The organism is Devosia sp. CAU 1758 (genome assembly GCF_054482695.1).
Genome location: NZ_JBTLRJ010000003.1, coordinates 454812 through 566439, shown reverse-complemented (window position 1 = coordinate 566439; position 111628 = coordinate 454812). Strand labels below are relative to the sequence as shown.

113 protein-coding genes, 3 tRNA genes and 3 pseudogenes (2 of these 119 only partly in view) are annotated in these 111628 nt (G+C 62.3%); 66 read left to right on the top strand and 53 right to left on the bottom strand.

Features of this window, described 5'->3' with window-relative positions; translation table 11 throughout:
- From ACXYMS_RS12885 to map, 14 genes are all read left to right on the top strand, one after another.
- On the top strand, positions 1–417 hold the 3' portion of the coding sequence (locus ACXYMS_RS12885; protein WP_458906855.1) for a LysE family translocator. 204 nt of this gene lie to the left of the window's left edge; the window shows 417 of its 621 coding nt (coding positions 205–621); the start codon falls outside the window, past its left edge; the stop codon is at positions 415–417.
- A gap of 56 nt (positions 418–473) precedes the next feature.
- Complete coding sequence (locus ACXYMS_RS12880; protein ID WP_458906853.1) at positions 474–860, top strand: tautomerase family protein; 387 nt, start codon at positions 474–476, stop codon at positions 858–860.
- The gene (locus ACXYMS_RS12875) at positions 853–1344 is read left to right on the top strand and encodes a GNAT family N-acetyltransferase (RefSeq protein WP_458906851.1); all 492 of its coding nucleotides are present in this window, start codon (positions 853–855) and stop codon (positions 1342–1344) included. Before ACXYMS_RS12880 ends, ACXYMS_RS12875 begins: the two co-directional genes overlap by 8 nt.
- A gap of 100 nt (positions 1345–1444) precedes the next feature.
- Entirely contained in the window at positions 1445–1939 is a 495-nt protein-coding gene (coaD, locus tag ACXYMS_RS12870) for a pantetheine-phosphate adenylyltransferase (RefSeq protein WP_458906849.1), read from the top strand.
- On the top strand, positions 1936–2520 hold the full coding sequence (locus tag ACXYMS_RS12865) for a peptidylprolyl isomerase (RefSeq protein ID WP_458906848.1): 585 nt from the start codon (positions 1936–1938) through the stop codon (positions 2518–2520). Before coaD ends, ACXYMS_RS12865 begins: the two co-directional genes overlap by 4 nt.
- 220 nt (positions 2521–2740) lie before the next feature.
- Positions 2741–3253 carry a peptidylprolyl isomerase gene (locus tag ACXYMS_RS12860; protein WP_458906847.1) on the top strand — a complete coding sequence of 171 codons (513 nt, stop codon included), beginning with the start codon at positions 2741–2743 and terminating at the stop codon, positions 3251–3253.
- A 64-nt stretch (positions 3254–3317) separates the two neighbouring features.
- Positions 3318–3644 carry a hypothetical protein gene (locus tag ACXYMS_RS12855; RefSeq protein WP_458906845.1) on the top strand — a complete coding sequence of 109 codons (327 nt, stop codon included), beginning with the start codon at positions 3318–3320 and terminating at the stop codon, positions 3642–3644.
- 58 nt (positions 3645–3702) lie between these two features.
- On the top strand, positions 3703–4062 hold the full coding sequence (locus tag ACXYMS_RS12850) for a hypothetical protein (protein ID WP_458906844.1): 360 nt from the start codon (positions 3703–3705) through the stop codon (positions 4060–4062).
- 99 nt (positions 4063–4161) lie between these two features.
- Positions 4162–4611 carry a DMT family transporter gene (locus tag ACXYMS_RS12845; RefSeq protein ID WP_458906842.1) on the top strand — a complete coding sequence of 150 codons (450 nt, stop codon included), beginning with the start codon at positions 4162–4164 and terminating at the stop codon, positions 4609–4611.
- A gap of 58 nt (positions 4612–4669) precedes the next feature.
- A complete protein-coding gene (queA, locus tag ACXYMS_RS12840; RefSeq protein WP_458906840.1) occupies positions 4670–5749 on the top strand; it encodes a tRNA preQ1(34) S-adenosylmethionine ribosyltransferase-isomerase QueA in 1080 nt (359 codons plus the stop codon).
- Positions 5746–6372, top strand: a complete 627-nt coding sequence (locus ACXYMS_RS12835) for an exopolysaccharide biosynthesis protein (protein WP_458906839.1) — start codon at positions 5746–5748, stop codon at positions 6370–6372. The genes queA and ACXYMS_RS12835 overlap by 4 nt, the downstream gene beginning before the upstream one ends.
- Positions 6373–6416: 44 nt before the next feature.
- Positions 6417–7544 carry a tRNA guanosine(34) transglycosylase Tgt gene (gene tgt, locus ACXYMS_RS12830; protein WP_458906837.1) on the top strand — a complete coding sequence of 376 codons (1128 nt, stop codon included), beginning with the start codon at positions 6417–6419 and terminating at the stop codon, positions 7542–7544.
- 12 nt (positions 7545–7556) lie between these two features.
- Positions 7557–9188 carry a glucose-6-phosphate isomerase gene (gene pgi / locus ACXYMS_RS12825; protein WP_458906835.1) on the top strand — a complete coding sequence of 544 codons (1632 nt, stop codon included), beginning with the start codon at positions 7557–7559 and terminating at the stop codon, positions 9186–9188.
- Between the two features lie 3 nt (positions 9189–9191).
- On the top strand, positions 9192–9947 hold the full coding sequence (map, locus tag ACXYMS_RS12820; RefSeq protein WP_458906833.1) for a type I methionyl aminopeptidase: 756 nt from the start codon (positions 9192–9194) through the stop codon (positions 9945–9947).
- Here the strand turns inward: map and ACXYMS_RS12815 are convergent.
- The 3 genes from ACXYMS_RS12815 to ACXYMS_RS12805 all read right to left on the bottom strand — a co-directional run bounded on the left by ACXYMS_RS12815 (position 9944) and on the right by ACXYMS_RS12805 (position 11773).
- Entirely contained in the window at positions 9944–10471 is a 528-nt protein-coding gene (locus ACXYMS_RS12815; RefSeq protein WP_458906831.1) for a hypothetical protein, read from the bottom strand. The genes map and ACXYMS_RS12815 overlap by 4 nt on opposite strands.
- Before the next feature lie 313 nt (positions 10472–10784).
- A tRNA-Lys gene (locus ACXYMS_RS12810) sits at positions 10785–10859 on the bottom strand.
- A gap of 116 nt (positions 10860–10975) precedes the next feature.
- Positions 10976–11773: a coiled-coil domain-containing protein gene (locus ACXYMS_RS12805; RefSeq protein WP_458906830.1), complete on the bottom strand. Its 798-nt coding sequence runs from the start codon at positions 11771–11773 to the stop codon at positions 10976–10978.
- A gap of 138 nt (positions 11774–11911) precedes the next feature.
- Here ACXYMS_RS12805 and glmU point away from each other — a divergent pair, with 138 nt between their 5' ends.
- Together glmU and glmS are read left to right on the top strand one after the other, a co-directional pair.
- Positions 11912–13276, top strand: a complete 1365-nt coding sequence (glmU, locus tag ACXYMS_RS12800; protein ID WP_458906828.1) for a bifunctional UDP-N-acetylglucosamine diphosphorylase/glucosamine-1-phosphate N-acetyltransferase GlmU — start codon at positions 11912–11914, stop codon at positions 13274–13276.
- Between the two features lies 1 nt (position 13277).
- Entirely contained in the window at positions 13278–15104 is a 1827-nt protein-coding gene (gene glmS, locus ACXYMS_RS12795; protein ID WP_458906826.1) for a glutamine--fructose-6-phosphate transaminase (isomerizing), read from the top strand.
- 3 nt (positions 15105–15107) lie between these two features.
- On the opposite strand, the gene recG is transcribed toward glmS, so the two are convergent.
- A complete protein-coding gene (recG, locus tag ACXYMS_RS12790) occupies positions 15108–17216 on the bottom strand; it encodes an ATP-dependent DNA helicase RecG (protein WP_458906825.1) in 2109 nt (702 codons plus the stop codon).
- 148 nt (positions 17217–17364) lie between these two features.
- On the opposite strand from recG, the gene ACXYMS_RS12785 reads away from it, so the two are divergent.
- From ACXYMS_RS12785 to ACXYMS_RS12770, 4 genes are all read left to right on the top strand, one after another.
- Positions 17365–17523 (top strand): hypothetical protein, encoded by a 159-nt coding sequence (locus ACXYMS_RS12785; RefSeq protein ID WP_458906823.1) that lies wholly within the window; start codon positions 17365–17367, stop codon positions 17521–17523.
- 81 nt (positions 17524–17604) lie between these two features.
- Positions 17605–17895 (top strand): FAD assembly factor SdhE, encoded by a 291-nt coding sequence (locus tag ACXYMS_RS12780; protein ID WP_458906821.1) that lies wholly within the window; start codon positions 17605–17607, stop codon positions 17893–17895.
- The gene (gene mfd / locus ACXYMS_RS12775) at positions 17892–21380 is read left to right on the top strand and encodes a transcription-repair coupling factor (protein WP_458906820.1); all 3489 of its coding nucleotides are present in this window, start codon (positions 17892–17894) and stop codon (positions 21378–21380) included. The genes ACXYMS_RS12780 and mfd overlap by 4 nt, the downstream gene beginning before the upstream one ends.
- A 145-nt stretch (positions 21381–21525) precedes the next feature.
- Positions 21526–22299 (top strand): invasion associated locus B family protein, encoded by a 774-nt coding sequence (locus tag ACXYMS_RS12770; protein WP_458906818.1) that lies wholly within the window; start codon positions 21526–21528, stop codon positions 22297–22299.
- Between the two features lie 58 nt (positions 22300–22357).
- Here the strand turns inward: ACXYMS_RS12770 and ACXYMS_RS12765 are convergent, their stop codons facing one another.
- Genes ACXYMS_RS12765 through ACXYMS_RS12755 form a run of 3 tightly spaced genes read right to left on the bottom strand, consistent with a single transcriptional unit; the run spans position 22358 to position 24440 of the window.
- Positions 22358–23518: an FAD-dependent monooxygenase gene (locus tag ACXYMS_RS12765; protein ID WP_458906816.1), complete on the bottom strand. Its 1161-nt coding sequence runs from the start codon at positions 23516–23518 to the stop codon at positions 22358–22360.
- Entirely contained in the window at positions 23515–23988 is a 474-nt protein-coding gene (locus ACXYMS_RS12760) for a DUF6691 family protein (RefSeq protein ID WP_458906815.1), read from the bottom strand. Before ACXYMS_RS12760 ends, ACXYMS_RS12765 begins: the two co-directional genes overlap by 4 nt.
- Positions 23988–24440, bottom strand: a complete 453-nt coding sequence (locus tag ACXYMS_RS12755) for a YeeE/YedE family protein (protein ID WP_458906813.1) — start codon at positions 24438–24440, stop codon at positions 23988–23990. Before ACXYMS_RS12755 ends, ACXYMS_RS12760 begins: the two co-directional genes overlap by 1 nt.
- 289 nt (positions 24441–24729) lie before the next feature.
- On the opposite strand from ACXYMS_RS12755, the pseudogene ACXYMS_RS12750 reads away from it, so the two are divergent.
- The 3 genes and pseudogenes from ACXYMS_RS12750 to ACXYMS_RS12740 all read left to right on the top strand — a co-directional run.
- Positions 24730–25449: pseudogene (locus tag ACXYMS_RS12750) on the top strand (TerC family protein); the annotation flags it as partial.
- A 224-nt stretch (positions 25450–25673) separates the two neighbouring features.
- Positions 25674–26645, top strand: a complete 972-nt coding sequence (locus ACXYMS_RS12745) for a quinone oxidoreductase family protein (protein ID WP_458906812.1) — start codon at positions 25674–25676, stop codon at positions 26643–26645.
- A gap of 65 nt (positions 26646–26710) precedes the next feature.
- A tRNA-Ser gene (locus tag ACXYMS_RS12740) sits at positions 26711–26800 on the top strand.
- Between the two features lie 18 nt (positions 26801–26818).
- Here ACXYMS_RS12740 and ACXYMS_RS12735 read toward each other — a convergent pair.
- The 5 genes from ACXYMS_RS12735 to ACXYMS_RS12715 form a co-directional block, all read right to left on the bottom strand.
- On the bottom strand, positions 26819–27205 hold the full coding sequence (locus tag ACXYMS_RS12735; protein ID WP_458906810.1) for a response regulator: 387 nt from the start codon (positions 27203–27205) through the stop codon (positions 26819–26821).
- Between the two features lie 364 nt (positions 27206–27569).
- Positions 27570–27830 (bottom strand): hypothetical protein, encoded by a 261-nt coding sequence (locus ACXYMS_RS12730; RefSeq protein WP_458906808.1) that lies wholly within the window; start codon positions 27828–27830, stop codon positions 27570–27572.
- A 10-nt stretch (positions 27831–27840) separates the two neighbouring features.
- Positions 27841–28734: an SDR family oxidoreductase gene (locus ACXYMS_RS12725; RefSeq protein ID WP_458906807.1), complete on the bottom strand. Its 894-nt coding sequence runs from the start codon at positions 28732–28734 to the stop codon at positions 27841–27843.
- Between the two features lie 84 nt (positions 28735–28818).
- The gene (locus ACXYMS_RS12720) at positions 28819–29094 is read right to left on the bottom strand and encodes a hypothetical protein (RefSeq protein WP_458906805.1); all 276 of its coding nucleotides are present in this window, start codon (positions 29092–29094) and stop codon (positions 28819–28821) included.
- Between the two features lie 52 nt (positions 29095–29146).
- Positions 29147–29857, bottom strand: coding sequence for a Crp/Fnr family transcriptional regulator (locus ACXYMS_RS12715; protein WP_458906804.1), 711 nt, complete (start codon positions 29855–29857; stop codon positions 29147–29149).
- Between the two features lie 188 nt (positions 29858–30045).
- Here ACXYMS_RS12715 and ACXYMS_RS12710 point away from each other — a divergent pair, with 188 nt between their 5' ends.
- Positions 30046–30438, top strand: a complete 393-nt coding sequence (locus ACXYMS_RS12710) for a response regulator (RefSeq protein WP_458906802.1) — start codon at positions 30046–30048, stop codon at positions 30436–30438.
- Here ACXYMS_RS12710 and ACXYMS_RS12705 read toward each other — a convergent pair.
- The gene (locus ACXYMS_RS12705) at positions 30430–31149 is read right to left on the bottom strand and encodes a Crp/Fnr family transcriptional regulator (protein ID WP_458907019.1); all 720 of its coding nucleotides are present in this window, start codon (positions 31147–31149) and stop codon (positions 30430–30432) included. The two genes, ACXYMS_RS12710 and ACXYMS_RS12705, sit on opposite strands and share 9 nt — an antisense overlap.
- Positions 31150–31435: 286 nt before the next feature.
- On the opposite strand from ACXYMS_RS12705, the gene ACXYMS_RS12700 reads away from it, so the two are divergent.
- The 5 genes from ACXYMS_RS12700 (at position 31436) to ACXYMS_RS12680 (ending at position 34604) form a co-directional block, all read left to right on the top strand.
- Positions 31436–31672, top strand: a complete 237-nt coding sequence (locus ACXYMS_RS12700; RefSeq protein WP_458906800.1) for a hypothetical protein — start codon at positions 31436–31438, stop codon at positions 31670–31672.
- 289 nt (positions 31673–31961) lie between these two features.
- The gene (locus tag ACXYMS_RS12695) at positions 31962–32138 is read left to right on the top strand and encodes a hypothetical protein (RefSeq protein WP_458906799.1); all 177 of its coding nucleotides are present in this window, start codon (positions 31962–31964) and stop codon (positions 32136–32138) included.
- 131 nt (positions 32139–32269) lie between these two features.
- Complete coding sequence (locus tag ACXYMS_RS12690) at positions 32270–32932, top strand: 5-oxoprolinase subunit B family protein (protein ID WP_458906797.1); 663 nt, start codon at positions 32270–32272, stop codon at positions 32930–32932.
- Complete coding sequence (locus tag ACXYMS_RS12685) at positions 32929–33837, top strand: 5-oxoprolinase subunit C family protein (protein ID WP_458906795.1); 909 nt, start codon at positions 32929–32931, stop codon at positions 33835–33837. Before ACXYMS_RS12690 ends, ACXYMS_RS12685 begins: the two co-directional genes overlap by 4 nt.
- The gene (locus ACXYMS_RS12680; RefSeq protein WP_458906793.1) at positions 33834–34604 is read left to right on the top strand and encodes a LamB/YcsF family protein; all 771 of its coding nucleotides are present in this window, start codon (positions 33834–33836) and stop codon (positions 34602–34604) included. Before ACXYMS_RS12685 ends, ACXYMS_RS12680 begins: the two co-directional genes overlap by 4 nt.
- Before the next feature lie 248 nt (positions 34605–34852).
- On the opposite strand, the gene ACXYMS_RS12675 is transcribed toward ACXYMS_RS12680, so the two are convergent.
- The 5 genes from ACXYMS_RS12675 to ACXYMS_RS12655 all read right to left on the bottom strand — a co-directional run bounded on the left by ACXYMS_RS12675 (position 34853) and on the right by ACXYMS_RS12655 (position 40091).
- Positions 34853–35608: an ABC transporter ATP-binding protein gene (locus tag ACXYMS_RS12675; protein ID WP_458906791.1), complete on the bottom strand. Its 756-nt coding sequence runs from the start codon at positions 35606–35608 to the stop codon at positions 34853–34855.
- A gap of 14 nt (positions 35609–35622) precedes the next feature.
- The gene (locus tag ACXYMS_RS12670; protein WP_458906789.1) at positions 35623–36387 is read right to left on the bottom strand and encodes an ABC transporter ATP-binding protein; all 765 of its coding nucleotides are present in this window, start codon (positions 36385–36387) and stop codon (positions 35623–35625) included.
- A gap of 11 nt (positions 36388–36398) precedes the next feature.
- Positions 36399–37535, bottom strand: a complete 1137-nt coding sequence (locus ACXYMS_RS12665; protein WP_458906787.1) for a branched-chain amino acid ABC transporter permease — start codon at positions 37533–37535, stop codon at positions 36399–36401.
- Position 37536: 1 nt separating this feature from the next.
- A complete protein-coding gene (locus ACXYMS_RS12660; RefSeq protein WP_458906786.1) occupies positions 37537–38568 on the bottom strand; it encodes a branched-chain amino acid ABC transporter permease in 1032 nt (343 codons plus the stop codon).
- Positions 38569–38732: 164 nt separating this feature from the next.
- Positions 38733–40091 (bottom strand): substrate-binding protein, encoded by a 1359-nt coding sequence (locus ACXYMS_RS12655; RefSeq protein WP_458906784.1) that lies wholly within the window; start codon positions 40089–40091, stop codon positions 38733–38735.
- 190 nt (positions 40092–40281) lie between these two features.
- On the opposite strand from ACXYMS_RS12655, the gene ACXYMS_RS12650 reads away from it, so the two are divergent.
- The 4 genes from ACXYMS_RS12650 to ACXYMS_RS12635 are packed head-to-tail and all read left to right on the top strand — an operon-like array spanning position 40282 to position 45300.
- Positions 40282–41910: a helix-turn-helix domain-containing protein gene (locus ACXYMS_RS12650; RefSeq protein WP_458906782.1), complete on the top strand. Its 1629-nt coding sequence runs from the start codon at positions 40282–40284 to the stop codon at positions 41908–41910.
- Between the two features lie 58 nt (positions 41911–41968).
- The gene (locus tag ACXYMS_RS12645; protein WP_458906781.1) at positions 41969–42352 is read left to right on the top strand and encodes a response regulator transcription factor; all 384 of its coding nucleotides are present in this window, start codon (positions 41969–41971) and stop codon (positions 42350–42352) included.
- A gap of 13 nt (positions 42353–42365) precedes the next feature.
- Positions 42366–42569: a hypothetical protein gene (locus tag ACXYMS_RS12640; protein WP_458906779.1), complete on the top strand. Its 204-nt coding sequence runs from the start codon at positions 42366–42368 to the stop codon at positions 42567–42569.
- A gap of 1 nt (position 42570) precedes the next feature.
- On the top strand, positions 42571–45300 hold the full coding sequence (locus ACXYMS_RS12635) for an ATP-binding protein (protein ID WP_458906778.1): 2730 nt from the start codon (positions 42571–42573) through the stop codon (positions 45298–45300).
- 5 nt (positions 45301–45305) lie between these two features.
- Here ACXYMS_RS12635 and ACXYMS_RS12630 read toward each other — a convergent pair whose 3' ends face one another.
- Together ACXYMS_RS12630 and ACXYMS_RS12625 are read right to left on the bottom strand one after the other, a co-directional pair.
- Positions 45306–46121: an ion channel gene (locus tag ACXYMS_RS12630; protein WP_458906776.1), complete on the bottom strand. Its 816-nt coding sequence runs from the start codon at positions 46119–46121 to the stop codon at positions 45306–45308.
- Between the two features lie 121 nt (positions 46122–46242).
- Positions 46243–46944 carry a FecR family protein gene (locus ACXYMS_RS12625; protein ID WP_458906774.1) on the bottom strand — a complete coding sequence of 234 codons (702 nt, stop codon included), beginning with the start codon at positions 46942–46944 and terminating at the stop codon, positions 46243–46245.
- Between the two features lie 248 nt (positions 46945–47192).
- Here ACXYMS_RS12625 and ACXYMS_RS12620 point away from each other — a divergent pair, with 248 nt between their 5' ends.
- The 4 genes from ACXYMS_RS12620 (at position 47193) to ACXYMS_RS12605 (ending at position 50861) form a co-directional block, all read left to right on the top strand.
- Positions 47193–47936 (top strand): glycosyltransferase family 2 protein, encoded by a 744-nt coding sequence (locus tag ACXYMS_RS12620; RefSeq protein ID WP_458906773.1) that lies wholly within the window; start codon positions 47193–47195, stop codon positions 47934–47936.
- Between the two features lie 94 nt (positions 47937–48030).
- On the top strand, positions 48031–50013 hold the full coding sequence (gene fliK / locus ACXYMS_RS12615; RefSeq protein WP_458906771.1) for a flagellar hook-length control protein FliK: 1983 nt from the start codon (positions 48031–48033) through the stop codon (positions 50011–50013).
- A complete protein-coding gene (locus tag ACXYMS_RS12610; protein ID WP_458906769.1) occupies positions 50010–50282 on the top strand; it encodes an EscU/YscU/HrcU family type III secretion system export apparatus switch protein in 273 nt (90 codons plus the stop codon). The genes fliK and ACXYMS_RS12610 overlap by 4 nt, the downstream gene beginning before the upstream one ends.
- A 57-nt stretch (positions 50283–50339) precedes the next feature.
- Positions 50340–50861: a DUF2076 domain-containing protein gene (locus ACXYMS_RS12605; RefSeq protein ID WP_458906767.1), complete on the top strand. Its 522-nt coding sequence runs from the start codon at positions 50340–50342 to the stop codon at positions 50859–50861.
- 3 nt (positions 50862–50864) lie between these two features.
- Here the strand turns inward: ACXYMS_RS12605 and ACXYMS_RS12600 are convergent, their stop codons facing one another.
- A complete protein-coding gene (locus ACXYMS_RS12600; protein WP_458906766.1) occupies positions 50865–51353 on the bottom strand; it encodes a cell wall hydrolase in 489 nt (162 codons plus the stop codon).
- A gap of 90 nt (positions 51354–51443) precedes the next feature.
- Positions 51444–51764 carry a hypothetical protein gene (locus ACXYMS_RS12595; RefSeq protein ID WP_458906764.1) on the bottom strand — a complete coding sequence of 107 codons (321 nt, stop codon included), beginning with the start codon at positions 51762–51764 and terminating at the stop codon, positions 51444–51446.
- Positions 51765–51866: 102 nt separating this feature from the next.
- On the opposite strand from ACXYMS_RS12595, the gene ACXYMS_RS12590 reads away from it, so the two are divergent.
- A complete protein-coding gene (locus ACXYMS_RS12590; RefSeq protein ID WP_458906763.1) occupies positions 51867–52190 on the top strand; it encodes a hypothetical protein in 324 nt (107 codons plus the stop codon).
- Positions 52191–52199: 9 nt separating this feature from the next.
- On the opposite strand, the pseudogene ACXYMS_RS12585 reads toward ACXYMS_RS12590, so the two are convergent.
- Positions 52200–52796, bottom strand: a pseudogene (locus ACXYMS_RS12585) (5'-methylthioadenosine/S-adenosylhomocysteine nucleosidase); the annotation flags it as partial.
- Between the two features lie 112 nt (positions 52797–52908).
- On the opposite strand from ACXYMS_RS12585, the gene ACXYMS_RS12580 reads away from it, so the two are divergent.
- A complete protein-coding gene (locus ACXYMS_RS12580) occupies positions 52909–53199 on the top strand; it encodes a hypothetical protein (protein WP_458906761.1) in 291 nt (96 codons plus the stop codon).
- A 27-nt stretch (positions 53200–53226) separates the two neighbouring features.
- On the opposite strand, the gene ACXYMS_RS12575 is transcribed toward ACXYMS_RS12580, so the two are convergent.
- Entirely contained in the window at positions 53227–53397 is a 171-nt protein-coding gene (locus ACXYMS_RS12575; protein WP_458906759.1) for a DUF2934 domain-containing protein, read from the bottom strand.
- Between the two features lie 184 nt (positions 53398–53581).
- Here ACXYMS_RS12575 and ACXYMS_RS12570 point away from each other — a divergent pair, with 184 nt between their 5' ends.
- From ACXYMS_RS12570 to ACXYMS_RS12560, 3 genes are all read left to right on the top strand, one after another.
- The gene (locus tag ACXYMS_RS12570) at positions 53582–53959 is read left to right on the top strand and encodes a VOC family protein (protein WP_458906757.1); all 378 of its coding nucleotides are present in this window, start codon (positions 53582–53584) and stop codon (positions 53957–53959) included.
- A gap of 66 nt (positions 53960–54025) precedes the next feature.
- On the top strand, positions 54026–54400 hold the full coding sequence (locus ACXYMS_RS12565) for a YybH family protein (RefSeq protein ID WP_458906756.1): 375 nt from the start codon (positions 54026–54028) through the stop codon (positions 54398–54400).
- A gap of 97 nt (positions 54401–54497) precedes the next feature.
- Entirely contained in the window at positions 54498–55847 is a 1350-nt protein-coding gene (locus ACXYMS_RS12560) for an MFS transporter (protein ID WP_458906754.1), read from the top strand.
- Positions 55848–55862: 15 nt separating this feature from the next.
- Here ACXYMS_RS12560 and ACXYMS_RS12555 read toward each other — a convergent pair whose 3' ends face one another.
- Positions 55863–57086, bottom strand: coding sequence for an MFS transporter (locus ACXYMS_RS12555; RefSeq protein WP_458906752.1), 1224 nt, complete (start codon positions 57084–57086; stop codon positions 55863–55865).
- 136 nt (positions 57087–57222) lie between these two features.
- On the opposite strand from ACXYMS_RS12555, the gene ACXYMS_RS12550 reads away from it, so the two are divergent.
- Genes ACXYMS_RS12550 through ACXYMS_RS12540 form a run of 3 tightly spaced genes read left to right on the top strand, consistent with a single transcriptional unit; the run spans position 57223 to position 59083 of the window.
- Positions 57223–57942 carry a VWA domain-containing protein gene (locus ACXYMS_RS12550; RefSeq protein WP_458906750.1) on the top strand — a complete coding sequence of 240 codons (720 nt, stop codon included), beginning with the start codon at positions 57223–57225 and terminating at the stop codon, positions 57940–57942.
- Entirely contained in the window at positions 57939–58652 is a 714-nt protein-coding gene (locus tag ACXYMS_RS12545) for a DnaJ domain-containing protein (protein ID WP_458906749.1), read from the top strand. Before ACXYMS_RS12550 ends, ACXYMS_RS12545 begins: the two co-directional genes overlap by 4 nt.
- Positions 58653–58690: 38 nt before the next feature.
- Entirely contained in the window at positions 58691–59083 is a 393-nt protein-coding gene (locus ACXYMS_RS12540) for a GFA family protein (protein WP_458906747.1), read from the top strand.
- Between the two features lie 784 nt (positions 59084–59867).
- Here ACXYMS_RS12540 and ACXYMS_RS12535 read toward each other — a convergent pair.
- From ACXYMS_RS12535 to ACXYMS_RS12525, 3 genes are all read right to left on the bottom strand, one after another.
- Positions 59868–63572 carry a vitamin B12-dependent ribonucleotide reductase gene (locus ACXYMS_RS12535; protein ID WP_458906745.1) on the bottom strand — a complete coding sequence of 1235 codons (3705 nt, stop codon included), beginning with the start codon at positions 63570–63572 and terminating at the stop codon, positions 59868–59870.
- A gap of 564 nt (positions 63573–64136) precedes the next feature.
- Positions 64137–65321 carry an MFS transporter gene (locus ACXYMS_RS12530; RefSeq protein WP_458906744.1) on the bottom strand — a complete coding sequence of 395 codons (1185 nt, stop codon included), beginning with the start codon at positions 65319–65321 and terminating at the stop codon, positions 64137–64139.
- Entirely contained in the window at positions 65318–66256 is a 939-nt protein-coding gene (locus ACXYMS_RS12525; RefSeq protein ID WP_458906742.1) for a phosphotransferase, read from the bottom strand. Before ACXYMS_RS12525 ends, ACXYMS_RS12530 begins: the two co-directional genes overlap by 4 nt.
- An 82-nt stretch (positions 66257–66338) precedes the next feature.
- Here ACXYMS_RS12525 and ACXYMS_RS12520 point away from each other — a divergent pair, with 82 nt between their 5' ends.
- The 6 genes from ACXYMS_RS12520 to ACXYMS_RS12495 all read left to right on the top strand — a co-directional run bounded on the left by ACXYMS_RS12520 (position 66339) and on the right by ACXYMS_RS12495 (position 69318).
- The gene (locus ACXYMS_RS12520; RefSeq protein ID WP_458906740.1) at positions 66339–66920 is read left to right on the top strand and encodes a TetR/AcrR family transcriptional regulator; all 582 of its coding nucleotides are present in this window, start codon (positions 66339–66341) and stop codon (positions 66918–66920) included.
- Positions 66921–67107: 187 nt separating this feature from the next.
- A complete protein-coding gene (locus ACXYMS_RS12515) occupies positions 67108–67494 on the top strand; it encodes an NADH:ubiquinone oxidoreductase subunit NDUFA12 (protein ID WP_458907017.1) in 387 nt (128 codons plus the stop codon).
- Positions 67495–67507: 13 nt separating this feature from the next.
- Positions 67508–67930, top strand: coding sequence for a DUF2155 domain-containing protein (locus ACXYMS_RS12510; RefSeq protein ID WP_458906738.1), 423 nt, complete (start codon positions 67508–67510; stop codon positions 67928–67930).
- A gap of 83 nt (positions 67931–68013) precedes the next feature.
- Positions 68014–68559: an SDR family NAD(P)-dependent oxidoreductase gene (locus ACXYMS_RS12505; RefSeq protein WP_458906736.1), complete on the top strand. Its 546-nt coding sequence runs from the start codon at positions 68014–68016 to the stop codon at positions 68557–68559.
- 51 nt (positions 68560–68610) lie between these two features.
- Positions 68611–68799 carry a hypothetical protein gene (locus ACXYMS_RS12500; protein ID WP_458906734.1) on the top strand — a complete coding sequence of 63 codons (189 nt, stop codon included), beginning with the start codon at positions 68611–68613 and terminating at the stop codon, positions 68797–68799.
- A 24-nt stretch (positions 68800–68823) separates the two neighbouring features.
- A complete protein-coding gene (locus ACXYMS_RS12495) occupies positions 68824–69318 on the top strand; it encodes a GyrI-like domain-containing protein (protein WP_458906732.1) in 495 nt (164 codons plus the stop codon).
- Positions 69319–69321: 3 nt separating this feature from the next.
- Here the strand turns inward: ACXYMS_RS12495 and ACXYMS_RS12490 are convergent, their stop codons facing one another.
- The 6 genes from ACXYMS_RS12490 to ACXYMS_RS12465 all read right to left on the bottom strand — a co-directional run bounded on the left by ACXYMS_RS12490 (position 69322) and on the right by ACXYMS_RS12465 (position 74047).
- Positions 69322–70098, bottom strand: a complete 777-nt coding sequence (locus tag ACXYMS_RS12490) for an APH(3') family aminoglycoside O-phosphotransferase (protein WP_458906730.1) — start codon at positions 70096–70098, stop codon at positions 69322–69324.
- A complete protein-coding gene (gene aat, locus ACXYMS_RS12485) occupies positions 70095–70727 on the bottom strand; it encodes a leucyl/phenylalanyl-tRNA--protein transferase (protein WP_458906728.1) in 633 nt (210 codons plus the stop codon). The genes ACXYMS_RS12490 and aat overlap by 4 nt, the downstream gene beginning before the upstream one ends.
- 38 nt (positions 70728–70765) lie before the next feature.
- On the bottom strand, positions 70766–72112 hold the full coding sequence (gene accC / locus ACXYMS_RS12480) for an acetyl-CoA carboxylase biotin carboxylase subunit (protein ID WP_458906726.1): 1347 nt from the start codon (positions 72110–72112) through the stop codon (positions 70766–70768).
- Between the two features lie 11 nt (positions 72113–72123).
- Entirely contained in the window at positions 72124–72621 is a 498-nt protein-coding gene (gene accB, locus ACXYMS_RS12475) for an acetyl-CoA carboxylase biotin carboxyl carrier protein (RefSeq protein ID WP_458906724.1), read from the bottom strand.
- A gap of 33 nt (positions 72622–72654) precedes the next feature.
- The gene (gene aroQ / locus ACXYMS_RS12470; protein WP_458906722.1) at positions 72655–73092 is read right to left on the bottom strand and encodes a type II 3-dehydroquinate dehydratase; all 438 of its coding nucleotides are present in this window, start codon (positions 73090–73092) and stop codon (positions 72655–72657) included.
- Between the two features lie 82 nt (positions 73093–73174).
- Positions 73175–74047 carry a DsbA family protein gene (locus ACXYMS_RS12465; protein ID WP_458906720.1) on the bottom strand — a complete coding sequence of 291 codons (873 nt, stop codon included), beginning with the start codon at positions 74045–74047 and terminating at the stop codon, positions 73175–73177.
- A gap of 149 nt (positions 74048–74196) precedes the next feature.
- Between ACXYMS_RS12465 and ACXYMS_RS12460 the strand changes: the two genes are divergently transcribed.
- Both ACXYMS_RS12460 and ACXYMS_RS12455 read left to right on the top strand, forming a co-directional pair.
- A complete protein-coding gene (locus ACXYMS_RS12460) occupies positions 74197–75351 on the top strand; it encodes a pyridoxal phosphate-dependent aminotransferase (protein ID WP_458906718.1) in 1155 nt (384 codons plus the stop codon).
- Position 75352: 1 nt separating this feature from the next.
- Positions 75353–75847, top strand: a pseudogene (locus ACXYMS_RS12455) (GNAT family N-acetyltransferase); the annotation flags it as partial.
- A 55-nt stretch (positions 75848–75902) separates the two neighbouring features.
- Here ACXYMS_RS12455 and ACXYMS_RS12450 read toward each other — a convergent pair.
- A complete protein-coding gene (locus ACXYMS_RS12450) occupies positions 75903–78527 on the bottom strand; it encodes an Rne/Rng family ribonuclease (RefSeq protein ID WP_458906716.1) in 2625 nt (874 codons plus the stop codon).
- A 560-nt stretch (positions 78528–79087) separates the two neighbouring features.
- Between ACXYMS_RS12450 and ACXYMS_RS12445 the strand changes: the two genes are divergently transcribed.
- The 3 genes from ACXYMS_RS12445 (at position 79088) to ACXYMS_RS12435 (ending at position 83049) form a co-directional block, all read left to right on the top strand.
- Entirely contained in the window at positions 79088–80314 is a 1227-nt protein-coding gene (locus ACXYMS_RS12445; RefSeq protein WP_458906714.1) for an N-acetylmuramoyl-L-alanine amidase, read from the top strand.
- Positions 80315–80398: 84 nt separating this feature from the next.
- Positions 80399–82879 carry a penicillin-binding protein 1A gene (locus tag ACXYMS_RS12440; RefSeq protein ID WP_458906712.1) on the top strand — a complete coding sequence of 827 codons (2481 nt, stop codon included), beginning with the start codon at positions 80399–80401 and terminating at the stop codon, positions 82877–82879.
- An 86-nt stretch (positions 82880–82965) separates the two neighbouring features.
- Positions 82966–83049, top strand: a tRNA-Leu gene (locus ACXYMS_RS12435).
- A gap of 22 nt (positions 83050–83071) precedes the next feature.
- Here ACXYMS_RS12435 and ACXYMS_RS12430 read toward each other — a convergent pair.
- Both ACXYMS_RS12430 and ACXYMS_RS12425 read right to left on the bottom strand, forming a co-directional pair.
- Positions 83072–83380: an AzlD domain-containing protein gene (locus ACXYMS_RS12430; protein ID WP_458906711.1), complete on the bottom strand. Its 309-nt coding sequence runs from the start codon at positions 83378–83380 to the stop codon at positions 83072–83074.
- Complete coding sequence (locus tag ACXYMS_RS12425) at positions 83364–84092, bottom strand: AzlC family ABC transporter permease (protein WP_458906709.1); 729 nt, start codon at positions 84090–84092, stop codon at positions 83364–83366. Before ACXYMS_RS12425 ends, ACXYMS_RS12430 begins: the two co-directional genes overlap by 17 nt.
- Before the next feature lie 283 nt (positions 84093–84375).
- Here ACXYMS_RS12425 and ACXYMS_RS12420 point away from each other — a divergent pair, with 283 nt between their 5' ends.
- Positions 84376–85737, top strand: a complete 1362-nt coding sequence (locus ACXYMS_RS12420) for an MATE family efflux transporter (protein WP_458906707.1) — start codon at positions 84376–84378, stop codon at positions 85735–85737.
- 15 nt (positions 85738–85752) lie between these two features.
- Here ACXYMS_RS12420 and ACXYMS_RS12415 read toward each other — a convergent pair whose 3' ends face one another.
- Both ACXYMS_RS12415 and ACXYMS_RS12410 read right to left on the bottom strand, forming a co-directional pair.
- Positions 85753–86025 carry a hypothetical protein gene (locus ACXYMS_RS12415; protein WP_458906705.1) on the bottom strand — a complete coding sequence of 91 codons (273 nt, stop codon included), beginning with the start codon at positions 86023–86025 and terminating at the stop codon, positions 85753–85755.
- A 161-nt stretch (positions 86026–86186) separates the two neighbouring features.
- A complete protein-coding gene (locus ACXYMS_RS12410; protein ID WP_458906703.1) occupies positions 86187–87746 on the bottom strand; it encodes a serine hydrolase in 1560 nt (519 codons plus the stop codon).
- Between the two features lie 337 nt (positions 87747–88083).
- Here ACXYMS_RS12410 and clpS point away from each other — a divergent pair, with 337 nt between their 5' ends.
- Positions 88084–88500: an ATP-dependent Clp protease adapter ClpS gene (gene clpS, locus ACXYMS_RS12405; RefSeq protein ID WP_458906701.1), complete on the top strand. Its 417-nt coding sequence runs from the start codon at positions 88084–88086 to the stop codon at positions 88498–88500.
- A gap of 9 nt (positions 88501–88509) precedes the next feature.
- The gene (gene clpA, locus ACXYMS_RS12400; protein ID WP_458906699.1) at positions 88510–90849 is read left to right on the top strand and encodes an ATP-dependent Clp protease ATP-binding subunit ClpA; all 2340 of its coding nucleotides are present in this window, start codon (positions 88510–88512) and stop codon (positions 90847–90849) included.
- Positions 90850–90930: 81 nt separating this feature from the next.
- On the opposite strand, the gene ACXYMS_RS12395 is transcribed toward clpA, so the two are convergent.
- From ACXYMS_RS12395 to ACXYMS_RS12375, 5 genes are all read right to left on the bottom strand, one after another.
- On the bottom strand, positions 90931–91347 hold the full coding sequence (locus ACXYMS_RS12395) for an HIT family protein (RefSeq protein ID WP_458906698.1): 417 nt from the start codon (positions 91345–91347) through the stop codon (positions 90931–90933).
- A gap of 37 nt (positions 91348–91384) precedes the next feature.
- Positions 91385–92560: a GNAT family N-acetyltransferase gene (locus ACXYMS_RS12390; protein ID WP_458906696.1), complete on the bottom strand. Its 1176-nt coding sequence runs from the start codon at positions 92558–92560 to the stop codon at positions 91385–91387.
- A gap of 75 nt (positions 92561–92635) precedes the next feature.
- The gene (locus ACXYMS_RS12385) at positions 92636–93094 is read right to left on the bottom strand and encodes a RidA family protein (protein WP_458906694.1); all 459 of its coding nucleotides are present in this window, start codon (positions 93092–93094) and stop codon (positions 92636–92638) included.
- Positions 93091–94425, bottom strand: a complete 1335-nt coding sequence (locus ACXYMS_RS12380; RefSeq protein WP_458906692.1) for a DNA polymerase IV — start codon at positions 94423–94425, stop codon at positions 93091–93093. The genes ACXYMS_RS12385 and ACXYMS_RS12380 overlap by 4 nt, the downstream gene beginning before the upstream one ends.
- Position 94426: 1 nt before the next feature.
- Positions 94427–94705, bottom strand: a complete 279-nt coding sequence (locus ACXYMS_RS12375) for a DUF3572 family protein (RefSeq protein WP_458906690.1) — start codon at positions 94703–94705, stop codon at positions 94427–94429.
- A gap of 129 nt (positions 94706–94834) precedes the next feature.
- On the opposite strand from ACXYMS_RS12375, the gene ACXYMS_RS12370 reads away from it, so the two are divergent.
- Positions 94835–95206, top strand: a complete 372-nt coding sequence (locus ACXYMS_RS12370; protein ID WP_254672876.1) for a response regulator — start codon at positions 94835–94837, stop codon at positions 95204–95206.
- A 91-nt stretch (positions 95207–95297) separates the two neighbouring features.
- Complete coding sequence (locus ACXYMS_RS12365; protein ID WP_458906688.1) at positions 95298–96668, top strand: PleD family two-component system response regulator; 1371 nt, start codon at positions 95298–95300, stop codon at positions 96666–96668.
- A gap of 509 nt (positions 96669–97177) precedes the next feature.
- Here the strand turns inward: ACXYMS_RS12365 and rpmG are convergent.
- Entirely contained in the window at positions 97178–97345 is a 168-nt protein-coding gene (gene rpmG / locus ACXYMS_RS12360) for a 50S ribosomal protein L33 (protein ID WP_254672878.1), read from the bottom strand.
- A 117-nt stretch (positions 97346–97462) separates the two neighbouring features.
- Here rpmG and ACXYMS_RS12355 point away from each other — a divergent pair, with 117 nt between their 5' ends.
- The gene (locus ACXYMS_RS12355; RefSeq protein WP_458906686.1) at positions 97463–97849 is read left to right on the top strand and encodes a hypothetical protein; all 387 of its coding nucleotides are present in this window, start codon (positions 97463–97465) and stop codon (positions 97847–97849) included.
- A 5-nt stretch (positions 97850–97854) separates the two neighbouring features.
- Here ACXYMS_RS12355 and ACXYMS_RS12350 read toward each other — a convergent pair whose 3' ends face one another.
- Both ACXYMS_RS12350 and rnr read right to left on the bottom strand, forming a co-directional pair.
- On the bottom strand, positions 97855–98253 hold the full coding sequence (locus ACXYMS_RS12350) for a DUF983 domain-containing protein (protein ID WP_458906684.1): 399 nt from the start codon (positions 98251–98253) through the stop codon (positions 97855–97857).
- 3 nt (positions 98254–98256) lie between these two features.
- A complete protein-coding gene (gene rnr / locus ACXYMS_RS12345) occupies positions 98257–100581 on the bottom strand; it encodes a ribonuclease R (RefSeq protein ID WP_458906683.1) in 2325 nt (774 codons plus the stop codon).
- A gap of 160 nt (positions 100582–100741) precedes the next feature.
- Between rnr and plsY the strand changes: the two genes are divergently transcribed.
- Both plsY and dprA read left to right on the top strand, forming a co-directional pair.
- On the top strand, positions 100742–101350 hold the full coding sequence (gene plsY / locus ACXYMS_RS12340) for a glycerol-3-phosphate 1-O-acyltransferase PlsY (RefSeq protein ID WP_458906681.1): 609 nt from the start codon (positions 100742–100744) through the stop codon (positions 101348–101350).
- Positions 101350–102477: a DNA-processing protein DprA gene (gene dprA / locus ACXYMS_RS12335; RefSeq protein ID WP_458906680.1), complete on the top strand. Its 1128-nt coding sequence runs from the start codon at positions 101350–101352 to the stop codon at positions 102475–102477. The genes plsY and dprA overlap by 1 nt, the downstream gene beginning before the upstream one ends.
- Here the strand turns inward: dprA and murB are convergent.
- Positions 102474–103493 carry a UDP-N-acetylmuramate dehydrogenase gene (murB, locus tag ACXYMS_RS12330; protein WP_458906678.1) on the bottom strand — a complete coding sequence of 340 codons (1020 nt, stop codon included), beginning with the start codon at positions 103491–103493 and terminating at the stop codon, positions 102474–102476. The two genes, dprA and murB, sit on opposite strands and share 4 nt — an antisense overlap.
- Positions 103494–103620: 127 nt before the next feature.
- Here murB and topA point away from each other — a divergent pair, with 127 nt between their 5' ends.
- Positions 103621–106239 (top strand): type I DNA topoisomerase, encoded by a 2619-nt coding sequence (topA, locus tag ACXYMS_RS12325; protein WP_458906677.1) that lies wholly within the window; start codon positions 103621–103623, stop codon positions 106237–106239.
- 133 nt (positions 106240–106372) lie between these two features.
- On the opposite strand, the gene ACXYMS_RS12320 is transcribed toward topA, so the two are convergent.
- From ACXYMS_RS12320 to ACXYMS_RS12300, 5 genes are all read right to left on the bottom strand, one after another.
- Positions 106373–107416 (bottom strand): dipeptidase, encoded by a 1044-nt coding sequence (locus tag ACXYMS_RS12320; RefSeq protein ID WP_458906675.1) that lies wholly within the window; start codon positions 107414–107416, stop codon positions 106373–106375.
- Positions 107413–108711, bottom strand: coding sequence for a dihydroorotase (gene pyrC, locus ACXYMS_RS12315; protein WP_458906674.1), 1299 nt, complete (start codon positions 108709–108711; stop codon positions 107413–107415). The genes ACXYMS_RS12320 and pyrC overlap by 4 nt, the downstream gene beginning before the upstream one ends.
- Positions 108708–109682 carry an aspartate carbamoyltransferase catalytic subunit gene (locus tag ACXYMS_RS12310; protein ID WP_458906672.1) on the bottom strand — a complete coding sequence of 325 codons (975 nt, stop codon included), beginning with the start codon at positions 109680–109682 and terminating at the stop codon, positions 108708–108710. The genes pyrC and ACXYMS_RS12310 overlap by 4 nt, the downstream gene beginning before the upstream one ends.
- Before the next feature lie 77 nt (positions 109683–109759).
- The gene (locus ACXYMS_RS12305; RefSeq protein ID WP_458906670.1) at positions 109760–110155 is read right to left on the bottom strand and encodes a DUF4345 domain-containing protein; all 396 of its coding nucleotides are present in this window, start codon (positions 110153–110155) and stop codon (positions 109760–109762) included.
- 3 nt (positions 110156–110158) lie between these two features.
- Positions 110159–110986 (bottom strand): NmrA family NAD(P)-binding protein, encoded by an 828-nt coding sequence (locus tag ACXYMS_RS12300; protein WP_458906668.1) that lies wholly within the window; start codon positions 110984–110986, stop codon positions 110159–110161.
- Positions 110987–111114: 128 nt separating this feature from the next.
- Between ACXYMS_RS12300 and ACXYMS_RS12295 the strand changes: the two genes are divergently transcribed.
- Positions 111115–111628 carry the 5' portion of an AraC family transcriptional regulator gene (locus ACXYMS_RS12295; protein ID WP_458906666.1) on the top strand. It continues 440 nt past the right edge of the window, so the window shows 514 of its 954 coding nt (coding positions 1–514); it begins with the start codon at positions 111115–111117; its stop codon lies beyond the right edge, outside the window.

Sequence of the window (111628 nt, the reverse complement as noted above, 5' to 3'; positions counted from 1 at the left end):
ATGGGCGCGGCATTCGACTGGATCAAGCTGATCGGGGCGGCCTATCTGATCTGGCTGGGCTACAGGATGCTGCGCAGTGACGGCAATCTGGGATCGGTGCAGGCCGAGCGCGGCAAATCCAATTGGCGGATGGCGCTGGAAGGATTTTTCGTCATCCTTTCCAACCCCAAGGCACTGGTCTTTCTCGGTGCCTTCCTGCCGCAATTCGTCGACGTCTCCCGGCCGACTTTTCCGCAGGTGATGGTGCTGGGACTGTTCTTCATGCTGGTTGCAGGGGCCTCCGACGCTGTCTATGCGCTGGTGGCCGGGCGGGCGCGCGGATTGCTGAGTACAGCGCGGGTGCGTCTGGTGTCGCGGCTATCAGGAGTGATCCTGATGCTGGGCGGGGTGTGGCTGGCGCTGCAGAAACGGGCCTGAGCCGCTCGCAATGCGGCGTTAGCTAAGCTCACCCCGTTTCTCAAGGAATCAGTCCAATGCCCTCTACCAGAATCGAAACACGCCGAAACTGGCTCGGCGCCAATCGTCGCAACTTCGTCGAAGCGGTGCAGCGCGCCCTTGTTGCCGGCATCCTCATTCCCGAAAAGGATCGCTGCGTCCGGCTGATGGAATATGACGATGAGGCCTTCATCGTGCCGGCAAATGTCGGGCCGCATTACAGCGTGATCGAGATCAGTCTCTTTACCGGCCGGAGCATCGAAGCGAAGCGCCGACTCTATGCCGCGCTGGTGCACGAACTGGCGCCGTTCGGGCTCGAGGCCGGGGACATCAAGGTGATCCTGCACGAAGTGCCCCGGGAGAACTGGGGCCTGAAGGGCGTGCCAGCCAGCGAGCTGGAGCTGGGCTTCAAGGTCGATGTCTAAGCAGGGCTATGACATTGTCGACCTTCGCGATGCCCCCCAGTTCTTCGACACGGTGGCGGACAGGATCTGGCGGGCGTGGTGGGAGCCCGATGGAGAAACGCTGGCGGATGTGGAGGCGGCCCTGCATGCCGTCGCCTCCGCTATCGGCTATCCGTTCACGCTAGTGGCGACGCGCGACGGTCGCTTTCTCGGGACTGTCACCAGTATAGTGGATGACATCGACGCCCGACCGCACCTCGGTCCCTGCCTTGCGGCGCTCTGGGTGGAGCCGGATGCGCGTGGACAGGGGATCGCTGGAGCAATGGCGGAGGCACTGATCTCCCGGCTGGCCGACACGGGTTTCGAGCGCGTCTATCTTTCCGCCAAACCGATCATGCGGGACTACTACCGCGAGCGCGGTTGGACGATGATTGAAAGTGACATCGACAGAGATCATCAGGATGTTTTCGTGCGAACTTTGTCGTCTTCACGATTGGCATTCTAATGCCCCGGTTCGGTCCAGCTGATCCGCTGCGCGCGAGCATCCGCGCTTGCCAAATCGAGAAGGCCCGTGACAAAACCTAAACGATAAAAAGGGGGGCGTCATGTCGCAGCTGGTTGGGTTTTATCCGGGATCTTTCGATCCTTTGACCAATGGGCATCTCGACGTAATTGAACGGGCCTGCAAGCTCGTCGATACGCTGGTGGTGGCGGTGGGGATCAGCGCCACGAAGAAAAATCCGCTCTTCACCCATGCGGATCGCATTGCCATTCTGGAACAGGTACTGCCGGCCATCGGCAAGCGCACCGATACCGAGTTCCGCATCGTCGATTTTTCGGGATTGATGGTGCAGGCGGCGCGCGACAATGGCGCCAGGCTGATCATCCGGGGGCTGCGCGACACCACGGACTATAATTACGAGATGCAGATGGTGGGCATGAACGCGCAGATGGCACCGGACCTGCAAACCGTTTTCCTGCCCTCCAGCCCGCCGGTGCGGCATATCTCGGCCACATTGGTGCGCCAGATCGCTGAAATGGGCGGGGACATCTCCGCCTTCGTCCCGCAAATCGTTCTCAAGGCTCTCCAGTCCAAATGATCAAGATTTCCAGCCGTTTCTTCGCCGCTCTCACGCTGGGCGCCACCTTCCTGGCGCCGCAGGCCTTTGCCCAGTCGGGCACGCCGCACCTGATCCTGACGTTGGAGGACGGCGTTGTGGACATCGAACTGCTTCCCGCCATCGCACCCAAACATGTGGAGCGCATCGTGACGCTGACCGAGGCGGGCGAATATGACGGCGTGGTGTTCCACCGGGTGATCGACGGCTTCATGGCGCAGACCGGCGACATCGCGAATGGCGATTCTGATGATGCGGGCTACAATCTCCAGATGGCCGGAACCGGCGGTTCGGACCTGCCGAACGTGGAAGCCGAGTTCAACTCGGAAAGCTTCGGGCGCGGCGTGCTGGGCGCGGCGCGGTCGCAGGACCCCAATTCGTTCAATTCGCAGTTCTTCATCACCACGGCCGATGCCAGCTTCCTGGATGGTCAGTATACGGTGTTCGGCAAGGTTGTTTCCGGCATGGAAGCGGTCGATGCGCTGGAAAAGGGCCCGCAGGAGATGAATGGTGCGGTGGCCAATCCGGACAAGATCGTTTCGGCGGTAATCGAGTACAAGTAAGACCTAGAGTTCCCGTGCCTCGACATCCACCAGCTGTCAGCCTCGGACTTGATCCGAGGGTGTTGCACCTGGGGAGGTAGCGGCAAGTATACTCCCCTCGGGGCGAGCCCGAGGGTGACGATCCGGGTGGGGAGAGATCGCACCCCAGGATAGGCCAGCCTTGCACCGGGCTGCCAATCGCCTTACACCCCGCCCACGAACTTACTGAAAGAGAGCTCTCATGGCCTATGAAGATCCCGAAAACACCCTCGTCATCGAAACCACCAAGGGCAAGGTCGTCATTGCCATGAAGCCCGAAGTGGCGCCCGGCCATGTCGCGCATATCAAGACGCTGGCCCGCGAAGGCGCCTATGACGGCGTGGTGTTCCATCGCGTGATCGACGGATTCATGGCCCAGACCGGCGACGTCAAGTTCGGCAATTCCAACCTTCCCGACTTCAACCCGTCGCGCGCCGGCACCGGTGGCTCGAAGTATCCCAATATCAAGGCCGAGTTCAACGCAGAGCCGCACAAGCGCGGCACGGCCTCGATGGCGCGCGCCCAGGACCCGAACAGCGCCAACTCGCAGTTTTTCATCTGTTTTGGCGATGCGCCCTTCCTCAACAACCAGTACACTGTGTGGGGACAGGTCATCGAGGGCATGGAGAATGTCGATCAGATCAAGCGTGGCGAACCGGTTGCGGACCCCGACAAGATGGTTTCGGTCAAGGTCGCGGCTGACATCGCCGAGTAAGGCACTGGGGCTGGCGGTCCTGGCCGCCAGCCTCTCGACCGCTCCTGCTGTCGCGACGCAGTGGATGTATTGCACCGACACCGATGCCATAACGGAAGTCGGATTATTGCTGGGGACTGCCGGCGGGTTCGGCGCCATTGGTGCCAATATGCGCCAAGAGACGCGCCATTGGACCACAGACCTCTCCTATGGCGACGGCGCGATCTTCACCATCGGCCAGGGCTTTGCCGATGACCAGGGGATGAAGGTCGATTTCTACGATCAAACGGTCAATAACCCCGTGGCGCAGCTGCGGTTGTCACATGCCGAAGAGGCTGGCGAAGCGGTGTTTGCCGGCACCCTCAGGATTTTCAATTTGGGCGTTTGGGCGGTGTCCTGCAGTGAAGGCTAGATCACGGTTGCTCCTGATAGCCGCCGCAACCTTCGTTACGTCGCCCCTGGCGGTGGCGATGGATACGGTTTCCTGCGTTGATGCAGCGGGCGAAATTACCCTCACCTACACATTGGGACCAGCGCTGGTGCAGCCGGTGCTGAGCGTCGAGATGCAATTGACCGGGGATTTCGGGCTTTCCACCGACCCGGACCACCCCGACCATGACGGGGAATATGTGTCGGCCGGTTTCATCGGCGATGATGTCGAAGGCGGCGATGTGTCCTGGAAGGATGCAGACCGGCGCGAGCATCTGGCCATGAGTTTCCGCATTGGCCGCGTGTCTGAAGCGCGACAGGCGCAGGTTGGCGGCGTGGTCTCTGTCGCTGGCGGCGGCTTGTGGACCATAACCTGCCGGTCGAGCGACCTGGGCATGTAGCCAAGATGGGTTGACGGGGGTCGGTGCAAATTGTGTGGTCTGGCTTTCCCCGGACTTCGAACTGAGTCCGCATCCCACCTCAGGTTGATGATTGTGAAAATGGATAGTCTTCTCTGGGCGCTGATGGGCGTCATCGCCGGCGCCTGCATTGCTGCGCAGGCACCGATCAATGCCAGCCTCGGCCGGGCGCTGGAAGTCCCGGTGGCGGCGGCCGCGGTGTCATTCCTGGCAGGCGGGGTGGTGCTATGGGCGCTGGCGTTCCTATTCAGTCATCTGACCCACACGCCGATAAATTTCGGGGCGCCGGCACCCTGGACCTTTGTGGCCGGAGGGCTGCTGGGAGCTTTCTATGTGTTTTCCAACATCACGCTGACCCCGATCATGGGCGCGGCTGCGGTGATGGCGCTTTCGGTGACTGGTCAGCTCGTGGGCGGGTTGTTCCTCGACAAGGTCGGCTTCATGGGCATGGCGGTGCGGGAAATTTCGGTGGGGCGGATTGCCGGGGCGGTGCTGCTGGTCACCGGCGCCGTGATGATCCGGGTGCTGTAGCAACCTCAGGGCGCTGAACGCCGTTCCCGACGGCGCCAAGCCATGCTAACGAGCCGCCATGCGCGTTACAGAATTCGATTTCGACCTGCCCGAAAACCTGATTGCCCTGCACCCAGCCGAGCCGCGCGACAGCGCGCGCCTATTGGTGGTGCGGCCGGACGAGCCCTTCGCCGACCAGCATATCCCGGACCTCAAGACCCTGTTGCGGCCCGGCGATGTGCTGGTGGTCAATGACACGCGGGTGTTGCCGGCAGAGTTGCGAGGCGTGCGCATTCGGGGCGAATTGCGGGCGAATGTGTCGTTCAATCTGCACAAGCGGGTGGACGCCAGGACTTGGCGCGCCTTTGCGCGGCCGGCCAAGAAACTGGCGCTGCTGGACCGGCTGGAACTGGGCAATGGCGAGGCGGAGTCTCTGGTGGCGCGGGTCGCCGGGAAAGGCGATACGGGCGAGGTGACGCTGGAGTTCGAACTGGGCGGCGCGCAGCTCGACGAGGCGATCAAGTCGCACGGGGCCATGCCGCTGCCGCCCTATATCGGGGCCAAGCGGGCGGTGGAAGAACGAGACAAGGTCGACTATCAGACTGTCTATGCGGCCGAGGACGGCGCGGTAGCAGCGCCGACGGCGGGGCTGCATTTTACCGAGAAGCTCTTGCAGGAGCTCAGCGACATGGATGTCGCCATGGAGCGGGTGACGCTGCATGTGGGGGCGGGCACCTTCCTGCCGATGAAGGTGGACGACACCGAAGACCATGTGATGCATTCGGAATGGGGCGAGATCGACCAGGCAACGGTCGAGCGCATCAATGCGCGCCGGGCAGCCGGGGGCAGGGTGATCGCTGTCGGAACGACCAGCCTCAGGCTGCTGGAAACGGCGTCACGGGCGACCGGCATGCTTCAGCCCTTTGTTGGTGACACGGACATCTTCATCACCCCCGGTTTCCGCTTTCGCACCGTGGATGTGCTGATGACCAATTTTCACCTGCCCAAATCGACCCTATTCATGCTGGTCAGCGCCTTTTCGGGACTGGAGACCATGAAGGCGGCCTATGGACACGCCATTGCCAAAGGCTATCGGTTTTACTCTTACGGGGATTCCTCGCTGCTGCATCGGGCCCGGCATCCCGAGGACGATGGGTGACCAGGCAGGTTGCGCCGATCACACGCTATACGCGGCGCATTGCCTCGGCGCTGCGCCGGGCCGCCGAGGGTGACCAATCGCATCTGACGCTATCGGGGCTGGTGAACTTGCTGGGCCCGCGGGCGCATCGGCTGCTGCTGCTGGTGGTGTCGCTGTTCAACATGATCCCGGGACCGCCGGGCTATGGCGGTACAATTGCTCTTACCACCGGCGCCATTGCCATGGGCATGCTGCTCGGCAGACCTATCCGGCTGCCCGCTTTTATCGGGAAGCGGAAACTGCCGCTCGACCTGATGGTGAAGACGAGCAACCAAGTCGTGAAGGTTGCGGGCATGCTGGCGCGGTTCTCAAAGCCGCGCATGCGCTGGCTGACCGGGGCGGCGGCAAACCTGCCCTATGCGATCCTGGTCATCGTGGTCAGCGTGGTCATGTCGCTGCCCGTGCCCTTCATTAATGCCATCCCCAATGTGGGCCTGTGCATCATTGCCTTTTCGATGCTGAACCGCGATGGGGCGGGCGTGATTGTCGGGGTGGTGGCCACGGCCATCGGGCTGGGCATCGCCGTGGCCATCTTTGTGGGGGCATTCCATCTCGGCATGGCTGCCGTGGGATCGATGACGTGACGGGCCAGTTGCCCGGTCTTGAGGGACCGGCTAGAACCCGCGCCATGAAACAGGTCAACTTCTCCCTCATTGCCACGGATGGCGCGGCCCGGTGCGGCCGCATCGATACGCCGCGCGGCGAGATTAACACCCCCGCCTTCATGCCGGTGGGGACCGCCGGTACGGTCAAGGCGATGTATCCCGAGCAGGTGCGCGAGACGGGCGCTGATATTCTGCTAGGCAATACCTACCACCTGATGCTGCGGCCGGGCGCCGAACGCGTTGCCTCGCTGGGCGGGCTGCACGATTTCATGGACTGGCAGCGGCCGATCCTGACCGATAGCGGCGGCTTCCAGGTGATGTCGCTGGCCAAGTTGCGCAAGCTCACCGAGAAGGGCGTGACTTTCAAGTCGCATATCGATGGCTCCACCCATGAGCTGACGCCGGAGCGCTCCATCGAAATCCAGACCCTGCTCGACAGCGACATCATCATGCAGCTCGACGAGTGCATTGCACTGCCCGCCGAGCGCAAGGAGATGGAGCGGGCGATGGAGCTGTCGATCCGCTGGGCGGATCGCTCGAAGACCGCGTTCAACAACCAGCAGAACCGGGCGCTGTTCGGGATTGTGCAGGGCGGCGACGATGCCGAATTGCGGGCTCGTTCGGCTTCCGGGCTGAAGGATATCGGCTTTGACGGCTATGCCGTGGGTGGCCTGGCCGTCGGCGAGCCGCAGGAGGTGATGTTCCGGGTGCTCTCCGAAATCACGCCGGAATTGCCGACCGAAAGGCCGCGCTACCTGATGGGCGTGGGCAAGCCGGACGATATCCTGGGTGGCATCGAGCGCGGCGTCGACATGTTCGACTGCGTGCATCCGACCCGTGCCGGCCGGCATGGTCATGCCTATACGCGCTTTGGCGTCATCAACCTGAAGAATGCGCGACATAAGGATGATCCGCGTCCGCTGGACGAGGCATCGCCCAACCCCAATTGCCGGCGCTGGAGCCGCGCCTATCTGCACCATCTGGTGCGCACCGAAGAGATTTTGGGCGCCATGGTGCTATCGCAGATTAACCTCGCCTATTATCAAGAGCTGACAGCGGGGACGCGCGCGGCCATCCAGGGCGGGCGCATGAGTGATTTTGCGGCAGAGACGCGCGCGGCATGGGCCGCCGGCGACCTGCCGGTTCTCTAGGGGGAATACCGAATGGCCAAGGATTCAGGGTTCAACGCGCTGAACAAGCACCGCAAGCGCATTGCCGAAACCGACATGCGCCAGATGTTTGCGCTCGACCCGAACCGCTTCCAGCGCTTCTCGGCAAGCGGCGCCGATATTCTGCTCGACTATTCCAAGAACCGGATCGACGAAGAGGTGATGGAAGCCCTTGTAGAGCTGGCGCGGGCAGCCGGGGTGGCGGAGCGGCGGACGCAGATGTGCGAGGGTGAGCACATCAACATCACCGAGGATCGCGCAGTGATGCATATGGCGCTGCGCTACCAGGGCGACCGGCCGGTCGAGGTGGACGGCAAGGACGTGATGCCGGATGTGCGCGCGGTGCTCAAGGCCATCGAAACCTATACCGATGCGGTGCGGAGCGGAGAAATCCGCGGTCATGGTGGCGAGCAGTTCACCGACGTCGTCAATATCGGCATTGGCGGCTCGGATCTCGGGCCGGCCATGGTGACGCTGGCGCTGGAGCCCTATACCCGTGCGGACCTCCGCGCGCATTATGTGTCCAATGTGGACGGGACGCATATCCACGATACTCTCAAGCGTCTCGAACCGAAAAAGACGCTGTTCATTGTCGCGTCCAAGACGTTCACCACTGACGAAACCATGACCAATGCCAATTCGGCGCGGGAATGGATTGCCGATACGCTGGGCGAAGACGCCGTGCCGAACCATTTTGCGGCGGTGTCGACCAATGTTGAGGCCTGCGGCCGGTTCGGCATCCGCGAAGACCGGATCTTCGGGTTCTGGGACTGGGTCGGCGGGCGCTATTCGGTTTGGTCGGCCATCGGCCTGCCGATTGCGCTGGCGGTCGGCTATGACAATTTCGCGAAATTCCTGGCCGGTGCCGACGCCATGGACCGGCATTTCCTCGAAACGCCGCTCGAAAACAACCTGCCGGTGATCATGGCGCTGATCGGCGTCTGGTATCGCAATGCCTGGGGGTTCTCGACCCATGCCGTGCTGCCCTATGACCAGCGGCTGAGCCGCTTTGCGGCCTATCTGCAGCAGCAAGACATGGAATCGAACGGCAAGTCGGTGACCCTTGGTGGCAAGAAGGTCGAGTGGCCGACGGGGCCCATCGTCTGGGGCGAGCCGGGCACCAATGGGCAGCACGCCTTCTACCAGTTGATCCACCAGGGGACCGATGTCATCCCCTGCGACTTCCTGATTGCGGCGCGGCCGCATGAAAACCTGCCGCCGCACCACGACAAACTGGTGGCCAATGTGCTGGCGCAGTCCGAAGCGCTGATGCTGGGCAAAACCAAGGACGAGGTCGTGGCCGAACTCAAGGCCCAGGGCCTTGCCAAGGACAAGATCAAGGAGCTGGCGCCGCACAAGGTGTTCCCGGGCAACCGTCCCTCCAACACGCTGTTCTACAAGCAGTTGACCCCGGAGGTTCTGGGCTCGCTGATCGCGCTCTACGAGCACAAGGTTTTCGTGCAGGGTGTGATCTGGAACGTCAATTCCTACGACCAGTGGGGCGTGGAACTGGGCAAGCAGTTGGCCAAGGCCCTGCTGCCCAAGGTGCAGGGCGAGACGAGCGGGGAAGGGCATGACAGCTCCACCCAGGGGCTTCTTGGATATTACCTCGCCAACAAGGGCTGACGCTTGATCATTACGACGGACGAGCAACTCGAAAGGCTCAAGGCAATCGGGCGTATCTGCGCCATGGCCCGCGAGGCCATGGCGACGGCGATGCGGCCTGGCATGACGACGTTGGAGCTGGATGCCGTCGGGGAGACATTCCTGGCAGAGCATGGTGCGGTATCCGCGCCGGTGCTGACCTATGATTTTCCCGGCGCCACCTGCATTTCGGTCAATGAAGAGATCGCCCATGGCATTCCGGGCGACCGGGTGCTCAAGGATGGAGACCTGGTCAATATCGACGTGTCGGCGGCCAAGGATGGTGTCTTTGCTGATTGCGGCGCCTCCTACATCCTGGGCAAGGCCGATCGCCGGCTCGAAAATCTCTGCCGAGACGGCAAGAAGGCCATGTGGGCCGGGATCAATGCGGTGAAAGTCGGGGCGCCGTTGGCCGATATCGGCTCTGCCATCGGCAAGGTGGCCAAGAAGGGCGGCTATACGTTGATCCGGAACCTCGCCAGCCATGGTGTGGGCGATAGCCTCCACGACGAGCCGGGCGAAATCCCGACCTGGCCGGATCGCTCCGAGCGGCGGCGTATCGGCAATGGGCTGGTGTTCACCATCGAGCCCTTCCTGTCGCTGGGCGGACAGATGGCCGAGCAGATGTATGACGACGACGAGTGGACGCTGACCGCCGAGCCATCGGCGCCCACGGTACAGTATGAGCACACGATCGTGGCGACGCCGCGCGGGCCAGTCGTGGTGACGCTGGCAGGCTAGAGCCAGACCAGCAGCAGCGGGCCGAGGATGACGAGCCCAATGCCGACGGCATAGCGCAGATTGCCCAGGCGTCGCAGGCCGGGAACGCTGAGCATGGTCGAGAGCACCAGGAAGCCTACGAGGGCGACGATCGCGGGCAGCAGCGGATTGAGGTTGAGGGCGGTGTTTTCAGTCAGTTGCAGGTAAATCATGTGGCCCCCGGCAAAACCGAGTAGGGCCATGATGACGACTGTGACCGCCTTGGCCGTGATCAGGAGGGCCATGTCGATGGTGTTGCTGATGAGCAGCAGCGCCAGCCCCGAGGCGGTGACGTGAACTGCGGCCAGGGTCGAAAACACGCCGCTGCCGGCCAGCATCGGCACCAGTTCTGGCGGTGCATGGAGCGATACGGAGCCCACCATGGGCAGGTTGGCGCCATACTGGGCTAGAAGCAGGATGCCATAGAGCATGACCAGCGTGCTGGCGGCAAAGACCAATAGCGTCACAGCCAGGACCTTGAGCAGGTCGGTCGTCTCCTGAGACATGTCATTCCCCCGATGCGTCACCCAAGCCGATAGTACGGCACGGTGCTGATTCTCAAACAGGAATGCGGCGCTGTGCCCGGCCAAGGCGGGTCTGCGTCATAGGTTGGCCGCGGCGGTGCGGGTGCCGAACGCGGCTGGGCCTGCGGAGCTCCTCGGACAACTCAAAGGCATCGGCCCGATTGTCGAGCTCGGCATAGGGATCAGGATCTATGCAGGTCTGGGGCATCGTTGCTGGTCGCGGTTGGGGAGGAAGAGCCTGGCCCGCGCATTGGGGCGCCAATGCGGCAGACAGATCATGATAAAATGAAGGAAGTGGTACGCCGGGTGGGGGTCGAACCCACGACCATTCGATTAAAAGTCGAATGCTCTACCACTGAGCTACCGGCGCTCGAGAACTGCTCATTGCCTGTTTGAGAAAGGCCGAACGAACTCAACATTTTGGCGCCCTTGGGCGTCGCGGCGGAACATAGCCGGACTTGCCCGCCTGTCAACCGAATTTGGCCGCTATCGCGTAATGTCGAGCGGGGTGCCTGAATAGGGCATTGGAATGCAGGCGATCGAGACTCTTTCGAAGCGCTGGCAAAGCGCGCGCGCCTCGGACAGTTCCTCGATGGGACCAACCACGATGCGCTTGTCATCGCCATTGGCCTCGTCGACCACCAGAGGCGACAGGCCGAACAGCAGGGGCCCGAGCTTCAGGGTCAGATCGTTCCAGAGCGCTTGTGTCCGCTCGAAGGGCACGGCGGCGCCAACGGCGATGCCATAAGCATCCTCATTGGGGATGGCCATGGCAAATTGCGGAGCGATCAGCGCGGGCAGCGGCTGTTCGGTGGCGGTCGGCGCCGGGCTCGCATCGGGCAGGGTCGACTGGCGCACGGCCACCGAGCCGCCTTCGGTGTCGAAAGTCAGGGTCTCGTTGGCGCCGATGGATGCGGTGAGGCTGGAGCGGTCGACCATGGTTCCGTTGGGCAGCGTCTCGAGAATGCGCGGCACGCTGACCTCTAGGGCCCCGACACGGCGGGTCATTTCGTTGCCGCTGCGCTCCTGTACGGCGAAGCGACTGACCAGAAGCTCGTTTTCGCGCTTGAGACGGTTGGTTTCCTCGCGCAGTTCGGAAACTTGTTGGCGCAGGGTCTCGATGGAAGATCCGGCAATGCGCGGCTGATGCAGCCCACCAACGATGCTTTGGGGCACCAGCAGCGAGATGTTCGACCCGAATACGGCAAGGGCGGCGCAGACCAGCGCCACGATGCCCCAAAGGGTGACGTCCGATTGCCGGAACTGTTCGGATGCTTTAGCCAAGCGACATAACCTCTAGAATGCCCGAATCGCCGGGCATCTGGGCGCTAGAATGGTCCTTTTGTTATTGGTTCGCCAACCGTTGGCTGCCATAAATTTGTGTAAATGCCGGGAGAAAACCCGCTGGTCGTGGAGAGTGTGATGGCCGAACTGCTTTCGATCATTCTTGCAGCAGGGGAAGGTACGCGAATGAAGTCCGCGCTGCCCAAGGTGCTGCACCCGGTCGGAGGCCTGCCGATCATCGGTCATGTGGCACGCGCCGCGCGCGAGGCAGGGTCGACCAAGATCGCCCTGGTGACCGGGCCCAAGCACCAGGCCATTCGCGATGCGGCCTCGGCCCTGGACGCGGAACTGGTGCATTTCGAACAGACAATCGCCCATGGAACCGGACATGCTGCCGCTCAGGCTCGCGAGGTGTTCAGTGATCATGAGGGCTATATTGCGGTGGTCTATGGTGATCACCCTTTGCTGCGCGGCGCGAATTTCCGGGCCGTTCTCGACCGGCTCGATGCGGGGTTGGATGTCGCCATTCTCGGTTTCGAGCCCAAGGATCCGACGGGATATGGCCGGTTCATTACCAATGGCGAGCAATTGCTGGCCATTCGCGAGCATAAGGATGCGAGCAACGAGGAGCGGGCCATCGGGCTCTGCAATGCCTGTATCCTCGCCTTCCGGGCCGAGGTATTCCGCGACCTGATCGACCAGATCGATACCAACAATGCCCAAGGCGAGTATTACCTGACGGACCTGGTGGGACTGGCGAATGCGGCCGGCAAGAAGGTCGGCTATGGGCTGGCGCCGGAAGTGGACGTGATGGGAGTCAATGACCGCAGCCAGCTGGCGCGGGCCGAAGCGCTTTTCCAGGATGTGCGGCGAGAAGACATGATGAAAGCCGGCGTCACCCTGCGGGACCCGCAGAGCGTCTGGTTTTCCTGGGACACCGAAATCGGACGGGACGTCACCATCTTTCCCAATGTGGTGTTCGGGACCGGCGTGAAAATTGCCGACAATGTCGAAATCCGAGCCTTTTGCGATATCGAGGATGCGGTGATTGGGGAGGGAGCGTCTATCGGTCCCTTCGCGCGGATCCGTGGCGGCGCCGAGCTGGGGCCGGATGTGCACTTAGGCAATTTTGTCGAAGTGAAGAAATCAAGGATCGGCGCGGGCACCAAGGCGGGCCATCTGAGCTACCTTGGAGATGCCGTAATCGGGCGCAATACCAATATCGGGGCAGGGACGATCACCTGCAATTATGATGGCGTGAACAAGGACCAAACGCTAATTGGCGACGATGTCTTCATCGGCTCCAATGCGTCCCTCGTCGCGCCGGTTAGCATTGGTGACCGGGCCTATACGGCCTCGGGCAGCGTGATCACCGAAGACGTGCCGGCTGATGCTCTGGCGCTGGGCCGGGCGCGGCAGGAGAACAAGCCGGGATATGCTCTCCGGCTCAGGGAACGGGCGCTGGCCAAGAAGGCTGCAAGCAAGGCAGCCAAGGGGAAATAGCATGTGCGGGATCGTTGGAATTGTCGGTGATGCGCCGGTTGCGGGTCGTCTTGTCGACGCGCTGAAGCGCCTCGAATATCGAGGTTACGACAGCGCCGGCGTCGCCACGCTGGAAAGCGGGGCCATCATGCGCCGCCGCGCCGAGGGCAAGCTGGGCAATCTGGCGACCAAGCTGGGCATGGAACCGCTGGAGGGACATATCGGCATTGGTCATACTCGCTGGGCAACACATGGTGCGCCGACCGAACTCAATGCCCATCCGCATGCCACCGAGAGGGTGGCCATCGTGCATAACGGCATTATCGAAAATTTCCGAGAGCTGCTGAACGATCTGGCGCAGGACGGCTATATGCCGGAGACCCAGACCGACACGGAAGCCGTTGCCCTCTGGGTGACGCGCGAACTGGCCAATGGCGCCGACCCCGAACTGGCGGTGGCACGTACGCTCAAGAAGCTCAAGGGCGCTTTTGCGCTGGCCTTCATGTTCAAGGGCGAAAACGGCCTGCTGATCGCCGCCCGCCACGGCGCGCCGCTGGCCGTGGGCTATGGCACGACCGAGATGTATCTGGGCTCCGACGCGATGGCGTTGTCCCCCTTCACCTCGCGGTTGACTTATCTCGAGGATGGCGACTGGGCGGTGATCACCCCCCGTGGTGTGACCATCCGCGATGGCAAGGATGCGCTGATCGAGCGCGAGCAGATGCTGTCCCAGACCTCGTCGGTGATGGTGGACAAGGGTAATCACCGCCATTTCATGGCCAAGGAAATCTACGAGCAGCCCGAGACCATCTCGCATACGCTGAGCCATTACGTGGACATGGGGGCCGAAAAAGTAGCCATCCGTGAGACGCTTCCCTTTGATTTTGCAGAGCTGTCTCGCCTGACCATGAGTGCCTGTGGCACGGCCTATTATGCCGGCGCCATCGCCAAATACTGGTTCGAGCGCTACGCCAGGCTGCCTGTCGATATCGACGTGGCCAGTGAATTCCGGTATCGCGAGCCGCCGCTGGAGAAGGGCGGGCTGTCGCTGTTCATTTCCCAGTCAGGCGAGACCGCCGACACGCTGGCGGCGCTGCGCTATTGCGCCGGGCAGGGGCAGCATGTGGCAAGCCTGGTCAATACCGTGGAATCCACCATTGCCCGCGAGAGCGGCGTGGTGTTTCCCATCCTCTGCGGCCCGGAAATCGGCGTCGCCTCCACCAAGGCGCTGACGGCGCAGCTGACGGCGCTGGCGAGCCTCGCTTTAGCGGCCGGACGGGCGCGCGGCGTGCTAAGCGGCGAACAGGAAAACGAAATGGTGCGGGCCCTGACGGCGCTGCCGTCGGCTGTGTCGGCGGCGCTCGGTGCCGAGGACCAGATCATCGAGATTTCCAAGCGGCTTTCAAAGGCCAAGGACGTGCTCTATCTCGGCCGCGGCCCGATGTTCCCGGTGGCAATGGAAGGTGCGCTCAAGCTCAAGGAAATCAGCTACATCCACGCGGAAGGTTATGCAGCAGGTGAGCTGAAGCACGGACCTATCGCGCTGGTGGACGAGGCCATGCCGGTAATCGTGGTCGCGCCGTCGGACGAGCTGGTCGACAAGACGCTGTCCAACATGCAGGAAGTGGCGGCGCGGGGCGGCAAGATCATTCTGATTACCGATGCCGAGGGCGCTAGGACTGTTGGCCATGGCGTGGCTGATATCATCGAGATTCCGCATGTGCATTCCTTCGTGGCGCCGATCCTCGCGACCATCCCGGTGCAGCTTCTGGCCTATCATACGGCGGTGTTCATGGGCACGGACGTGGACCAGCCACGCAATCTGGCGAAGTCGGTGACGGTGGAATAAGCGTCACCCCGCCCGGATCAGCGGTATCGCGAGGTCTTTCCTGAACAGGTGGAGCAGGGTTCGTGCTGCTTCGCCTTCGGGGCCGGTAAGACCGGGATTGCGCTCCATCAAGGCTTTGGCGTCGTCATGGGCGAATTCGAGCAAGTGACGGTGCACATCGGGGACGGCGAGGCGATAACCAGGCATGCCGGATTGCCTGGTGCCGAGCAGATCGCCCTGGCCGCGCAATTCCAGGTCGCGTTCGGCAATCTCGAAGCCATCTTCCGTCGACTTGATAGTTTCGAGGCGGGCTCGGGCGGTTTCGCTCAAGGGGTCCTTGTAGAGCAGCAGGCAGGCGGAGCGCTGTGCCCCACGACCGACACGGCCGCGCAACTGATGCAATTGCGCCAGACCAAAGCGCTCGGCGTGCTCGATGACCATGATGGTGGCGTTTGGAACATCGACTCCCACCTCGATCACCGTGGTGGCGACGAGAAGCTGAATGTCATTGTCCTTAAAGCGCTGCATCACCGCCTGCTTGGCGGCGGCGGACATGCGGCCATGGACCAGCGCTACACGGTCACCCAAGATTTTCTGCAAGTCGGCGAAACGGTCCTCGGCGGAGACGACTTCCAGCGTTTCGCTTTCCTCGACCAGCGGGCAGACCCAATAGGCCTGTGCGCCCTCTGCCAGTCGCGTCTGCAATCGGGATATGACCCGGGGGTAGTCGTTGATGGACAGCATGGCCGTATCAATGGGCTGTCGGCCGCGCGGTTTCTCCCGAAGCACGCTCACCGCCATGTCGCCGAAATGGGTGAGCACGAGGGTGCGCGGGATGGGTGTCGCGGTCATGACCAGGAGGTCGGTGTGGCGGCCCTTTTCGGAGAGCGCAAGGCGCTGGTGCACGCCGAACCGGTGCTGCTCGTCCACCACCGTCAGACCGAGATCATGGAAGGCGATGTCGGACTGGAACAGGGCATGGGTGCCAACCGCGATGGCAATAGTGCCATGGGCCAGGCCGGCGAGAATGTCCCGACGTTCGCCAGCGGGCATCTTGCCCGTGAGCAGGGCGCAGCCGAGTCCGGCGGCTTCGCACAGCGGCTGGATGGTGCGGTAATGCTGGGAGGCCAGTAGTTCGGTCGGCGCCATCAGGGCCGATTGGGCGCCGCTTTCGGCCATGGCGGCCATGGCCATAAGCGCAACAACGGTCTTGCCCGATCCGACATCCCCCTGAAGTAGGCGCGACATGCGATCGGGTCCTGACAGGTCGGTCCGGATTTCATCCAAAGCCTGCTGCTGGCCGTCGGTAAGGGAAAAAGGCAGGGCCTTTGCAATCCTCTGGGTCAGGTCGCCTGTAAAGACCCGTGCCACGCCGCGGGCGGAAACCATGCTGGATCGAACCAGCCGCAGGGTGATCTGGCCGGCCAGGTATTCGTCATAGGCGAGGCGCTGGCGGGGAGGGGACCAGAGCTCTGCCTCGTCAGGGTTTTCCGGGAGATGGACGCTGCGCATGGCAGCGTGGAAACTGGGCCACTTGCGCTGGGCAATGGTGTTGGGGCTGATCCATTCGGGGAGGTCGGGAACCGCGTCCACGGCGTGACGCACCAGTTTGGCCAAAGCGCGCGAGCTCAGCCCATTGGTGAGGGGATAGACCGGCTCCACAAGGGGCAGAGTGGTGAACTTGTCCGGCTCCACGACATAATCGGGATGGGTAATCTGCTTTTCGCCGTTGAAGAAGCCGATCTGGCCGGAGACGAAGCGCTCCTCGCCTACAGGCAGACTCTTTTCAACCCAGCCGCCCTGGGCCCGGAAAAACACCAGTTGGATGTCCCCGGTCTCGTCATGGGCAAAGACGCGATGCGGCACATGCGGCTTACCACGTGGGGGCGGCTGATGGCGGTCGATGTGCAGGCGCAGGGTCACGATCTGGTTGAGATAGGCCTCGGCGATGCAGACCTGGCGGCGCCGGTCCACGACGCCGGACGGCATGTGCATGAGCACATCCAGAACGACGGCTTCCTGCCCCTCGGGCGCGCCGAAATAGCGGGTGAGCAAGGCAGCCAGCTTGTCGCCTACGCCCTTGATGGCGTGGAGAGAAGCGAAAAGGGGCTGAAGTTCCTGCGGTCGTGACAAATTCAACCTGTCGATGTTTCAAGCACGCGGCGGTTTATGATTTTGTCCCGGTGAATAGCGGGGAGCAATGCAAACTAGCTTCAATTGCACCGTTTCGGGAAAGCTCAAGTTAAAGCAGCAGGCGATTTATTCGGCGTGAGGAGGCCTCATGGATCGCGTTTACACCTTTTTGCTCACCCTTGGGGTGCCGCAGGCCGTGGTCGCCTGGCTGGCGCGGCGGCGCCTGTTGGTTATCGGCGTGCTAGCGATTCTGGCCTGGCTACCGGTAATCGGGATCATCTGGCTTTTCATGCTTTTGCTCGGTTGAATCCGCGGACCCTTCAGCAGGGCTGACAAAGCCGGCTGTTCCGCGTAAGAGACATGTCCAAATCGAGAACAAATTGCAATCATGGGTGTCGCAATGACGGCCGGTGAAGACATTTCTATTCGGCGCAAGCGCCTGCGCTATCGGGCCTGGCACCGCGGTACCAAGGAAATGGACCTGATTCTGGGGCCGTTCGCCGACGCCAATATCGAGGGCTATGGCGTGGCCGAACTCGACCGCCTCGAGGCGCTGATGAACGAGGAAGATCCACCTTTGCTCAAGTGGGTGATGCGGCAGGAAGATCCGCCGGTCCATGTAGACCGTGCTTTCCTTGACCTCGTGATTGCAGACCATCAGGCGCGGGTCGGGAAATGAACGAGATGACTGGTGCCATGCCGCCGGCACGCACGATTTCCAACGTGCCGGATGGGATGCAGCCCATGGTGCTGGCGCGTTTGGTGGAGCAGCGCCTCAAGGATGCGCCCGACGAGGTTGCAAGCCTGGTCTTCGTGGCACGGGACGGGCGGCGCATGCAGCGCATGGCCGAGGTCTTGGCCGCGATCATGCCTGGCCACACCATCGTGACCCTGCCTGCGTGGGACTGCCTGCCCTATGACCGGGTCTCGCCCAACAATGTGACCATCGCGGCGCGGATGAATGCCCTGGCAGCCCTGACCAGCGGGACCAAGGGCGCTGTGGTGCTGACGGCCGTCAACGCGTTGATCCAGAAGTTGCCACCGCGCGACCTGGTGGAAACGATGAGCTTTTCGGCGGCGGTGGGCCGGGTGGTTGAGAGCGACAGGCTGATCGCATGGGCGGCCAATAATGGCTATCTGCGTGTGCCGACCGTGCGCGAGAGCGGTGAATATGCCGTGCGCGGTGGGCTGGTGGACCTGTTTCCGGCCGGGTCGGAGGCGCCGCTGCGGTTCGACTTCTTCGGTAGCCAGCTCGAGTCGATCCGCACTTTCGATCCCGACAGCCAGCGCACTACAGGGACGCTGAGACGTATCGAACTCACGCCGATGAGCGAAGTGGTGCTCAACGAGGAGACCATTCGACGGTTCCGGCAGAATTACACGGCGGCTTTTGGCGGCAACACGGTCGACGACACGCTCTATGCCTCGGTGAGCGGGGGCGCTCGCTATTCGGGCACCGAACACTGGCTGCCTTTCTTCTACGATCACATGGACCGGCTGGCGGACTATGTCGGCGATGCGCCCTTTGTGTTCGACGACCAGGTGGCCGAAGCCTATGCCGAACGGGTTACACAAATCCGAGATTATTACGATGCCCGAGAGGGAGCCCGGCAATCACCGAGGGTGGCGGGGGCGGGGGCGCCTTACAAACCAATCAGGCCCGAACTGCTCTATGACCTGGATGTGGCGCCCACGTCACTGGCCGGCGCATCGGTGGTGCAGTTCTCGCAGTTCCTGTCGCCGCATACGAGCCTCTCCGATGACGCCGGGGGGCATATCGCCCCCAGCTTTGCCGCAGAACGGGCGGCGTCCGACGTCAACCTGTTCCAGTCGGTCGTGGATCGCCTGCTGGCCGAGCGACGCAGTGGCCGCCGGGCCATTATCGCGTGCTGGAGCGCGGGAACGCGCGACCGCATGGCGCAGGTGCTCAAGGACCACGGCCTGACCAATCCGCGCATGGCCGAGAACTGGCGCGATGCCGAAACGACCAGCGCGGCAACCACCTCGCTGGTGGTGCTGCCGCTCGAAACCGGTTTCCAGACGAAGGACCTGCTGGTTCTTTCCGAACAGGACATACTGGGCGAACGCATCCTCCGTCCGCAACGCCGCAAGAAGGCGTCCGATGCCCTGACCGAGGCGGCCAGCCTCAGCGCCGGTGACCTGGTGGTGCATGTCGACCACGGTATCGGCCGCTTCATCGGTCTTAAGGTCATCGAGGCGGGCGGTGCACCGCATGAATGCGTCGAGCTGCAATATGCGGGCGACACCAAGCTCTACCTCCCGGTCGAGAATATCGAGCTGCTGACGCGCTACGGGACGGACGACGCGTCGGTGACGCTCGACAAGCTGGGTGGCGTGGCCTGGCAGGCCAAGAAGGGCAAGCTCAAGAAGCGCATTCGCGACATGGCGGAGCAGCTCATCAAGCTGGCCGCCCAGCGCCTGCTGGTAAAGGCCGATGTGGTCGATATCAATGCCGGCGCCTATGACGAATTCGCGGCCCGCTTTCCCTATGAGGAGACCGAAGACCAGCTCAATGCCATCGAGGCGGTGTTCGACGACATCACTTCGGGCAAGGTCATGGACCGGCTGGTGTGCGGCGATGTGGGCTTCGGCAAGACCGAAGTGGCACTGCGCGCGGCTTTTGCAGTCGCCCTGTCGGGTAAACAGGTCGCGCTGGTGGTGCCAACGACCTTGCTGGCGCGGCAGCATTTCAAGACATTCTCGGAACGCTTCAAGGGGTTGCCGGTGCGGGTACGCCATGCCTCGCGCATGGTGCCGTCGAATGAGTTGAAGGCCACCAAGGACGGGCTGGCCGATGGGCAGGTGGATATCGTGGTGGGCACGCATGCGTTGCTCAGCAAATCGATCAAGTTCCGCGACCTGGGACTGCTGATCATCGATGAGGAGCAGCATTTCGGGGTTGGTCACAAGGAGCGACTCAAGGAACTCAAGGCCAATGTGCATGTGCTGACGCTGACCGCGACGCCGATTCCTCGCACACTGCAACTGGCGCTGACCGGGGTGCGGGATTTGAGTCTCCTGGCGACGCCGCCGGTGGACCGGCTCACTATCCGCACCTTCATTTCGCCCTTCGACCCGCTTTCAATCCGCGAGGCGCTGCTGCGCGAAAAATATCGCGGCGGGCAGAGTTTCTATGTGGTGCCGCGGATCAAGGACCAGCCGGACATCGCCGAGTTCCTCAAGGAGCAGGTGCCGGAGGTGAATTTCGTGATCGCCAACGGGCAGATGCCGCCGGGCGAGCTCGATGACATCATGAATGCCTTCTACGACAACAAGTTCGACGTGCTGCTGGCCACGACCATCGTCGAATCGGGCCTCGATATTCCCAATGCCAACACGCTGATCGTGCACCGAGCGGATCAATTCGGCCTGGCGCAGCTTTACCAGATTCGCGGCCGTATCGGCCGGGCCAAGCAGCGCGCCTATGCGCTGTTCACCGTACCGCCGGATCGCAAGTTGACGGATACGGCGGAACGGCGGCTGGGCGTGTTGCAATCCCTGGAAAGCCTGGGGGCCGGCTTCCAGCTGGCCAGCCATGACCTGGATATTCGCGGCGCCGGAAACCTCCTGGGCGACGAACAATCGGGCCATATCCGCGAGGTGGGCTTTGAACTTTACCAGGCGATGCTCGAGGAGGCCGTCGCCAATCTAAAGTCCGGCGAGGACGAGTACGAGGACCGCAACGAGTGGAGCCCGCAGATATCGCTGGGCATGCCGGTGATGATTCCCGAGAATTACGTCCCCGACCTGCAATTGCGCATGCAGCTCTATCGCAAGCTGGGTGATCTTACCGAAATTCGCGACATTGACGCTGCCGGCGCCGAGTTGATCGATCGCTTCGGCCCGCTGCCGGAGGAGGTAGAGGCGCTGCTCAAGGTGATCCTGGTCAAATCGCTGTGCCGCCAGGCCAATGTCGAAAAGGTTGATGCCGGACCCAAGGGTGCGGTCATTACCCTCCGGAACAATGAATTCCCCAATCCGGGGGGACTGGTGCGCATGGTCGGTGATCTTTCGAACCAGGTGCGCATCAAGCCTGATCAGAAACTCGTGTTCGCCCGCAACTGGCCGACGCCTGAACAACGGCTCAAGGGGGCAGCGGCAATCTTGTCGAAGCTCGCGAAACTGGCGGAAACCGGGGCTTGAGCGTGCCCCTGTTACCACGATCACGCATAATGTTTTGGCAAGGGCCATCGGTCATGTTATTGCCCGATTTGCGCCCTTGAAGGGCTGTTCAAGTTTCAAGGCGGCGCGAAGCCGCTGGGACCGCCAAGGAAGGCAAGGATATTCTATGACTTTCAGGAAACCCCTCGTCGCCGGAATCGCGGTGGCCGCTCTCATGCTGACCCCACTCTCGGCATTTGCGCAGGACGCGACGACCGACGCGCCGGCTGCTGAAGCAACCGAGGAGAATGCCCCAGCTGAGGGGGCCACCTCTGCTGAGGAGGGCTCCGCGACGGACGAGATATCGGCCGCCGTGGACGAATTGGCATCGCAGAACTGGCTCAAAGTCTGCGACCCGCTCCCCGATGGGCAGAAGGCCTGCCTGATGCGCCAAGTGCTGCTGGCCAATGGGCAGTTCCTCGGCTCCTTCCTGTTGCGTGACGATCCCGGCCAGGAAAGTCGGCTCCTTGCTGTCGCCGCTGTCCCCCTTGGCGTGCTGCTGCCGTTCGGCCTGACCTGGCAGATCGACAATGCCAAGCCGATCCGCGTGCCCTATATGCTGTGCGATACCCAGTCCTGCTCGACGCAACTGGTCATCAATGAGCAGTATGTCAATTCGCTCAAGCGTGGCGCCACGCTGACCTTGACGGCCAAGAACCGCCAAAACCAGGATCTCGCCATCGAGATCGACCTGGCCGGCTTTACCGCCACCTATGACAGTGAGGCGGCCCTGACTTTCGAACAGTTGCAGCAACAGGAATCGGGTCAGAATGCACTCGAGCAGGTGCTTCAGGATCGGGCCGAGCAACTCCGCCAGGAACTTTCGGGTGAAGGCGCCGAAGCGCCCGCCGGGGAAATTCCGGCCGTGGAAACACCGGTCGAAGAAGCTCCGGCTCAGTAAAACCGGTCATCGATTTCGGAAAGGGCGCAGGCGACTGCGCCCTTTTTGATTTTGGGGGTCAGGACCGCTCGCCCATGCCCAGGGCAAAGGCCTGACGCCGCAACGGCGGCAATAGTTTAAGAGCCCAGAGGCCGCCAGCCCTAATGGCCTGGCCAGGCAGCATATCCGCAAGAAGCGAGCGGAAAAGCGTATTGACCATGCCCCCGGTGCGTGCCAGGTCACCAGAGCGGCGTGCTGCATAATCTGCGCTTGCCGCCAGGCCCCAGGACGAATTGGTGCGATCCGCGGCAGTGACGGACGCCAGAAGATCGGCAACGTCACGCAAGCCGAGATTGAGGCCCTGGGCGCCGATGGGCGGAAAGGCGTGGGCTGATTCACCCACCAGAGCCACGCCATCCTTGCCCGCAATGTCGACATTGAGCGTGGAGAGTGGAAAGACGAAGCTTGGGGAGGCCAAGGCGATGGCGCCGAACAGGCGCTGAGATCGCTCGTGCAGGGCCGAAAGCAAGGCCTCGGGACCGGCTGCCTGGGTCTGGCGCAGGAGCGGCTCCTCATCGATCCAGACCAGGTTTGCCCGATTGCCACCGGCTGGAACCAGCGTGAAGGGGCCGTGGGGATAGTGGAACTCAATCGACGCGCCGCCGATAGGGCGGGCCAGTTCGAGGTCGCAAACCAGGGCCGCCTCGTTGAAGTGATGTTCGCGCGTGGCGATGCCAGCGGCAGCGCGAATCAAGGATTTCTTGCCGTCGGCGCCGACGACCAGAGGCGCGCGCAGTTCCGCTCCGTCGGAAAGCACAACCACCCCGAGTGCGTCCTCGCGGTGGTAAGCGGTGACCGGTGCGTTTCGGGTTTCGAGGCCGGACTGTGGCGCCGCGTCCTGGAAGCGCGCGAGCAGAGCGGCATTGGAAAAGTTCCAACCAAAGGCGTCCAGACCCACCTCGCGAGCGTCGAACTGAGTTTCGGGCGCACGGATCAACCGGGGCGTGGCATCGATGATGCGAATGGCGGTGAGGGCGTGCCCGATGGTGGCGGGATTGTCGATGAGGCCGTTGTCGCGCAGGAACTCGACACTGGGCGTCATCAGCGCCGAGGTCCGGCGATCCGGCGGCGCGGCGGGCGCGAGGTGGATGATGTCGATGCAGGCGCGGGCCAGGCTGACTGCGGCAGCCAGCCCGGCGAGACCACCGCCGACTACGATGATATCTGCATCCTGGCTCATGCAGCGGCATCCGCGAGGCGGCGCTGGTGGCCACTGGGCAGGATCAGACTGCCCGCGAACGAGCCGGCAAACATGGCTACAAGGAAAATCCACAGGCCGTCGGGTTGGAAGGCGATAAGCGAGATCGCCGGGCCCGGGCAGATGCCGGACATGCCCCAGCCAAGACCGAACAGGGCGGCGCCGGCAATGAGGCGCCGATCGATCTTCCTGTACTCAGATTCATGGAAACCGGTGTCGAAGAGCGGCGCGGCGCGGCCGCGACCGATGCGCACTGCGATGAACATGACCAGAATGGCCGGCACGATGACAAAGGCAAGGCTTGGATCCCAGCCGCCGGCCGGTATGGCGGTGAAGTCGAGAAAGCGCAGGACCTTGAGGGGGTCGACCATTTGCGACACGTAGAGACCCGCTCCGAACAACGCACCGCTGAGGGCCGCGGTGGCAAGATAGGGAAGCTTGAGCATGACCATCAGACAATTCCCGTAATGGTGACGGTGAGAATGGCTACCGAGAAGAACACCGCGACGGCCGCCAGAGAGCGCAGCGACAGTCGGGCCAGACCGCAGACGCCATGACCCGAGGTGCAGCCATTGCCGATCTTGGTGCCCAGGCCGGTGAGCAGGCCGGCGGCAATCAACCATATCGGCATGGGAATCGACCAGGCCACAGGCGGGGAAGCGAGTTGGGCGGGGGCCACGCCGCCGACTCCGATCTGCGGGAACGCCAGCGCGGCGAGGGCCGTGGCGCCAACGAGCGAGACGAGGAAGACAATGCGCCAGACCACCGTTTGGGCCGGTGGCAGCAATTGGCCGAAAATGCCCGAAATGCCAGCGATGCGGCCATTGCCCAGCCAAAGCACGGCCGAGGCCAAGCCGATCAGTACGCCTCCCAAGGTGGCGGTGAAGGGGGAAAAGGCTTCCATATTTGCTGTCTCGCATGGGGAACAAGTGCGGAGCGTAGCACCGGCTAATGCGGTGATACCAGCACGGCAGAAGGAAGCGCATTCGATTTGATGACAAAGGGGCCAGAAAGCTGCACTTGCGCCCTTCACCGCGCAGCATCACCTTTTTCGGTCACCTCACCGCTTTATAAACGAGGAGATGAGTTAAGCCCTTGTTTCATCGCGTCTCCGAACCGCAAAGCCGTTGCCACTTTTGCTGGAAACGCTCTAGATTGTCTCGAAGCTAAGACTCGCACCTATGGAGCTGAAGATGCTTGAACTCCTGGCCGATCCCAATGTGTGGATCGCCTTCGCTACCCTGACGGTCATGGAGATCGTTCTGGGTATCGACAATATCGTCTTCATCTCGGTGCTGGTCTCCCGCCTGCCGCGCGAACAGGCCGAGTTTGCCCGCAAGCTAGGCATCGGGCTGGCGCTAGTGTTCCGCATTCTCCTGCTCCTGCTGATCAGTGTGATCGTGCAATTGCAGGACCCGGTCTTCGAGGCGTTCGGCCATGGCTTTTCCTGGAAAGACCTCATCCTGATCGCTGGGGGTGGCTTCCTGATCTACAAGGCCACCCATGAAATGCATGCGGCCATCGAAGAGCCGCATGAAGTCGGTCTGGCCGAGGCTGCCAAGGTGGGCCTGCAGGCGATTCTGGTGCAGATCGTCATCATCGACATGGTGTTCTCCATCGATTCGATCATCACTGCGGTTGGCATGGTGCCGGCCGACCAGGTCGCGGTCATGATTGCGGCGGTGCTGGTGGCTGTCGCGGTGATGTTCTTTGCATCGGGCCCGATCGCCAAGTTTGTGGCCGATCACCCGACCACGAAAATGCTGGCGCTGGCCTTCCTGCTCCTGATTGGCGTGACGCTGGTGGCAGATGGCCTCGGTTTCCACATTCCCAAGGGTTATATCTATTCGGCCATGGCCTTCTCGGTGCTGGTCGAGGCCGTCAACATTTTTGCCAAGAATCGCAAAATCAGATTGGCGGGGGGCAAGGCGCACAAGGCCGAGTTCACCCCTTTTACCGGTGATACCGGATCTGTGTCGTCGGCTGCCGCCATGTCGGCCATGGGCGGCAAGCCCGCACCAACTGCTGCGCCTCTACCCAGCACGGGCGCGACTGCCAAGCCGCGGGCGAAGGCCAATCCGGCCAGCAAGGCACAGGCCAGACCCAAGTCGGCACCACGCAAGCCCAAGGCGCCGAAATGACCCGCGTTATCGCCGTAAACGAGACTGGCGGCCCAGACGTCCTTTCCATTGAGCGCTGGCCAGTCGGCGAGCCTGGACCGGGACAGGCGCGGGTGCGCCAGACCGCCATCGGGCTCAACTTCATCGATACCTATCAGCGTTCTGGCCTCTATCCGTTGCCGCTGCCTTTCGTGGGCGGCAATGAGGGTGCGGGCGTGGTGGTTGCGGTGGGCGAGGATGTCACGGCAGTCAAAATCGGTGACCGGGTGTGCTACCAGGGCACGCCCGGGGCCTATGCCGAGGAACGACTGGCGCCGGTGGAAAAGCTTGTGCCCATTCCCGATGGCATTGATGACCGCATAGCGGCAGCGATCATGCTCAAGGGGCTGACGGCCTATTACCTGCTGTTCAAGACCTGGCCGGTGCAGAAGGGAGAGACCATCCTCTGGCACGCCGCTGCGGGCGGCACCGGATTGATCGCTACCCAATGGGCCCGGGCGCTGGGCGCGACGGTGATCGGCACGGCAGGAGGGCCGGAGAAGGTGCAGAAGGCGCTCGACCACGGGTGTCATCACGTCATTGACTACAAGGCGGAAGACTTTCCGACACTGGTGAAAGAATTCACCGGGGGCAGGGGGGTCGATGTGGTCTATGACGGCGTGGGCAAGTCCACGTTCGAGGGCTCCCTCGACTGCCTGAGGCCACGGGGCCTGCTTGCCAGCTTCGGAAATGCCTCGGGCGTGGTGAGCATGCCGGACCTTGGCATCCTGGCCCGCAAGGGGTCGCTCTATGTGACCCGGCCGACTGGAACGCATTATTTTCCCAAGCGCGAAAACCTGATTGAAGGCGCCAAGGTGCTATTCGACGCGGTGCTGTCGGGCGATGTCAAGGTCGAGATCGGGCGGACCTATCCACTGGCCGAGGCCGCCAAGGCGCATCGGGCACTGGAGGGGCGGGAGACGACCGGGTCGGTAGTGCTGCTGCCCTAGGCGCACATTTCGGGCGCTGCGGCCTCTGGACAGGCCGCTCCGTCGCCGGTAAAGGCACTGGTTAAGGGCAGGTGGCAGAGCGGTTGATTGCTCCGGTCTTGAAAACCGGCGAAGGTGCAAGCCTTCCGGGGGTTCGAATCCCTCCCTGCCCGCCAGATATTCAACTGCGACCGTCACAATTTCTGCGTATTGGCCTTGTTGATCAGTTCGGAAATGGCCGTCACTATCTGCGCTGTGGCAAAGGGCTTTTGTATCATCTGGCTGTTCGGTACGCCATTCGCGGCCCAGTCCGCTGCACTGTCGCCGCTCATGTAAACCACGGCAATCTGAGGGTTCAGTTCGCGCGCCCGGTGGGCTATTGCCCAGCCATCGGGACCGGCGCCGATCCGGATGTCGGTGACGATGCCGCTCGATGACGTGGACAGCTCTTCTGCCCGTTGGAGACCGGCAGTCCCGTTGTGTGCCGACACGATTTCATAGCCAGCCTCCCGTAGTGCCTCCTCCAGCTCCACACAGACCAGCACCTCGTCTTCCACGACAAGGATGGTAACCTTTTCCACTATTCACTCCCAGGTAGCTGCATCAACAGCGTGTGCGGGGCGCAATTGTTCCATTGTCGCAGTAGTTAGTTTGGGCGCCGGACATCTCCAGCAACTGGAAAGGGCCGGCCGATTGGCTGCCGAGAAGCGGAATAACCCGAATGCGATGCTGAACTGGCCCTTGAGATCAGGGTGTTTGGGGGCGGGACGACGAGTAACCTGGTCTGCCGTGTCTGCTGGCAGAGCCGAAACGGTCTCAACATGGTCAGGCTCTGTAGCGAACACTGTGGGGTCCGACACAGTAGGCGACGCCGCCTTCGCGCTCGATGACGTCAAAGGTGATTTTCGCCATTGTGTTCCCCTCGATGCCTAGTCGGGTACGCTGCTATTGCAGCGCTAGCTGGATCAAGACCACGGCCGCCGCACCAATCGCCAGGACAAGACCAAGATAAATCCAGAAACCCGCCGGCCCTGATCGCTTGTGCTGATCCGGGCGCCGCTCCGACGAAAAAACGGTGCCTTGCCCACCAGCTTCCGCATCGGTGGCCAGGGGCGCGGCCGCGGGATCGGGAAAATCGACCTTGTCGCCGGTCCGACCGGAGTCGATGTCAGCACGCAGTTGCTCGCCATTGATTTCCCGGCTCATATCGCGCCTCCTAGACCACGCCCTTGCCGCCGGTGACGCCAAAAACTTCACCGGTGATATAACTGCCTTCCTGGGATGCCAGCAGCACATAGACCGGCGCCAGTTCCACAGGCTGGCCGGGGCGGCCAAAGGCGCTCTGCTGGCCGAAAGTCTCGACTTTTTCCTGGGTCTGGCCGCCGCTGGGTTGCAGCGGGGTCCAGAACGGGCCGGGGGCCACGGTATTTGCCCGAATGCCCTTCTCGATCAACTGTTCAGCCAGCGCCTTGGTATATGCCACGATGCCCGCCTTGGTGGTGGCATAGTCGAGCAAGTGCGCTGAAGGCTCGAAGGCCTGTATGGACGCTGTGGTGATCACTGACGCCCCAGGCGGAAGGTGCGGTACCGCAGCCTGGGCCAGCCAATGCAGGGCATAAAGATTGGTCTTCATGGTCTTGTCGAAATCATCCGAGGTGACTTCGGCGATGGACGGCCGGGTCTGCTGGCGCCCGGCATTGATGACGAGGATGTCGAGGCCGCCGAGCTTTTCAACCGCCGCTGCAACAAGGTCGCGGCAAAAGCTCTCGTCGGAAACATCGCCGGGAAGGGCAAAACCCTGGGTTCCAGCCGCTTCGATCAGGCTGATGACGTCCTGGGCATCCTCCTGCTCGGCAGGAAGGAAATTAATGGCGACATCGGCGCCTTCCCGCGCAAAGGCAATAGCCACGGCGCGCCCGATACCGGAGTCTCCGCCGGTGATCAGCGCTTTGCGACAGGTCAGACGACCAAATCCGGCATAACTCTCTTCGCCATGGTCCGGGGTTGGCCGCATGTCGCCGACCAGTCCGGGAGGCGACTGCGGCTGCCTGGGAAAGGGCGGCGCGGGATATTGGTGTCTGGGGTCCTGAAGCGTGAAGCGATCTGGCATTGTGGCCTCCGGTATGGTCGCAGGGCCAATGCGCCAGCCGGGATCGCGTTCCCTCCATTTATCCAGGAGTGTCGAGGTTCTTGATCAGATGACGTCTCGGCTACGGCCGGACACTCGGTGCACTGTCCAGGCCACGGCGTCATCCAGGGTGTCGAAAAGCAGTGTCTCATTACGGATCGCGCAGGCCCCGAAGCCGATCTCCAGAGACCACTTACCCGCAATCTCGGGATCGTTGGCATAGAGGGACGTTTCAAGCCGAACCAGCAGCGCCAGTAACTCATTGCCGGCTAATAACAGTACGCCTTCTTCGGGCACGCTGCCCAGTTTGACGGTTACAGACAGTTTTTCGATAGAGACCATGGCAGGCAACGTCGCATTTTTCAAACCGTTGCCAGGTGCAGCGCAAATTAGACTAACGCATGGGTCCGAGCAGTCGGCGATACTCTGACTCGGGTTTCCCATAGGTGTCCACCGCAAACTCCTCCAACTTGTCGCGGTTGCGCATGGTAATGTGTCCACGCTGCGCTGTGATAAAGTGGTTACCTTCAAGAGTGTGCAGCGCAGTGGTAACGCTAGGCCGCCGCACGGCGAGCATTAGGGATAGAAACTCGTGGGTGAGCACGATTTCATCGCCATCGCCCCGGTCGTGACACATCAGCAGCCATCGCGCGAGGCGTTCATCGACCTGATGGACAGCATTGGACAGTCCGGTACAGGTCATCTGTACATTCATGACATGCGCAAAGGCGCGCAGCTTCTGCGCGATGTCCGCGTTGGCCAGCATGTGTTCGTTGAACACGGTGATAGGCAGCCTGTAGCCTTCTCCTGGTATCTGCACAAAAACGTCGAACGGCGATCTGTCGATTCCAAGGGCAGGGGAGATCGGGCCGAAACCTTCGCGCCCGAACAGTCCAGCTTCGGCTTCATGTCCCTCTGGAGTGCCGGCGACGATGGAACCGACGCCGCTCTCAGGGAAATAGACATGCTCAATCGGCTGGTTGGCCAGAGCCAACTGCTTGTCCTTGTCGAGACTGACGGGCTCGAGAAACGGGCTCAAGTGCCGCAGGTCAGCCTCGGGCAGGGATTGCAAAAGTTTGTTGGCATATTGGAGATTTTGTATCATTGCGCTCTCCCCTGGTGGGGCAAGAGCGCATTGCATCTCTCAGCCGTTCGCGCCCGGATCATTCAGCGAACGATGCTGGACCATACCCCATTTGGCCCCCTGGTTCCACTGTACGCCAGATGACCAAACTCCAATCACCTCCCGAGATGTGTAATCTGCCGCTTATCCACCTTTGCGGAGAGGAGCGGATGACACAGCGTCAGAGCGTCATTATTGTCGAGGATGAACCTCTCATCCTGATGATGGTTGAGCAGATGGCTGAGGATTTGGGCCTGGTGGTGGCCGGCTGCGCGTTCTCCGAAGCGGACGCCGTCGCGTTGCTGGAATGCACGACGCCAGATATCGCTATATTGGACGTGAAGCTAGGAGCGAATACAAGTTTGGCGGTTGCGGCTGCGTGTAAAGATCGTGGTATTCGCGTAATCTTTACAACCGGGTTTTCGCCGGACGCCTATGGCAATTTCTCTGATGGCCAGCCCGTGCTGAATAAGCCCTTTACCCTCGACGATCTCCGCGAGGCGCTGGAAAGTGGTGGAGTCCGTGGTGAACGGCAAGTTCCGGGATCGTGCTCCCTAGCTTAGTCTCGGAGAGACACCCAGTAACCGGCGATACTCATTCTCGGGCGCGCCATAGGCGTCGGCGGCGAATTCTTCCAGAGAGGTCCGGTCGCGGATGGTGATGTTGCCACGCTCCGCCTTGATCAGGTGATTGCCTTCCAGCACGTGCAGTGCCGTAGTAACGCTGGGCCGACGCACCGCAAGCATAAGCGATATGAATTCGTGCGTGATCGGAATTTCGTCGCTGTCCCACCGGTCGTGACACATCAGCAGCCATCGAGCCAGCCGCTCATTGACGTGGTGAACAGCGTTGGACAGCGCAGTATGGGACGTCTGGACCCCCTGCAGATAGACCGAAAGCTGGATCACCTGCTGGATGGCGGCATTTTGCGCCATCATCTGGCGCAGGACGCGGGTCTCGATCCGGAAACCGTGACCGGATACCTGCATGAAGATATCGCAGGGGCATCTGTCGACTTGCGCTGAAATGGCAGTAGGCCCGAATCCGTCACGCCCAAATATTCCGGCCTCAACGCTCTGGCCCTCGGGCGAACGGAAAACGACGGAGCCTATTCCGGCTTCAGGAAAATAGGCATAGGGCATCGGCCGCCCGATTTCCGACATCCTGAAGTCCTTGGGCAGGTCGAGGGGTTCGAGGTGCCTGCTCAGTTCCGAAAAGTCGTCTTCCGGAATCGCTGCCAGGAGCAGGTTCCTTACGTCGGGTCGAGAGATCACACGCAATGCGCCCTTGTCCTATGGGCAAGAGCGCCTCTGCTCCAGACCGCCTACGCCCATGATCCCCAGCAAACGGTGGTTGGACGCTAGCAAAGCTACCCCCCATTGCAACGCGCAATCGCCAATGTTGCCAGTTGTGTACGCTAGCAGACCAAGCGCGATGCGGCGGCTTTCGGGACAATCGGCGCTGGGCGGGCCGACGAACTTTGATGCTGGCTACAATTGAAATATTGTAGGCGAGCGAGCCTTCGGATAGATGGCCACGACAATTTGTGTGGGGTGAACCATGAGCCGCAAAGAATTTGACGCTTCGCGCATGCGGCGCATGAAACGGGTGGCGGCCCGACATGGCCTGACCATCCTGACTTCGGACAAGATCAAGACGCTGGGCCAGCCAGGGGGCCATGCCGTACGCGAGGACGCCAGTTTCAATATTGTCTTCGGGGACGTGCCCAAGCCATTTTCGGCATCGCTGGACGAAATCGAAACCTGGCTGGACGGCTTGGAGGGCGAATCGTCCTGAGAACGGTTCCGCGACCGTCATTTAGCAGGCCATTGGCCAGCCTACATTTCGATCAAGTGTGACAGTTTGGTGAAAGCGGGCGAAGCGTAAGCGATGCTGTCCTGACGGACAAGCACGGTTCTGACCCGTGATGGAACATTCCGTTATTTAAACGGTAACAGGAATCGCCGCACACTCAGACTCGTAGGCTCGTCTGGGGCCAGCCTGGCTCCAGACTATTGTGGTCGCGGGCTTCTGCGGAATTTGTACCTACGTCCGCATCCCGCTCCGTAGTGGAGGCGCGTTCCTCATGTTTACCCTGATCAACGCCGACGCCGACGAAGACGACGCCGAGATCACCGATCCCCAGGAAATCGCGGAATTGTTTGCTGCCATCGCGGCCGTGGCTATAGAGGCCATCGGTCCGGGGCAGGCCCGCACCCTGTTCGAGGCGGTAGTTGAGCAGGAGGGTCGCGACCCAAACTGATTGAAAACCGACTTTAACAACGCTATTGCGCCGTCTTGCGGCGCCCTGCCGGGCGTGCCGGTCACTGAGCGCTAGACGGAACGCGATCCAGCCTAAAGGACTGCGTTCCGATAGCGGAAGGTCGTGGGCTGATGAGCGGAATGGAACGCGGCCTTGTCTACAGGCCGGAAATCGCGCCGCTGGGCGATCATGCTTTGGTGGTGCGGTTCGGCAGCAAGCTGGATGACAGTGCCAATCGAGCCGCGCTGTCGCTCGCTTTCAGGCTAGCCAGCGATCCCATTGTTGGCGTGATCGAGGTGGTGCCGAGCCTAATCTCGGTTCTGGTCCGCTATGCTCCTAACCGGATTGACCTTGTGCGGCTTTCGGGAGAGATAGGGCTGCGCTTGGGCGCTGCTGGTCCGGCGGCGAGTTCCGCCATTCATGACATCCCCGTCCGATTCGAGGGACCGGATCTGAGTGAAGTTTCATCAAGGCTAGGGATCGGCAAGCAGCGCTTTGTGGCGATGCACAATGCGGCGCCGTTGCGGGTGCTCGCCACCGGCTTTGCGCCCGGTTTCGTCTATTGCGGCTTTCATCCCGAAAGCATGGTCCTGCCCCGCCGGGCCGAGGTGCGGTCCATGGTGCCAGCCGGAAGCGTGCTGTTCGCAGCCGGGCAAACGGCCATTGCCGCGACCGATATTCCAACCGGATGGCATGTGATCGGGAGCACCGATTTTCGCAATTTCAAGCCCGAGTCCCATCTACCCACATTGTTGCGGGCTGGCGACACGGTGCGGTTCGAGGCAGCCGGATGACCGCGCAATTGAGGGTCCTCAGGGCTAGCCCGCTCTGCACAATTCAGGACCTGGGGCGGCCGGGGTTGCTGGCGCATGGCATCAGCGCCTCCGGACCAATGGACCTGAGCGCGCATGCGCTGGCTGGTATGTTGACCGGCGCGGCCGGGGAAGCCGGTATCGAGATCACCCGGGCCGGCATCGACTTCAGGCTTGAGCTGGGTGATCTGCCGACCGGCTGGGCCGGCGGACAGTTCAGCGTGGCCATCAATGGCGCTGCACAGCTATGGCCCGGCAATGCGGTCCTACGGGCCGGGGATGTGGTGTCGATCACGCCGGGGCCCGCCGGTAATTACGGTTATTTGCGGTTCGGGCCCAGGCTGGACTTGAATCCGGTCATGGGCAGCCACGCCACCAGCACGCGGGCGAAACTGGGCGGCCATGGTGGTCGGGCGCTTGTTGCGGGCGATGTGCTGACATTCGTCGGCCGGGGTGGGATCGGCGCGCAGACCGGCTTGGTGGCGATGGCGATGGCGGATGGACCGATACGGTTCACCTGGGGACTGCATGCTGAATATTTCTCGCCCCAGCTTCGACAGACCTTCACGGAAGCCGAATTTCGGGTCAGCCCGATGATGGATCGCATGGGCGTTCGCCTAGTGGATAGGGCCGGGGTCTTTGCCGGTGCCAGCATCCTGTCGCTGGTTTCCGACCCGATCCTGCCGGGTGACATCCAGATTTTGGGGGATGGCACGCCCATCGTGCTGATGCGGGACCACCAGCCAACCGGCGGCTATCCGCGGATCGGAACCATCGTCACGGCAGACCTCGACAGATTTGCGCAGATCAGGGCTGGGCAACCGATTGCCTTTACGCCCGTAAGCGTGGAGCATGCGCAGCGTCTGTTGGGGAGCCGCCAGCCATGACCAGTATCGACCTAAATGCCGACCTTGGCGAGGGCATGGGCACAGATGACGACCTTCTGCACATCGTTTCCAGTGCCTCAATTGCCTGCGGCGGGCATGCAGGCGACGCGGCAACGATCCGGCGGATTCTCAAGATGTGCAAGGCGCGCGGAGTCCGTGCCGGCGCTCATCCGGGCTATGCCGACCCCAAGCGTTTTGGCCGTTTCCGGCTGGTCATGCCGCTGGAGCAATTGCTTGGGCAGATCAGGGGCCAGTTGTTTCTAGTCCGCCATATTGCCGACGAGGTGGAGGTGCCGCTCGCTTATGTAAAGCTGCACGGGGCGCTCGCAAACCAGACTGCCGAGGAGCTTGCTTTTGCCGTGGGCATATTCTCCAGCATACAGGCGATGGACCCGCGCATGGCGGTGCTGGCGCTGGACAACAGCCAGCAAGTGCGGGCGGCCAAGGCCGTTGGGCTGTCTTTGATCCGGGAGGCCTATGCCGACCGGGCGTACACGCGGGAGGGCCTGCTGGTTCCGCGGGCGGAAGACGGGGCCGTCATCCATGATCCGGAACTGGTCATCGAGCGTTGCCTGAGGCTCGCGCGGTGCGGGGAGATCGTGGCCGTGGACGGGGCAGTGCTGAAGTCCGCAGCGCGCTCGATATGCCTGCATGGAGATACGCCGGGTGCGGTCGACCTGGCCCGCGAGGTGCGCGATGCGCTGGAGGGCGAGGGGATCGAGATTGGGCCGGCGGAACCGGAGGTGGAGGCGGCGACGGAGATATAGCGGGGCAGGGCGGGAGAGCCACGTCGTGCCATTCGAGCTTGGCTTTTTGGGGTTCCGCGATTTCGTGCCACCCAAGCATAGCTCTCGTGGCCTTCTCGACTTGAAAAGCTCCACTGGAGCTTTTCATCCGCAAAGCGGACCGTCTTCGAAGTACCCTGGGACCTTCAGGGGGGAGAGGGTGAGTCGGCATCATGCCTTGAAACCCAAAGGACCCAGGGTATGCGTTGCGGCTGCGTGGGCGACCGTGTTCAGATAGCCAGGTATTCGTGGCGCAGCTCGGCGTTATCCAGCACTTCCTTGGCCGCGCCGGAGAAGGCCACTTCACCGGTGTCGAGGATGACGGCGCGGTCGGCCAGCTTCAGCGCGGCCACGGCGTTCTGCTCGACGATGATGGTGGTGATGCCCAACGGCTTGATCGAGTGCAGAATACGCTCGATCTCATGCACGATGACTGGGGCCAGGCCTTCATAGGGTTCGTCGAGCAGCAGTAGCTTGAGGTCCCGTGCCAGGGCGCGGGCGATTGCCAGCATCTGCTGCTCGCCACCCGACAGTGTCACGCCATCCTGCTTGCGCCGTTCGGCGAGGCGCGGAAAGCTCTCGTAAATCTGCTCGAGGCCCCAGCCATCGCCGGGCGCCACCTTGGCCAAGGCGATATTTTCCTCGACTGTTAGGCCCTGGATGATGCGCCGGTCTTCCGGCACCAGCTGGATGCCGGCACGGGCTGCCTCGAAGCTTTTCATGGCATGGATCGGCTGATCGTCCAGCCAGATTTCGCCCTGGCGCATCTGCGGATTGTCGGTTCGGGCGATGGCGCGCAGGGTCGAGGTCTTGCCGGCGCCGTTGCGACCAAGCAGTGCCAGGATTTCCCCCTTGCGAACGTCCAGCGAGATACCCTGAACGATGTAGCTTTCGCCGTAATAGGCGTGCAGGTCGCGAATGGAGAAAAAGGGTCTTGTGGTTTCCATGGCAGCGGCGTGGCTGCCGGCAACGGTTTCAGTTTGCATGGCTACGGAACTCATCAATGTGCGCCCCCGAGATAGGCTTCCTGGACCTTGGGATTGCCGCGAACCTCGTCTGGGGAGCCATCGGCAATGATGCGACCCTGGGCGAGCACGGAAATCTTGTCGGCGAGCGAGAATACCACATGCATGTCGTGTTCGATGATGACCTTGGTCATACCGCGGCTCTTGATTTTCTTGAGTAACTCGATGGTGGTGTTGGTGTCGTGGCGGCTCATGCCCGCGGTAGGCTCATCGAGCAGAAGGAGCCGCGGATGCTGGATCAGGCACATGGCCAGCTCCATGCGACGCTTGTCGCCGCGGCTGAGACTGGCCGCCGGCATATCAGCGCGAGCGAGCATGCCGACATCCTCGAGCATGTGCTCTGCCTCCTGTCGGATAGGCGTTTCACTGTCGAGCGAGCGGAGCATGTTCAGCGTGAAGGCTCCGTCGCGCTTGGCGAAGGCGGGGATCATCACATTGTGCAGCACCGAAAGGTCGGCAAAGATTTCGGGCGTCTGGAATACGCGGGCAATGCCGAGCTGGTTGATCTGGTAGGGCTTGCGTCCTGTCAGGATCGCACCGTCGAACACGACCTGACCGCTGCTGGGGGTCAACTTGCCGATGATAACATTGAGCAGGGTCGACTTGCCGGCGCCGTTTGGCCCGATGATGGCGTGAGTTTGGCCTTCCTCGACCTGGAGGTCGATATCGGCCAGGGCGTGCAGCCCTCCGAAGCGCTTGTGTACGTCCGCCACGTGCAGGACAACATTGGATTTGGCCATGATAGTTGTCCTTATTCAGCGGGCTGGGTCTGATGTGGCCGGGCGCCTGGAGGGGAGCGACGTGCCATGGCGGAGATGCGGCGAACGCCTTCCATCACGCCTCCGGGCAAGAAGACCACAACCAGCACGAAGACCAATCCGAGGGTGAGAAACCACCCGTCACCAACGAACTTGCCGGTTACCTTGACCATGATATCGGCGGCGCCTTCCGGTAGGAAGCTCCAGAACCTGGTCAGGATCTGATCGTTGAGGGCCGAGAGGATGTTCTCAAAATACTTGATCAGCCAGGCGCCAATAACAGGCCCAACAAGCGTACCGACGCCGCCCAGGATGGTCATGAGAACGACTTCGCCAGAGGCGGTCCACTGCATGCGCTCGGCACCGGCCAGCGGGTCGGTGACGGCAAGCAATGCGCCGGCAAGACCTGCATACATGCCGGAAATGACGAAGGCCGAGAGAGCATAGGGGCGGGTATTGAAGCCGGTAAACTGCATGCGCGTCTGGTTCGATTTGATCGACTTGAGCATCATGCCAAAGGGCGATCCGGCAACACGCTGGGCAAAGAAGAACGACAGGATGAGGAAGCCGGCACAGAAATAGAAGCCGGCATAGCCGCCCAATTGCTGGCCGAGCAAGGTTGGAACTGGCTGGCCCACGTAGGTCTGGCCGATAGCGGCGTCCAGCACGCGGGGATCGTTCAGCGTCAGTTGCAGCCCGGTTTCGCCATTGGTGATCGGGGTGAGCACCGAATAGGCAAGGTTGTAGCTCATCTGGGCAAAGGCCAGCGTCAGGATCGAGAAATAGATGCCCGAGCGACGCAGAGACAGAAATCCGATGACCAGCGCAAAGAGCCCCGAGACGAGCACGGCAAAGACCATTGCCGGTATGGCGTCCAGGGTAAGCAGTTTGAACGACCAGACTGCTGCATAGGATCCTACCCCGAAGAAGGCGGCGTGGCCGAAGCTGAGATAGCCGGTCAGGCCGAACAGGATGTTGAAGCCAACGGCGAAGATGCCGAAGATCATGAAGCGCTGCAGCAGATCGGGATAACCAGCGCCAAAGGGGCTGAGCCAGATAGGCATGGCCAGCACGACTATGGCGAAGCCCAGTAATAGCAAGAGATCGTTGCGGGACATGAAATTGGTCATGTCAGCTCTCCATCACACCGCGGCGACCAAGCAGGCCACGCGGACGAACCAGCAAAATTATGACGGCGACGAGATAGATGATGATCTGGTCGATGCCGGGGACGAAGGCCTTGATCTGGGTCATGGATGCAAAGGACTGCAGGATGCCAAGCAGGAAGCCTGCCGCCACGGCCCCTGGCAGCGAGCCCATCCCGCCTACGACCACCACCACGAAGCTGAGCACCAGGAAGTCCATGCCCAGGTGGTAGTTGGGTGGCAGGAGGGGCGTGTACATGACGCCCGCCATGCCGGCGACAACCGCGGCAAGGCCGAACATTATGGTGAAGCGCCGGTCAATATTGATGCCCAGGAGCCCAACGGTCTCGCGGTCAGCCATGCCGGCTCGGACCACCATGCCGAAGGTGGTGAACTGAAGGAAGGCAAAGACACCACCGATGATGACGGCCGAGAACAGGAAATAGATCAGGCGCCAGAGCGGATAGGTGATGACATTGGCCTGCATGCCGAGCCAGGCGCCGATATCGGCAGCGCCGCGCAAGTCGGTGGGCATGGGTTGGGGAATGGGATTGGGGCCGAAGATGGACTTGATTACTTCCTGGGCGACGATGGCCAGCCCGAAGGTCACGAGGATCTGTTCGGCGTGAGGACGCTTATAGAAGTGCTTGATGATGCCGCGTTCGAGCGCGATGCCGATGACAAGCATGATCGGAATGGTGATCAGGATCGAGAACGGTACTGAGTAATTGACCAGCACAGCACCGAAATCGCCAAACCATGCCTGCACCAGCGGAGTGCGTACTTCCAGCGGAGCGCCCCAGGGAGAGGTCTGGGTGGGGTCGATGGTGATGGTTTCAAGCGTCAGAAACTGGCGGAACATGACGGCACAGAAGGCGCCGAGCATGAACAGCGCCCCATGGGCGAAGTTCACGACACCCAAAGTGCCAAACACCAATGTCAGGCCGAGGGCTATCAGCGCATAGGCAGCGCCTTTATCCAGCCCATTGAGAAACTGCAGAAAGATGACTTCGAACATTTGATGCTCCGCTAGGAGCGACAATCCCTGGGACTATCGCGCATCGCCGCCAGTGGAATTGCCACCAGTTCCGGACATGCTGGTGCATAACCGGCAGCATCCGGCGAGGCCGGGTGTCGGCGAACCGAAAGGGGGCAAGGATTGCTCCTTGCCCCCAGTGTGGATCAGGCGCAAAGCGGCGCGGGTTCTGCCGGACCGAGCTCGCCACCAAAGATCGAAGCGTCGTAGGTGGTGGTCTCGCGGTCGATTTCGGCAACGACGTTGAGCACATCGTACTCGCTGGTCGGGGCATCATTGCCCTGCACAACAAGCACCGACTTCATGCACTGATGGTCTTCAGCGCGGTAGAGGGTGCGGCCATTGCCCATGCCGTCGAACTCGTGACCTTCCAGCGCCTTGATGACTTCAGGCGGGTAGAAGGTTCCCGCGCGTTCCACAGCGTCTGCGTAGAGCAGGGTCTGGACATAGGCAGTGTGGGCAGCCTGGGACGGCGGAGAGCCGTAGGCTGCACCGAACGACTTGGTGAAGGCGATCGAGCCGGGGTCCTGCAGGTTCCAGTGCCAGTTCGAAGTGCCAAAGATGCCCTTGATGTTCTCGCCGGCACCCTTGGCCATCAGTTCCGAGAACAGCGGCACCACGATCTGGAAGTCCTTGCCGTTCGCCTGGCGGTCACGCATGCCGAACTGGACCGCCTGAGTAAGCGAGTTCACCATGTCGTTGCCGTAGTGGTTTAGGATCAGTATGTCTGCGCCCGAGTTCAGCACCGGGGTGAGGAACTGCGAGAAGTCACCGGCACCAAGCGGGGTGCGCACGGCCTCGACGGTTTCCCAGCCCAGGGCCTCGGTTGCGTTCTTCATGGACTCTTCCTGGGTCCAGCCCCAGGTGTAGTCGGCGGTCAGGTGGTAGGCACGACGATCGGTGCCATAGCTGTCGACAATGATCGGGGCCAGGCCGATGCCGGACTGGTACGCGTTGAAGAAGTGGCGGAAACCGTAGCGCCGCTTGTCCTTGCCGGTTGTGTCGTTGGAGTGGGTCAGGCCCGCCATGAAGATGACGCCCATTTCCTGGCAGAGGCCCTGCACGGCAATGGCTTCGCCCGAGGACGAACCGCCGGTGATCATAATGGCGCCGTCGCGCTCAATCATGCGGGTGGCGCCGGCACGGGCCACGTCCGACTTGGTCTGGCTGTCAGAGGACACATAACCGACCTTCTTGCCCAGAATGCCGTTGCCCTTGAGTGCCGACGGGGTCATCACATTGATCAGGCCGCCATCGCCCTCGCCGTTAAGATGGGCAATGGCCAGCTCATAGGCCTTCTGTTCGTCTGCGCCTTCCTCGGCATAGGCGCCGGTCAGAGGCAGGTTCAGGCCGATGGTGACGGTGTCGCCGGTGGGATTGTTGCAGAACTCCTGCGCCCAGGCCCCCTTGGTGAACATCATGGGAGCAACGCCGGTGCCAATAATGCCAGCCATGCCGGTCTGCAGGACCCTGCGCCTGGTCAAGCCGCTTTTCAAAATTGTCATAAGTCTCCTCCTTTGGGCGCGGGGCGACTGATACATTGCCAGCCACTCACCGCGAGCCCAGTATTCGACACATTTGAAAACGACAGCAATAGGCCATTGTAATTCTTGGCAAAAATTGTAAATAGTTGATCTTTGCTCAGATGAAATGTGTCAATATGTTGACAAGTCGCAGTTGGGGGAGGGAGTGGCCATGCGCGCGCCAATCGGGTTTCGCATCAGCAACAGGCGGAAATCGCTCAGGATTTCCCAGGCCGCCCTGGCACGGTTGGTGGGCATATCGCCCAGCTATCTGAATCTGATCGAGAACAACAAACGGGACGTCGGGGGCGCCCTGTTGCAGCGCGTGGCCATGCATCTGGACATAAGCCTCGATGACCTGACAGGGCAGGCCGAGCAGAAGCTGCTACAGGACCTTGAAGAAGCCTATGCCGACCCGATGATCGAGTCGCTGCCATTCCAGCCCGATGAGCGGCGGCAAATGGTGGCCCAATATCCCGCCAGCGCCATGGCTCTGGCCCGGCTGCACCGCGCCTATTCCGACGCAGTTGCCAGCGCCGATGCCTATGCCGACCGGTTGCGATCCGACCCGCTGCTAGGGCAGTTGCTGCATCAGGTGCTGTCCGGGGTCACGGCGGTGCGCTCGAGCGCGGAAATTCTCGAGGATGTCACCGACCTTGCGGAGGGCGAGCGGCAGCGTTTCGTGTCCTCAATCGGCCGGGAGACTCGGAACCTGGGGGCAGTGGCGCGCAATCTCATCGGCCACTTTGAGAATGCCAGCGCCAGCCGCCGCAGCATTTCGCCGGCCCGCGAGATCGATGACCTGCTGGTGGAGCAGGCCAACTACTTTCCGGCGCTGGAAGCAGCAGCGGAGCGTTTGCGACATAATATCGAAGCGGGCGGGGTATTTGGCGTTCAGACGCTGACAGAAGTGCTCGAAGGACGGCACGGCGTGCGCATCCATATCGGTGGTTCACCCCCTGCCGGACAAGGGGACTTCCCCGGACAGTATCGCTATTTTCCGGAAGTCTCGACCATGTGGTTGCAGGGGGCCACCACACTGGCGACCCGGCAGTTCCAACTGGCGCGACTCTATGGCGAGATTGCTGCGGGGGACGCTATTGAGGGTGTACTGGAAAAGGCCGCCCTTGCCTCGCCGACAGCCCTGCGGCTGGCGCGCCGGGCGCTGGGTTCCTACCTCGCCAGCGCCCTGGTATTTCCCTATTCAAGCTTTCTGGAAACGGCAGTGGCCGCGTCATATGATATCGATCAACTCCGCCAGACTTACAATGCCAGCTATGAGCAGGTGGCACATCGATTGGTGTCGCTGCGCCGACCGGGCGAGGAGGGCGTGCCTTTCGGCTTCCTTCGGTCAGATCCGGCGGGGCGCCTGACCAAGCACTTTCCGCTTCCGGGCCTGCTGCTGCCCTATTCAGGCCATGCCTGTCCGCTCTGGGCGATCTATGGCGCTTTCCGGACGCCGGACATGGCGATCCGCCAGGTGGTCCGGTTTTCCGACGGCTCGCGCTATCTCTTTGTGGCGCGGACGGTTCAGCGGCGGGCCGCGGCCTTCCACGAGCCGCCGGTCATGGCATCGGTCATGCTGGCTTGCAACGTGCTGCATGCCGACCAGACGATCTATGCGCAGGGTCTCAACCTTGCCGACACCGACGCGGATGTGCAGGTCGGCCCGACGTGTCGGCTGTGTACGCGATCGGACTGTGCCAGCCGCCAGGAGGAGCCGCTCGCGCCGATGCCGGGACGCTCTGATCTGCGCTCGGCATTGGTGCCTATGGGATTTGCGCTTGGCGATCGTGGCTGATTGAGATTTAGTGTCGCTGTTCGCCGTGGGGAGACGGCGGATCATCTTGGGGGGAATTTTGGCAGTCGATGTTCTGATCGCCGAAGATGAGCCGAGCATTCTGGAGTCACTCGACTTCATCCTGCGTCGCGCGGGGTGGAGCGTGGAATCTGTCACGAATGGGGATGCGGTGCTCGAAAGCTTGCGCCGGAGCCGGCCGCGTATTCTGGTGCTAGACGTCATGCTGCCCAAGCGGAGCGGTTTCGATGTTCTCAAGCAGTTGCGCTCCGAAAGCGAAACCAGGGATATCCCGGTGCTGATCCTGACTGCCAAGGGCCAACAGCAGGACAGGCGGATCGCCGAGGAACTGGGAGCCGACGGCTTTGTGACCAAACCCTATTCCAATTCCGAGGTCGTGGGCGCCGTCCGTCAATTGCTGGGCGAAAATGACGGAGCGGCGTAAAGTCGTTGGCAGCATGTTCGTTCTTACGGTGGCGGGGTTTCTGCTGCTGGTCCCGCCGGTGGCGCATCTGTTCAATCATGATTTCCGGATCGGCGGCGTCCCGCAGATCGTCGTTTATCTGTTCGGAGTCTGGCTGGCGCTGATCCTGGGGACCGTGCTGCTGACGCGGCTACTCGAACCCGACCGACAGGATTTCCGGGACGAGGGCGAGAGCTAGAATGCTATCGGCCGATTTCGTCATTGCGACCTCTGTTGCCTATGTGGGTCTGCTGTTTGTACTGGCTTATTTCGGCGACCGGCGCGCCCGCGCCAACAAGCGCTCATGGCTTCATTCGCCTGCCGTCTATACCCTCTCCATTTCTGTCTATTGCACCAGTTGGACATTCTACGGCGCCGTGGGAAATGCTGCGCGCAGCGGCTTGGAATTCCTGACGATTTACCTTGGTCCTACACTGGTCTTCGTCGGCTGGTACTTCCTGTTGCGCCGGTTGGTGCGGATCAGTCACCTGCATCGGATCACCTCGGTTGCCGACCTGCTCTCGTCGCGGTTTGGCAAGTCCAGCCGCCTCGGGGTGCTGGTGACCTGTATCGCGGTGGTTGGCATCGCGCCCTATATCGCCCTGCAACTCAAAGCAGTGACATCATCCATTCAGGCGGTGGCCGGTGCCTCCGAATTCGGTCGAGGAAGCCTGAAAGGCATCGATGACGTCGGCCTGGCGCTTGGGGTCGCGGCAGCGATGGCCCTGTTCACGATCCTCTTCGGAACGCGGCATGTGGACGCCAAAGAACAGCATCATGGCGTCGTGGCCGCCATTGCCTTCGAGGCAGTGGTGAAGCTCGCCGCGCTGGTCGCCGTCGGCGTCTTTGTCGTCTATATCGGCGGGGGCCTCGATGCGATCTTCAGCCGGGCCTCGGAGATGGGGCTGGCCATGGACACATCCGCCAGCTTTGACAGCCGGTGGATTACCACGCTGGTCCTCTCCATCGCGGCCATTGTCTGCCTGCCCCGTCAGTTCCAGGTTACGGTGGTGGAAAATTCGGACGAGAACCATCTTCGCGTCGCCGGGTGGGCCTTCCCGGCCTATATGATGCTGATGAGCATCTTCATCCTACCCATCGCGATCTATGGGCTAACCGTGATGCCTGAGGGCTCCAATCCCGACATGTTCGCGCTGACGCTGCCCCTGGCTGCGGGACAGAACGGGCTGGCGCTCTTCGCCTTCATCGGCGGATTTTCCTCAGCGACCTCGATGATCATCCTCGAGTCCATTGCACTCTCCATCATGGTTTCGAACCACATCATCATGCCGCTGGTCCTACGCTTCAGTGCCGGCCAGCAGTCGGCGGATGGGCATGGTGTAAGCCGATTGCTGCTGGTGGCACGGCGGTTCTCGATCGTGCTCATCCTCTCGCTCGGGTTCTTCTACTTCTTCTTCACCCGCGATTCCGACGCGCTGGCGCCCATCGGCCTGATCTCATTCACAGCGATTGCGCAGTTCTTTCCGGCGCTGTTGGCGGCCATATTCTGGCGGGAGGCATCGCTGAAGGCCGTCACGGCGGCTATTCTGGTGGGCTTTGTATTCTGGGCTTGGTGCTGTTTTCTGCCATCGTTCGAGTCGGTCTCCCTGCGTGTCTCCACCCTGCTCGAGTTTGGACCATGGGGCATCGGCTGGTTGAGACCGGAAGCCATGTTCGGCCTGGAGGGGTGGGATCCGCTGACGCATGCGGCATTCTGGAGCCTCGCGACCAATATCCTCGTGTTGACCCTAGGCTCGCTCCTCACCAGTCCTTCAGCGCTTGAACGCATTCAGGCGACGGCATTCGTCGATGTGTTCCGGCGGAGCGGGGTTCCCCAGGGAAATTTTGTGCGCGGCTCGGCCACGGCCAATGATCTGTTCTTCGTGGCGGAGCGCGTGCTGGGCGAGAAGCGGGCTGCGGCCCTATTCGAATCGGCTGCGCGCGAAACAGGGGTTGAGCCAGATGTACTCGATCCGACGCCGGAATTCATCGGCCGGCTTGAGCGCGAACTGGCAGGGTCTATCGGCGCCGCCTCGGCACATGTGATGCTGTCGAAGGTCGTTGCAGGTGGCGATGTGTCGCTAGAAGAGATGATGCAGATGGCTGACGAAACCCAGCAGGTCATCGAATATTCGCAGGAACTGGAAAAGACGTCGGCGGAGTTGCGCCTGACTGCACGCAAGCTGGAGGAGGCGAACGCGCAATTGCTCGAGCTTGATAGCCAGAAGGACGAATTTCTCAGCCAGGTGAGCCACGAGGTGCGCACACCAATGACCTCGATCCGCTCGTTTTCCGAGATACTGATGGAGCCAGGTGATCTCAATGACAGCCAGAGGCAGCGGTTCATCACCACCATTCACCAGGAAAGCCTGCGCCTGACCAAGCTGCTTGACGAAATCCTAGATCTCAGTGCGCTGGAACGGGGTGAGCGCAGTTGGCGCAATGTGCCTGTGAATGCGGAGGATGCGCTCGATCGGGCGGTGGCGGTCTGCGACGCACTGTTGCGACAGAAGGGCATGCGGGTGGAATTCGGAGACCGTGCGAATACCACTATGGTGGAAGGCGACGGGGACCGGCTGTGCCAGGTGTTCATCAATCTGATCTCCAATGCGGTCAAATATAATGACGCCAATGACCCGATCGTGCGTGTCAGTTCCACTGTGCGTTCCGGGCAGTTCGTCGTCGACGTGGCTGACAATGGCCCGGGCATTTCGAAATCCGACCGCAAGCTGATCTTTGAGAAATTTTGGCGCGGCGTGGAAGGTGGCGGTGATCAGGGCGGCGCGGGTTTGGGCCTGGCCATCAGCCGGCAGATCATCGCGCGAATGAACGGATCGCTTGAGCTTGTGCAAGGCCCCTTGCCGGGCGCCTGTTTTAGGGTTCGCCTGCCGGTGGTCAAGCAGGCCCCGCCATCAGCCAGTAGCGTCTGATCCGGTTAACCCTGGCCTTCATCGGGAATGTTGAGCAAGTGTCCGCAGGCCTTGCAGTGCACGGCATCGGGCTCGTGCCGTTGCAAGCCGCATTGCGGACAGGGAAAATTCACCTTGGCCGGCCGGAAGATCAGTTGCGCCAGGCGCACGAAGAGCGAGATGCCGATGATCATCACGACGATAGATGTGAGCTTGCCGAAAGTGCCGGGCAGGACAATGTCGCCGAACCCCGTGGTGGTCATAGTGGTGACGGTGAAGTAGAGCGCATCGACATAGCCCACGATGCCGGACTGGCGCTGGGCGAAGGCGGTGTAAACAAAGCCGGTCACCACGAAGATGAAGACAAGCAGGTTGATCACCGCCTGAACGGTTTCGCGGTACTCGCCTAGGCCGCGCTTTTCCAGTGGTCGCCAAACCATGCTAGTGCGGGTGAGCGTCCAGAGCCGCAATATGCGCAGGAATCCCAGATTGAACAGCCAGGTCGGGGCCAGCAGGGTGATCAGGATGAAGATGTCGATTATGACTGGCAGTTGCCGCAGCCAGCGCATGGGGTGGGTCGAGGCCAGCGCACGCGCCAGCAGATCCAGCGCCAACAAGGCTGCGATTGAATAGTCCAGCCAGAGGAAGGTTTCGCTGTCGCGCAAGAGCGGCGTAGCAATGAAGAAGGCGATGATGGCGAGATCGACCACCAGGATGACTGTCTGGAAACGCAAGGCCTTGGCCGACTGGCCATGATAAAGGAGGCGCAGAGTTGAGCGCAGGTTGTTCAGGCCGCGCTGCTTATCAGTGGCAGCTGCGGCTGGTTTTTCGGTTTCGGCCACGCTCGGTCACTTTGTCATGCGCTGTCCCTGCCAGGATCAAATGACTATTCTGCCCTGACATTCAAGAGTGCACGTTAGTCATGTTTGCGGGCAGTGGTCGGCAGAACCTAGAAAACTTCGGTCAGTTGCGGTTTTGGTTCTGATTTTGGTTCTGGCCTGATCCCTGGGTGACAGGACCAAGAATCGAGTTTGCTCCTGACGGCGGCGGAGGAGCCTGACAGGCCTGGGCACCGGAAATCCTGAAGCCTGCAAGGAAGGAGGACTGGATATTGGCGAGCGGAAAGCTGCCCACCAAGCCGTTGTGCTGGTTGTCGGTCCAGCCAAAGACATTGGCGGTGCCATCGTGCACGACGCCAATGTCGCACCGATTGCCCAGGTCAACGCAGGCGCTGCCCTGACACAGCGTCAGCGCGCCCTCGTATAGCGTAGTCAGAACCCGGCCGCCGGCAACGGTAAGGTCGAACTTCGTGCCGCGGACAGCGATCGAGGCGGTTGGCGTGTCGATCGAATAGACCGATTTAGGACTGTTCCCGGAGATGAAGCGAAAGGTACCGGCCAGCGCATTGACCGCAAACTTGTCTGCTCCGGTGCCGTTGAGAAGATAGGTCTCGATTTCCAGGGTGCTCCTCGGCCCCACGACCAAACGCGTCTGGTCGTCAAAAAGAAGTTGCACGTATCCTGTCGGTCCGGTCACGATTCGCTCACCCACCGAAACATCGGTGCCAGCCACCAGGGTTTTCTCCTGGGGGCCGAGCCGGGAAACCGCATCGGGATTGACGCCAACGGCAGTGCCTTCGCCTGCTGCGAGGACAGGAGAGAGCAAGAACAGACCTGCAAGGAGCGAAGTTAAAGACCGATTCATCATATCGAATACCATTCAACAATGCCGCTGAACCGGATATGAACTGCCCCGGCAGACATGGACTTTAGCAGAGACGGTACTGGCTGCAAAAGGCTGAGCAGTTTGCGACGAGAAACCGGGGTGGACCGGTTCGCCTGGTTGCCGCAGGGGGCGCAGCGCGCTATGTGCTGCCTGAACAACAACCAGCGACTTGCCGGCAAGGGGCCCCCATGAAGCTCGCCTTCGTCATTCCCGCCTACAATGAAGAAGCGCTGATCGGCAAATGCCTGGAATCGGTGCAGGCGGAAATCAAGCGCTCCGGCGCTGATGCCGACGTGATCGTCGTCAACAATGCGTCCACGGACCGCACGGGCGAGATTGCTCGCAGCTATACCGGGGTGCGGGTGGTCGACGAGCCCAAGAAGGGCCTGGTCAATGCCCGCGATGCCGGGTTCGCAGCTAGCGAAGGGTATGCGCTTGTCGCCAATATCGACAGCGACACAATCGTTCCCGCAGGCTGGCTGGACCTGGTGATGCGCGAGTTCACCAAGGACAGCAAGCTGGTGTGCCTGAGCGGCCCCTATGTCTATTACGACATGGCGCTGCACAATCGTGCGCTCATTGGCATGTTCTATGGGCTGACCTATCTCATCTACCTGCTCAACCGCTTCATCCTGCGGGTCGGGTCGGTGGTGCAGGGCGGCAATTTCGTCTTCAAGCGCGACGCCTGGGCGGCGGTGGGCGGATATGACCGCAGCATCGAATTCTTCGGCGAGGACACCGATGTGGCAGTGCGCCTTTCCAAGGTTGGCGGGGTCAAATGGACCTTTGCGCTCAAGATGAAGACATCCGGTCGCCGGCTGGAAAAGGAAGGCGTGTTCCGCACTGCGGGCACCTATACGCTCAACTTCTTCTGGGTGACCTTCAAGGGCAAGCCGATGACCAAGGATTATACCGACATCCGACCGCAATAGGCTGGAAACGCTGTCGAGCGGTTCAGGGTAGCGCCATCGGCGCGATCCGTTAAACTTGCGCCAGCCACATGATGTGGCTGGAGTCGGCCGGCAGATGAGCATCTCGTCCCAGCTTCCGCCCATTGCACTGTCCCAAGCCAGCGCCACGCTGCGCACGTTGGCGCAGGCTGCCGGACAAACGGTGGAAGCCCGGGTGCTCAGCCAGTCCGGAAATGGCGCTACGCAGGTGCAGATCGGGAGGCAGGTGCTCAGCCTGGCTCTGCCCGAGGGGCAAGCCATCGGCACGACGCTGACGCTTTCGGTGCAGCAGGCCGATGGACAATTGCGACTGGCAGTGGTGGCCGCCCGCCCGCCCACAATTCCCGCGCCTGCGTCGCCCCTCGCATCTGGCGTATCGGCGCCGGCTACTTCGGTGCAATTGTCAGCCGCGGCCTTGTCCAGTCCGTCGCTGCCACTGTCCGCAGCATCGGCGCCATCCGGGCAAGTGGTTTCGCCTGGGAGTCCGACACTCGCGGCTCCGCCGTCGGGACAGACGGGTCCGATCATCCCGGTCTCGGGGGGGCAGTCGGGGCCTGCGCAGGTTGGGTCCACTCCGGCAGCGCGAGCATTGGCCGCGGCCTCCATTGTCACGCCTCAGGGGGCACCGACACAGCCTGCCGCTGCGACAGCCACCACCGTTGCAGTGGCTGCCGAGGGGCCGAGCGCAACCCCTTCAATCCGTGTCACCGGCACGGTAGCCCGCCATGGTCCGCCGCCAGGGGCTGGTAGTCCGCAGGTTGCGATGCCAGTCACTTCGGCGCCTGTGTCAGCCGCGCATACATCTTCGGGCGTGCTGCAAGCGCCAACGGCGTCACCTTCGGCGCTTATCACGCCTGCGGTGCCCACTGTTCCGGTGAGCCCTGCAGCGCCGGTCGCTGCAGTGGCGCCTGCTACCGTACCGCCCCGGGTTGATATGCCCTATGCGGTAGCGGCGCCGTCAGCCGGAGTGCCTCGGGTAACTCCTGTGACCGGTTCTGCGACGACGGCCTTGCCGCCGGTGGCTCAGACAGTCTCTTCGAGCATGACCGGCCAGCACGCACCGTCTCCGAATCTGCCTGGAATGCCCTCTACGGCACCGACCAATGCGCCGTCCGCCCCGATCGCGGCACCCGCGCCCATGCCTGCGACACCGCAGGCGGCGCTGGCGCAGATGGTGCACCAGTCCCTTCCTCGGCAGGACAGCATTGTCGGATTAACCACGGTGTTGTCGGCCATGGCGGGCAGGGTGGGCCTGCCTGAACCGGTGGCAAAGGCAGCCCAGCAGATGCTGGCGGCGCGGGTGGTGCTGGACGGAGCCGGGATTGGCGGCGCAGCGCTCAGGACCGCCATCCAGAAATCAGGCGTGTTCCAGGAGGCTTTGCTGGCGTCCGGTCAAGGCCAGACGGCGGCAGGTGATGCCAAGAGCGCGCTGCTGGGCCTGCGGCAGAGCCTGGGGAACTGGTTGGGCAGTCAGGCACCGGTCGCGCAGGTGTCCGGCGTGGCGCCGCCCTTGCGGGGCCAGGTTCCGCGTGCCCGGGCCGGTGATGGCGTTGCGCCCGACCTGCCGGACGATCCCGCAGAATTGGGAAAGCTGCTGCTGGACCGCACCGAAGCGGCGCTGTCACGGCTTCGATTGCATCAGAATGCCTCTCTGCCCGACCCCAATTCGCCCCGCTCTGATACGCAGTGGAGTCTCGACCTGCCGGTGGTGGTCGGGGGTCAACAGCACCTGCTGCAGATGCAGATCCACCGCGACGCCGAAAAGGATGCGGAAAAACCGGAGGACCGTGGCTGGCAGGTCCGATTTGCCATCAACCTCGCGGAACGGGGGGAGGTCGGGGCGCAGATTTCGATGCGGGCCAGGAATACCGGCGTCCTGCTCTGGGCCGATCATGCCGAAACCGTCCAGTCCCTCGCGGATGCGGTGGATGGATTGCGTGACGCCATTGTCGAAGTCGGCCTGGTCCCTGGTGCAATAGTGGTGCGGACGGGCGCCCCGGCGCCGCAACAGGCCCAGCCTGCCGGGCAGGCGGGACATTATGTGGATGCAACCCGATGAGTGATGATACCCGGCCCGAACGCGCGCTGGCGGTGGCCCTGCATTATGAAAAGGGGTCCAAGGAAGCGCCGCGCGTCGTTGCCAAGGGCAGGGGGCTGGTGGCCGAAAAAATCATCGCCCTGGCCGAGGAAAATGGCGTGGTCATCGAAACCAATCCGATGCTGGCAGAAGCGCTGAGCGGGGTTGAACTGGATGATACGATCCCGCTCGAACTCTATGATGCCATTGCCGTGGTGATTGGCTATGTGCTGCAGCAAACACGACGCTGAACCTTGTCGACATGACTTTGGCTTCCCATGTCCTGAGTACAGACAATGGAGATGGCCATGCTCAGCCCAGAAGACGAACGCGCGATCGAAGACCTGTTTGAGCGTTTGCGCCGTGTCGAGCGCCAGAGCGGCCCACGTGATGTCGAGGCGGAGCGGCTAATCCGCCAAAGGCTCTCCGAACATCCGGCCCTTGCCTATTATATGGCCCAGACCATTGTGGTGCAGGAAGCCGCCTTGCGGGACCAGCAGGCACGACTGGCTGATGTCGAAGCCGAGCTGGAGCGCAGCCGGGGCGGGTTCCTGGGCAGCATTTTCGGTAGCGACGAGCCGGAGCGCCAGCAGCAGCGGCGGTCGGGACCGGGGGACCGGCGGGATGGCGGCGGCTTTCTCGCCGGTGCGGCGCAAACGGCGTTGGGTGTCACCGGCGGCGTCTTGCTCGGGTCTGCAATTGCGGGGATGTTTTCCGGGCCGGCAATGGCAGCAGAGACGTCTGCCGATATGCCCGAGGCACCGGAAGCAGACGGGGAATTTGACGGTGGCGATGACTGGGGCGGCTTCGATATTGGCGGCGAGTTCTAGCGCCTAGAGCAAGCGCCCGCTGCGCGGATCGCGCTTTTCGTAGAATTCGTTGCCGCCGGCTTCGAGCACATAGAACATGTTGTTGTAGGGGAAACGCAGGCCGGCGGTGTGGAAATGCTGGGCATTCTGCACGCCGGAATGGCGGGCGCCGCGGATGACCTGGTCGGCGACCTGCGACGCGAGCACGGCACCACTGTCGGTCATCGGGCGGGAGAGGACGCCTTGGGCGAACTGGTTCTTCTGGCCGACAACACCGCAGACCGATTTGGGATAGCGGGCATCGTTCACGCGATTCATGACCACCGTGCCGACGGCAAGCATGCCATCGGCGCTGGAGCGGTTGGATTCGAAATACATGGCCCGCATCATGCACTCCTTTTCGCTCATCTGGCCCATGGTAAAATTCACGCCCATAAGACTGCAACCACCGAGGCTGGCAGTTACAATCGTCGCGGCTATGACACGCGTAAGGGACTTGATGAGGCGCTGCATGGGTATTCCGGGTCGTGGCAAAGAAGTCGCTCAGCCCGAAAATGCGTGCTCAGGCTTAAGGAAAGCCTTAGCGAGAGGGTAAATGCCGGGTTACCGACGTCTGAAAAGGTTGGCGAGGAGCAGGGCAGTTCCGATCAGGGCAATGGTGGGCAGAGGGTCGCGCCGGACTATTCGAGCGCCGCGAATGGCCTGGCCCCCGGCGAGTTCGGCGAAGTGCGCCGTATGGCGAGCTGCGTCGCGGCTGAAATCCGTCAACTGATCGCCCCACTTATCGGTATTGTGGCTGGCATGGTGCGACACAATCTTGCCGATCCGCTGGACCTCACGCCGCATGGCGTGAAGCTGGGCTTCCAGGCTATGGGGATCGTGTCGCTGGATGCCGAGTTGGCTCAGGACTGTATCGAGGGACATGGAACGCTCCGTGTTTGGGGGGCAACGGCGCAGCGGCCATGGCGGTTCCATGCCCTTGAACTGACGCGAGCAAGCGCCATCTAGAGCAGATGGAGGAATTTGATGAGCAAAAGCGCCGACCGGCTGAACAGGCTGTTTGACCGTCTGGAACGCAGGATTCCGGGCCTGGCGGCGGGCTGGTTGGCCCGGGTTCGCCGTCCTGAGGCCCGCTGGGTACGGATTCCGCTCGGTGTTCTCCTTGTGCTGGGCGGCATATTCAGCTTCCTGCCGGTGCTCGGCATCTGGATGCTGCCACTGGGCCTGCTGCTGCTCGCGCTCGATCTGATCTTCCTGCAAGGGCCGGTCAACACCGCTGTCTTGCGCGGCGGCCGCTGGTGGACCGGCTGGCAGCGCTCCCGGCGGGACCGCAATCGACACAAGAAGTAAACCTCGGCGTCAGGACCGGTGATGCACCTCGACACGATCGATGGCGGCGGCAAGTCGTTCATCGACGATGTGCAGATATTGCGTCCAGTCCGCCATCTGGCCTAGGGCCGCCTTGCCGTCCGATATGCCGCGCAGCGCCAGGAGCGGCACAGCAAAAGTTTGGCACGCCCTCATTATTGCATAGGTCTCCATGTCGACCATGTCCTCGGCAATGGCATCATAGGCTGTTCCCGAGACGACATTCGCACCGGTCGACAGTGTGGCGGGTTGCAGACCGGGCACCAGGGAGCTAAGCGGCAGGGTAGGCGGGAGGTCGAGAAACGGTGTCACGCCCTTCGGAAAGCCCAGGGCCGACGCATCCATGTCGCGATAGCTGACGGAAACGGCCTGGTAAACGCCGCATTGCTCCAGCCGCCGAGAACCGGCCGAACCAAGGGAAACGACAAGTCCGGGCAGGTTTCCGCGCCGGTCCGCCAAGGCTCGCGTCGTGTTCACGGCCGCTTCCACGGGGCCGACGCCAACCATGATCGGCTGTATGCGGGCGCGCAAATGGGGGCCGAATTCGAGTTCGGCTGCCATGAGATAGAGGATCGACATGGGTGCAAGCCTAGCATGCCGCCGGTCTTGTCACAGACCCATTTTCAGTTCCGTAACCAGCCGCGGGGTAGAGTGAGAACGGACCGTGGCAGAAAGCCGCGGACGTTTGGATCAGCAAGAAATGCGCTTCGCAGTTATCGAGGATACACGCCAATGGGGCGAGCCGGGAGCTCGCGCCCAAGGAACCGGACCGATCATCGACGCCGATGCGGTCGAGAACGAGGCCCGCCGGCGCAAGGCGCTGCTCAAGCTCGATGAGTGGCACTTTCGCCAGTATGTAACCGACCGACCGGTGCCGGAACACATCGTACAGATGTGTCGCCAGATCGACCTGGCTGGCGAAGCGCTGGCGAGGTTGTCCCCAATCCCGCTCGATTATACCGACGATCTCTACTGGCCGCGCACTTGGTAAGTGCGGCGACCGGCAGATAGGGCCGCCTCAGGCGGCCTTTTTCACGCGCGGGGCACGCTTGCCGGGTGGCTTGATGGTCTTTACCGCTTCGGCCGCGATTTCGCTCATGGCCTTGAACCAAAAGGCCTGATCCTGGCCTTCGGGCCGGCCATCGGCCTCCCACAAGGCATAGGCGCGGTTCTGAATCTGTTCGTGCATTGCTGCGCTCCTTGATGGCGGATGCGGGCATGAGCCTGCGCGACTATGGTTTATGGACCGTAAACGGGGGTGTTGCGCTGTTGCATGGCCGCCATGAATTGCGCTCCAGCGGAGGGTCCTGACCACTCCCTGTCGAAATTCTCGCCTCCGGATCGTCGTTGAGGAGATCCAGCGGAGGATTGCCATGGGCCTGTCGAATTTCGAAGTTGTCACCCTGTTCGTTCCGGACATCGCCACGGCCCGTGCCTTCTATGAGCGGGTCTTTGCGGTGAAGGTGGTCTATGCCGACGGCGTTTCGGCGGTCTTCGGGTTCTCGGGCACGATGATCAACCTCCTGGCTGAGCGCGAAGCACCGACGCTGGTTGCGCCGCGTCCAATCGGCGGTAGCGGCGTGCGCATGCTGCTGACCATCAGAGTCGAGGACGTCGATGCCGAATGCCAGCGGCTGGCGGGCCGGGGCGTGGATTTGCTGAACGGCCCGATTGACCGGCCCTGGGGCCGCAGGACGGCAGCCTTTGCCGATCCGGCCGGGCATGTGTGGGAGCTTGCACAGGTCATTTGAACCAGGCCGTGTCGAAACCTCGGGGCACCCGTCGTCGTCAGGCCAGTGAACCAGAGGAGCCGTGCCATGACAGCCGATGAAAAGACTATCCGAGAGTTGCTGGAAGAGTGGGCCGACGCCGTCAGGTGCATAGACATGCCTCGCATCCTCGCAAACCATACCGATGACATGATCATGTTCGACGTGCCCGAGCCGCTGCAAAGCGTGGGCCTTGCTGCCTATCGGGAGACCTGGGACCTGTTCTTTCAATATTCGAGGGGCGGGCCGGGTTCGTTCAATATCCGGGACATGACCGTAACCGCCGATAAGCGGGTGGCTTTCGTTACCGCCATCCTGACCATAAACGACGGGCCATTGCGGCTGACCGTCGGGTTGCGAAAGCAGGAGGGGCGTTGGCTGATTGCCCACGAGCACCACAGCTATGCCGCCGGGATCGAGTAGACGCTGACATGTCCTGTCATCGCCTCCTGATAATCATTGAGCATCAACAGCCGGACGCTTAGTGTCTCTCGCCGGCCCGAAATTTTGGACAATTGCCATGAAGCCGTTTCATCGCATTCTCGCGAACAACCTTGTCGCCAATGTCACCAATTTCACGGTCTGGTTTGCCGTTACCTTCTGGGTGTTCCTTGAAACCCATTCGGTGTTTGCAACCGGCATGATTGCTGGCGTGTATCTCGTTTTCACCGCCGGGTTCGGGTTCTGGTTCGGCTCCATCGTCGACCACAATGCCAAGAAGATGGCCATGCTGGGGTCGAGCGTGGTCTCGGCCATCCTCTATGCCATCGGGCTCGCGCTGGTCCTTTTGGAGCCGGAGGGGGCCTTTACCGACCCCTATGGTCCCTATCTGTGGATATTCATCCTCGTGGTGATGCTGGGCGTTATCGCCGGCAATATCCGCTCAATTGCCCTGCCAACGCTGGTGACCATCCTCATCCCAGAGGATGTCCGCGACAAGGCGAACGGGCTTGTGGGCATGGTCAGCGGCATCGGCTTTTTGACCACCTCGGTCATCTCGGGGTTTCTGGTGGCCTATACTGGCATGTTCGGGGTCATGGTGCTGGCGCTGGCCGCAACGATCCTGGTCTTTCTCGACCTCAGCCTAGTCAGGATCGATGAGGGCCGGGTCGAGCCGACAGCCGAAAATCCGGGCGAACCCAAGCGGGTGGACATTGCCGGAACGATCAAGGTGATCGCCGCCGTGCCGGGCCTGTTCGCGCTGATCTTCTTTGCCTGCTTCAACAATTTCCTGGGCGGCGTGTTCATGGCGTTGCTCGATGCCTATGGACTGTCGCTGGTGCCGGTCGAGATGTGGGGCCTCACCTTTGGTGTACTGTCGGTGGCCTTCATCGCCTCGGGCATCGTCATTTCAAAGACCGGTCTGGGCAAGAACCCGCTCAAGACGCTGTTGATGGTCAACCTGATCACCTGGTCGGTCTGCTGCGTCTTTACCGTCCAGTCCTCGTTCTGGCTGCTGGCGGCGGGTTGTTTCGTCTGGATGTTCCTGGGCCCCTATGCCGAGGCGGCCGAGCATACGACGCTGCAAAAGGTGGTGCCGCTGGAACGGCAAGGCCGGGTCTTCGGCTTCGCCCAGTCGGTGGAGCAGTCGGCGTCGCCGCTTACTGCCTTCATGATCGGGCCACTGACGCAATTCATGGTGATCCCCTTCATGACTGACGGGGCTGGCGCTGACGCGATCGGCAGTTGGTTCGGAACCGGGCCGGATCGCGGCATGGCGCTGGTGTTCACAGTGGCGGGCTTTATCGGCCTGATCGTCACCATCATCGCCTTCAACTCGCGCTATTATCGCGAGTTGTCGGCGGCCTATGCAGCAGGCAAGGGCGATGATGGGAAGGATGGCGAGGCGGCTGTCGCCAGCCCCGCCTGATCGGTAACCAAACCGTTACGCCGGCAACGCCGCTGTCGGCGTAGCCTCCTCGGTCTTGGGCGGGAAAGCCAGCGCCAGCATGGCCGCTGCCAGGCCAATGGCCGCCGAGGCGACATAGAGCCAGTGATAGTCGCCGAAGGTATCGAAGAGATAGCCGCCGCCAACCGGGCCGAAGGCCATGCCCACTGACGATGTCATGGTGATGCCGCCAAGCACAGTTCCCATGACCTTGGGGCCGAAATAATCGCGTGCCAGCACGGAATAGAGCGGCATCACGCCGCCATAGACCAGGCCCAGCACTACGGCCAGCAGGTAGAAATGCGTCAACTCGCTGACATAGATATAGGCATAGATGCCCACGGCCTGCAATACGAGGCCACCGATGATAACGCGTTTGACGCCGATCCGGTCGGCCAGCATGCCGAAAAAGACACGCCCGAACAGGCCCGCAAAGCCCTCGACGCTGTAGATGCTGGCCGCGGCCAAGGCAGAGGCGCCGCAGAGCATGGCGTAGCTGACGGTATGGAAGATCGGGCCGGAATGGGCGCCGCAACAGAGGAAGAAGACGCCGGCCAAGATGAAGAATTGCGGCTTGCGGAACAGTGCGCCGATATTGGTGGGCCGAGGCTCGGCCGGTGCGACATCGCTTGCCGGGCTCGGCGAGGCTGCCATGGCCTCGGGCGCTCGGCGGATCAGGAAGGCAGCAGGGATAATCAGGCAGGTGGCAGCAATCGCAGTCAACATCATGGCGTCACGCCAACCGTAGTTCTCGATCAGCACGGTGGCGAGCGGCGTAATCACCATGGGAGCAACGCCGCCGCCCAGCGACACCAGCGACACTGCCAGGCTCCGGTGCTTGTCGAACCAGCCCAGCGTGGTGGCGATGAGCGGGGCGAAGAAGGCGCCGCCTGACGCGCCGACCAAGCCGCCATAGGCAAACTGGAAGATCAGGAGATTGTCGGCGCGACTGGCGATGAAGAGGCCGAGACCCAGCATCAAGGCGGCAACCAGCACCACGGGGCGGGCGCCAATACGGTCGGTCAGCGTGCCCCAGAAGAAGCCGGCCATGCCCATGACGATGAAGCCCACGGTCATGGCGCCGGAAATGCCGGCGCGGGTCCAGCCGGTTTCGTCGGCCATGGGTTGGAGATAGACGGGCAGGGCGAACATGGCGCCCATTGCCAGACAGGTGATCACCGCGCCCGCGGCGACGATCACCCAGCCATAGTGTCGTTCCATTTGGAAGATCCCTCCTTGCAGGATTACGCCTGCGCGACGGTTGAAGCTGCGGTGGTTCGACACGAGCAAGTGAAATTTATCGAGGCAATCCGGTGCCTGGCTTGCCGGGACCGCCGGTGGGCCACATATTCAGAGGATGAGTGAAAAGAATCCGACCCGGCGGGGAGACGCCATTGCTCCGAAGAGTGATGTTCGGGACGAAGTCGCCGCCTTTGTGAAGAAGGTGGGACAATTGGCGCGGCCCAATGCCGGCGAGGATGGCAGGTTGCTGTTCGCCATGGACGCGACCATGAGCCGGCAGCCGACCTGGGACATGGCAATGTCGTTGCAGGCGGGCATGTTCGACGCCATTCCCAAAGACGCGGCGTTGCAGGTGCAACTGATCTATTTTCGGGGGCTGGGCGAATGCCGGGCATCAAAATGGGTGCTGGACGCCAAGGCGCTGGCGCGGGTGATGAGCAAGATTTCCTGCCAGGGCGGCAACACGCAGATCGGCAAGGTGTTCTCCCATGCGCGGGACGAACACCGGAAGCGGCGTATTCACGCCGTGGTCTTTGTCGGCGATGCCATCGAGGAGAATGTCGATGCGCTCTGCGCCAAGGCTGGTGAACTGGGGTTGATGGGGCTTCCCCTGTTCGTGTTCCAGGAAGGGCATGACAGCAGGGTCGAGGCGGCGTTCCGTGAATTCGCCCGGCTGTCCAAGGGTGCCTATGCGCGCTTTGATAGTTCGGCGCCGCAGCAATTGGCCGACCTGCTGAGGGCAGTGGCCGCCTATGCCAGTGGCGGGCGGGCGCAATTGAAGCTACAGACCAGCGGGGCCGCGCGGAACCTGCTGTTGCAGATCGAGGGACGATGAGCTGGATTTTTCTCGTGGCGCTGGGCCTCCTGGGTGCGCTCTGGCTTGTCTATGCCCTGCGCAACATGGACCGCCGGGTGGTGATGCAAAGCCTGCGCTGGATCGTGGGTGGTGGTGCGGCGATCATCGCGGCCGCGGCATTGCTGTTCCGGCGCATAGATATCGCCATGATCCTGGGCGCGGTGGCCGCTTCGGTGCTGCTGCGCGGACAACTTGGGCGGTTCTCCTTCGACAGCATTGGTGGCCATGGCGGAGGCAATGTCTCCAAGGTGAAGAGCCGCTACCTGGCGATGGAGCTGGATCACGATACCGGGGAACTGGGCGGCCGGATTGTGGACGGGCAGTTCGCCGGCTGGGACCTGATGGATCTGGGCGAGGCGGAAACGCGGGCGCTGATCGAGGAGATCGGGCATGACGCCGAGAGCGTCAATCTGCTCGAAAGCTGGCTCGACACCAATCGCGCCGGATGGCGCGAATATTTTTCCGGGACTGCTGGTGGTGCAGATGGCGGGCAGGGCGCTTCGAATGGCAATGGGGGCGACCCGGTGGCCGAAGCCTATGCCGTGCTGGGGCTGAAGCCGGGAGCCAGCAACGAGGACATCAAGGCGGCGCATCGCGAATTGATGAAGGGGGTGCACCCGGACCATGGCGGTTCGGAATTCCTCGCCGCCAAGATCAATGAGGCCCGCGACCTGCTGCTGGGGCGGTGATGCGGCGGCGTGCCTGCGAGCGGGTTGGGGGAGATTGCATGAAGACGGTCCATGGCGGATGCCTTTGTGGCAAGCTTCAACTGGTGGCGCGAGGTGAGCCATATCGCGTGGGGATTTGCCACTGCCTCGATTGCCGCAAGCATCATGGGGCGTTGTTCTATGCGGCCGCCATCTTTCCGGAGGAAGCGGTGACCATCGCGGGCGGGTTCCGCGATTACCAGGGACGATGTTTCTGTCCTGAATGCGGTTCATCGGTGTTTGCGCGGAGCGGCGACGAGGTGGAGGTGCATCTTGGCGCGCTGGATGCGCCGGACCAGTTCGTGCCCAGCTATGAGAACTGGACGCAGCGGCGAGAGGCGTGGTTGCCCGAATTTTCCGGGATGACGGGCTTCGCGCGGAACCGCGAGGGGGCGGGGCGACATCAGGTCTAGGGCCGTGTGGTCCAGCGCGGGGGTGACAGAGGTCCTGCCGGCGCCGGGGAGGCCTCCGATGAGGTCATTGCGGATGGCCATGGAGCGGGATCCCGAATGGTTGCTGATGGTGATACGCCGGAGGCCCAGACGCAGGAACGGCGGGAGGGCGAGCAGAGGCGCCGCCCGGCCACGGGGCCTGCGGGATGACGAAGAGCGAAGTCCCGAGGCGGCTTGCATCCCTGGATGGATAAAAAAGCGAGACGAAAGCGGCCTCGGGACGCTAGCCATTCGCGCGTAGCGCTCATGGCCTTCTCCCCTCAAATCTCTCCACCGGAGAGATTTGCCCCGCGGGACGGATCGAAGTTTCGCATTCGGCAGGACCTTGCCGGACTATTCCGGGGACTGCATCACAGTGCCGCCCATGGTTTCCGGACTATCATCCAGTGCCCACCAGACCATGGCCGCAAGCGACTGCTCCATGCCCGGCTTTTTCACCACATCTGGTCGCTGCAGACCGCCCTGTCGTGGAGAGATGGGCTGGAGTCAGCGGCAGCCGTTTGTATAGTTCAATTATTCGCTGAGTGGGTGCCGCTGCAGATTGGAACGAGAACGCTTTTTCGAGTTCTTTGGTTCTTGGTAGGACCGATGTGTCGAATTGAACTATGCACTCTACGGAGGCCTTTGTTTCCTCGAGTGTATTTTCTTCTTCTGCCATTGTTTTTCTTAACGTAATTTGGCCCCGAACGAAATGTTCGGGGCCAGTTATCAACAAGGCCTACACTTATTCGGCACTATATCTTCCTCAACTACACCCTGTCGTCGTCCCGCAGGTGTCGCACTTCAAACACGTGCCATTCCGGACCATGGTGAAGTTGTTGCACTCGGTGCATTGGTCGCCGGTGTAGCCCTTCATTTGGGCTTCGGCGCGGAGGAGGCCGGTGTCCTTGCTCGGCGGGGGATTGGGGATCGGGTCGAGTTCGGCGGTGTTGAGGGCCGTGGGGGCCGGGTCGATCTTGAGGGCGGTGGCGGACTTGAGGGCCGTCACGGTGGAGGTCTGCATGGAGCCGACCGGATTATAGGCTTCGGCCTGGGCGCGGGGGACCAGCATCAGCGAAGCGTTCTGCACCTTGCCGCGGGTCATGCCGCGGGAGACGAAGCGCTCGGCGGGCACCGGGGCCGCGGGGGCGGGCGCCGTGCGCGCACCTTGTTCCTCGGCAACGCCCTTGCCGAGCGAAGTGGGGCTGTCCGGATTGACATGGGCCAGGTCGTTCCGGTCGAGATAGGACACGGCCAGCTCGCGGAACACATAGTCCAGGATCGAGGTGGCGTTCTTGATGCGGTCATTGCCCATGACCATGCCGGCCGGCTCGAAGCGGGTGAAGGTGAAGGCCTCCACATATTCGTCCAGCGGCACGCCATATTGCAGGCCAAGGCTGATGGCGATGGCGAAATTGTTCATCATGGCGCGGAAGGCGGCGCCTTCCTTGTGCATGTCGATGAAGATCTCGCCAATGCGCCCGTCGTCATATTCGCCGGTGCGGACATAGACCTTGTGGCCGCCAACGACGGCTTTCTGGGTGTAGCCCTTGCGGCGATCGGGCATTTTTTCGCGTTCGCGGAACACCTTCTCGACGATCTTTTCGACGATGACTTCGGTACGGGCGGCGGCGGGCAGGGCGGCAAGCGCTTCCACCTGGTCCTCCTCGTCCTCGTCGTCAGCGGCGGCGAGCACGGAGGAATTGAGCGGCTGGCTCAGCTTGGAGCCGTCGCGATAGAGCGCGTTGGCCTTCAATGCCAGGCGCCAAGACAGCATGTAAGCGGACTTGGCGTCCTCGACAGTGGCGTCATTGGGCATGTTGATGGTCTTGGAGATGGCGCCCGAGATGAAGGGCTGCGCCGCAGCCATCATCAGGATGTGGGATTCCACCGAGAGATAGCGCTTGCCGATCTTGCCGCAGGGGGTGGCGCAATCGAAGACGGGCAGGTGCTCGTCCTTGAGGAAGGGCGCGCCTTCGAGCGTCATGGCACCGCAAACGTGGATATTGGCGGCTTCAATTTCTTTCTTGGTGAAACCAAGGAAACCGAGGACATCGAAGGAGAAATCGGCCAGCTGCTCGTCGGTGACGCCGAGCGACTTGAGGAAATCGGCACCCAGGGTCCACTGGTTGAAGATGAACTTGATGTCGAAAGCCGATTTGGTCGCGGCGTTGAGCGCGGCGATCTTCTCGTCGGTAAAGCCCTTGGTGCGCAGGGTCGCCGGATTGATGCCGGGGGCCTGGTTGAGATTGCCGTGGCCGACCGCATAGGCCTCCATTTCGGCAATCTGGTCCTCGGAATAGCCCAGGGTGCGCAGGGCCGGGGGCACGGCGCGGTTGATGATCTTGAAATAGCCGCCGCCGGCGAGCTTCTTGAATTTGACCAGGGCGAAATCGGGCTCGATACCGGTGGTGTCGCAATCCATCACCAGACCAATGGTGCCGGTGGGGGCGATAACGGAAACCTGGGCGTTACGGAAGCCATGCTGTTCGCCAAGGGCGAGAGCATTGTCCCAGGCCAGTTTGGCGCGCTCGGAAAGAGCGGCGTCGCTGAGGTTGCCGTGATCGAGCGGGACCGGGTTGATGCTGAGCTCTTCATAGCCGGTCGCATTGCCATGGGCGGCGTTGCGATGGTTGCGGATGACGCGCAGCATGGCTTTGGCGTTGCGCTTGTAATCCTTGAAGGGGCCGAGTTCCTTGGCCATTTCGGCCGAGGTGGCATAGGACACGCCGGTCATGATGGCGGTGATGGCGCCGGCAATGGCGCGGCCTTCGGCCGAGTCATAGGGAATGCCCGAGGTCATCAGGAAGCCACCGATATTGGCGTAGCCGATGCCCAGGGTCCGGTATTCGAACGAGCGCTCGGCAATCGAGCGGCTCGGGAACTGGGCCATCATCACCGAGATTTCGAGCACAATGGTCCAAAGGCGGACGGTGTGTTCGTAGGCGGCGGTGTCGAAAGTGCCATCCTTGTTACGATAGGGGAGCAGGTTGACCGAGCAGAGATTGCACGCCGTGTCATCGAGGAACATGTATTCCGAGCACGGATTGGACGCGACGATGGGGCCGGCGGCAGGGGAGGTGTGCCACTCATTGATGGTGGTGTGGTACTGGATGCCGGGATCGGCCGAAGCCCAGGCGGCGTAACCTATCTGTTCCCAAAGGTCATTGGCCTTGAGGGTCTTGATGGTCTTGCCATTGCTGCGGGCGGTCAGGTTCCAGTCGCCATCGTTCTCGACAGCGCGTAGGAAATCATCGGTGACGCGGACGGAATTGTTCGAGTTCTGGCCGGAAACGGTCAGATAGGCCTCGGAGTCCCAGTCGGTGTCGTAGATGGGAAATTCGAGATCGGTATAGCCCTGGCGGGCGAACTGGATGACGCGGAAGATGTAGTTCTCCGGCACCAGCGCCTTCTTGGCAGCGCGGACTTCGCGCTTGAGGGCAGGGTTCTTGGCCACGTCGAAGCAGTCGTCGCCCGAACCGCCTTCGCAGTTCACGGCGGCCTTCATAATGGCCTTCAGATGCTTGGAAACGACCTTGGAGCCGGTAACGAGGGCAGCAACTTTCTGCTCCTCCTTCACCTTCCAGTTGATATAGGCCTCGATATCGGGATGGTCGATGTCGATGACGACCATTTTCGCAGCGCGGCGCGTGGTGCCGCCCGACTTGATGGCGCCCGCGGCGCGGTCGCCGATCTTGAGAAAGCTCATCAGGCCCGAGGACTTTCCGCCCCCCGAAAGGCGCTCGCCTTCGCCGCGGAGTTTCGAGAAATTGGTGCCGGTGCCGGAGCCGTATTTGAACAGGCGCGCCTCGCGGACCCACAGGTCCATGATGCCATTTTCGTTAACGAGGTCGTCGTCGACCGACTGGATGAAGCAGGCATGCGGCTGGGGATGCTCGTACGAGCTCTTGGACTGGGTCAGCTTGTGGGTGAAGGGGTCCACGTAGAAGTGGCCCTGGCCGGGGCCATCGATACCATAGGCCCAGTGCAGACCGGTGTTAAACCATTGCGGGGAATTGGGCGCGACGCGCTGGGAGGCCAGCATGAAGGCGAGCTCGTCAAAGAAGGTGCGCGCGTCGTCCTCGCTGTCGAAATAGCCGCCCTTCCAGCCCCAATAGGTCCAGGTGCCGGCCAGGCGATCAAACACCTGGCGCGAATCCATCTCCGAGCCATAGCGTTCGGCTTCGGGGAGCTTGGCGAGCGCCTTCTCGTCGGGGACGGAGCGCCACAACCAGGAGGGGACATCGTTCTCCTCGACCTTTTTCAAAACCTTGGCGACGCCGGCCTTGCGGAAATATTTCTGCGCAATGATGTCGGTGGCGACCTGCGACCAGGTCGCAGGCACGGCAATATCGTCGAGCTTGAAAACCACCGAGCCATCGGGGTTCCGGATTTCGCTGGTTGCCGAGCGGAATTCGAGCGCGCTGTAGCGGTCCGTATTGGCAGTGGTAAAGCGGCGTTCAATGCGCATTGTCGTCGTAATCCCCAAGTGTCGGGCACACACGTGCCCACCAGCCGAAACCCGGCTTCTCATTCAAATCTGTGTTGACGCTTCACCAACCGAAGCCCGCGGGAGGCGCGGACCCCAGAAAATTGCCCCGTGCCCCGGGTTTACGGCGATCGTCCTGCCGCCGCTTTATACCCAAGGACCTGTCCGGTATTTCCCAAGGCCCCGAACCGTTGATCAGAGTTAGTCGATTCAGGGGTCGCGTCAACGACAGAAATCACAATACCTAGTGTGCCAGCTATGCGCAGGAACAAGGGATAGTATGGGTAATATGTGGATTACGGGGACAAACTGCAAGGAAAACAGCACGCTTGCAGTGCGAATTGAAGGGTAATCCAAAGTGGTCGAACGACCCCATGAGTGACGCGAAAATCCGGTCCTAAGGCTACGGGATTCCTCGCTGTTCGGCCTCGGGTCGTCGGCGTTTACTGGGCATTAGCCATAGTTGGAAAGTCTAGAATCGGTTTGGCCGCCAAGGTGTCAAGCGCAGAATTTCGGGCAAAGCGGCAACTGTTGAGAGCACAATATCTAGTCTGTTGCCCTGAGGCCGCGACGCTGTCCGTAGAGAACCCAGAGCGCCAGGGGCGCCATGGTCACGCCCGCCCAGCCATAGGCGGGCAGGATGCCGACACGGTCGGCCAGGACTCCGAAGGCCAGGGTGCCCAATATTCCGGCCACGTTCTCCGCCATGACCAGGGCGGAGGTGGTTGTGGCGCGACTCCGGCCCTCCATGACCCGATGGAAACGGGCTTCGGCCAGGACGCCGAGCGGCGCCATGACCACATAGGCGGCGCAGAGCAGCAGCACATACCAGGGTGAGTCTCCAATGGAGGCGATGACCAGCAGGGCGCCGCCGAGGAGGGGGAGCAGCCAGGCAAGCCAAGGGCGGCCTGCAAGGCGGTAGGCGTAAAGGCTTGCTCCGGCGAAGATGAACTCCACCCCGGCGCCGGCAATGCCCCAGGCCCAGACCGGCAGGCTGACGGCGAGATAGTAGAGCTGGTCGAACTCCTCGATCAGCTCGAAGACCACTAGGCCCACCGCGATATAGGTGGTGACGAATCGCAGATCGGCGTGATGGCGGAATTCATTGGCGGCATCGATGAAGTGCGAGAAATAGCCGGCGGGTGTCTCCAGAGGTTCGGGCTCTGCGCTCCCCCGGCGGACGTCGTGCAGAAATAAAGCCAGGACCGAGGCCAGCAGTAGCGGCGGTATGGAGAGCCAGAGGCCCCAATCGAAGCTGTAAAAGGCGACAAAGCCCCCGAGGAGCGCGCCGAAGCCGATTCCCAGTTCCTCGGCGGCATTGTCTCGCCCTAGCACCTTGTCGAAGTCATCGCTGCGGCCCTCGTATGCCATGCGTTCGAACAGCAGAGCCTCACGGGAGCCCGATTGCAGGGCCTGGGCAAGGCTCCAGAACAGGAAGCCAAGCGCGTAGAGCCAGAAATTGCCGGTCGCCACGATCCAGAGAAGAAATGTCAGTGCCTTGAACAGCGGCGCAGCGACCAGCAGCCAGCGGCGGTCAAAATGATCCGAGAGCGCGCCGGAGGGCATTTCGAATATGATGGCTGTTGCAGACCAGAAGGCCAGCAGCAAGCCGATCTCTGTCAGGGACAGGCCCTCGAGCTCGAACAGCGCCGTATAAAAGGCGTAGGCCAGGATAAAATCAAAGAGGAAGGCATAGGCATAATAGATACCGAGGAAGCGACGGAGGCTCACGACAGGGTCCTCAGCGCGTCCTCGTATATGCCGAGTAGCCTCTGGCGTTCGTGCGGCAGAGACGGGCGCGGATTGCCATTGAAGGCCATGCCTTGCTCACCAAGGAAATTGAGGAGAAACACCGTAACGTAGAAGCGGAAGCTGTCATCGGCGGACTGGCCCATGCGATGCAGCCAGGGCCCGACATAATCCATTGGCCCGCCGAACGCGATAATTGCCGCCTGGGTCAGGGCGGCGGCGAAGCGGCTATCGCCGAAACAGAAATCATCGACGTCGACGATGCCGGAAAACGTGCCGTCAGGCGCAACGATAACATTCTTGGTCGTCGTATCATGCAGGAAAGGCGTGGGTGGGATGGCGTCGAATTCGGAGCGCAGGGCATCGAGGCGGTCGCGAAGCGGGTTGACGATTGATGTTGAAAATAACCCGTTCGCAGCAATGCGACGGTGTGACCGTTCGATGCTGGCAGTCACGACATCGATCCAGGCACCATGAGGCGCGGCCGCGCCGTCAGCTGCAAACCCATAGCCGCGACCGGGGCCCAGACGAGCGGTGGCCAGCTGCGCCGCCGCCACCGCTTCGGCAATAGCAATGCGCTGGTTGCCGGAAAGATCGGCGATGACGCCCCCGAGATCGGTACCGGCCAGACGCTGCATGATGAAATAGGGAAGCACACCATTGGTGCCGTCGACGAAAATGGCGGGCAGCGGCACGCCAAGTGGGCGCAGCGTCGCGTTCAGCTTCAGGCCGTCGATCAGCGCCTCGCGCTGCTCTGGTCGGCCAATGCGGATGACCGCTTCGCCTTGCGGGTGGGACAATTCATAGACGTAGAACGAACTGCCGGTGGTGAAGCGCCCGACCCGGGAACCCTCCCAGCCAAGCCGATCAGCAGCAATGGCGGCCGCAAGTGCTTCGGTTGGCAATTGACTGGACATGACATGAATTCCGTTTCAGAACGATATGTGATTAACCCGCCAGACGAGTCGGGTCAATTGATAACAGAACGATTGGTCTGAAATGGCGCGACCCCGTGGATATGTGCGTGAAGAGGTGCTGGACAAGGCCATGGGTCTCTTCTGGAGGCTTGGTTATGAGGGCGCGCATCTGACAGCCCTGGTGGAGCAGACCGGGCTCAACCGGTTCAGTCTCTACAAGGAATTCGGCGGCAAGGCCGGATTGTATGTGGCGGCCCTGGAGCGGTTCCTCGGTTTCCTGATCGGCCAATATCGAGAGGCGCTTACGCGGCAGCCGATGGGACTGGAGAATATAGAGGCCAATCTCAGAAGCCTGCAGTATGGCAGCCAGTATTACGGCTGCTTCATGCTCAACACGCTTACGCAGAAGGACACGGTGCCTGAAGGAGCGTTTCAGCGCGCGGTCGATGCGGCCAGCGAGATAGAAGCGCTCTATCACGCCAATCTCGTCAGCGCCGCCGCGCGGGGGCAGGTGGGGAGCAGCGCCAATCTGGCGGGCCTGGGCAAGATGCTGCAAACAGTTGACCAGGGCCTTCACATCCAGGGACTGGCGGGAACCAGCGACGCGCAAAAGGACAGGGTGATCGCGGCAATGATGGAATTGTTGCACAATTCGGGCGGCTAAAGGGCCAGACTGCATGGGCATCCTGATCCGCTGACACGCCGGGGGCGTGATCAATAGGTCGACTAGTATTTGACCAGTGGGCAAACTCAAAAGCACGAACAGGCTCTAGGCTCACCGGGCCGCTCATGCTAAACCGGCCCCAAATTCCACGCCCTCAATTCGGAATCGTATCGTGGCCAAATCCGGTATCAAGCAGTTCCTCACTGAAATCTTCTCCTGGTGGAGCGGCAACACATGGGGCACGCGCCTCTGGATCCGGCGCTTCGGTGACTATGTGGGCTCTGACGAGCTGGGCAATCGGTACTATCAGGATCGCAAGGCCAATCGGCGCTACGTGACCTATGCAGGCGGCTTTGCCGATGCGTCGGCCATTCCGCCGGGCTGGCATGGCTGGATGCATCACCGCTCCGACGCGGTGCCGAGCGAGGCCAAATATGAGCCCCATGCGTGGGAAAAGCCGCATTTGCCGAACCTGACCGGCACAGCCGCTGCCTATCGTCCCGACGGGAGCCTGCTCAACAAGGGCGAGCGTCCGCGCGTGACCGGCGACTACCAGGCCTGGTCGCCCGAATAGGGGCAGACCGGATTTGCGGATCATATCGACCAATCTGTTGCGGGCGCTGCTGACAGCGGCCGTCTTGGCCATCGCGGCAACGCCTCCGGTGCAGGCGCAGCCCGTGGCCAATCCTGTGGCGACCTTTGCCGGTCTCGACAAGATCACCGGCCGCATCACCCGTTTCGATGTCTATATCGACGAGACGGTGCTGTTCGGTGCGCTCGAGCTGACGCCAAGGGCCTGTTACGACCGGCCCAGCAGCGACACGCTTCAGCGCACATCTGCCTTCCTCGAGGTGGAGCAGCGGAGTCTAGATGGCTCGACCGAGCGCATCTTTACCGGCTGGATGTTTGCCGACAGCCCTGCACTCAATGCCGTCGATCACGCGGTCTATGATGTGTGGCTGATCGAGTGCAAGACGTCCACAAACGTGCCGCCGCCCGACGCGCGCTAAATTTTTCCTGACCTCGTGTTGAACCTGTCCAGTCTCCTTCGTCGTGAGGGGAGCGCGCAGTTGCGCGACCAGGAGGGATACCGATGTTGCTCAGGGACAAGGTGGCTGTCATCTATGGAGGCAGCGGCGCTGTTGGCGGTGCCGTGGCCCGCAAGTTTGCTCGCGAGGGGGCAATCGTGCATCTGGTCGCGCGCCGGCGGGAACCATTGGAAGCCGTGGCCGAGGATATTCGCCACGCGGGCGGTACGGTCCATGTGGGCCTGGCCGATGTCTTCGAGCCCGATGCCGTTGCCGCGCATCTGGACGCGGTCGTGGCCAGGAGCGGGCCGGTCAAGATCGCCTTTGCCGCCGTGGACTGGGGCGATGCCCAGGGGCAATCCATTGCCGACATGAGCTATCACCGCTTCATCATGCCGGTCGAGCGGGGGCTGAAATCCTGGTTCAATATCGGCGGGATCATGGCCCGCCACATGGGCGAGAATGGCGGCGGTGTCATTGTAGGGTTCACCGCCAACGCAGCGCGCGAGGCCTATACGGAAATGGGCGGTTTCGGCATTGCCGGTGCGGCGGTGGAACATTTCCTGCGGCACCTGGCGGTCGAAAACGGTCCGCGCGGAGTGCGCTGCTGATGGGTGCGCTCGCCGGGGTCGCCAGACGCGCCGGGTGTGCGCGAGGCCTGGATGATCCATGCCAGGGAGCGCGGCATTACCTTCGAACAGATGCATCGCGAAGTCGCCAAGGACACGCCGCTGCGGCGCATTTCGTCGCTGGCGCAGGTGGCTGATGCCGCCGTGTTGCTGTCGAGCGACCTCGCATCGAGCATGACCGCCACGCTGGCCAATGCCACGGGCGGCGCGCAGATCGATTGAAGCCTAAGAGGAGCGAAATCTATGATGACACTACCCGAAATTACCGAACGTCCCACACAGAGCTATGTCTATGTGCCCTTCACCGTGACCATGCAGCAAATGCAGCGGCCGGCAAATGAAGGGTTTCCGCAGTTATTTGCCTATCTCGAACGCCACGGGCTCACCCCGATCGGGCCGGCCTTTTACAATTATCGGCGCATCAACATGGCCAAAACGCTCGATGTCGAGGCTGGGATCGCGGTGGAACGCCCAGGCCCCGAGGAAGGGGATGTGCGCGTGGGTGAATTGCCAGGCGGGCGCTTCATGGGCGTGACCTGGCATGGTCATCCGGATGAGTTGATCACCGTCACCGGTGTCCTCATCGGGTGGTCCAACCTGACCGAGCAGCCGTTCGACCAACGGACCGAAGGCAAGGACGACTATTTTGCCTGTCGCCTGGAGCTTTATGAAAGCGACCCGGCAGAGGTGCCCAACATGGATGAATGGGTGACGACGCTGGCGTTCAAGCTGCGGGACTAGCGGCTAAAACATCTCGTCGAGCGCGCAATAGTAGCGGTATTTTGCTTCGTCCCATTCGGCGCCATAGGCGGCGAGGAATGCGGGCACGTGCTCCTCGCCAATATTGCCCCTGATGCTGCGGCAGGCAGTTGCAAGGTCTTGCCACACATCAGCGAGGCCCGTGCGGCCGCAATCGACCATGCCGGAAAAGCGGCCATCGAGCGCGAGTAAGTTGGGGCCGGAGGCGTCTCCATGGGTAACGATTTGCTGACCGATAGGTGGGCGGTTGGCTTTCAGCCAATCGAAAACCTGCTGTGCAGTCTGGCCCAGGCGCTCGGTGTCGAAATCGGCTTCATCGACCAGGCCTGCACTGATGCGCGCTTCGGCTTCCGCAAGGCGGGCGTCTAAACCGTGGTCGAAGGGGCAGGTGGTGGTGTCGAGGGCGTGAATACGCTTCAGGCCCTGCGCAAAGGCGCGGACGAAAACGTCAGGCTGGTCGATGTAATGGGTGAGGTCCTCGCCGGGGACGGCGCTCATCAGCAGCCAGAGGCGATCGCGGCCCTGTTCGGCATCCACGACGCGCGGCGCCTTGAAGCCCATGCTGGTCAGCCAGTTCAGGCGCTCGATCTCGCCGGGGAGTTCGGCCAGTGGGTGGATTGGCTCAGTCTTGAGAAATACCGCATTGCCGTCGCCCAGAGCGATGCGCCAAACGCTGGCGCCGGACTGGCCAATGGTGATCGGCGTCCAGGCGAGGTCGTGCAGCGGCGACATGCTTTCGGGCAGGGTGGGCGGTATGGTCATGGGCGATCCCAGGCGTGCCAGTCGCCCATCACTTCGGTGGCGTGGCCGAGGCGGTCTTCGTATTCGGCGCGGGTAATCTCCACGCCGCCCAGTGACTCAAGGTGATCGGTGAGGAACTGGGTATCGAGCAGTTCGAAGCCACCGGCATTGAGGCGATCGACCAGATGCGCCATGGCGAGCTTGGAGGCGTCGGTGCGGCGGTGGAACATGGATTCGCCAAAGAAGGCGGCGCCGATGGCGAGGCCGTAGAGGCCGCCGACAAGGTCATCACCGTCCCAGACTTCGACTGTGTGGGCGACGCCGCGCTGGAACAACTCGCCATAGACGGCGCGGATTGAGGCATTGATCCAGGTGGTGTCGCGCTCCTCGCCCACGGTAGCGCAGCCTTCGATGACACCGTCCCAATCGGTATCGACGCGAATGGTCCAGCCGGATTTGCGCATGGTCTTGCGCAGGCTTTTGCTGGCGTGGAAGCCATCGAGCGGGATGATGCCGCGCATTTCGGGGCTCACCCAGAAGACATCATTGTCCGTCGCGTCTTCGGCCATGGGAAAGATGCCGGCGCGATATGCGCGGATGATCAGCTCGGGGGTGATCTCGACGGTGAAGGGATCGGTGTGGCGGGCCATGGTCAATAGATAAGGGGCGCTTTCGCGCCCCTCAACATCTAAGCCTTGTTATTGGCGAGGAAATTTTCCAGCCAGTGGATGTCGTAATTGCCGGAGAGGATGTCCTGCTCCTTGAGGAGGCGCTGGAACAGCGGCAGCGTGGTTTTCACCCCGTCGATGACGAATTCGTCCACCGCGCGGCTCAGGCGCTTGAGGCACTCTTCGCGGGTGCGGCCGTAGACGATCAGCTTGCCGATCAGCGAATCGTAATAGGGCGGGATCTTGTAGCCCTGATAGACCGCCGAATCGACGCGGATGCCGACGCCGCCGGCCGGGTGGTAGAAGGTGATGGTGCCCGGCGAGGGCGCAAAAGTCTGCGGGTCCTCGGCATTGATGCGCACCTCGATGGCGTGGCCATAGAACTGCACCTGGTCCTGGGTCATCGAGAGCTTTTCGCCCGAGGCGACCTTGATCTGCTCATAGACGATGTCGATACCGGTGATGCGCTCTGTGACCGGGTGTTCCACCTGGAGGCGCGTGTTCATTTCGATGAAATAGAACTCGCCGTTTTCGTAGAGGAATTCGATGGTGCCGGCGCCGGAATATTTCAGCTTGCGCATGGCGGCCGAGCAAATCTCGCCGATCTCGTCGCGTTCGGACGGAGAAATGGTGGGGCCACCGGCCTCTTCCCAGACTTTCTGGTGGCGGCGCTGCAATGAGCAGTCGCGCACGCCTAGATGGACGGCATTGCCCTGGCCATCACCAAGCACCTGCACCTCGATATGCCGCGGCTTGCCGAGGTATTTTTCCATATAGACCGAGTCATTGCCGAAAGCGGCCTTGGCTTCGGAACGGGCCGTGGACCAGGCTTCGAGCACGTCTTTTTCGGTCTTGGCGACCTTCATGCCGCGACCACCACCGCCCGCGGTGGCCTTGATCAGCACCGGATAGCCAATTTCCTTGGCGGTCTTCTTGGCCTCGGCCTCGGTTTCGACGGCGCCGGCCGAGCCGGGCACCACGGGAATGCCCAATTCAACGGCGGTCTTCTTGGCCGTGATCTTGTCGCCCATGATCTCAATGTGATGGGCGGAGGGGCCGATGAAAGTGACGTTGTGCTCGGTCAGGATCTTGGCGAAGCGGGCATTTTCCGAGAGGAAGCCATAGCCCGGATGCACGGCATCGGCGCCGGTGATCTCGCAAGCCGCCATGATGGACGGAATGTTGAGATAGCTGTCACGGGCCTGATTGGGACCGATGCAGACGCTTTCATCGGCGAGGCGCACATGCATAGCATTGGCGTCAGCAGTGGAATGGACTGCGACGGTGGCGATGCCCATTTCCTTGCAGGCGCGCAGGATGCGAAGGGCGATTTCGCCGCGATTGGCGATGAGGACTTTCTGAAACACTGGAAGTCCCCTTATTCGATGACGACGAGCGGCTCGCCATACTCGACCGGCTGGGCGTCCTCCACGAGAATACGGGTGACGGTGCCCGAGCGGTGCGCCGGAATCTGGTTCATGGTCTTCATCGCCTCGATGATGAGGACGGTCTGGCCCTCGGTGACCTTGGCGCCGACTTCAACAAATGTCGGTTTGCCCGGTTCGGGCGAACGATAAGCGGTGCCCACCATGGGGGAGGGCAACGTGCCGGGGTTGGAGGCGAGATCCTCGGCCTTGGCGGGGGCTGCAGCTGGCACAGAGCCGGCGGGCGCGCTCGGGGCGGCGGGTGCAGCAGCGGCTGGCGGGGCCATATATTGCATGGGCGCAGCATAGGACGGGCCTTCGACCGGATAGGATCGGGTGACGCGGACCCGGAAATCCTCCTGCTCGATCTCGATCTCTGCAAGGTTTTCCTTGTTGAGCAGTTCGGCAATGGCGCGGATCAGATCCTGATCCACCTGTGATGACTTGGTCATTCTATCGGTCTCCCGGCTTCTCGCGTCGAAGCGTTATTTGAGTTTTTCGGCCAAGGCCATGAGGGCCAGTTTATATCCAAGCGAGCCAAAGCCGCAAATGACACCGAAAGCGACCGAAGACACGTAGGAATGGTGCCGGAACGCTTCGCGCTGATGGATATTGGTCAGATGCACTTCGGCGACCGGCAGGTTCACGGCCCGGAGGGCATCGTGAATGGCGACCGAAGTGTGAGAATAGGCGGCCGGATTGATGAGAATGCCGTCCGCAGTCTTGCGGGCATCCTGAATCCAGGTGACTAGTTCGCCTTCGTGGTTGGACTGGCGGAAATCCAGCGCCAAGTCCAATTCGTCAGCGGCGGCCTTGCAGAGCGCCTCGACATCCTTGAGCGTTTCGGCGCCATAAGTGCCTGGCTCGCGGGTGCCGAGCAGGTTGAGGTTCGGGCCATTGAGGACGAGAACGCGTTTTGTCATGATCCAAGCCTTGTGCACCGGCCTTTTTGGCCGGCGCAAGGGCGGTTACACGAAATGCACTGAAAACACCAGACTGGCCGTCTCAACTGCACTGGGTCTTCCCACAGGCGCGCATATCGGCGATGCGGGCCCGCAATTCATCGGCACCGATAGCACCAGGAACGATCTCGTTACCGATGATATAGGTGGGGGTGCCGGTTATGCCCAGCGCCTGGGCGATCTCGTAGGATGCCTGGATGGTCTGGGCCACGTCCTGGCCACCCATCTGCAGTTCCAGCTCGACCGGAGACAGGCCCAGATCCTGCGCTGCGGCGAGGGCGACGGTCTTGTCGACCTTGCCCCTGCTGGTGAACAGCGCCTGATGGAAATCCCAGTAGCTGGCATCGGATTGGCCGACGAGCACGGCGACGCGGGCCGCATCGATGGATTCGTTTGAGAGGATGGGGAATTCCTTGAGGATAACCTTGAGGTTGGGGTCCTCGGCCAGGAGAGCGGCCATGTCCGGCAGGGCAGCGCGGCAATACCCGCAATTGTAGTCAAAGAACTCGACCAGGGTGACGTCGCCGTCCGGATTGCCCAGGACGATCTGATCCGGTGCGTTGAAGATCTTGTCGTGGAACTCGGACAGCGCCATGGATGAGCGTTCCTGTTCCTCGGACTGCAAGGTCGCCTCGAGGGCGGCCGACATGCGCTGGAGCAATTTGGGTTCGCTGAGCAGATAGGATTCGATCATCGGATTGATGACTGCTGGATCGATCTCGGCGAGTGCCGGTTCATCGACCGGAGCGGTCGCTGCGGCAAGGGCGAGCGCCGCCTGTTCATCAAGCACCTCCTGGACTATGGCCCGGACGGCGACGGTGTCCGTTTGCGGGTCCGGCTGGTTGAGAACGGAATATCCCAAGGCACCGGCGAGGATGCCGGCCACAGCTGCCAGCACGATGGAAAGATTGTTCATTCTAGGCTCCAGGCGAGTCATGCCGGTTCTCTCTAGCAGACCGGAAGCCAGAGTAGCACCCGTCCATGGTCAGGCGGCTCGTCACCGCTTCAATTGTTGTTGAGAAGCCGGACGCTTCGGGCTACGCCCGATGCAGCGACGGAGTTGCAATGACCACTACACCGCCTGACGGCCTGATGCCATTTTTTGCCATGGATATTCTCAAACGCGCCAAGGCGCTGGAGGCCGGGGGGAGCGTCGTGTGCCACCTCGAAATCGGAGAACCCGGCGCCCCACCAGCGCCGGGCGTTATCGAGGCGGTGGGCGAGGCGCTGCCGCTGCCCCAAGGCTATACCAATGCCAAGGGCCTCACCGAATTGCGCGAGGCGCTGGCGCGCTATTACGAGGACCAGCACAAGGCTTCGGTCGATCCCGAACTGATCCTGGCGACCATGGGGTCGTCGGCCGGTTTCATCCTAGCGTTCCATACGGCCTTCAGGCCGGGCGCGCGCGTTGCCATCACACGGCCGGGCTACCCGGCCTATGTGAATACGCTGCTCGGCCTTGGTTTCGGCGTGGCTGAAATTCCGCTCAGCGCTAGCAATGGCTGGCGGCTGACCGGAGAGCAGATCGCGGCCGCCTATGCACGGCTGCCGTTCGACGGGTTGCTCTTTGCCAGTCCGGCCAATCCCACCGGCGCGTCGGTCAACCGCCGGCAGCTTGCGGATATTGTCGAGACCTGCGCCCGGCTCGGGGTCACCTTTATTTCTGACGAAATCTACCATGGGCTGGATTATGCCGGCCCGTCGGTCAGTGCGCTGGAACTGACGCGAGACGCCATCATTATCAACAGCTTTTCAAAATACTATTGCATGACCGGCTGGCGCATTGGTTGGATGGTGCTGCCCGAGGCAATGATCAGGCGGGCCGAAATATTGCAGCAAAATCTCTTTATCTCCGCGCCGACGCTGAGCCAGATAGCTGCCACCGTGGCCTTGGGAGAGCGAGATTACGCAGAAGTGCAGAAGGCGGCCTATGCGCAGAACCGCGCACTGCTGAACCGGGGATTGCGTGACCTGGGATTCGATCTGCCGGCAGAGGGCGATGGTGCCTTTTACGCCTATGCGGGGATCACCCGTTTCTCCAATGATTCCATGGCGTTCTGCTTGGATATGCTGGACCTGGCCGGCGTTGCCGCGACGCCGGGCGTGGATTTCGACCGTATCGATGGCAATGGCTTTGTGCGGTTCAGCTACGCGGGTACGCGGCAGACGGTGGAGCAGGCGCTGGAGCGAATGCGCGGCTTTCTCGCGGGGGGAGGATGAGATGATCCCGACATTGCACACAGCCCGGCTGGAGCTTCGCCCGCCCGATATGAACCATTTTTCGGCCTACCGGGATGCGATGATGTCCAAGCGGGCGCAATTTATGGGCGGCCCGTTTGATCTGCGCGGCGCCTGGGTCTCGTTCTGTCACGACGTCGCCCTGTGGGAGCTTGTCGGACACGGAGCGCTGATGGTCCACCGCACCGATACGCAGGAATGCGTCGGGCAGGTGGGTATCAACCATGGCCCGCTTTTCCCGGAAAAGGAGATCGGTTGGCTGCTTTACGCCGGGTTCGAGGGCAATGGCTATGCCCACGAGGCTGCAGCCGCCCTGCGCAACTGGGCCTTTGATCATCTGGGGCTGGACAGCCTGGTCAGCTATGTCGATCGGGAAAACCACGCTTCGATCCGGGTCGCGGAACGTCTGGGCGGTGTCCGCGACGACGGGGCACAGCGGCAGGACCCGGCTGACATCGTCTTTCGCCATCGACGCAGCTCGAGCGCGATCCGAACGAGAGGGGGGGCGGCCCGGAGGCCGCCCTTGGTGTTTTCTAGCCCAGGCCGAGGCGGCGCTGCCACCAGCCGACCTTCTTCTTCTTGTCCGGCTCGCTGTCAGCCTGTTCTGCTTCGGCTTCTGCCGGTGCTGCGCTGGAGGAGACGACAACGCCTTCTGGCGGCAGTTCCTTCTTCACGCGGCGCGAGCGGGCCGGCTTTTCCTCGGCCACGGGTTCCGTGGCCTTGGGGGCGGGCGCTGGCTTCGCCGGCTTTGCCGGTGCAGCCTCTGCCACAGCCACTTCCGGAGCGGCGTCAGCGGTTTCCGCCTTGGGCTTGCGGGTGCGGGGCTTGCGCTTGGGCTTTTCCTCGGCAACAGGCTCTGCGGGCGTTTCGACGGCCTCTACCGGCGCGGATTCGGCGGGCGCCGTGTCCTCGGTTTCGGTGACCTTCTTGCGGCGACTGCGCTTGGGCTTGTCGGATGGCTGCGGCTCGGCTTCGGCGTCCATCACCACGTGATCGACAACGGCGTCGTCTGGCGCAGAAACGGCGGCCTCGCCCCCTTCGGAACCGGTTTCACCATTCTGGTCGCGACGGTTGCGGCGACCGCCACGACGGCCGCGGCGGCGGCGGCGGCGGTTCTCGCCGTCAGCATCGCTTTCTCCGGATGCGCCGGTCGCCGATTCTTCACCGGAGTCAGCGTCGTCACCCTCAGCGTCGCTTTCGGCATCCGCATCGCTGTCGCCATTGCCTTCGACGGCGTTCTGGTTTGGCTGGTCGCCATTGCGGCCACCGCGGCGACGGCGACGGCGACGACGACGGCCGGTGCCATCGCCTTCACCTGCGTCCGCCGCACGCGCTTCGGTCTCCTCGGTCTCTTCGACCTCGGCGTCCAGCTCTTCCTCGTCGGCATCCTCGATAATGGCGCTGTCGACGCGCACATGGACGGCGGCGCGCTGATCGGCATAGGCCGAGACGCGGGTTTCGCCCTTTTCGATGGCAAACTGGTGGCCGGTCATCTTGCCATCGGCCGTGATGGTGATGGAGAGGTTGTTGCGCATCTCAAGCTGCGACAGGGTCTCGCGCTTGAAGTTGAGGATGTAGAGCGCGACCTCGATGGGAACGCGCACATTGATCGACTGGCCCTGCTTGCGCAGCACATGGTCCTCGATATGACGCATGATCATCAGCGCCAGGCTCTCGGTGGAACGAACGAGGCCGGTGCCATCGCAGATCGGGCATTTATGGGTGGAGCTTTCCACCACGCCGAAACGGATGCGCTGGCGGCTCATTTCCATGAGGCCGAAATGGGAGATGCGGCCCACCTGGATGCGGGCGCGGTCGTCCTTGAGGCAATCCTTGAGCTTGCGCTCGACGGCCCGGTTGGACCGGTTCTCCATCATGTCGATGAAGTCGATGACGATGAGGCCGGCCAAGTCACGCAGGCGCAGTTGGCGCGCGACTTCATCGGCGGCTTCCAGATTGGTCTGGAGCGCAGTGTCCTCGATATTGTGCTCCTTGGTGGAGCGGCCCGAGTTCACATCGATGGAAACGAGCGCTTCGGTCGGATTGATGACGATATAGCCGCCCGAGGGCAGGGTGACGGTGGGCGAGAACATCTGATCGAGCTGGTTCTCGACTCCGAACCGGGAGAAGAGCGGCTGCTCCTCGCCGTAGGGTTTCACGTTCTTGGCGTGGGACGGCATGATCATCTTCATGAAGTCCTTGGCCTCGCGATAGGCGTTGTCGCCCGCGACCAGCACTTCTTCGATGTCCTTGTTGTAGAGATCGCGGATGGTCCGCTTGATCAGCGAGCCTTCCTCGTAAACCAGGCACGGCGCCGAGCTTTCCAGCGTCAGTGTGCGCACGCTTTCCCACAGGCGCATCAGGTATTCGAAGTCGCGCTTGACCTCGGCTTTGGTGCGTGATGCGCCGGCGGTGCGCAGGATCACGCCCATGCCCTGGGGCACTTCCAGGTCCGAAGTGATTTCCTTGAGTCGCTTGCGGTCGGCGGCATTGGTGATCTTGCGCGAAATGCCGCCGCCACGGGCGGTATTGGGCATGAGCACAGAATAGCGACCGGCCAGAGAGAGATAGGTAGTGAGCGCCGCGCCCTTGTTGCCGCGTTCTTCCTTGACCACCTGCACCAGCATGACCTGGCGACGCTTGATGACTTCCTGAATCTTGTACTGATGGCGGCGGTGCTGGCTGGAGCGGCGGCGCTCGGGCACTTCCTCGAGCGCATCGGCGCCACCGATGGACTCAACCGGCTCGCTATTGGCGGGGGCCTGCTCGATGTGGGAGGCGTCGCCCGGCTCCTGCGGATCAGCCTCGGCGTCCGGCTCGGTCACGCCTTCGGGCAACGAGATGTTCTCGTCTTCCTGGTGCGCGTCGTCGTGCTCTTCGTCGCGCAGCAAAGCTTCGCGATCGGCTACAGGGATTTGGTAATAGTCGGGGTGGATTTCGGAAAAGGCCAGGAAGCCGTGGCGGTTACCGCCATATTCGACAAAGGCAGCCTGCAGGCTCGGCTCAACCCGCGTGACTTTCGCGAGATAGATATTGCCCCGCAACTGGCGGCGGGTCGCCGATTCGAAGTCGAACTCCTCGAGCCGGTTACCGGCGGTAACGACAATCCGTGTTTCTTCCGGGTGGATGGCATCCACCAGCATTCTCTTGGTCGCCATAATGAACTCCGCGCACCCGCGCGCCGACAGGAGGACGCCGGAAAGCCGGCATCCTGATCGTAGCGCATTGCGGGGCGAATAGGTTTGATGTTGGGAGGCGCGAACCTCTCACGTTCTGCGCCGGGGTCTGTTCGGTCACGGCCGGCTTTGAAGGCGAAGCAAAGCGGCAATCGGTCAATTCGATCGCGTCGCGCTCAGTTCGCCAGCGGGCCATATGACCTCTTCCTATTGGATGTCAGGCCAGAGCCTGCCACCGTCCGGCCCGGTTGGGCCGAAATTCGTCATTGCAGGGCGTTCAAACCGCAACGTCCGTTCGGGCCATAGGGGGCAAAGTCGAAACCCCGAAAACGGCCGCGAACCGCACGCACCTGCATTACTAGCGTGTAGGAAAGTTGCGCCGGAATGGCAACAGGAAAGTCAAATCGGCCGCTGCGCACTGGTTTTGCAGCCTCCTTTCTTGGCCCATGACGCAAATCATCGCATAAGGCCACAACCTGCCGAAGAATCGCCGCATCCACGCGGCATCCAGCGGCCCAGTCTTTTGGGAGTCGGTCGACGTCTTGGCCAGACATTTTCTGATACGCATCGCCGCGGGCCTCCTGGCTTTCCTGGCTTGCCTGCCGGCGGGACAGGGGCAGGACGCGACCCTTCCACCTTTGCCCAACGTGATCGATGCGCGGTTGACCGCCACGAAGGATCGCGCGCGACTGGTGGTTGACCTGGCCGAGCGCACCGCGTTTTCCTTTGTTTCCCTCGATGATCCGCATCGGCTTGCGATCGACGTCCGGGCAGGGACGTTCTCAGTGCCGGAGCCGGAGGGCGCGCCCAGCGAAGAGGGGCTGGTTTCGGCCTATGCTATCGAACAGGCGGCAGCCGATCGCGTGCGCACCACCCTTACGCTGGCCGCTCCGGCCCAGGTGCAGCAGGCTTATGTGCTCGATGCCTTCGAGGGTCAGCCGGCCCGACTGGTGGTCGACATCATTGCCGCCACGGAGGCAGAGTTCGCCGCTAATGTCGAACGCGACAGGCTGGTGTCGGAAAGCGTGGCGCCGGCGGTCCCGACACCTGCCGGCGGCTCGGAACTGCCCATAGCGACACGGCCTCTGGTGGTGATTGATCCGGGCCATGGCGGTATCGACAGCGGGGCCGAAACGCCCGAAGGCGTCAAGGAAAAGGACATCGTGTTGGCCTTTTCGCTGCGTCTCCAGGAGTTGCTGGTGGCCTCGGGGCGGTTCGATGTGGCGCTGACACGCGAGGATGACTCGTACCTTCGGCTGGAAGAGCGGGTGGAACTGGCGCGGACCAACAAGGCGGATCTGTTCGTGTCGCTGCATGCCGACAGTTTCCAGCAGCCGGAAATCCGTGGCGCATCGGTCTATACGCGCGACGAGAACGCCACCGACGTGCTCGACAAGGTATTGGCGGACAATGAGAATGCCTCGGATGTGATCGCGGGGTTCGCCATGCCGCAGACAATGGCGCCCGAAGTGGTGGGGATCCTGCTCGACCTGATGCGGCGCGAAATGCGGGTGCAGTCCTATATGGCGGCGCAGTCCATCGTGCATCAATTGGAGCCGAGCGTGGCCCTGCGGCGTTTTCCAGTACGGCAGGCCGATTTCTTCGTGCTGCAGGCCCCCGATGTGCCCTCGGTGCTGGTCGAACTGGGGTTCCTCTCCAATGCCAGCGACATGGCCAATCTCATGCAGTCGGACTGGCGGGATCGTACCGCCGAGGCCATTGCGCGCGGTATCTCCACCTATTTCGACAGCCTGGAGGGGGAGCCGTGAGTGCCGTGGTGGTGATCACAATCGCGGCGTGGTTCTGCTATGATTCCGCAATGACCGCTTTGGCGGCAAGGAGAACCTGACCGGATGTTCCGTCTGCTTGGCTGGCTGTTTGGCTTTGGCATGTTCCTCGCCCTTGGCGGGGTCGCGGTCGCAGCTGTCTATCTGGTGGCGGTGACGTCGCAATTGCCGGACTACACGGTGCTTCAGGACTATCAACCGCCGGTGACCACGCGCGTCCATGCCGCGGATGGCACGTTGCTGGCCGAATATGCCCGCGAGCGGCGCCTGTTCCAGCCTATCGAGACGGTGCCGCCGCTGCTGGTGCAGGCCTTCCTGTCAGCCGAGGACAAGGATTTTTACAGCCATAGCGGCATTGCGGTCGATGGCGTGATCCGGGCCTTTCGCGACAATGTGGTGGCGCGGCTGGATGGCAACAATTCCATCCAGGGCGGCGGTTCCTCAATCACCCAACAGGTGGCCAAGAACTTCCTGCTCACCTCGGAGCAGACCTGGGACCGCAAGATCCAGGAAGCGGTGCTGGCACTGCGGATCGAATCCACCTTCACCAAGGACAAAATTCTCGAACTCTATCTCAACGAGATTTTCCTCGGGCTCAATTCCTATGGGGTGGCCGCGGCGGCGCTCAACTATTTCGACAAGGCGCTCTATCAGTTGACCTTGCCCGAGGCCGCTTATATCGCGGCCCTGCCCAAGGGGCCGAACAATTATCATCCGTTTCGCCGGGTGGAGGCGGCCATCGAGCGGCGCAACTGGGTGATCGACCGCATGGTCGAGAATGGCTATGTAACCTATGAGGAAGCGGCCATCGCGCAGGGGGAGCCGCTGAATGTGATCCCCCGCGCCGCCGGCAGCCAGCTCTATTCAGCCGAATATTTCACCGAGGAAGTGCGCCGGGAGCTGGCTAAGCTCTATGGCGAGGACCAGCTTTACGGCGGCGGCCTTTCGGTGCGCACGACGCTGGAGCCGCGCCTGCAGGAATATGCTCGCCGGGCACTGATGGATGGCCTGGTCGAGTTCGACCATCAGCGCGGGTTCCGCGGTCCGGTGGCGAGCGTCGAGCTGGGCGAGGACTGGGGCCTGGCCGTATCGGCCATCGAGCCGTTGAGCGACGTGCCCGAGTGGCAGCTCGCGGTGGTGCTGGACGTCGGAAGCAACGAGGCGCGCATCGGACTGCGGCCCGACGACGATGTTGACGGAGCGATTACGACCAGCCGCATAGAAGGCACTCTGTCGGGCCCCGAAATCAAATGGATTTCCAAGCCTGTGCAGGACATTCTCAAAACCGGCGATGTCGTCTATGTCTCGCCGGTGGCCGGTCAGGGCGGTATCTATACGCTCGAACAGGTGCCTGAAATCGAGGGCGCGCTGGTGGCCATGGACCCGCGCACGGGGCGCGTGCTGGCCATGGTGGGCGGTTTCTCGTTCGCCGAGAGCGAATTCAATCGGGCCACGCAGGCTCTGCGCCAGCCGGGCTCGTCATTCAAGCCTATCGTCTATGCGGCCGCGCTCGACAACGGCTATACGCCGGCCTCGGTGGTGCTGGATGCGCCCGTGGAGGTTCGCATGGCGGACGGCTCGGTCTGGCGGCCGGAGAATTATGCGCAGGAATTCTATGGACCGCAGACGCTGCGACGCGGCATTGAGCGCAGCCGCAACGTGATGACGGTGCGGCTGGCGCGCGACATCGGCATGCCGCTGATCGCCGATTACGCCCAGCTCTTCGGAATTTACGACAATATGCAGCCCGTGCTGGCCATGGCGCTGGGCGCTGGCGAAACCACGGCCATGCGGATGACAGCCGCCTATGCCACTATCGCCAATGGCGGGCGCAAGATCGTGCCGACGCTGATCGATCGGGTTCAGGACCGATACGGAACAACTGTTTACCGCCACGACCAGCGGGTCTGCGATGGCTGCCAGGCCGCGGACTGGAATGGCCAGGGCGAACCCCGCATCATCGACAATCGACCGCAGGTGCTCGACCCGATGACTGCCTACCAGGTCACATCGATGATGGAAGGCGTGGTGCAGCGCGGCACCGGCTCCAAGGCAAGGGCTCTCAACCGGCCTGTTGCGGGCAAGACCGGCACGACCAATGACTACAAGGACGCCTGGTTCGTTGGCTTCACACCTGAAATGGCAGTCGGCGTCTATATCGGCTACGATCAGCCGCGTTCCATGGGCTCATCCTCCACCGGCGGCGACATGGCGGTGCCGATCTTTACCGATTTCATGAGTCGGGCCCTGCAAGGCAGGCCGCCGACACCGTTCAATGTGCCCACTGGCATGAGCACGGCCTGGATCAATCCTAGCACCGGGGTCAAGGCATTCGAGGGCGAGTCAGCGATTGCCGAGGCGTTCAAGCCTGGGACTGGACCCAATCTGATGACCTCGGTGATCGGGCTCGACGTGCAGGGTTTCGATGCCATCCAGCGCGAGCAGATGATGCAGCAGAACTATGGCAGCGGCTTCACCACAACGCAGCCGAGCGGAAATGGAACATTTCTCGATCCCAGTTTCGGCCCCGCTGAGAGCCTGCTCTAGTCGTCGGCGCGACGCTATCGCGACTGGTGAGATCGCGCTGCGCCCAGTTGCGCGCGCCAAATTTCTCGGTTAGGAACCGAGCCCGTGCCCCTCTGGCGGAATGGTAGACGCAGAGGACTCAAAATCCTCCGCTGCGAGGCGTGCCGGTTCGAGTCCGGCGGGGGGCACCAATCTTCCTGATAGCAATGGTCTTTATGCGCCCAGCCAGAGGCGCATGAGGTAGACGGTCAGTACACCGCTTGCCATGGCGGCGAACAGGTTTTTCGAGGCAATGAAGACTGCGCCCGTTGCGAGGGCGGCGATGGCCTCGGCGAAGCTGCCGGTGACGAGGGCCGGGGCGACCAGCGCGGCGAGGACGGCGCCGGGAATGTGGCGCAGCCAGGCGGCGGCAAAGCCCTCGCGCGGCAGGCGGTCAGCCAGCAGAAGGCCGCTGGCCTTGATGGCGATGGTGACCAGCGCCATGCCGAGAATGGCGATGACGGCTTCAGGACTGGCGTGCATGCTTGCGCACCTCGATTGCCGCGCCGGCGAGACTGCCGGCCAGACCGCCCACCAGAATGTGCCAGCTGCCCTCGACATATTGCGCCGTGAGGATGGCGGCGAGCGCCGCAACCAGCCAGGGGACAAGGTCGGCGCGGCCTTTCCACATGCCCAGCAAGAGGGCGAGGAAGGTGGCGGTGAAGGCGAAGTCAAGGCCCCAGCGCGCCGGATCGTCGATGGCCGAGCCCAGGCCATAGCCGATCAGATTGGTGCTCATCCATGAGACCCAGGCGAGGACGCCGCCACCTATGAGGAAAGCGACGCTGCCGCCACCGCGCGCCATGGCGGCGACCGTCATGGCCCAATTCTCGTCAGTGACCAGATACATGCTGAGTGCGCCGCGGCCGAGTTTGCCCGGTGGATAGAGTGGTCGCAGGGTGGCGGTCAGCAGCAGGTAGCGCAGGTTGACGATCAGTGCGGCCAGTATCAGCGGGCCGATGGGCAGGTTGGCGGGCGTCGACGTCCAGAGGTCGAGCGCCACGAATTGCGCTGAACCGGCAAAGACCAGGCCGCTCATCATCATGACCTCGGCCAGGCTCAGGCCAGCAGAACGGGCCAGCATGCCCCAGACCATGCCGTAGGTGGCCACGGATATGGCGACAGGAATGCAGGCGCGGGCGCCCGCAAAGAACCGGTCGGTAGCGGAGGTAGGGAACGCAGTGGCGTGAGACATGGTGATTGCTCTGTAACATGGAGTCGGGTGGCAGGAGCGATGACACTTGGTGATGGCGCTCATCTGCCATGGTGATGTCGCGGAGAATCGCCGATTGACGCCCCCGGGACGGAGGCGTAGAGAGCCCGCCGTCATTGCCAAGCCTCCAGCGCCCGTCCAGCCGGCATCCCTTTTTCGGGGTGTGAAGTGGTCCCTCCGGTGGTCTGAATATTGCTCAGACCTTTGCCGGCCCCGGGGCCCCGCGCGGTGACGCGCCCGATCAACGTCCTCCTGGAGTGTCCTCATGAACGCCGCGTCTACCCGCCCGCTCTGGCAGCGGTTCAGCCTGTTCCTCATTCCCCTGATGGCCTCCAATATCCTGCAGGCGCTCTCGGGTACGATCAATTCCATTTATGTGGGCCAGATGGTCGGGGTCGAGGCACTGGCGGCCATGGCCATCTTCTTTCCCATCATGTTCTTCCTGATGAGTTTCATCATCGGGCTCTCGGCCGGCTCGACCATCCTGATCGGGCAGGCCTGGGGCGCGGGCAATGTGGACAAGGTAAAGCAGGTCGCAGGCACGACACTGGCCGCTACCATGGTCCTCGGCCTCGTGGTGGCTATCGTTGGGGGCATCTGGACCGAGCAGGTCATGACCGTGCTGGGCGCGCCGGAAAACATCCGGCATCTCGCAGTGGGCTATGCGCGGATCGTCCTGATCGGCATGCCAAGCTTCTTCCTATTCCTGGTGGTGACTTCGGTGCTGCGCGGGGTGGGTGACACGATCACGCCCCTGTTCTCGCTGATCCTGTCAATGATGGTGAGTCTCCTGGTTACGCCGGCGCTCATCCAGGGCTGGTTCGGCCTGCCGAAGATGGGTGTCGATGCGGCCGCCATTGCCATGATCGCGGGCTTTATCACGGTGCTGGTGTTCCTCTTTGTCTATATGCGGGTGCGCAATATGCCGCTGGCGCCCGATGGCGTGTTGCTGACTGCCATGCTGCGCCCGGATTTCAAGCTGCTGGGCCTGATCCTCAAGCTGGGCGTTCCGGCGGGCATGCAGATGGTGATTTCATCGATTGCCGGCATCGTGGTGGTGGGCCTGGTCAACCGCTTCGGCTCGGACGCCACGGCGGCCTATGGGGCGCTGGGGCAGGTGATGAGCTATGTGCAGTTTCCGGCCATGTCGATCGGCATTGCCGCCTCGATCTTTGCCGCCCAGGCCATTGGCGCAAGGCAGAACGAGCATTTGGCGGCGATCACCCGGACGGCGCTGCTGCTCAACCTGATCATCACGGGTGGGCTGATCGTGCTGGCTTATCTGTTCAGCCAGCATGTGGTGGCGCTGTTCATCACCGACCCCGCCGTGGTCGACCTGACAGATACGCTTCTGCACGTCGTGCTGTGGAGCATTCTGTGCTTTGGATGGAGCGTGGTGTTTTCGGGCATCATGCGGGCCAGCGGCACGGTCTATGCGCCCATGGTGCTGTCGCTGGCCTGCATCCTGCTGATCGAACTGCCGGGTGCGATGTGGCTGAGCCAGACGAGCCTGGGGCTGACCGGCATCTGGATTGCCTATGCGGCCAGCTTCACCATGATGCTGGTGCTGCAGGCGTGCTGGTATCAGTTCGTGTGGAAGCGCAAGGCCATCGTGGCGCTGATCTAGGACACCGCATCAGTGTCAGTCTTCGCCCAGGGACATACGCAGGGCGCGCTTGCCGCCGGGGGCGAAGACGTCGATCTCGACGCTTACGGGCTCGTGCGCCATGCGGCGGGTGCGGGCCGACAGGGCCATGACCACGCCGAGCAGGTCGCCCACCGAGCGCTTCTGGCGGGGGGCGATGCGGTCGGTCATGCCCGCGAGCGCACGGTTGCGCATCCGCATGTCCGGCGAGGCGAGAGGCGAACGGCCCACGAAACTGGCCAGTTCGATTAGAGCGTTGCGGTCACTCATTGGGCTACTCCATACACAAGCACCAATTGCATTCCCCGGGACGGCAATACGCACCGTCCCACACGCCCGGCCGGCGGTTGATCCGCCGTGTCGGGAAGTCTTTTAGTCTCGCATCGGATGTGCCCGAAAACCGCGCAGCATTTTTCTGTCCGATGCCGGCGTCAGCTTTGCATCGCCAGGCAGGCCAGTTCCTGGTCCTTGAGGCGATTGCACATATTGGTCGCTGCATCGCGGTCGCCGAAACCGACGAAGCGGGCGCGATAGAAAATCTGTCCGTTCTTTTCGAAGCGCTCGACATAAGAGCGGAAATCACCGAGCGAGCCGACCTTGCCGGCGGCGTCGGAGAGCATGGTCCTTGCGCTGTCCTCGGAGGGGCCGGCACCGATCTGGACAACCCAGCCGGTGACTGGCGCAGCGTCAGCCACCGAGCCTGAATGCATCAGGTCGACCGGCTGGCCGGCGCCGCCGCTGACGTTGCCCGGGGGCAGCAGGGGCGAAGAGGGTGCAGTCTGGCCAAGGGCGGCCGGAGGGGCGCCCAGATTATAGGTTTCGCTCAGCCAGGCGCCAATGACGTCCTGGCTGGGATAGATCGGTTCGGCCTGGCTTGGCGCCGCCAACACCGTGGCAGCCTGGACGGCCGGCGAGAGCCCCAGATCGGTCGGGGCCGGAGTCGGCAGGCTGACAGGCGCGGCCGAAGCCACCGCGATCTGAGCCTGTGGCTGTGCGCCATTGTTGGCGACGAGAGCTGCCAGTCGGAAATCAGGCATCGGGGTGGGCATGGCAAAGGTCGGCTTGCGCGGCTGGGCCAAGGCAAACTGGGTATTGCCCTGGCGGCCCGGCACGGGAACCATGGCGGTCTGGAGGTAGTCGCCGCGGCGGCCCTTGGAGAGATAGTTCGAGACCAGCTGGCGGACTTTCTCGTCACGCGAGGCGGCGGAATTGAAACCGAAGGCGACCACGATGATGTGACGATTGTCCTTGCGGGCGGCGGTAAGAAGGTTGGAGCCAGCGGCGTTGATATAGCCGGTCTTGATGCCGTCGACGGCGCCCATATAGCCCAACACACGGTTGTGGTTGCCATAGGTCTTGCCGCCATAGCGAAACGCGGTGGTCTGGAACAGTTCGTAGTATTGAGGGAAGTGCTGGTAGATGGCCATGCCCAGGATGGCCTGGTCACGCACGGTGGTCACCTGGCCGCCATCGGGGAGACCGGAGGCGTTGCGATAGGTGGTGCTGGACATGCCCATGGCGCGGGCCGTGGCGGTCATGCGTTCGCCGAACTTGGACTCGGTGCCGGAAATGTGCTCGGCGATGACGCGGGCCATGTCATTGGCCGAAAGCGTCACCAGCGATTTCATGGCGTCCTCGACCGAAATGGTCGAACCGGCGCGGAGACCCAGCTTGGTCGGCACAGCGGAGGCCGCGTGGCGGGACACGGTCATCTTGGTGGAGAGGGAAAGATTGCCCGCCTGCAGTTCCTGGAACAGCACGTAAAGCGTCATCACCTTGGCGACGGAGGCCGGGTAGCGCCTCGAGTCGGCCTGGTCCTCATAGAGCACCTTGCCGGACTTGGCGTCGACGACGATGCCAGCATATTTGCGGAGATTCTCTATGGCATGGACCGGTGCCGCGGCGGATAGGCCGAGGGCAATGGTCACAAGCACAGCAGCGGTGGCGCGCAAAAACGTGACGCGCCAAGGGGTCTTTGCCAGGGAAATCACCCGGTACTCCAATTACTCAATCGGGCGAAAAGCCCGTACGCAACTCGTTTGACGCGGCCAGCTCTCGAGTGTCCCCAAACCCCGAAAGTCCAACCTTTCAGCAGGTTAGTCCGCTGCCGTTACGATTCCGTAAAATGCAATCGATTTGGTCAAGATCGTGACCGGAGTGCTACAAACGCAGGAAGGGAGCGGGTCAGCGGCGGCAAAACGGCGGCTAAATGGCCCGCAACGGGAACGGTCACAATTTCGGGATGGGATGGCCCTTAACACCGGCTCGATTTTGCCTACATAATGGGTCCAACCTCGCTGCTTCGTTTTCCCCAGGCGGCCCATTGCCATGACCAAGACTCCCAATCTGTCCGAACCAACCCTACCGTCGGCGTCCCTGCCCATGCCTTTGCGCGTGACAGCAGGTGCGAAGGACGCCAATACCGGCCGACCGGGCGGGAACGATGCCGACTTCGAAACCGGGACGGTGACCAAGACGCGTCCCAAAACCAAGCGCCCGAACCTTTATCGGGTGCTGCTGCTCAACGACGACTACACGCCGATGGAATTCGTCGTTCTGGTCCTGCAGGACGTCTTCAACAAGTCACGCGAAGACGCCATGCAGATCATGCTGCACGTGCACCAAAAGGGGGTGGGTGAGTGCGGCGTATATCCATACGAGGTGGCAGAGACCAAGGTCACCCGCGTGATGGATACGGCACGCAAGAACCAGCATCCGCTGCAATGCGTGATGGAAAAACAGTAGGAACATCATATGCCCTCATTTTCGCGCGGACTCGAAAAGGCCCTGCACCAGGCGATGAACCTGGCCCGTGAGCGCAACCATGAGTTCGCCACCCTCGAGCACCTGCTCCTGGCCCTGACGGACGATCGCGACACGGTGGCCGTGCTCACCGGTTGCGATGTCGATATCGATGCGCTCAAGAGCGACCTCGAAGATTTTATCAATGAAGAACTGGACAGCCTCGTGGTGCAGAACGGTCAGGATGCGCGACCGACCGCAGCTTTCCAGCGCGTCATTCAGCGCGCCGTGATTCATGTCCAGTCATCCGGTCGCGAAGAGGTTACGGGTGCCAATGTGCTCGTGGCGATCTTTGCCGAGCGGGAAAGCCATGCGGCTTATTTCCTCGAACAGCAGGATATGAGCCGGCTCGATGCGGTCAACTTCATCTCCCATGGCATCACCAAGTCGGGCCCGAGCGAGGAGCGCAAGGTGCGCGGCGCCGAGGATGGCGAGGGTGCTGCCGAGGGTGGGGTGGAAAACAAGAAGAGTTCGGCCCTTGCCGATTTCTGCGTCAACCTCAACGAGAAGGCAAAGGCAGGCAAGATCGACCCGCTGATCGGGCGCGATATTGAACTGCGGCGCACCATCCAGGTGCTGTGCCGTCGCTCCAAGAACAACCCGCTCTATGTAGGTGATGCCGGCGTGGGCAAGACGGCGATTGCCGAGGGCCTGGCGCGCAAAATCATCGAGGGCGATGTGCCGGAAGTGCTGAAGGAGGCGGTCATCTATGCGCTCGACATGGGCGCATTGCTGGCCGGCACGCGCTATCGCGGTGACTTCGAAGAACGCCTCAAGGCGGTGATGAAGGAACTCGAGAAGATGCCCAATGCGGTGCTCTTCATCGACGAAATCCACACCATGATCGGCGCCGGTGCCACATCAGGCGGGGCGCTTGATGCATCCAATCTCCTGAAGCCCGCCCTGGCGAGCGGGGCGATCCGCTGCATCGGTTCGACCACCTACAAGGAATATCGCCAGTTCTTCGAGAAGGATCGTGCCCTGGTGCGGCGTTTCCAGAAGATCGATGTCAATGAGCCGACGGTTCCCGACGCCATCGAGATCGTGAAGGGTCTCAGGCCCTATTTCGAGGAATTCCACAAGATCACCTATACCGATGATGCCCTCAAGGCCGCGGTGGAACTGAGCGCGCGCTATATCACCGACCGCAAGCTGCCGGACAAGGCCATCGACGTGATCGACGAGAGCGGCGCCAGCCAGAAACTCTTGCCGGAAGACCAGCGAAAGAAGGTCATCGATGTCGAAGATATTGAGACCACAATCGCCTCGATCGCACGCATTCCGCCCAAATCGGTCAGCAAGTCGGATGCTGAACTGCTGAGCGGGCTGGAGCGGAGCCTCAAGTCGGTGGTGTTTGGCCAGGATTCGGCGATCACAGCGCTGTCCTCGGCCATCAAGCTAGCCCGTGCGGGCCTGCGCGAGCCGGAAAAGCCGATTGGTTCCTACCTGTTCACCGGTCCGACCGGCGTGGGCAAGACGGAAGTCGCCAAGCAGCTGGCCGATACGCTAGGCGTGGAACTGCTGCGCTTCGACATGTCCGAATATATGGAGCGGCACACGATCAGCCGGCTACTCGGCGCCCCTCCCGGCTATGTCGGATTCGACCAGGGCGGGCTTCTTACAGATGGCGTCGACCAACATCCGCATTGCGTGGTGCTGCTGGACGAAATCGAGAAGGCCCATCCGGACCTCTACAATGTTCTGCTGCAGGTGATGGACCATGGCAAGCTGACCGATCACAATGGCAAGGCGGTGGACTTCCGCAATGTCATCCTGATCATGACCTCCAATGTCGGCGCCGCTGAACTGGCCCGTTCGCCCATCGGCTTTGGCCGCAAGCGCGAGCAGGGGGACGATGAAGAGGCGATCAACCGCACCTTCAGCCCCGAGTTCCGCAACCGGCTCGACGCCATCATCTCCTTTGCGCCGCTACCGCGAGAAGTGGTCGCTCGTGTGGTGGAGAAGTTCGTGTTGCAGCTCGAAGGTCAGCTGGCCGAGCGCGGCGTCACGATCAATCTGACGCCAGAGGCGGCCGACTGGCTGGCCGAGCACGGCTATGACGAGCGCATGGGCGCCCGCCCGCTGGGCCGGGTGATCCAGGAACATGTCAAGAAACCGCTGGCCGACCAGGTGTTGTTCGGCGAGCTGGTCAATGGCGGTTCCGTCACTGTCGCGGTGGTGGGCGAGGGGAGCGAGGCCAAGCTCGAACTGGTGGCGGTGCCGCCGCGTCCGGCCAAGCCCAAGGCACTGCCCAAGCCGAAGAAGCCAAAGGCGACAGTGGACAAGAGCTGAAGGTCTGATTGATCCGAGAATGAACGAAGGCCGGGAGTGATCCCGGCCTTCGCCTTTTCGCTGCGGCCCGGCGCGCCTCTGTCAGAGCTTTGCTGCGATGTGCTTGGCGAGCGCTGCGAGTTCCGCGTCATCGGCCTTGCCACCACCATGGGCGCCGAGGGGGACGCCTTCATAGGCGGGGATGACATGGAAGTGGAGATGGAACACCGTCTGGCCTGCCGGCGCTTCGTTGAACTGGGCGAGGCGAATGCCGTCGGCTTCGGTGGCCTGCTGTACCGCTCGGGCGATGCGCTGGACCAGCGGCATCACGGACGACAGGGCGGCGGGATCGGCATCAAGGAGATTGCGCGAGGCGGCCTTGGGAATGATCAGCGTATGGCCCCGGGACTGGGGGAAGATGTCCATCATCACCAGCGCGGTGTCATCCTCATAGACCTTGTGACAGGGCAGGTCGCCGTTGAGGATCTTTGCGAAGATGTTAGTGGGATCGTAGGTCATGTGGGCCTCGAATGGTTCTCGGGGGACGGGATCGGCGTCAGCGCTCCTGCCGCTCGCCTTTGCGGAAGGGGGTGAAGGTTTCGAGCAGTTCCTGCTGCTGCTCAACGGCGGGGCGTTCATCCTCGAGGTAATCCGCGATGGCGCGCCTGAGGCCGGGATGAGCGATCCAGTGGATGGAATGGGTGAGCACGGGCTCGTAGCCGCGGGCCAGCTTGTGTTCTCCCTGCGCGCCGGCCTCGACCACGGCCAGCCCGTTGGCGATGGCATAGTCAATGGCCTGGTAGTAGCAGACCTCGAAATGAAGGAAGGGCACGTCGCGGATGGCGCCCCAGTTGCGGCCATAGAGTCGGTCTTTGCCGCGGAAATTGATGGCGCCGGCAATGGGTGTGTCGCCATCATAGGCCAGCATCAGCACAATCCGGTCGGCCATATACTGCCCGAGCAGCGAGAAGAATTTGCGATTGAGATAGGGGCGGCCCCATTTGCGGGCGCCGGTGTCCTCGTAGAAGTCGTAGAAGGCGTCCCAGTGATGCTCTTTGAGGTCGCTGCCGCTCAGCCATTTCACCGTGATTCCATCCGCCAGCGCATCACGGCGTTCGCGGCGTATGGTCTTGCGCTTGCGGGAGGAGAGGGTTTCGAGGAAGTCCTCGAAGCTGGCATAGCCCTGATTGTGCCAGTGGAACTGGGTGTCGACACGGCGGAGCCAATCCAGAGAGCCGGCGAGTTCGGCTTCGGCCGTGGGCACGAAGGTCAGGTGGACCGAGGAGACATCGAGCCGCCCGGCGAGTTGCTGGGCGGTGGAGAGCAATGCTGCCTGCGCGTCGAGGCTTCCTGAGGGCACCAGCAGCTTTGGGGCGGTAGCCGGGGTGAAGGGCACGGAACCCTGAAGTTTTGGGTAGTAGTGGCCACCAGCACGCTCCAGGGCATTGGCCCAGCCGTGATCGAACACGTATTCACCCATGGAATGGGGCTTGAGAAACAGGGGTAGCAGGCCGACGGGGGTTCCGCTCTCGTCGTTGAGCAGGATGTGTTGCGCCTGCCAGCCGGTCTTGCCGGTGGCACAGCCGGATTCTTCGAGCGCCAAAAAAAAGGCGTGGTCGAGAAATGGGCTATCCGGAACGCCCGCGGTCGAGGCGACGAGACTGTTCCACACCGCAGCCGGAATGGAGGCCGTTGTGGGATGGATATTTGCCGTATAGCCGGGATCGGACAAGGGGACGAAAATCCGTCAATTGTGTCTGGCCGATATGGGAAGTGATGGCCCCGTATTCAACCGGGGCCGAGCGGGCTAAACTTCGACGATTGCTTCGATTTCAACGGCCGCGCCAAGGGGCAGGGAGGACACGCCGAAGGCGGCGCGGGCATGCTTGCCCTTGTCTCCCAGGACGCCAACGAGGAGGTTCGAGGCGCCATTGGCGACCAGGTGCTGCTCGAAGAATTCGGGCGTGGAGGCCACAAGCACTGTGAGCTTCACGATTCTCTTGATTTCGTGCAGCGGCACGCCGGCCATGTGCACCACCTGGGCCAGGATGTTGACGGCGCTGAGCTCGGCGGCATTGCCGCCCTGGACGACATTCATGTTCTCGCCCAGGCGTCCCTGGACGACACCGCCCTCATTGCTGGAGAGCTGGCCTGAAACATAGAGAAGGTTGCCGCTGCGGCTCACCGGCACATAGGAGGCCACTGGCGCCTTCGGGGCGGGAAGTTCATAGCCATATTCGCGGAGCTTTTCGATCGGGTCGGTCATCTGGTCTTGCCTTCGAGGTCGTCTGCTTCTTCTTCGGATATCGGGCCCACAGGTGTTTCGGGCCTGGATGTGTACAGCTTGCCGCGCACCACGGCGGCCCGGCCGAAACGGGTCCGGACCTTGTCCATGGCCCTTTCGGCTGCCGCCTTGCGCGCCACCTGCGGCTCGAGAAGATCACTCGGATCAGAGCCGTCGGCGCGGTCGAGACCCGATACGCCGATGCCGATCAGGCGGAACGGCGTGCCGTCGATCTCGCGCTGCAACAGCGTCATGCCCGCTTCGTAGAGCACATTGGCCAGCTGCGTGGGCATCATCAGGTGTCGGGCGCGCGTGCGCAACTTAAATCCGGCGGACTTGAGCTTCAAAGTCACAGTGTCGCCAACCAGTCCCTTGGCCTTTAGGCGCTCCGACAGGCGCTCGGAGCATTTGAGTAATTCGGTGGAAAGTTCGTCAAGCGTCGCCAGATCGCGGAAGAAGGTGGTCTCCGAGGAAACGGTCTTCATCTCTCCATCGATGGAGACGCGGCGGCTGTCCTGGCCCTGGGAGAGGCGCGCCAGGCGCGCGCCCGATTCTCCATAGAGCCGCATGAGCCGCGTGGGATCCTCCTGCTGGAGCTGGCCTATCGTGTGGTAGCCGTCCTTTTTCAGGGTTTCCGAAAACACCTTGCCGACGCCATAGATCAGGCTGATCGGCCTGGGCGCCAGAAAATCCAGCGTTTCGGCCTTGCCGATGACGGCGAAGCCGCGCGGCTTGTCGAGGTCGGAGGCGACCTTGGCGAGGAACTTGTTATGGCTGAGGCCGACCGAGATGGTGACGCCGATATCCTGCTCGATGGTGCGGGCGAAGCGCGCCAGGGTCAGGGCAGGGGGTGCCTTGTGGGTGCGCTCGGTGCCGGTCATATCCATGAAAGCCTCGTCGATGGAGATGGGCTCCACCAGTGGCGTCAGCGCATCCATATGGCGGCGGATCTGGCGGCTGACCTCGACATATTTTGCCATGTCGGACTTGATGATGACGGCGTCCGGGCAGAGCTCGCGGGCCTTGAACATGGGCATGGCCGAGCGCACGCCAGACTGGCGGGCAATGTAGCAGCAGGTCGAAACCACCCCGCGCTGGCCGCCGCCGATGATCAACGGTTTGTCGCGCAGGCTCGGATCGTCGCGCTTCTCGACTGAGGCATAGAAGGCGTCGCAATCGACATGGGCAATCGAGAGGGCAAAGAGCTCGTCATGGCTCCGGAGGCGCGGCGAGCCACAGGAAGGGCAGCGTTCGGGAACGGCAGCACTCGACCCGCTCGTCAGGCAATCACGGCAGAACCAGTCGGTCGCCATCTCACTGCGCCCGGTTCAGCCGATGCCAGACCCGCATGAAAGATTCCGGTGTCATTCCGGCATTGGCGCACAAAGCGAGCAGAATCGCTTCATTTGCTGCAAAATAGTCGATGAGGCCGTGCTGAAGGCGCACCGTGCCGACCGAAGCGCGCAGGGATTGCGGGTCAAACCCTGCGTGCTGCATGAAGGCCAGAAGCTCCTCGGGGTTCTCCGCGAGATAGCCCAGGCAGGCATCGGCAAGGGCGGAAACGTCCGGCGCGGTGCGGTCGGAAACGGACAAGTGGCGGCCTCATATGGTGTTTTGTTTAAGTTTCGATGCTAGCCCAGAAGCAACCGAATGCGAAGCTGCGCGCAATCGCGCATCCCGGTTTTCGGGCAGGGCGCCGGACAGGTGCCCAAGCGAGGTAGAATGCCCAAGAGTGTAATGATCGTCGAAGACAATGAGCTGAACATGAAGCTCTTCAACGATCTGCTGGAATCGCGCGGCTATAATGTCATCCAGACCCGCAGCGGCATGGAAGCGCTGGACCTGGCGCGGGCGCATATGCCCGACCTGATCCTGATGGATATCCAATTGCCCGAGGTGTCGGGACTGGTGGTGACCAAGTGGCTCAAGGATGACGAGCAGCTGGCCCATATTCCGGTGGTGGCCGTGACGGCCTTCGCCATGAAGGGCGATGAGGAGCGCATCCTGCAGGGCGGGTGCGAGGGTTATATTTCCAAGCCCATCTCGGTGTCTCACTTTCTGGAAACCATTGCCCAATATATTGGTCCGGCCTGAGCGAGCGCGCGGCTGCGCAAACGTTCACGCCTGGGCCTGACGCTGGCGCGTTGATTGCCAGCGGTTCGTGCAATAAATCCGGGGTAGTGTTGTGACCGCGCGCGTTCTGATCGTCGATGACATTCCAACCAATGTCCGCCTGCTCGAAGCGCGGCTGACAGCGGAATATTACGAGGTGCTGACGGCCAGTTCCGGCGCGCAGGCGCTGGACATCTGCCAGACCCAGGAAGTCGATATCGTCCTCCTGGACGTGATGATGCCGGAAATGGACGGATTCGAAGTGTGCCGGCGCCTCAAGGCCGATCCGCGCACCCATCACCTGCCTGTCCTGATGATTACGGCGCTCGACCAGACCTCGGACCGCGTCCAGGGACTGGATGCGGGTGCCGATGATTTCCTCAGCAAGCCTGTCGATGACACGCAACTGATGGCGCGGGTGAAAAGCCTGGTGCGTCTCAAGTCGCTGACCGACGAGTTGCGCGCCCGCGCGCTGACCGGCCAGCAGATTGCCATTGAAGATGCGCTGCGCGCCATGGACAGTATTTCGGCCAGTGGCGGCTCGATCCTGATCATCGACACCGACCGGCGCCATGCCGAGCGTATCAAGGGCTATCTGTCGCCTGACCACAAGGTCGATATCCTGACCGAACCTGCGGACGCCGTGTTCCAGGTGACGGGTGCCAGCTATGAGCTGGCGCTGGTCAGCATGAGTCTCGATGACTTCGACCCGCTGCGGGTGTGCTCGCAGGTCCGCACCGTGGATCACTCGCGCAATTTGCCAATCATCCTGATGGCTGACACCGCTGACAAGCCGCGGGTGGTGCGGGCGCTGGACCTGGGGGTCAACGACTTCATCAGCCGTCCGGTGGAGCGCAACGAGCTCATGGCGCGCGTCCGTACGCAGATCCGCCGGCACCGCTACGCCATGGAACTGCGCGAGAGCGTCAACAATACCATGGCCCTGGCCGTTACCGACGAGCTGACCGGGCTCTATAATCGCCGCTATTTCGACCGCCACCTCAATGTCATGCTGGGCAAGGCGCAGGAGCAGGAGCGCGACATGGCGTTGATGATCCTCGACATCGATCACTTCAAGGCGGTCAACGACAATCACGGCCATGACATTGGCGATGCGGTCCTGCGCGAGTTTGCAGCGCGGCTCAAGCGCAATATCCGTGGCGTCGACCTGGCCTGCCGGTTCGGCGGCGAGGAATTCGTCGTGCTGATGCCGGATACGGACACGATCCAGGCCGAAGCCGTGGCGGAACGAGTGCGCCAGTCCATGGCCGAGAAACTGTTCGAAGTCGGGACAGCGCGGCCGTTATCGGTGACGGTCTCGGTTGGCGTCTCTATCGGGGAGAGCCTGGCTGATAGCCCGGAAAGCCTCATCAAGCGAGCCGATGTGGCGCTATACCGGGCCAAGCGCGAGGGCCGCAATCGGGTCATTTTCGACGCGGCCTGAGTGGTGATGGCTAGGAATTCGTCCGTGCGACTGATGCAGCCGGAATGAAGGCTGGCGTCCTCGAACAGATCAAATCCCGGCTATTAGGGTTATTTGTTATAATTAACAAATGGTTGCTGGCTTGGAAGCGCTCGATTCGCTTGGCCTTTTCACGGGTTGAGACTAGGTTTCTTTTCAGACGGCCTTAGGAAATATCCCAAGGGCCTCGGGTCCCTACGGCCCATCTCAGGTCCGCCGCAACTCCTGAGTTCCGTAGGGCGGTTGGTCCGGACGCGGACAGAGTGGCCTCTTCGACATGCCGCTCCGGACCAGCCACTCTCTTCAAGTGGACGCGTTCTGCCAGTCACCTGTGGACGCAGTGACGCCCCATTCCTTGTGCAAGTGTCTCTGGCAAATGTGTGAGGAGTGGGGACGGAGAACCCGCGCCGCGCATGCCAGTTTCAACGATTTCAAAACAAAACCCCCGCAATCGCTTGCGGGGGTTTGTTCATGCGACAGGTGCGGCCAGATTACTTGATCTTGGCTTCCTTGAATTCAACATGCTTGCGCACGACAGGGTCGTACTTCCGGAAAGAGAGCTTCTCGGTCTGGGTGCGCGCGTTCTTCTTGGCGACATAGAAAAAGCCGGTGTCGGCCGTCGAGACGAGCTTGATCTTGATGGTGGCGGCCTTGGCCATTCTGTACGTCCTTCACAAAGCGAAAGGCGCTGCAACAGGGGCAGCGCCGGAATTTGAGCGCAACCTACGGATTTGCCGGCCGTTGTCAAGTGATTGAAGAGGCCCATGGAGGCTTTGATGACGGCGCCAATCGAATTGCTGCACAAACTCGATATCCATTCGGGCGATCGGCTCTGGCTGATCAATGCGCCGCAACTGCTGGCCGAAGAATTGAGCGCCGGCGCCGAGGTTGAAATCGTCCACGAGGATGACAGGCATAATGGTGTTCTCGCTTTTTTCGAGTCGCCCGCCGAAGTTGTAGCCCTGGCCGATCGCATTGTCGCTGACCTGGCAGAAGGCGCCGTTGTATGGGTGGCCTATCGCAAGGGGCCGGCCGGGCGATCTGCCGGACTGACCAGCGAAACGGGTTGGGCGCCCTTTGCGGAGGCCGGCTGGCAAGTCGTGCAAAAGGTGGTCATTGACGACGAATGGGCAGGGCTAAGATTCCGGCCCAGCCAGCCGTAACCGGTTCAGTCCTTCTGCCCGGTTCCAAAATCATACATGCGATTGGCCCATTGCAGGCCGACAATGGCGCCCTTTATCGAAGGCAACATGGCCAGAGGCAGGATGATGGCCATGGGGATGGCCATCAGGATATGGGTCAGAGGCGACACCTGGTAAGCCATTTCCATATGAAGCATCACGAAGATAATGATGTGGCCGACGATGGTGATGGCGATATATGGCGGGAAGTCGTCAGCGCGGTGGTGGTTGAGTTCCTCACCGCAGACATCGCACTGGTCAGCAACCTTCAGATAGGCGCGAAACATACGGCCTTGGCCGCAATGGGGACAGCTGCAGAGCGCGCCGCGCCACATCGAGCGACCTACAGGACGTTCGTCCGCGAGATACCGGGTCTGATCAGGCATGGCTTACCTCTTTCTCCGGCCTGAACCCTTCGAAGTCCTGGGGCCGAAGCTCTTAGATGGTCCCTTTGACGACCGCCTGCCAGATGGCGGATTGCCGCGCTTGCCTTCGGACAACAGTTCAAAGCGTAGCGCGCCGGCTACGGGTGCAGCTTCGAGCAACCGGACCTCAACGAGGTCACCCAGGGTAAAGGTTTCACCGGTGCGTTCACCGATCATGGCCTGCCGCTCCTCGACGTAGCGGTAATAGTCCTGACCGAGGGTCGAAGCCGGGATGAAGCCGTCGGCTCCGGTTTCGAGAAGGCGGATGAACAGGCCCGAGCGGGTGACGCCGGAGACGCGGCCCATGAAGCGGGCGCCAATGCGTTCGGCAAGAAACTGGGCCAGCAGGCGATCAGAGGTTTCGCGCTCGGCCAGCATGGCGCGGCGCTCGGTGGCCGAAATGTGCTGGGCAATGCCGGGAAGCTTGGCGGCCTCCTGGTCGGTCAAGCCGTCGTCGCCCAGCCCAAGGGCGCGGACCAGGGCGCGATGCACGATGAGGTCGGCATAGCGGCGGATGGGCGAGGTAAAGTGGGCGTAGCGGTCGAGGTTGAGGCCGAAATGGCCATAATTCTCGGCGGCATATTCGGCCTGGGCCTGGCTGCGCAGCACCATTTCGCTGACTTGCTCGACATTGCCGGCCTTGCGGGCCTGGCCGAGAATGCCGTTGAAGTCCGAGGCGCGGACGCTGTCTGATTTTTTCACCGATATGTCGAGGCTGCCGAGGAAATCGCGCAGGGCCTGGAGTTTTTCCGATGAGGGCTCGTCATGGACGCGATAGAGCAGGTCGCTGCGCTTTTGCTCCAGGGTCTCGGCGGCCGCGACATTGGCGGCGATCATCATTTCCTCGATCAGGCGATGGGCGTCGAGGCGTTCGGGGACGTGGATGTCGCGCACCATGCCCTTGTCGTCCAGCAGTATCTTGCGCTCGGGCAGGTCGAGATCGAGCGGACCGCGCTGGTCGCGGGCCGAGGCCATGGCCGCATAGGCATCCCAGAGCGGGCGCAGGATGGGGTCGAGCAGCGGTCCGGTCTGGTCATCGGCATTGCCGTCGATGGCGGCCTGAGCCTGCTGGTAGCTGAGCTTGGCGGCTGAGCGCATGAGGATGCGGTGAAAGCTGTGGCTCTTCTTGCGGCCATCGGCACCGAGCACCATGCGCACGGCGAGGGCGGCACGGGGTACGCCTTCTTTCAGCGAACAGAGTTCGTTGGAGATGCGCTCGGGCAGCATGGGGACCACGCGGTCGGGGAAATAGACCGAATTGCCGCGGATATAAGCTTCTCGGTCGAGTGGTGTACCGGGGCGGACATAGGCCGCAACGTCGGCAATGGCGACGGTGACGATGAAACCACCGGGGTTCCTCTCGTCCTCGTCTGGCGCGGCATGGACGGCGTCGTCATGATCCTTGGCATCGGCCGGATCGATGGTGATGAGCGGCAAGTCGCGCCAGTCTTCACGGCCCTTGAGGCTCGCTTCCTTCGCCTCTTCGGCCTCACGAATGACGCTTTGCGGGAAGACGTGGGGGATTTCGAGGTTGTGGATGGCAATAAGCGACACCGCGCCTTCCGAGGCCGGGTTGCCGATGACATTGGTGACACGGGCACGCGGGATCATGAGCCGGCCCGAGAACTTGACCTCGACCTCGACCAGATCGCCGTCGGCGGCGTCACCCAGATCGCCCAGGGCGATGCGCATTTCCTTCTGCTTGCGGTCGACGGGGACTAGACGCGCACCTTCGTTGTCCTTTCGGACGATGCCGATATGGGCGCGGCGCGGCTTGTCGAGCACCTTCATCGGTTTGGCGGTGTAGTCGGGGATGGTATCTTCGCCGGCGTCGATCCGCGCCAGGATGCGGTCGCCGGGGGCCGGGACAATGCGTGCGTGCGGGCTTGTCAGAACGCGGACGCGCGGGATTTCACCTTCCTCCGGGTTCCACTGTGCCGGGAAGGCGTGGAGGTTTTCCGGGTCCGCGTCACCGGGAATGTCGAGCACGGTGACATGGGGCAGGGCGGCGGTCCGGCGCAGCGCCTTGCGCGTGCGGGTGATGACGCCCTCGCCCTCCAGCTCGGCCAGCATCGCCTTGAAGGGGCGCCGCAGATCGCCGCGAATACCGAAGACTTTGGCCAGGTCGCGCTTGCCCTTGATGTCGTCCTGCTCGGCCAGCGCCTCAAGCAATTGCTCGCGCGTCGGCAAGAGATCAGCCACCGGCAGGCGGGGGCGCCTGGGGCCGGATGTGTTCTTCGGCTTTGTAGCCTTCGATTTTGCAGTCTTGGCTTTTGGGGGCTTGGTCATGAATAATCGTTCTTGAAATCTCAGCCCTATGTAGGGGATCGGCCGCACTTTGCCAAACAGGGCCGGCGCCTCTTAAGCGAGGAAATGGGTTCACCCTCTTGTGACATTGCCTTGTGAGAGGCTAGACCTTGGCGCAACGCCACAAGGAGGGGTTGCGTTCATGCCATCCGACATTCTGCTGCTGATCCTTGCGCTGGTGCTGGGTTATCTCTCGGGCTCCATCCCCTTTGGCCTCATTCTGACCAAGGCGGCCGGGCTGGGGGACATCCGTGATATCGGCTCTGGCAATATCGGGGCGACCAATGTGCTGCGCACCGGCAACAGGCCGGTGGCTGGGGCAACGCTGGTGCTCGATGCTCTCAAGGCAATCGCGCCCATCCTGGTGGCGCGCTATCTCTGGGGCGAGGATGCGGCGCGGGTCGCAGCGCTGGGGGCGTTCCTCGGGCATTGTTTCCCGGTGTGGATCGGCTTCAAGGGCGGTAAGGGCGTGGCGGTGATGATCGGCTCGCTGCTGGCGCTGAGCTGGCCCGCGGGCCTCCTCTTCTGCGCCGTCTGGCTGCTGATCGCCTTTACCCGCAAGATTTCGTCGCTGGCGGCACTGACGGCGGCAGCGACGGCGCCGATCTTTGCCTATGTATTCACCGGCGAGCGGCTGGCGCTGGTGGTCAGTGGACTGGCCCTGCTGCTGTTCTACCAGCACCGGGAAAACATTGGACGCCTGCTTAAAGGCACAGAGTCCACCATTGGTAGCAGCAAGAAAGAAGGCTGATGCAAGCGGGCCGTGTGACCAAGGTGCTCACGCCGGCCCAACGCATTGCCTGGTTGCGTCTGGTCCGTACCGACAATGTCGGCCCCGTGACCTTTCGACAATTGCTCAATCGCTTCGGGTCGGCCGAAGCCGCCATCGAGGCCTTGCCTGATCTCAGCCGCAAGGCTGGGCGGCCACTGCAGCCCATCAGCCAAGCTCGCGCCGAGGATGAGTTGGCGGGACTTTCCCGGTTCGGCGCGCGGCTGGTGGCCCAGGGCGAGGCAGACTATCCAGGTCATCTGCTCCATATTTCCGGCGCACCGCCGCTGATCACCATGGCGGGCGGAGAGCATCTCGATTGGCAGCGCACAGTCGGGATCGTAGGCGCGCGCAATGCGTCGTCCGCCGGTGTCAAGATGACCCGCATGCTGGCGACCGATCTGGGCGAGCGCGGCTATACGGTGGTTTCAGGGCTGGCGCGGGGGATCGATACGGCGGCGCACCGCGCCAGCCTCTCCAGCGGAACGGTGGCGGTACTGGCTGGCGGATTTGACCGCATCTATCCCGATGAGAACATTCCGCTCGCCCACGACATTCTCGACAATGGCGGGGCGTTGCTGACCGAAATGCCGCTGGGATGGGAGCCGCGGGCGCGGGATTTTCCCAGGCGTAACCGGTTGGTTTCGGGTCTGTCGCTGGGTGTTGTCGTGGTCGAGGCCGCGAAGCGCTCGGGTTCGCTGATCACGGCGCGGCTGGCGCTGGAACAGAACCGGGATGTGTTCGCGGTGCCCGGCTCGCCACTCGATCCGCGCGCGGAGGGTGGCAATGCGCTGATCCAGCAGGGAGCTCGACTGGTGACCAATGCCAACGACATCGTCGAGGTGTTGGGCAGTGCTGATCCGGCGCGCCACGCGCTGTTCGACCCGGAATGGCAGCCGGACGGGGTGGCGGCTGACGATGTCCAGCCCGCTGCGGACGAACGCGAGCGTCTGCTCGGGGCGCTCAGTTCAACGCCGGTAGAGGTCGATGAACTGATTGCGCAGACCGGTATCAGCCCACAGGCCATGCAGATCCTGCTGCTGGAACTCGATATCGGCGGGCAGGTCGAGTGGTCGAGCGGGCAATTGGTGGCGCTGCGCTACAGCTAGAGAAAGATCGGCTCTTCGTGGAGGTGGACGTTGAAGCGAGCCGAAACTGTCTGCTTCACATGCCCTGCCAGCGCTGCAACGTCGCCCTGCGTGGCGCCTCCGTGATTGACCACCACGAGAGCGTGGCGCTCGGACATGCCGACGGGCCCCATGCGGAGGCCCTTGAGGCCAGACTTTTCGATGAGCCACCCGGCGGAGAGTTTGGTGCGTCCATCGGGCTGAGGAAAATTGGGCACTGTTGAGAATTCGGCCAGTATGGGCTCGGCTTCGGCCAGCGCAACGATGGGATTCTGGAAAAAGGACCCGGCATTGGGATGGGTGCGCCAGTCTGGCAATTTGCTGGTTCGCAGGGCGATGACGCGATCCATGACCAGACGAGGTGTGATCTCTGCCATATCGGCTAGTTTCGAAAGGCCGGCAAAGCCCAGGTTGGGCTGCCAGCGCCGGGGCAGGGAGAGGCGAATTGAAAGCACGACGAAGCGGTTCGGCTGCTGCTTGAACAGGCTGTCCCGGTAGGCAAAGGCGCAGGCGGAACGATCGAAGACCAGAGTTTGCCCGCTTGTTCTGTCATAGGCGGTCAACGCATGGAAAAAATCGCCCAGCTCGGCCCCATAGGCGCCGATATTCTGCACCGGGGCGGCCCCGACGGTGCCGGGAATGAGGGCCAGGTTTTCCAGCCCGCCAAAGCCCTGTTCCACCGTCCAGGTGACGAATTCGTGCCACGTCTCGCCGGCTGCGGCTTCGACCAATGCGTGGCCGGCAGTCTCGTCAAGCACGCGACGGCCCTTGAGCGTCAGAAGAGCAGTGATGCCGTCGAACGCCTCGGACAGCACCACATTGCTGCCACCGCCAAGGATGCGGACCGGCAGGCCTCTTCTGGCTGCGGTCTCGAACAGGTCCGTCAGGATCGCGGCATCGTCGACCAGCAACCCGAAGCGGGAGCGGGCGCGCAGGGCGAGCGTGTTGCGGGCCGAAAGGTCGAAATCGGGAATCAGGGCAGCTGAGAGATCGGTCATATCGGCGCCTAGACACCATTGTTGAGGCCGGTTCGGCAAGTGCATGCTTGGGACGCCCGTTGACACCGGCATTGCGCTTCACCATGTTGCGCGCTCTTTAAGGTACAGTTGCGGAACGGATCCCTGCATGAAGGTCGTCGTCGTTGAAAGTCCGGCCAAAGCCAAGACAATCAACAAATATCTTGGCAAGGACTATGAAGTCCTGGCCAGCTTCGGCCATATCCGGGACCTGCCGGCCAAGGATGGTTCGGTGCGCCCTGACGAAGATTTCGCCATGTCCTGGGAAGTCGATACGGCGGCAAAAAAGCGCGTTGCCGACATTGCATCGGCCCTCAAGAGCGCCGACGGCCTGATCCTTGCCACTGACCCGGATCGCGAAGGCGAGGCCATTTCCTGGCATATCCTGGACGTGCTGCGCGCCAAGAAGGCGCTGAAAAAGGACGTGCCGGTGCAGCGCGTGGTGTTCAACGCCATCACCAAGGACGCCGTAACGGCGGCCATGGCCAATCCGCGCGATATCGACATGCCGCTGGTCGACGCCTATCTGGCGCGCCGGGCGCTCGACTATCTGGTGGGGTTCACGCTCTCGCCGATCCTGTGGCGCAAATTGCCGGGTTCGCGCTCGGCGGGGCGCGTGCAATCGGTGGCGCTGCGGCTGGTGTCGGACCGCGAAAGCGAGATCGAACGCTTTCGCGCCGACGAATACTGGTCGGTGGAGGCCAAGCTCAACGAAGGCGGCAAGAGCTTCCTGGCGCGGCTATTTGCCGTCGATGGCAAGAAGACCGACAAGCTCGACATCAAGACCGGCGAAGATGCCGGCGTGCTCAAAAACCTGATCGAGGGCGGCCAGTTCAACGTGTCCAACGTTGAAAAGAAGCCGACCAAGCGCAATCCCTACGCGCCCTTCACCACATCGAGCCTGCAGCAGGATGCGTCGTCGCGGCTGGGACTGTCGCCCAACCGAACCATGCAGATCGCCCAGCGCCTCTACGAGGATGGGTTGATCACCTATATGCGTACCGACGCCGTTCAGATGGCGCCCGAGGGCATTGCCATGGCCCGATCGGTGATCGGGAAATATTTTGGCGAAGACTATCTCCCCGAAAAGGCCCGAATCTACCAGACAAAGGCCAAGAACGCGCAGGAAGCACACGAAGCCGTCCGCCCGACCGACATGTTCAAGCGGCCGGAAAGCCTGAACCTGGATGCCGACCAGTCCAAGCTCTATGGCCTGATCTGGCGCCGTACGCTGGCCTCTCAGATGAAATCGGCCGAGATCGACCGCACCAGCGTGGACATCGCTGTCAATGTGCCCGGCCGCGCCGTGACCCTGCGCGCCACCGGCTCGGTGGTAACCTTCCCAGGCTTTCTGACGCTCTATGGCGTCGAGGCCAAGGGCGACGAAGACGAGGCCGACGAGGATGGCCGGGAATTGCCGCCTCTCGCCGTGGGTGACAAGCCGAAACTTGAAAAAGTCGAGATCGAACAGCATTTTACCCAGCCGCCGGCCCGCTATACCGAAGCGAGCCTGATCAAGAAGATGGAAGAGCTGGGCATCGGCCGGCCCTCCACCTATGCGGCGACGCTGACCACGCTCAAAGACCGCGACTATGTCCGGCTCGAGGGCAAGGCGCTGCATCCCGAGGATCGCGGGCGCATCGTGACCTCGTTCCTCGAAAGCTTTTTCTCCCGCTATGTGGAATATGGCTTTACCGCCGGGCTCGAGGAGCAGCTGGACCAGGTTTCAGCAGGCGAACTCGACTACAAGGTGCTGCTGCGCGATTTCTGGAAGGACTTCACGGTCGCGACCGAGGAAATCAAGGATCTGCGCGTCTCCGAGGTGCTGGATGCCCTCAATGACATGCTGGCCGACCATATCTTCCCGGCCAAGGAAGACGGCTCGGATCCGCGCCGTTGCCCCACCTGCGGCACCGGCACGCTGTCGCTGAAGCTGGGCAAGTTCGGTGCCTTCATCGGCTGTTCCAACTATCCCGAATGCAAGCACACGATGCAGCTTTCGGATGCGGCCTCAGGGCAGTCGTCCGAAGCCTCGGCAGGTGACGGCGTGCTGGGCACGGACCCCGAGAGCGGGGAAGAGGTTCATCTCAAGTCCGGTCGGTTCGGGCCCTATGTGCAATTGGGCGAAGGCAAGGAGCCGAAGCGCTCATCGTTGCCCAAGGGCTGGGAGGCTGCGAGCCTGACACTGGAAAAGGCGCTGCAATTGCTGTCCCTGCCACGCGAAGTGGGGCTGCACCCGGAAACCGGCGTGATGATTTCAGCTGGCCTGGGGCGGTATGGACCGTTCCTGCTGCACGACGGCAAATACGCCAATCTGCCCGATGTGGAAGAGGTATTCACGGTGGGGCTCAATCGCGCCGTGGACCTGATTGCGCAGAAGGCCGCCAATGGCGGCCGTGGTGGACGTGGGGCGGCAGTGGCCGCCATCCAGACCTTCGAGCACGATGGCGGGCCGATCACGGTACGCGCCGGGCGCTACGGTCCCTATGTGAACCAGGGCAAGGTCAATGCGACGCTACCCAAGGACCTGAAGCCCGAGGATGTCACGGTCGAGCAGGCGATTGCCCTGATCGCGGCGCGGGCAGAAGCGACTGGCGGCAGGAAGAAGGCGCCAGCGAAAAAAGCTGCGGCGAAGAAACCGGCTGCTAAGAAGCCGGCAGCCAAGAAGGCGCCGGCCAAGAAGCCGGCAGCCAAGAAGATCGCAAAGTCGGAAGACGTGCCCTTCTGAGGCAGGCCTTCCTGCCCAACGACCGTCACCCTCGAGCTCGACCCGAGGGGGCTGCACTTACAATAGCGCGGCAAGGTAGAGCCCTCGGGTCAAGCCCGAGGGTGACGATCGCGTGTAGTGGGAATCCGGCAGATCATCCGATCACCCGCTCGATCATGCCAAGCCAGTTTTCCAGCGCAATCTTCCTGACCAGCCTTTCGCCATAGCCCTTATCGAGCATGGCCTGGAGGAATTTGGGCACGCCGGTGACGTCGCTGATTTCGGCGGGCATCATGGCGCCGTCGAAATCGCTGCCCAGGGCCACGCCATCCTCGCCAAGCGCCTCGAGCAGGGCATCGACATGGCGCAGCATGATTTCGATGGGCGTGTCGGCAAGAAACTGTCCGTCGGGGCGCAGGAAGCCGGTCGCAAAATTGAGGCCGACCAGGCCGCCGCTGTCGCGGATGGCGGCCAGTTGCCAGTCGGTGAGGTTGCGCGTGGTGGGACAGATGGCGTGGACATTGGAATGGGTGGCGACCAGCGGCTTGGTGGAGATCGCCGCCACGTCGCGGAAGCCCGCGGCGTTGAGATGGCTGAGATCGATCAGCACACCGCGTTCGTCACAGAGGCGGACCAGGTCCTTGCCGGCATCGGTGAGGCCCGGGCCGACATCGGGATCGGCATTGAAGCGGAAGGGTACGCCGGTGCCAAAGGCATTAGCGCGGCTCCAGGTGATGCCGATGGACCTTAGACCGGCCGCGTAAAGCACCTCAAAGGCGCGAAATTCGGTGTCGATGGCCTCCGCGCCCTCTATGTGAAAAATGGCCGCCAACTTATCCTGCGCCATAGCGGAGCGGATGTCCCCGGCCGAACGGCAGATGTTAAGGGCGCCGACGCGATCAAGCTCAAGCAGCAGCGCAGCCATGCCATTGGTCGCGTGTTGGGCATCGGCGATGTCAAGGAGCGGAGGCAGGTCGCCCTTGGCGTAATCAGGTGTCGCCACGCCGGCCAGACTGGTCTTTACCGGCGGGGGGAACATGGCGAAGAAGCCGCCTGCCATGCCTGCATTTTTTGCACGGGGGAGATCGATATGCCCCTCGCCGCCGCCCTGGACAAAGCTGGAAACGCGGGTCTCGCGGGGCTTTTCGAGAAGGCGCAGCAGGGTGTCGTTGTGGCCATCGAAGAAGGGAATGTTCACTCCTGGACCTCGTTGATGAACACGGTCTTGCCGCCGACCAGGGTGCGCATGACCTTGCCCTGCATGCGGGCGTCCTCAAAGCTGGTATTGCGCGAGCGGGAGCGGAAACTTTTTTCGGTGACCTGCCAGGGATAGTCGAGGTCGACGAGGATGAGGTCGGCGGGCGCGCCGCGCGCGATGCGACCAGTTTCGAGCCCGAGGATCTCAGCCGGGCGGCTGGTCATGGCGCGCAGGATGGTCAGCAGGTCCACATCGCCGGAATGCACGAGGCGCAGGGCGGCCGCGAGCAGGGTTTCGAGGCCGATGGCGCCGTTGGAGGCCTCGGCGAATGGCTGGCGCTTGACCTCGGAATCCTGCGGGTCGTGATCGGAATGCACGGTGTCGATGGCGCCTGACTTTAGGCCCTCGATCATGGCCTGCCGGTCATCCTCGCTGCGCAGCGGCGGATTGAGCTTGAAATAGGTGCGGTAGCGACCGATGTCGTTTTCATTGAGGCAGAGATTGTTGATCGAGAGACCGGCAGTAACCGAGGCGTTACCCGATTTCGCTGCCGCGAGCAGGTCAATCGAGCCGGCGGTCGAAACCTGGGCGGCGTGGTAGCGGACTTTTGTCAGGGCGGCGAGTTGCAGGTCGCGGGCGAGAGGGATGGTTTCGGCCTCGCGTGGAAGACCCTTGAGGCCGAGTACGGTAGCGAAGAGCCCTTCATTCATGACGCCGTCGCCGGCCAAACTGGCATCCAGGAGGTGGTGAATGAACGGCATGTCGAAATTGGCCGCATAGCCCATGGCGCTGCGCAGAAGGGCGCTGGACTGGATCGAGCGCGCGCCATCGGTGAGGCAAACGGCGCCGGCTTCCTTGAGGAGGCCGAATTCAGTGATTTCCTTGCCGCCCAGCCCCTTGGTGATGGCAGCGGCTGGCAGGATACGAGCCGGAGACTGGGCTTCGGCGCGGCGGATGAGGAAGTCCACCAGGGCCCCGTCATCGACGGTGGGGCTGGTGTCGGGCATCATCACGAAACTGGTAACGCCACCGGCGACAGCAGCAGCACCGGCCGAGGCCAGGGTCTCGCGATATTCCTTGCCGGGTTCGCCGACAAAGACGCGCATGTCGACCAGCCCGGGCGCCAGCACCAGTCCGCCGGCATTGATGACCTCGGCATTGTCGGGAACGCCCGCGGGGCCGCCGAGGACCAGATCGGTGATGCGGCCATCCTCGATCAGCACGGCGCCGATCTGGTCGGTGCCGGAGGCCGGGTCGAGGATGCGGGCATTATCGATGATGAGAGGCCGGGTCATGGCGCGTTCCTCGCCGGGAGCAGGGCGTCTAGCACGGCCATGCGGACGGCGACCCCCATTTCTACCTGATCGTTGATGACGCTGCGCGGGCCATCGGCAATGGCCGGGTCGATCTCGACGCCCCGGTTCATGGGGCCCGGATGCATGACAATGGCGTCCGGCCTGGCGAAGGCGAGCTTTTGTTCGTCCAGGCCATAGAAGCGGTAATATTCGCGCACCGAGGGAATCATCCTGCCATTGGCGCGCTCATGCTGCAGGCGCAGCATCATGACGACGTCGACGCCCTTCAGCCCTTCTTCCATGTCAGTGAAGACCTCGGTGGCGAGGTGCTCGATTCCGGCTGGCAGAAGGGTGCGCGGGGCGATGACCCGGGTGCGGACATTGAGTGCGCCGAGCAGCAGCAGGTTGGAGCGAGCGACGCGGGAATTGGCGATATCGCCGCAAATGGCGACAGTCAGCCCGGCAAGCGTGCCCTTGTGGTTACGAATGGTCAGTGCGTCGAGCAGGGCCTGGGTGGGATGCTCATGAGCGCCGTCACCGGCATTGATCACAGCGCAGCCGACCTTCTGGCCGAGCAGTTCCACCGCGCCCGCTGCCGAATGACGAACCACCAGCACGTCGGGGCGCATGGCGTTGAGCGTTGCGGCGGTATCGACCAGGGTTTCACCCTTGGAGACCGAACTGGTCTTGACCGACATATTGACCACCAGGGCACCGAGGCGCTTGCCGGCAATCTCGAAGGACGATTGCGTTCGGGTAGAGGGTTCGAAGAAGAGATTGATTTGGGTCTTGCCCGAGAGCGTCGGGTGCGATTTCCGCTCCTGCCGGGAAACCTCGATCATCCCCTGGGCGCGCTCGAGCAGGTCGATGATTTCATGCTGCTTGAGATCAGCAATGGAAATCAAATGACGCTGTCGGAACGGGGGAAAGTCGCCAGAGGACCTGGCGGCGCTGGAGCTCGATTGCGGCATGTCGCATCCCTTGCGATTTGCTGCGGTCTAGCCGAGAGAGATGGACGGGGCAAGGTGCCCCGTCCGGTTTCGCGCATTTATCCGGCCAATGCGGGTCTTTGCCGCCAAAGGGCGAGGGCAAAGAACAGGCCCAGCAGCAGTTCGATGGCCATGACCCAGACGAGGCCATTGGCGGGCAAGCCATCGAGAAGGATAGCGAGCAGACGGGCCAGGCCGAATCCGAGATAGAGCAGGGCGCCGGCCAGAAGGCCGTTGCGCTGCCAACTGGCCCGGATCAGGCCAGCCCCCTGTATCAATCCCAGCGCAAGAATGACCAGCGCCGGCGCCTTGAGTTCGTTGAGAAGGCTGACCTGCCCGGCGGGATCAATGCCGTAGCCGGCATAGAAGGGTCCGGGCAGGAAGAGGATGGCGAGCGCGAGGACAATGGCCGTCACCGCGCCAAGGCCAAGCAGGATGCGATTGACCCATATCATGGATCACGCCGCCTGTTGCCAACCACCGGCGCGCGCGACGTCGCGGCAGTAATTGGCGAAATCGCGAGGAGGGCGACCCAGCGCCTGCTGGACGCCCTGGGTCAGGCTTTCGTTGCGGCCGTCGAAGAGTTCGCGGAAAAGCTCGGTGTATAGCCCGGCATCGTCAGGGCCGATTTCGGGGATCATGGCGGCGTGAAAATCGTCCAGTGAAATGGGCTCATAGGCGAGATTGCGGCCGGTGGCAGCACCGATTTCGGCCACGGCGTCGGCAAAGGTGAGAAGGCGCGGGCCGGTGAGTTCGTAGAGAGTATTGTGGTGACGGTCGTCGACAAGAGCAGAGGCGCCGATTTCGGCAATGTCGTCGACATCAACAAAGGGTTCGGTGCGCGTGCCGGCGGGCAAGGCCAGCACCCCGCCCATGACACCGGGATACATCATGCCTTCGGAGAAGTTCTGGTTGAAGAAGGCGGCGCGCAGGATGGTGTAGCCGAGGCCGCTGTCGCGCAGCGTGTTTTCGGCCCGGACAGCCCCGCTTTCACCCCGGCCCGAGAGCAGGACCATGCGCCTGAGGCCTGCTGTTTTAGCGGCAGCCGCCAGGGCAGCGATATCGGCAGCACCCTGGGGCGCGGCGAGATCGGGATAGTAGGAAACGAAGGCGGTTTCGACCCCGATAAAGTGTTCGGCCCAGTTTGAGCGATCCTGCCAGTCGAAGGGCAGGGGTGTCCGGCGGCCCGCCGGACGAGCGGCGTGGCCCGCTGCGGCAAGGTTGGCGAGGACGCGACTGCCGACCTTGCCGGAGGCCCCGATCACGAGGATGGATGAAGCGGTCATGAGAAGTCTCCCGTTTGCGTTGCATCCGAGAGATCGGCGATGGAGGCTGGACTTTCCATCGCGCTATTGCCAGTTATCTATGCAGTTCGTCCAAAGTTATGGTCGGACGCGGACGAGGAGACAAGGCGATGGATGTGGTTCATTTTCAACCGCCGGATGCGGTCGATCCACTTGGCGACGTGTTGCACATGCTGCGGCTGAACGGCACGCTGTATTGTCGCGCCGAACTGGCGGCCCCGTGGGGTGTGGCGCTGCCGCAGATGGAGCGCTCGATGCTGTTCATCGTCATCATATCGGGCGATGGGTGGATGCGACTCGCCGGACGGAAGCCAGTGCTGGTGCAGGAGGGCAGCATGGTGGTGCTGCCGCGGGGGACGCCGGTGGACCTGGTCAGCGCGGCAGATGGAAAGGCAGTGCCGCTGTTCGATCTACCTGCCACCAAGATCAGCGAACGCTATGAAATGATGGACATTGCCGGGCCGGGCCCGGTGACGCGGGCGATGACCGGCGTCGTGTCCTTTGATGATGTCGCGGCTCGGCGACTGGTGGAGCTTTTGCCTGAAGTGCTGATCGTCGATCGCTGGCGCGATGCGGGCGGGATCTGGCTGCGCAGCACGCTCGACCTCATTTCCCATGAGGCGG

Excerpts from the sequence above, each read along its gene's own strand:
- ACXYMS_RS12880 (WP_458906853.1), top strand. The coding sequence starts at position 474 with ATGCCCTCTACCAGAATCGAAACACGCCGAAACTGGCTCGGCGCCAAT.
- ACXYMS_RS12875 (WP_458906851.1), top strand. The coding sequence starts at position 853 with ATGTCTAAGCAGGGCTATGACATTGTCGACCTTCGCGATGCCCCCCAG.
- coaD (WP_458906849.1), top strand. The coding sequence starts at position 1,445 with ATGTCGCAGCTGGTTGGGTTTTATCCGGGATCTTTCGATCCTTTGACC.
- ACXYMS_RS12865 (WP_458906848.1), top strand. The coding sequence starts at position 1,936 with ATGATCAAGATTTCCAGCCGTTTCTTCGCCGCTCTCACGCTGGGCGCC.
- ACXYMS_RS12860 (WP_458906847.1), top strand. The coding sequence starts at position 2,741 with ATGGCCTATGAAGATCCCGAAAACACCCTCGTCATCGAAACCACCAAG.
- ACXYMS_RS12855 (WP_458906845.1), top strand. The coding sequence starts at position 3,318 with ATGTATTGCACCGACACCGATGCCATAACGGAAGTCGGATTATTGCTG.
- ACXYMS_RS12850 (WP_458906844.1), top strand. The coding sequence starts at position 3,703 with ATGGATACGGTTTCCTGCGTTGATGCAGCGGGCGAAATTACCCTCACC.
- ACXYMS_RS12845 (WP_458906842.1), top strand. The coding sequence starts at position 4,162 with ATGGATAGTCTTCTCTGGGCGCTGATGGGCGTCATCGCCGGCGCCTGC.
- queA (WP_458906840.1), top strand. The coding sequence starts at position 4,670 with ATGCGCGTTACAGAATTCGATTTCGACCTGCCCGAAAACCTGATTGCC.
- tgt (WP_458906837.1), top strand. The coding sequence starts at position 6,417 with ATGAAACAGGTCAACTTCTCCCTCATTGCCACGGATGGCGCGGCCCGG.
- pgi (WP_458906835.1), top strand. The coding sequence starts at position 7,557 with ATGGCCAAGGATTCAGGGTTCAACGCGCTGAACAAGCACCGCAAGCGC.
- ACXYMS_RS12815 (WP_458906831.1), bottom strand. The coding sequence starts at position 10,471 with ATGTCTCAGGAGACGACCGACCTGCTCAAGGTCCTGGCTGTGACGCTA.
- glmU (WP_458906828.1), top strand. The coding sequence starts at position 11,912 with ATGGCCGAACTGCTTTCGATCATTCTTGCAGCAGGGGAAGGTACGCGA.
- glmS (WP_458906826.1), top strand. The coding sequence starts at position 13,278 with ATGTGCGGGATCGTTGGAATTGTCGGTGATGCGCCGGTTGCGGGTCGT.
- ACXYMS_RS12785 (WP_458906823.1), top strand. The coding sequence starts at position 17,365 with ATGGATCGCGTTTACACCTTTTTGCTCACCCTTGGGGTGCCGCAGGCC.
- ACXYMS_RS12780 (WP_458906821.1), top strand. The coding sequence starts at position 17,605 with ATGGGTGTCGCAATGACGGCCGGTGAAGACATTTCTATTCGGCGCAAG.
- mfd (WP_458906820.1), top strand. The coding sequence starts at position 17,892 with ATGAACGAGATGACTGGTGCCATGCCGCCGGCACGCACGATTTCCAAC.
- ACXYMS_RS12770 (WP_458906818.1), top strand. The coding sequence starts at position 21,526 with ATGACTTTCAGGAAACCCCTCGTCGCCGGAATCGCGGTGGCCGCTCTC.
- ACXYMS_RS12765 (WP_458906816.1), bottom strand. The coding sequence starts at position 23,518 with ATGAGCCAGGATGCAGATATCATCGTAGTCGGCGGTGGTCTCGCCGGG.
- ACXYMS_RS12760 (WP_458906815.1), bottom strand. The coding sequence starts at position 23,988 with ATGGTCATGCTCAAGCTTCCCTATCTTGCCACCGCGGCCCTCAGCGGT.
- ACXYMS_RS12755 (WP_458906813.1), bottom strand. The coding sequence starts at position 24,440 with ATGGAAGCCTTTTCCCCCTTCACCGCCACCTTGGGAGGCGTACTGATC.
- ACXYMS_RS12745 (WP_458906812.1), top strand. The coding sequence starts at position 25,674 with ATGACCCGCGTTATCGCCGTAAACGAGACTGGCGGCCCAGACGTCCTT.
- ACXYMS_RS12730 (WP_458906808.1), bottom strand. The coding sequence starts at position 27,830 with ATGAGCCGGGAAATCAATGGCGAGCAACTGCGTGCTGACATCGACTCC.
- ACXYMS_RS12725 (WP_458906807.1), bottom strand. The coding sequence starts at position 28,734 with ATGCCAGATCGCTTCACGCTTCAGGACCCCAGACACCAATATCCCGCG.
- ACXYMS_RS12720 (WP_458906805.1), bottom strand. The coding sequence starts at position 29,094 with ATGGTCTCTATCGAAAAACTGTCTGTAACCGTCAAACTGGGCAGCGTG.
- ACXYMS_RS12715 (WP_458906804.1), bottom strand. The coding sequence starts at position 29,857 with ATGATACAAAATCTCCAATATGCCAACAAACTTTTGCAATCCCTGCCC.
- ACXYMS_RS12710 (WP_458906802.1), top strand. The coding sequence starts at position 30,046 with ATGACACAGCGTCAGAGCGTCATTATTGTCGAGGATGAACCTCTCATC.
- ACXYMS_RS12700 (WP_458906800.1), top strand. The coding sequence starts at position 31,436 with ATGAGCCGCAAAGAATTTGACGCTTCGCGCATGCGGCGCATGAAACGG.
- ACXYMS_RS12695 (WP_458906799.1), top strand. The coding sequence starts at position 31,962 with ATGTTTACCCTGATCAACGCCGACGCCGACGAAGACGACGCCGAGATC.
- ACXYMS_RS12690 (WP_458906797.1), top strand. The coding sequence starts at position 32,270 with ATGAGCGGAATGGAACGCGGCCTTGTCTACAGGCCGGAAATCGCGCCG.
- ACXYMS_RS12685 (WP_458906795.1), top strand. The coding sequence starts at position 32,929 with ATGACCGCGCAATTGAGGGTCCTCAGGGCTAGCCCGCTCTGCACAATT.
- ACXYMS_RS12680 (WP_458906793.1), top strand. The coding sequence starts at position 33,834 with ATGACCAGTATCGACCTAAATGCCGACCTTGGCGAGGGCATGGGCACA.
- ACXYMS_RS12675 (WP_458906791.1), bottom strand. The coding sequence starts at position 35,608 with ATGCAAACTGAAACCGTTGCCGGCAGCCACGCCGCTGCCATGGAAACC.
- ACXYMS_RS12670 (WP_458906789.1), bottom strand. The coding sequence starts at position 36,387 with ATGGCCAAATCCAATGTTGTCCTGCACGTGGCGGACGTACACAAGCGC.
- ACXYMS_RS12665 (WP_458906787.1), bottom strand. The coding sequence starts at position 37,535 with ATGACCAATTTCATGTCCCGCAACGATCTCTTGCTATTACTGGGCTTC.
- ACXYMS_RS12660 (WP_458906786.1), bottom strand. The coding sequence starts at position 38,568 with ATGTTCGAAGTCATCTTTCTGCAGTTTCTCAATGGGCTGGATAAAGGC.
- ACXYMS_RS12655 (WP_458906784.1), bottom strand. The coding sequence starts at position 40,091 with ATGACAATTTTGAAAAGCGGCTTGACCAGGCGCAGGGTCCTGCAGACC.
- ACXYMS_RS12650 (WP_458906782.1), top strand. The coding sequence starts at position 40,282 with ATGCGCGCGCCAATCGGGTTTCGCATCAGCAACAGGCGGAAATCGCTC.
- ACXYMS_RS12640 (WP_458906779.1), top strand. The coding sequence starts at position 42,366 with ATGTTCGTTCTTACGGTGGCGGGGTTTCTGCTGCTGGTCCCGCCGGTG.
- ACXYMS_RS12635 (WP_458906778.1), top strand. The coding sequence starts at position 42,571 with ATGCTATCGGCCGATTTCGTCATTGCGACCTCTGTTGCCTATGTGGGT.
- ACXYMS_RS12620 (WP_458906773.1), top strand. The coding sequence starts at position 47,193 with ATGAAGCTCGCCTTCGTCATTCCCGCCTACAATGAAGAAGCGCTGATC.
- fliK (WP_458906771.1), top strand. The coding sequence starts at position 48,031 with ATGAGCATCTCGTCCCAGCTTCCGCCCATTGCACTGTCCCAAGCCAGC.
- ACXYMS_RS12610 (WP_458906769.1), top strand. The coding sequence starts at position 50,010 with ATGAGTGATGATACCCGGCCCGAACGCGCGCTGGCGGTGGCCCTGCAT.
- ACXYMS_RS12605 (WP_458906767.1), top strand. The coding sequence starts at position 50,340 with ATGCTCAGCCCAGAAGACGAACGCGCGATCGAAGACCTGTTTGAGCGT.
- ACXYMS_RS12600 (WP_458906766.1), bottom strand. The coding sequence starts at position 51,353 with ATGCAGCGCCTCATCAAGTCCCTTACGCGTGTCATAGCCGCGACGATT.
- ACXYMS_RS12595 (WP_458906764.1), bottom strand. The coding sequence starts at position 51,764 with ATGTCCCTCGATACAGTCCTGAGCCAACTCGGCATCCAGCGACACGAT.
- ACXYMS_RS12590 (WP_458906763.1), top strand. The coding sequence starts at position 51,867 with ATGAGCAAAAGCGCCGACCGGCTGAACAGGCTGTTTGACCGTCTGGAA.
- ACXYMS_RS12580 (WP_458906761.1), top strand. The coding sequence starts at position 52,909 with ATGCGCTTCGCAGTTATCGAGGATACACGCCAATGGGGCGAGCCGGGA.
- ACXYMS_RS12575 (WP_458906759.1), bottom strand. The coding sequence starts at position 53,397 with ATGCACGAACAGATTCAGAACCGCGCCTATGCCTTGTGGGAGGCCGAT.
- ACXYMS_RS12570 (WP_458906757.1), top strand. The coding sequence starts at position 53,582 with ATGGGCCTGTCGAATTTCGAAGTTGTCACCCTGTTCGTTCCGGACATC.
- ACXYMS_RS12565 (WP_458906756.1), top strand. The coding sequence starts at position 54,026 with ATGACAGCCGATGAAAAGACTATCCGAGAGTTGCTGGAAGAGTGGGCC.
- ACXYMS_RS12560 (WP_458906754.1), top strand. The coding sequence starts at position 54,498 with ATGAAGCCGTTTCATCGCATTCTCGCGAACAACCTTGTCGCCAATGTC.
- ACXYMS_RS12555 (WP_458906752.1), bottom strand. The coding sequence starts at position 57,086 with ATGGAACGACACTATGGCTGGGTGATCGTCGCCGCGGGCGCGGTGATC.
- ACXYMS_RS12550 (WP_458906750.1), top strand. The coding sequence starts at position 57,223 with ATGAGTGAAAAGAATCCGACCCGGCGGGGAGACGCCATTGCTCCGAAG.
- ACXYMS_RS12545 (WP_458906749.1), top strand. The coding sequence starts at position 57,939 with ATGAGCTGGATTTTTCTCGTGGCGCTGGGCCTCCTGGGTGCGCTCTGG.
- ACXYMS_RS12540 (WP_458906747.1), top strand. The coding sequence starts at position 58,691 with ATGAAGACGGTCCATGGCGGATGCCTTTGTGGCAAGCTTCAACTGGTG.
- ACXYMS_RS12535 (WP_458906745.1), bottom strand. The coding sequence starts at position 63,572 with ATGCGCATTGAACGCCGCTTTACCACTGCCAATACGGACCGCTACAGC.
- ACXYMS_RS12525 (WP_458906742.1), bottom strand. The coding sequence starts at position 66,256 with ATGTCCAGTCAATTGCCAACCGAAGCACTTGCGGCCGCCATTGCTGCT.
- ACXYMS_RS12520 (WP_458906740.1), top strand. The coding sequence starts at position 66,339 with ATGGCGCGACCCCGTGGATATGTGCGTGAAGAGGTGCTGGACAAGGCC.
- ACXYMS_RS12505 (WP_458906736.1), top strand. The coding sequence starts at position 68,014 with ATGTTGCTCAGGGACAAGGTGGCTGTCATCTATGGAGGCAGCGGCGCT.
- ACXYMS_RS12500 (WP_458906734.1), top strand. The coding sequence starts at position 68,611 with ATGATCCATGCCAGGGAGCGCGGCATTACCTTCGAACAGATGCATCGC.
- ACXYMS_RS12495 (WP_458906732.1), top strand. The coding sequence starts at position 68,824 with ATGACACTACCCGAAATTACCGAACGTCCCACACAGAGCTATGTCTAT.
- ACXYMS_RS12490 (WP_458906730.1), bottom strand. The coding sequence starts at position 70,098 with ATGACCATACCGCCCACCCTGCCCGAAAGCATGTCGCCGCTGCACGAC.
- aat (WP_458906728.1), bottom strand. The coding sequence starts at position 70,727 with ATGGCCCGCCACACCGATCCCTTCACCGTCGAGATCACCCCCGAGCTG.
- accB (WP_458906724.1), bottom strand. The coding sequence starts at position 72,621 with ATGACCAAGTCATCACAGGTGGATCAGGATCTGATCCGCGCCATTGCC.
- aroQ (WP_458906722.1), bottom strand. The coding sequence starts at position 73,092 with ATGACAAAACGCGTTCTCGTCCTCAATGGCCCGAACCTCAACCTGCTC.
- ACXYMS_RS12465 (WP_458906720.1), bottom strand. The coding sequence starts at position 74,047 with ATGAACAATCTTTCCATCGTGCTGGCAGCTGTGGCCGGCATCCTCGCC.
- ACXYMS_RS12460 (WP_458906718.1), top strand. The coding sequence starts at position 74,197 with ATGACCACTACACCGCCTGACGGCCTGATGCCATTTTTTGCCATGGAT.
- ACXYMS_RS12450 (WP_458906716.1), bottom strand. The coding sequence starts at position 78,527 with ATGGCGACCAAGAGAATGCTGGTGGATGCCATCCACCCGGAAGAAACA.
- ACXYMS_RS12440 (WP_458906712.1), top strand. The coding sequence starts at position 80,399 with ATGTTCCGTCTGCTTGGCTGGCTGTTTGGCTTTGGCATGTTCCTCGCC.
- ACXYMS_RS12430 (WP_458906711.1), bottom strand. The coding sequence starts at position 83,380 with ATGCACGCCAGTCCTGAAGCCGTCATCGCCATTCTCGGCATGGCGCTG.
- ACXYMS_RS12425 (WP_458906709.1), bottom strand. The coding sequence starts at position 84,092 with ATGTCTCACGCCACTGCGTTCCCTACCTCCGCTACCGACCGGTTCTTT.
- ACXYMS_RS12420 (WP_458906707.1), top strand. The coding sequence starts at position 84,376 with ATGAACGCCGCGTCTACCCGCCCGCTCTGGCAGCGGTTCAGCCTGTTC.
- ACXYMS_RS12415 (WP_458906705.1), bottom strand. The coding sequence starts at position 86,025 with ATGAGTGACCGCAACGCTCTAATCGAACTGGCCAGTTTCGTGGGCCGT.
- clpS (WP_458906701.1), top strand. The coding sequence starts at position 88,084 with ATGACCAAGACTCCCAATCTGTCCGAACCAACCCTACCGTCGGCGTCC.
- clpA (WP_458906699.1), top strand. The coding sequence starts at position 88,510 with ATGCCCTCATTTTCGCGCGGACTCGAAAAGGCCCTGCACCAGGCGATG.
- ACXYMS_RS12395 (WP_458906698.1), bottom strand. The coding sequence starts at position 91,347 with ATGACCTACGATCCCACTAACATCTTCGCAAAGATCCTCAACGGCGAC.
- ACXYMS_RS12385 (WP_458906694.1), bottom strand. The coding sequence starts at position 93,094 with ATGACCGACCCGATCGAAAAGCTCCGCGAATATGGCTATGAACTTCCC.
- ACXYMS_RS12380 (WP_458906692.1), bottom strand. The coding sequence starts at position 94,425 with ATGGCGACCGACTGGTTCTGCCGTGATTGCCTGACGAGCGGGTCGAGT.
- ACXYMS_RS12370 (WP_254672876.1), top strand. The coding sequence starts at position 94,835 with ATGCCCAAGAGTGTAATGATCGTCGAAGACAATGAGCTGAACATGAAG.
- rpmG (WP_254672878.1), bottom strand. The coding sequence starts at position 97,345 with ATGGCCAAGGCCGCCACCATCAAGATCAAGCTCGTCTCGACGGCCGAC.
- ACXYMS_RS12355 (WP_458906686.1), top strand. The coding sequence starts at position 97,463 with ATGACGGCGCCAATCGAATTGCTGCACAAACTCGATATCCATTCGGGC.
- ACXYMS_RS12350 (WP_458906684.1), bottom strand. The coding sequence starts at position 98,253 with ATGCCTGATCAGACCCGGTATCTCGCGGACGAACGTCCTGTAGGTCGC.
- rnr (WP_458906683.1), bottom strand. The coding sequence starts at position 100,581 with ATGACCAAGCCCCCAAAAGCCAAGACTGCAAAATCGAAGGCTACAAAG.
- plsY (WP_458906681.1), top strand. The coding sequence starts at position 100,742 with ATGCCATCCGACATTCTGCTGCTGATCCTTGCGCTGGTGCTGGGTTAT.
- dprA (WP_458906680.1), top strand. The coding sequence starts at position 101,350 with ATGCAAGCGGGCCGTGTGACCAAGGTGCTCACGCCGGCCCAACGCATT.
- murB (WP_458906678.1), bottom strand. The coding sequence starts at position 103,493 with ATGACCGATCTCTCAGCTGCCCTGATTCCCGATTTCGACCTTTCGGCC.
- topA (WP_458906677.1), top strand. The coding sequence starts at position 103,621 with ATGAAGGTCGTCGTCGTTGAAAGTCCGGCCAAAGCCAAGACAATCAAC.
- pyrC (WP_458906674.1), bottom strand. The coding sequence starts at position 108,711 with ATGACCCGGCCTCTCATCATCGATAATGCCCGCATCCTCGACCCGGCC.
- ACXYMS_RS12310 (WP_458906672.1), bottom strand. The coding sequence starts at position 109,682 with ATGCCGCAATCGAGCTCCAGCGCCGCCAGGTCCTCTGGCGACTTTCCC.
- ACXYMS_RS12305 (WP_458906670.1), bottom strand. The coding sequence starts at position 110,155 with ATGATATGGGTCAATCGCATCCTGCTTGGCCTTGGCGCGGTGACGGCC.
- ACXYMS_RS12300 (WP_458906668.1), bottom strand. The coding sequence starts at position 110,986 with ATGACCGCTTCATCCATCCTCGTGATCGGGGCCTCCGGCAAGGTCGGC.